This window comes from Cellulomonas sp. JH27-2 (assembly GCF_014837175.1).
Lineage (GTDB): Bacteria > Actinomycetota > Actinomycetes > Actinomycetales > Cellulomonadaceae > Cellulomonas.
Map to the genome: position 1 here is coordinate 172224 of NZ_JACYFR010000004.1, position 109869 is coordinate 282092.

Here is a 109869-nt window from a genome sequence, read left to right on the forward strand (position 1 = left end):
CGTGTCGGACGCGCTGCTCGCGACGTACGCCGTCGCTCTGGGAGCGCGCCTGGTCACCTTCGACCGCGACTTCCGCCGGTTCGACGCCTTGTCGCTCCTCGAGCTGCGGGCCTGACGACCGTTCTGGTCGCGGGTTCCTCGTCGACTCGCGTGATGCAACCCGCGACCCGACGTGAAGGCCGCGACCCGAGCAGGGGCGCTGCCCGCGACACGTTCGCAACGTGCTCGTCATCTGCGCGGGGCACGATGCGCGCATGCGCCTCCTGGTCCACAACGCCCTGCTCATCCCGGTCGCCGACGCGGCCCGCGACTGGTTCCCCGGCTGGTTGCTGGTGGACGACGACGGCCGCATCGCGGCGATCGAGGCCGGCGAGCCGGATCCCGCGCTGCTGGCGGGGGGCGTCGAGGTGCTCGATGCCGGCGGGGCGATCGTCGCACCCGGCTTCGTCTCCGCGCACTCGCACCTGTTCACGTCGGGCATGCGCGGCATCAGCGCCGGCTCCACGCTCTACCCGTGGGTGCTGTCGATGGTCGAGGTCATGGACAAGTGCTCGCCCGACGACGTCTACTGGTCGGTCCTGCACGGGAGCCTGGACTTCCTGGCCAACGGCGTGACCAGCGCGTACAACTTCACGCACTCGCGCGTCACGTGGCGCTACAACCCGGAGACGGCGTCGCCGGAGCTGGGGCGTGTGGCTCCCGTGGAGTTCGTGACGCGGCAGTTCGACGGGGCCGCCGACGCCGGTCTGCGCGTGGTCAACGCGATCCGGCTCGACGACGAGGCGGGGCCCGAGGACGAGATGCTGGGCGTGTTCGGCGACATGGTGGCCGAGTCGGCGCTGCGCACCCCGGCGGACCAGCACCTGGGGGCGTCCGTGATGGGTGCCGTGCAGTGGGCGTCCGCGCCGCGCTCGGCGGAGCTCGAGGTCGAGGTCATGCGCCGGCACGGCATCACGAACCAGGCGCACTTCGTCGAGACCGCCCAGGGCATCGAGACCCAGCGCGAGAAGTTCGCGTGGTACCGCGACGCCGGTGCCTTCGGCCCCGACTTCCTGTTCGGGCACTTCGTGCACCCGACGGACGAGATGGTCGACGTCGCCGCGTCGACCGGGTGCGGCGTCGTGTGGCAGGCGACGTCCAACGGGCGGCTCGGCTCCGGCTTCATGGACGCGGTGCGGCTGCGGGACGCGGGGCTGCGCATCGGCCTGGGCCTGGACGACCAGTCCTGCACCGACATCTCCGACCCGTGGGGCAACATGCGCATGGGCCTGTACACGACTCGCGCGCTCAACACGGACGCGAGCGTCCTCATGCCGGCCGACGTGCTGCGCATGCACACCCTCGCCGCGGCGGAGGTGCTGGGCGTCGCGGACCGGATCGGGTCGCTCGAGGTCGGCAAGTACGCCGACTTCGTCGTCGTCGACCATCGCTCGCCCGACACAGGTCCCGTCTGGGACGTGCTGGCCACCTACGTCCTGGCGTGCGGGCTGCGCAACCTCAAGCAGGTGTACTCGGGCGGCGTGCTGGTCCACGACGGCGGCCGGTCCACGTCGCCGCTCGCGATGCAGGCGCCCGGCGAGCTGCGCGCCCGCATCACCGAGGCGGCGGCGAGGTGGGGTGTCACGCTCCCGCTGGCGGCGTGGGAGGCGGGGGAGTGAGGGGCGGCCCGTCGACGTCCTCGCCGTGGTGCAGGTCGATGCACTCGACCTCCTCGACGCCGTGCGCCACGAGGTAGGGGCGCGCGCCGCGGTCGCCGCCGAGCGTCGCTGCGAGCGCGGCCCAGTGGTCGGCGCCGACGACGACGGGATGGCCTGGTCGGCCGTCGAAGACCGCCTGGCGGAGCGTGTCGCGGCCCGCGCCTGCGGCGACGCGTCCGACGACCGCGACGGGCGTGCCCGGGAGGTCGACGAGGGTCACGACGACCGCGTCGCCGCTCGCGTGCGCGAGCCCCGTGCGCAGCGACGCGCCCAGCCCGTCGGCCCAGTCGGCGGCGACGACGGTGTCCACGCGCTCGTCGGGCGGCACCAGCTCGCGCGCTTCGTCGGCCGACGCCCCCAGCACCACGACCACGCGCGCGCAGCCACCGACCAGCAGCAGCTCGACGGCCTGCCGCAGCCACGCACCGTCGTGCGCGAGGGCCTTGGGCTCGCCGCGCCGCGCCCCCGCGCCGGCGGCGAGCACGAGTCCGGACAGGGTCGTCGTCTGCACGTCTGTACCGTGCCACGGAACGAGGAGGACCGATGATCGACGACACGCCCCGCACCCGCGAGCTGCTGACCACCGCCCTGCACGTGCGGCGGTGGGTCGACGAGGTCGCGGCGGGCTGCCCGTACGACGACGTGGAGGCGATGCTGCCCGTCGCGGACCTGGCGGCGCGGCACCTGAGCGACGCCGAGGTCGGCGAGGCGATGGCCGGCCACCCGCGCATCGGCGAGCGCGGCACGGGCAGCGGTGCGGCGCTGAGCCGCTCGGAGCAGTCGTCGTCGACCACCGAGGATCCCGCCCTCGTGGCCGCGATGGCCGAGGGCAACGCCGCCTACGAGCAGCGGTTCGGCCGCATCTTCCTGATCCGGGCGGCCGGGCGCACACGTCCGGAGATCCTGGCCGAGCTGCGGCGCCGTCTGACGTCGGACCCCGAGACGGAGACACGCGAGGCCGCCGACCAGCTGCGCCAGATCGCCCTCCTGCGCCTGAATACGCTGTTCGCATGAGCCAGCTCACCACGCACGTCCTCGACACAGCCCTCGGCCGTCCGGCTGCCGGCGTCCCCGTGGTCCTCGACGCCCTGGAGGAGGGCGGCTGGGTCACGCTCGCGACGGCCACGACCGACGACGACGGCCGCGCCCGCGCCGTCGGCCCGGAGTCCGTGCCGCCCGGCCGCTACCGGTTCACGTTCGACACGGGCGCCTACTACCGGGCGACCGAGCAGATCGCGTTCCACCCGGAGGTCGTCGTCGTCTTCGAGGTCACGGACACGAGCCACTACCACGTGCCGCTCCTGCTGAGCCCCTACGCGTACTCGACCTACCGCGGCAGCTGAATCCCCTGGCCGGGCGACCGGGCCGGCGCGTACGGTCGCCGCCATGAAGGGAACGATCCTGACTCTCGGCGGCGGCGGGTTCTCGATGTCCGACGACGGCAGCTCGGCCCTCGACGACTTCCTGCTCTCGCTGGCCGGGGCGACGCGGCCCGCGGTCTGCTTCGTGCCGACGGCCAGCGGGGACGACGACGGGTACTGCGCCCGGTTCGAGCAGGCGTTCGCCGGCCGCGCGGACACGTCGGTGCTGTCGCTGTTCGGCAAGCGGCCCGGTGGCTACGTCGACCCCGCCATGCTCCTGGACCAGGACGTGGTCTACGTCGGAGGCGGGTCGACAGCCAACCTGCTCGCGCTGTGGCGGCTGCACGGGCCGCCGGAGCTGCTGGTGCGGGCGGCGGAGCAGGGCACGGTGCTGGCCGGCATCAGCGCGGGGATGAACTGCTGGTTCGAGGGATCCTCGACCGACTCGTTCGGCGCGCTGGCGGCGCTCCCGGACGGGCTCGGTCTGCTGACCGGCAGCGCGTGCCCGCACTACTTCGGAGAGCCGGAGCGGCGGCCGCGCTACCTGGACTTCGTGGCGACGGGGGCTCTGCCGGACGGGCACGCGGCCGACGACGGCGTCGCGCTGCTGTGGCGAGACGGTGAGTTGGTCGAGGTCGTCTCCGAGCGGCCCGGCGGGCGCGCGTACCGCGTGGTCCGTGACGGCGACGCGGCCCGCGAGATCCCGCTGGCTGTCCGCACTCTGGCCTGACGCTGGGGAGTGGCCATCGACCGTCGAGCGTCGCATGCATTGACAGTCATATGACCCACGGGTCATTCTTGACGCATGGACGGTTTTGCCGTGATCGCCGAGCCCACCCGGAGGTCGATCGTCGACCGTCTGAGGGTGCGGGACTACGACGTCGGGGCTCTTGTCGACGAGCTGGATCTGTCCCAGTCCTTGGTGTCGAAGCACCTGCGGGTGCTGCGGGAGGCGGGCGTCGTCGAGGCCGAGGTTGCCGGCAAGCGCCGGGTGTACCACCTGTCGGAGAGCCCGCTGCCGGACGTGGCGGCGTGGGTGCAGCCCTACGTGGAGCTGTGGGAGGCGAGCCTCACGCGGCTTGCGCGTGCGATGGACGAGGAGGACGAGAGATGACCCAGCAGGATCGCGACGAGCAGGTCGCCGCAGCGGTGCACGAACCGATCGAGGCACGGGTCGCGCGCGACGGTGCCACGTGGACGCTCGTCATGCGGCGGCACTTCCGGCACCGTCCGGCGCTGCTGTGGCGCATGCTGACCGAGCCGGAGCTCCTGGTGCGGTGGTCGCCCATCGTGCCCGACCGCGCACTGACGACGCCGGGACCGGCCACGAGCCGGGAGAACCACGAGGACGACCCCGTGGACACCGAGGTCCTCGCGGTGGAGGCGCCGCGGGAGCTGGTGCACCGCTGGGGGGCCGACGTGATGCGCTGGACCATCACGCCGGCGCCCGACGGAGCGGTCCTGGAGCTGCGCCAACAGCTCGGCGACCGCGCGTCGGCAGCAGCGCTCGCGGCCGGGTGGCAGGTCTGCCTCGGCCGGCTCGCGACGGAGGACGGTTCGGACCGGGAGCGCGCGACCGGTCGGCGCGCGATGGCCTACGGGTGGCAGGAGCTGCACGACCGCTACCGCACCGAGCTGTCGGAGTGAGCGGGCGCGACCGACGGCGCAGTCAGTAGGCGACCTTGGTGTCGCGCGAGAGCCACGCGTCCATCGGGAGAGTGGCCGTGGGGACGCGGTGACCGACGACGGGCATCGACCACTCGTGCCGGGCGGTCGCGAAGAGGTCGTAGAACGCGCTGTCGTCGAACCCCGCGCGCGCGGCGTCGTGCCGGTCGGCCGCGAAGACGACGCGGTCGACGCGCGCCCACAGGCAGGCGGAGACGCACAGCGGGCACGGCTCGCACGACGTGTAGACGGTCGCGCCGGCCAGCGAGAAGTCCTCGATCGCGTGGCACGCGAAGCGGATGGCCTGGACCTCGGCGTGAGCGGTCGGGTCGTTGTCGCGCGTCACCCGGTTCTGCCCGACGCCCAGCAGCACGCCGTCGCGCACGACGACGGCACCGAACGGGCCGCCGCCGTCCGCCACGTTGGCGGTGGCCAGCGCGACCGCCTGGGACAGCCAGCTCTCGTCGTCGGGCGTCACGGGTTGCCGACCGATCGCGTCCACGCGGCGTCCGCGGGTCCGGCGCCGTCGCGGACGATCACGGCCTCGATCAGCCCGTAGGGCCGGTCGGCGGCGAAGAACACCTCGCCCGGGTTCGGCAGCCCGAACGGCGTCAGGTCGGCCAGGAAGTGGTGCTTGTTCGGGGCCGCGAACCGGATCTCCACGACCTCCGGCACCGCATCCAGCACTGCGCGGCCCATGTGCCACAGCGTCTGCTGCAGGGCGAGCGAGTGGACTGTCGCGAACTGCTCGAGCATCACCTGACGGACGGTCGCGTACGTCGCGTCGAAGTCGACCTCGCCGTCGTACCGCCACTGGGCCGCCAGCGACGTGGCCAGCACGCGGTCGTCGGTCTCGCCGAGCGTCGTGAACTCGTCCTTCAGGAAACCGTGGAACTCCGAGCCGGTCGACTTCAAGAGCGTGAGGTCCTTCAGACCGGCGATCACGGTGGTCCCGTCGACGTCCGCGGTGACGGAGGCCGTGCGAACCTCCTGCCCGCTGCGGACCCACGTGTGGTCGTGCTCGGAGCCGTCGACGACGACGCGCACCCACGCGAACTCCTCGACGTCCACGCGCGCGCCGGTGACGGGGGCGACGTCGTCGACGAAGTGCCGGGCCAGCAGCGTCGCGAACGCCTCGGGGGAGGCCACACCGTGCTGCTTGGCGTAGACGAACGACATGTTCTTCTGGGTGTCCGTGGGCAGCACCGCCGACTGGTCGCCGGTCAGGTAGGCGTCGTCGAAGTCGCCCCGCAGCGCGGTGGTGACGTTGAGGTCGCGGATCTCGTGGCGCGGCGAGTCGCGCTGCACGCGGACCACGCGCGTCTCGGCCTTGCCGTACTGGTGCGCGTGCAGGCGGGCTGTCATGGGGGCGGCCTCCGTCGGGGGCAGGTCGGTGAGGGTCATCCGGGCAGCTCCGTGATCGTCCAGTCGGTGCCGTCGAACCGGTGCTCGCGGCGGTGGCTCACGGACGCGTCGTCACCCGTCCAGAACGTGAGGCTCGTGGGGCGGACCAGGAAGCCGACCCACGTGGGCGGCGGCTTGAGGACCTGGTGCGTGGCGACGAACGTGGCCCAGGCGGCGCGGCGCTCGTCGGCCGGCATGGCCGCGACGGACGTCGTGTTGAGCCACGCCAGGCGGCGCAGGTAGAGCGAGCGGCGGGCGTACGCGCGGTCCGTCTCGCTGGCCGGCGCAGGTTCCGCGACGCCCCGCACGACGAGCTGGCGCTGCCGCTCCGGCCACCGCGCGACCACCGCGACGGCCGGGTTGGCGGCCAGCTGGGCGACCTTGCGCGAGCTTGCGTCGGTGTGGACGTAGACGCCCTTGCGGTCGAGCTCGGACAGCAGCACCGAACGCGCGTCGGGGGCGCCGTCCTCGTCGACCGTCGCCAGCGTCACGACCGGCCGTTCGGGGTCGTCGTTGGTGGGCAGCCAGTCGAGCAGCAGCGCGTAGGCCTCGTCGGGCAGCGTCGGTGGGCGGGTGAGCGTTCTCACGGCGTCTCGCTCGTCGGCGCGGTGTGCGTGAACGTCGCGATCTCGGTCAGGACGTCGACGGCGCGGGCGACCGACGCCTCGAACAGCACCTTGCCGGCCTGCGCGTCGGCGCCCGTCGGGTCGCCGATCACGCCGTCGGGCCCGAAGTCGTCGCTCAGCCAGCCGAACTGGGCCGTCGTGCCGTTGAACCCCAGGTGGCTGAGCCCGGCGATGTGCTCCGGGACGTTGCGTCGTGCGACGGACATGTCGACGAGGTCCGGGCGCAGGTGCATGACCAGCGACGTCTCGCCGTACCCGGCGTGGATGCCCAGGCCGTGCTCGTCGGGCTCGTTCTCGCCGCCGGCGCCCGCGACCTGCACCCCGGACGGCATCGAGAACGTCAGCAGCCCGAACCGCCGCCGGATCTCGCGCAGCGCGACGCCCAGCAGGGCCGTGTTGCCGCCGTGGCCGTTGATGAACACGAGCCGGCGCGCGGGCGTGGTCGCGACGGAACGGCCGATGTCGACGAGCGTCGCCATGAGGGTCTCGTAGGAGACCCACACGGTGCCGCTGGCCCACGAGTGCTCGTCGGACTTCGTGTACGTGAGGGTCGGCAGCTGCCAGACGTCGAGGCCCGCGGACGCGGCCTCGGCGACGGCGGCCGTCGCGACGCTCTCCGCGATCAGCGCGTCGGTGATCAGGGGGAGGTGGGGGCCGTGGTGCTCCATGGCGCCGGTCGGCACGACGAGCACCGAGTCCGGGCCCAGCACGCGGGCGGTGGCGGGGCCGGACAGCTCGGCCAGCAAGCGGCTCATCGGATCGAACCCTTCCGGGGTCCGGCGTAGGCCGGGTTCAGCTTGCCGGGGTTGAGCAGCCCGTCGGGGTCCGTCGTGGCGGCCAGCGCGGCCGTCCGCTCCACCTCGAAGTCGACGTTCCACTGGTGCGGGTTGTGCACGCCGACGCCCAGCGCACCGAGCGCGGCGATGGACTCGTCCAGCCGCTCCGGGCCCTCCCAGACGCCCGCGAGCATCCCGATCGGACGGCTCCCGCCCGCCTCCAGGTGCAGCAGGCCGCCGGTCATGGTCGCCTGCACCGCATCGAGGTCGTCGACGAGCGGGTCGCCCGAGACCTCGAGGTGGATGTACGTGCCCGGATCCGACTTCTGCAGCCACTCGATGGGGTGGTTGTAGGACAGGACCGACAGCTTCATGGATGCCTGCGGGCCGTCGCGCAGGTCCTCGACGGTGCCTCCGGCGGCGCGCACCAGCGCGGTCGCCTGGGTCACGACGGTCGGCATGAGGATCGCCCGCAGGCTCGCGCGCCCCTCGGGGAGGGCGTCGTCGGGCGGCAGCGCGGCGGAGATGGTGGGGTGGTCCGCGGAGCACAGGCGCGGGCGCGGCTCGAGGTTGCCGATCTCGCGCAGGGTCTCGAAGGCCGTCGCCGCATCCTCGAACGACGCGTAGAACCCGCGCCAGTCCTGCAGCGGCTCCAGGCGCACGGTCGCCCGCGCGATGATCCCGGCCGTCCCGTAGTTGTGCACGTACGCCTGGGCGTCCTCGCCCTCGACGTGCACCAGCTCTCCGCTGCCGTCGGCGTGCACCACGTCCAGCGCGACGACGAAACCGTCGCTGTTGGCGCCGTGCACGATGGACCCCGTGCCGCCGGACCCGCCGGACAGGAACCCGCCCAGGGTCGACTGCGCGGTCGACGGGTACATCCACAGCTCCTGGTGCGTGTCCCGCACCGCGGACTCGATCGCGACCATCGTCGCGCCGGCCTCGGCGGTCACGTACCCGTCTCCGATCTCGACGACCGCGCGGGCCCGCGTCGTGTCGATGACGAGCCCGTCGGACATCGGGATCGCCTGGCCGTAGTTGCCGGTGCCCTTGCCGCGCGGCGTCACGGGCACGCCGTGCCGGGCAGCGGCCGCGACGCACGCGGCGATCTGCTCGGCGCTCGTCGGGAACGCGACGACGTCCGCGGCGCCCAGCGGGAGCAGCTCCAGGATGAGGGGCGACATGGTCGACCCGTCGACGCTGGCCCGGTCCCGGACGCGCTGGTCGGTGGAGACGCCTGCGTCACCGAGCAGCGTGCGCAGCTCGTCAGTCAACGCCTCGACGGCTGTCGGTTCGACCGCGGTCGCCGTGTTCTGCATGGGTACGTCCTCTCGCAGGTGGTGCACCGGGCGGCGGGCCAGGGGCCCGCCGCCCGGTCACACCAGGGTCAGAAGCCGATCGACTGGTCCAGGAACTCGTTGGTGAACAGGTCGGTCGCCTTCAGGCCGGCCTTCGGCGGCGAGCCTGCGTCGGTGAAGATCGGCGAGGAGATGTCGATGAGCTTCTGCACGCGGGCCTCGTCGAAGTCACCCACGTACGCGTTGTCGCCGTTGGTGGCGATGTCCAGGTCCTTCATCTGCTGCACCGCGTAGTCCGCGACGCCCTGCGAGTAGACCCAGCCGTTGTTGTACTGCTTGACCAGGTCGAGGATCAGGGCGTTGGTCGTGGCGGGGTCGTCGATGTAGTCCACGTCGGCCTGCTGCATGACGGGGACCAGCTTCTTGAGGCAGGGAGCCATCGAGTCCAGGTCACCCGTGCGCACCGACATGGCCTCCGGGTAGAACTGGAAGCCGGCGTCGTAGATCGTCTGGAACTTGACCGGCTTGCCCCACGCGCCGACCTCCTTCTCGTAGATGTACGGCTCGGCGGTCGCGAAGCCCTGCTGCGCGTCCTTGCCCTTGGCGGCGACGAAGTTCGCGGGCGTGCCGTCGTAGCTGCCGTCCGTCACGGACTTGTCCAGGACGCCCGATCCGATGAGGTAGCTCATGTAGGTGGCGCCGTTGAAGTAGCGGATCACGCCGCCGGTGCCCTTCAGGGCGGTGCCCAGGCTCTTGATGTCGGTGACGTCCGGGTACTTGGCCGGGTCCCACATGACCATCATGGGCGACTTGTCGTTCTCGGCGAACACCGCGGTCGTCGGGAACTTGTCGGACAGCTGCACGGCCTCGTCGGTGGAGACGTACGCCATGGTGATCGACTTGTCCTGGTACATCTGCGCCGAGGGCTGCGTGAAGCCGATGGCCGGGCCGCCGGCGCGGACCTCGATCTTGACGCCCGTGGGCTTGCCGCCCGCGACGAGGTCACCCGTCACCGACTTCTGGTTGGCGTCGACCTTGTACCCGGGGCCGACGAGCTCGTAGATGTGGCCGTGGTCGGCCTCGGGGTTCCAGTCGGTCTGCACGACGACGGTCGCGGGGCAGACGTCGGACAGGTCGACGCCACCGGCCGCGGCCGAGGTCGCCGCACCGGACGGCGCCGCCGCGTCGTCGTCGGAGTCGCTGGAGCAGGCGGCCAGGGTGGCCGAGGTGAGCAGGATGCCAGCGGCGACCGCGGCGACCGAACGGGTTCTGCGCATGTGTGGGCCCTCTTTCAGGGTCGGGAAACACAGGTGGTGAGGGATGGGTGGTGCAACGGTGGCGGTGCGGGGGTGGGCGGCCACCGGGTCTGTGGGGACGGGCCGGGTCAGCTGAAGTCGTACCAGCGCCCGACGACGAGGCGTCCGAGCCAGCCGAAGACGACGAAGACGAGCACGCCGAGCAGGGAGGCGACGATGATCGCGGAGTAGAGCTGGGGGCCCATCAGGCGGGAGGCGTACACCTGGATGAGGACGCCGAGCCCCGCGTTGCCGCGCTGGAAGAACTGGTCGCCGACGATCGCGCCGACGACGGCCAGCCCGGCCGAGGTGCGCAACCCGACGAAGATCGACGGCATGGCCGCCGGGAACTGCAGCTTGCGCAGCAGCGTCAGCCGCGAGGCGCCCTGCAGCTGGAAGAGCTCGCGCTGCTGCTTGGCCACGGACTGCAGACCGAACAAGGTCATCGAGACCATGGGGAAGAGCGAGATGAGGATCGTGACGATCACGCGAGCCTGGAAGTTGTAGCCGAACAGGATCCCGATGAGCGGCACGAGGGCCAGGATCGGGATGCACTGCAGCACCACCGCGTAGGGGAAGAGCGACCGCTCCAGCCAGGACGCCTGGGACATCACGATCGCCCACAGCATGCCGAGGACGATGGCGATGACGAGGCCGGTCATCGCGACCTCGGTGCTGTGCAGCAGCGCGTCCATCAGGTCGGAGAAGGTGTCCGGGTCCGTCAGCGCCTGCAGCACCTGGTGCGGGTAGGGCACGAAGTAGCCCTGGTCCTTGGCCGCGTAGATCGCCGAGAGCCCGTACCAGAGCCCGATCATGACGAAGAACACGGCGATGGGGCCGACCCAGCGGATCGCGGACTTCTTGCGACGCGGGGTCTTCGGGGCCACCGTGCGACGGGCCGGGGCCGTCACGCTCTCGATCGTGGAGGTTGCCATCAGCTGTGCGCCTCCTTCAGGGCGTGCGAGACCTCGCCGACGAGCGCGGCGAACTCGGGCGAGTACCGGATGTCCGGGTCGCGCGGCATGGGGAAGGGGATGTCGAACGTCCCGACGAGCTTGCCGGGGCGGCCCGACATCACGACGACCTTCGTCGACAGGTACACGGCCTCCGCGACGGAGTGCGTGATGAACAGGCCGGCGAAGTGCTGCTCGGCGAACAGCCGCAGCAGCTCGTCGTTCAGGCGGCTGCGCGTGATCTCGTCGAGCGCACCGAAGGGCTCGTCGAACAGGAACACCTCGGGGTCGAGCGTGAACGAGCGGGCCAGGGAGGCGCGCATCCGCATGCCGCCCGAGAGCTGCTTGGGCAGGTGCTTCTCGAAGCCCTCCAGGCCCACGAGCTTGATGGCCTTGGCCGCCTGCTCCCGGCGGATCTTGGGGCCGCGGCCGGCCAGCTCGGCGAGCAGCTCCACGTTGCCCTGGACGTCGCGCCACGGCAGCAGCGTCGCGTCCTGGAAGACGTAGCCGATGTGGTCGGTGTTGAGCTCGAGCGTCCCGTCGGACGCGCTCTCCAGCCCGGAGGCGATGCGCAGCAGCGTCGACTTGCCGCAGCCGGACGGGCCGACGACCGAGACGAACTCTCCTCGCCCGACCGTCAGGTTCACGCCGCTCAGCGCCACCGTCCCGTTGGGGAACGTCATCGCGACGTCGTGGAACCCGAGCAGCGTGGCTTTGTCACGCACCAGCTGGTCCGGTGCGACGGGGGTTTCTACGGACACGGTCACCTCACTTCGGGGCGTTCTGGGGGCGGGTCGCGGGGATGGCGACCCGGGAGTGGACCTCGCTGCTCGCGACGAGCCGTCCGGCGTGCAGCACGTAGCGGTCGGCGCTCGCGCTCGCGACGGCGCCGACGAGGTCGTCGCCGCGCACCGCGAGGAGTTCGGCCTGCTGACCGGTCACGACGCCGGCGGCCGGCAGGTTCATGACGTCGCGTGCGCCGGTGCTGACGGCGGCGTACGCCTCGTCGACCGTCAGGTGCGCGGCGACGACCAGGAGCATCGCCGTCTCCAGCGCGTCGCTGCGGCCCAGCGGGTTGAAGGGGTCGCGCACGTTGTCGGCGCCGGCGGCGAACCGGACGCCCGCGTCGAGCAGCGCCCGGACCGCTGTCAGCCCGCGCGGCGTCGACACGCCGTCGTCCCAGCCCTGCAGGTACAGGTTGGTGATGGGGTTGGCGATGACGCGGAGGTCGGCGGCCAGCACGTCAGCGATCACCTGGTCGCGTCGGTCGGCGTCCAGCGTGCCGAGCCGGACGCAGTGGCCGGCGCTGACGGGCACGTCCCAACCGGTGACCGCGCGGGCCAGCACGTCGAGCGTGACCTCGCAGTCCAGGCTCTCGTCGGTGTGCACGTCCATGCCGACGCCGTGCCGCCGTGCGACCTCCAGCAGCCGGTCCAGCTCGGCCAGCGGCTCGGGCGCCAGGTGCGGGCACCCGCCGACGAGGTCCACGCCCGCCGCCAGCGCGTCGTCCATGTCCTCCGTCGGCGTGAGGTACCCGCCCAGCGTGACGAGCTCGATGTCCATCACGTCGCGCAGGTCGTCGCGGACCTCGATCAGCGCCCGGACGCCGCGCAGCGGGTCGTCACCGTGGAGCAGGTCCACGTGGGTGCGGATGGCGGTGGTGCCGTTGGCCAGCATGGCGAGCGCCTGCGTGCGGGCGCGGGTCGCGATGTCCTGCACGGTCATCTGCGCCGAGTGGGCGTGCCACGCGTCGATCGCCGTGCGCAGGTCGCCCATGGGTGGGCGGATCGCGTCCCAGGAGAGCGCCTTGTCCAGGTGGGCGTGCGGCTCCGCGGGGGCCGTGAGCAGCAGGAAGCCGTCGAGCTCGAGCGTCGCGTCGGGATCGCCCGAGCCCAACGAACCGGCCTCGAGGACCTCGGCGACGACGGGCCCGTCGAGCTCCACGTCGACGACCCGGCCGTCGGCCAGGCGGGCGTTCGTGAGGCGCTCGATCCGGCGGGGGAGCGTGGTCATGCGGGCCCCCTTTCCGGAGCGGGTCGCCGGCGATTTCTGCCGGCGATGGGAACGCTAAGCACCGGCGGTTTCCGCCGTGTAACCGCAGAAGTCCAGATGTGTGACGAGGACGCGATCCCTGTTAACACGAGCCTCGTACCGTGACGTCGGGAGGCCTTTCGCCGCGTGCGTGGCCCTGTTGTCCGGTATGTGAGGAGGCAGTCGATGAGCGTTTTCAGCGATATCCAGCGACCGGTCGTGGTGCAGGCCAGGACACAGCTCGCCGACGGCGTCGTCGCCCTGGACCTTGCGCCCACCAACGGCCGGCCGCTGCCGCCGTGGACGCCGGGCTCGCACATCGACCTGCTCCTGGGCGGCGGCCTGGAGCGGCAGTACTCCCTGTGCGGGGACCCGGCCGACCGGATGCTCTATCGCGTCGCGGTGCTGCTCGAGACCGACGGCAGAGGCGGTTCCGCGGCGGCGCACGCCCTGGCCGTCGGGGACACGCTGAGGCTGCGTGGGCCGCGCAACCACTTCGCGTTCGACGCCACGGACCGCGTGGTGCTCGTCGCGGGCGGCATCGGCATCACGCCCATGCTGTCGATGATCGGCGCCGCGGAGGCCGCGGGAGCGGACTGGACGCTGCACTTCGCGGGGCGGTCGCGCTCGACGATGGCGTTCGTCGACGAGCTCGTCGCCGAGCACCCGTCGCGCGTGCGCGTCTATGCGGCCGACGAGGGGGAGCGCCTCGCCGTCGGCGGCCTCGTGGACGGCGCCGCAGGCCAGGTGTTCTGCTGCGGACCGCGTCGGCTCATCGACGCGGTCGACGAGGCCGTCGGTTCCGAGCCCGGCTGGACCGCGCACGCCGAGCGTTTCGAGGCCCGCGAGTTCGGCCCGCCGCTGTGGTCCGACCCGTTCGAGGTCGAGCTCGCGTTGTCGGGCACGACGCTGACCGTGCAGCCCGGCCAGTCGATCTTGTCCGCTGTGGAGGACAGCGGCGCCGTCGTCGTCTCGTCGTGCCGCGTCGGGACGTGCGGGTCGTGCGAGACGCCCGTGCTGGAGGGGACCGTCGAGCACCGGGACTCGGTCATCGGCCCCGGCGGCAGCGGGACGACGATGATGATCTGCGTCTCGCGCGCCGCCGGCCCGTCGCTGGTGCTGGAGGTGTGACGTGCGCCCCTCAGTGCCCGACGCGGCGGTGCAGCGCGTCCACCACCTCGCGCTCGTCGGCCGTCTGCAGCACGTAGTCACGTACGACGACACGGCCGCCGACCACGACGTGCCGCGGCCGCCGGCCGGGCGACGCCCACAGCAGACCCGCAACGGGGTCGTCGACGCCCGCGTCCGCGACACCCGAGACGTCCCAGACGCACAGGTCGGCGGCCGCCCCGGGCCGCAGGCGACCGAGGTCGTCGCGGCCCAGCCCGGCCGCGGACCCGGCCGTCGCCATGGTCAGGGCCTCGCGCGCGGCGAGTGGACGTCCGACGAGCGGCGCGACCTGCATCGCCAGCCGGGCGTCGGCCAGCAGGTGCCCGGCGTCGTTGCTGCCGCCGCCGCTGGTGCCGAGCCCGACCGCGACGCCGGCGTCCCGCAGCGCCGCGACCGGCGCGACGCCCCAGCCCATCGGCAGGTCGCAGCCCGGCGCGTGGGTCGCGGTCACGCCGCGGGCGGCCAGCAGCGTCAGCTCGTCGGGCGTGATGTCGCACAGGTGCGCGAGCGTGACGTCCGGCGCCAACCAACCCCACTCGTCGAGCAGGTCCAGCGGCCGGCGGCCGTAGCGCTCGAGCGCGACCGCGACGTCCACCTGCTCGTTGGCCTGGGTGCGCCGGCGCAGTCCGTAGCGCGCCGCCACGTCGCCCAGCAGCGCGAACGTCTCGGGTGCGTCGCTGTGCACGCCTGCCGGGCCGACGGCCACCTGCAGCATGCCGTCGGCGCTCACGCCGCCGCGCACCCCGCCGACGAGGTCGCGGACGATCGCTTCCGCGGACTCGGCCGCCTGCTCGGCGTCGTCGCGTGCGCTGCCTCGGACGAAGACGAGCCGGGCACCGAGCTCGCGGGCTGCGCTCGCGGTGCCGCGTGCGATGTCCACGCCGTCGCCGCCCGTCCACGTCAGGTGGTGGTCCGCGACGGTGGTGACCCCGCACAGCAGCGCCTCGGCGAGCCCGGCCTTCGCAGCGACGTGGCTGAGCTCCCCGTCCACGCCCGCGGCGGTGTAGGCCGCGGCCATCGTCGGCAGCCACGTGGCCATGGGGACGCCGCGCGTCCCGGGCAGCGTGCGGAACGCCGTCTGCAGCAGATGGTGGTGGGCGTTGACCAGGCCGGGCGTGACGACGCAGCCGGACACGTCGAGGACGTCCCCGGCACTGGTGGCCTCGGCGATGCGACCGTCCACCACGTGCACGTCGCCCGTCCGCTCCGTCGCCTCGTCGACGAGCACGGCCAGGGCACCGGTGAGAGTCAGCATGGGCCATGGGTAGCACCGCGATGTGTCGGGGAGGTGACCTGAGTGCTGGAGATCGCTGCGCGTCTGCTGGCGCTGATGGGTGAGGGGCGGTCCGTCGCCGTGGCGACGGTCGTGTCGATGAACGGCAGCGGGCCCACGGTCGTGGGCACGTCGATGGCTGTCGACGACACCGGCGCCGCGGTGGGCAGCATCGCCGGCGGCTGCGTCGAGGGAGCCGTCTACGAGCTGTGCCGGTCCGTGCTGTCCGGGGGACCGGCGCGTCTGGAGGAGTACGGCGTGACCGACGAGGACGCGTTCGCCGTCGGGCTGACGTGCGGGGGAGTGCTGCGGGTGCACGCGCGGATGCTGTCGTCGTCCGACGTCCCGGCGCTGCGCGCGGCCGCCGCGGGCGCCCCCGCACGCGTCGCGACGCCGCTCGACGGGCCGCTGCCCGACGTGTTCGCACCGGCTGTCGTGCGCTCCGGGCTGGTCCGCGCCGCGTCGTCGTCCGGGCCCGTCGAGATCTTCGTCGAGGTCAGCGACGCGCCGCCCCGCCTGCTCGTCTACGGCGGCTTGGAGTTCTCCGCCGCGCTCGCCGCGGCGGCCACACCGGTCGGCTACCGCGTGACCGTCTGCGACGCGCGCCCGGTCCTCGCCACGCCCCGTCGCCACCCGGCGGCCGCGGAGGTCGTCGTCGACTGGCCCGTCCGGCACCTCGCCGCGCAGACCCTGACCGCGCGTGACGCGGTCGCCGTCATGGCCCACGACGACCGCTTCGACGCCGACCTGGTGCTCGCCGCCCTGCGCTCCGGCGCCGGCTACGTGGGCGCGATGGGCTCGCGGCGCACGCAGGCCGGCCGCGTCGCGGAGCTCATCGAACGAGGCGCCACCGACGACGAGCTGGCCCGCCTGCACGGCCCCATCGGTCTGGACATCGGTGCGTCCACCCCGGCCGAGACGGCGATCTCCGTGCTCGCTGAGGTGCTGGCCGTCCGCTCGGGTGCGAGCGGGCTGGCGCTGACGGCGACGGGGGGACCGATCCACAGAACGGGAATGCATCTGCCACGCTGACTCCGTCGGCGCCTGACCACGACAGCCGCCACGAGAGCCTGCGTAGGGATCGACTGCGTCGTCGTCGCACGACCTCTCGCAGGCGACCCACCGAGTCCAGACCTTCCCCGAGCTGCCGGAGATGGTCCTCGTGTCGGCTACAGGCTGATCGGGAAGGGTGCCGCGAGCCGCTGAGTGTCGCTGCGCCCGAGCCCGGCGAGGACTGCCGAGCGGTCGTCGAGGTCGGTCGGCAGGTCGGCGTCAGCCAGGGCCTCGATCGTGGCCCGGGCCCATGCGGCGCCGGGCACGTCGGTGTCGCCGCCCAGGTCGAGCTGGTGGACGGCCAGCTCGACGACCCACGTCGCGACGAAGTCGCCCGAGCGCATGCGCTGCCCTTGGAACCCGACGACGCCGTCGGACATCGCTCGCACCGCGGCGACCGCGCCGGCCGCGGCGTCGCGCAGGTGCGTCAGCGCGGCCGACGGGCGCCCGTAGGCGCTCGCGGTGCGGCGCAGCCAGAGGATGTGCGGGACGGCGTCGACGTCTCGGTCGTCGGGACGCGTCGTCCAGTACGACGCGGCGTCGTGGTCAGCCGGCCCGTCGCCGGAGGTGATGGTCCCGACGACCATCTCCTGCAGGCCCAGCCGGACGTGCACCACCAGGTCCAGCACGCTCCACCCGTAGCACCGCGACGGCCCGAGCAGCGCGAGTTCGTCGAGCGCTGCGGCTGCGCCGACGAACGCCTCGGTCTGACGCGCGAACGTGACGGCAGCGTCTGCGTGCGGGAAGTGCAGAGCCCTCATACGCGCCGACGATAGCTGCGGACGGCGTCCCGCGGCCCATGGTCAGGGCGCCAGGCGCGTGGAACAGTTGTCACAGTGGGCGGGACGCAGGCGTTCGTCGCGAGCATCGTCGGGAGCCTGGCTTGGCCGGCGGTCGTGATCGTTGCTGTGATCGTGCTGCGGGGCCCCTCGGTCGGGCTCTCGAGCAGCTGCGCTCTGCCAAGGGGTACGGGGTGGAGCTGGACTTCGAGGAGCGAGCGGACGAGGCGCGGCAGAGCGCGGCTGCCGTGCTGGAGGGGGCTCAGCGCTCCGACGGCGTCGACCTTCCCGATGTCGAGCCCGAGCCGGCCCGGGTGCCGCGCGACGAGGACCCTTCGTACGCCGTCGTCGCCGCCTATGCGCGGGTCGCCGTGGCGGTGCGGTCTCTGGCCGCGGCATCGAACATCCGGCAGCCGCCACCGGGCACGTCCACCGCGAGGATCGTGCTCGCCCTGCACAAGGCGGGAGTCGTGAGTGCGGGCTACGTCGAGTCGGTGAAGTCCCTCGTCGAGCTGCGCAACGTCGTCGCGCACGGGCAGCAACGCATCACGTTCGACGAGGCGAAGGCCTACGTCGAGGCAGCGAACGAGCTGGTCAGCGCCTCCAACGTGCTCGCATCCCTCCAGGGGCGCGCGTGAGCGGCGCTCCTCGTCACGTCCCGACGCTCCGCGCCAGGCGCCAGAGGCGGTCGGCGGTCATGGGGAGCTCGGTGGGGCGGACGCCCAGGGCGTCGCGGACCGCGTTGGCCAGGGCGGGGGCGACCGGGTTGTAGGGCGCCTCGCTCATCGACTTCGCGCCCAGCGGGCCCAGGTCGTCCGACGTGGCGGCGAAGTAGACCTCGGTGCGTGGCAGGTCGGCCATCTGCGGCACGTGGTAGCCGCGGAACGACGGGTTGAGCACGCGGCCCTCGTCGTCCAGGCGAACCTCCTCGAACAGAGCGGTGCCGATGGCCTGGCCGGTGCCGCCCTCCACCTGGCCGCGCAGCTGCTCGGGGTTGAGGACGACGCCGGCGTCGACGGCCTGGACGCTGCGCAGGATCGTCACCTCCCCGGTCCCGGGGTGCACCGCGACGCGGAAGGCGTGCACGTTGAACGCGACCGAGCGCGGGGTGCCGTCGTGGTTGCCGTGCCCGACGAGACTGCCGGCGGCCGCTGCGATCGCGGTGAGCGGGATGTCGCCCGCGCCGGTCGACGACAGGGAGATCCCGTCCCAGGTGCGGGGCTCGTCGCTGGGGTGCTGGTGCAGGGCGGCGGCCGCGGCCAGGATCTTGCCCCGCAGCTGCAGGGCCGCCCGGTGCAGGGCCAGGCCCGCGACGACGACGCCGGCCGACCCGAACGCGCCCGTGTCGTAGCCGGTCACGTCGGTGTCGGACTGACGGATCACGACCCGGTCTGCGGTGGTACCGAGCGCGGTGGCGACCAGCTGGCCGTGGACCGTCGTCGTGCCGTTTCCGAACTCGGTGGTCCCGACGTTCGCCTCGTAGCGGCCGTCGTCGAGCAGGCGCACCGACGCCTCGGCGTAGTGGCCGCGCGGCGCGATCGTCGCGATCATCGCGACGGCCATCCCCTCGCCGATCCTGGCTCCCGGCGGCGCCTCGTCGGACGTGTCCGCCAGCGCCCGCTGCGCCAGGTCCAGGCACTGGTCCAGCCCGTAGGAGTTGATGTCCAGGTCGCCGACCTCGTCGGGGTCCGTCACCAGCAGGCGGTCGCCGGGCACGACGACGTTGCGGCGCCGCAGCTCGAAGGGGTCGATGCCGACCTCGCGCGCCAAGTCGTCCATCGCGGACTCGATCGCGAAGATGACCTGCCCCAGCCCGTACCCGCGGAAGGCCCCGGACGGCAGGGTGTGCGTGTAGACGGACTCGGCGTCGACGCGCTTGTTGGCGCAGCGATAGACGGCCATCGACTCGCTGACCCCGTGGAACATGACGCCCGGGCCGTGGTTGCCGTACGCGCCCGTGTTGTTCAGGACGTCGATGCGCATCGCGGTCAGCACGCCGTCGTCGTCGGCCCCCAGCTCGACCTCCACCCGCACGGGGTGGCGCGTGGGGACGATCGTGAACTCGTCGGTGCGCGTCATCTCGTACTGCACGGCCCGCCCGGTGGTCAGGACGGCGAGCGCGACGACGTCCTCGGTGAGCAGCTCCTGCTTGCCGCCGAACCCGCCGCCCACGCGCCCGGTCAGGACCCGGACCTGCTTCGGGTCCAGGGCGAAGATGTGTGCGATCTCGTCCCTGACCAGGTACGGGACCTGCGTGCTGGTGCGCAGGACCAGGCGGCCGTCGTCGTCGAGCCAGCCTCTGGTCGCATGGGTCTCGAGGCTCGCGTGCGCCACGCGGCTGGTGCGGTACGTGCCGCCCGCTCGGTGTGCGGCAGCGGCCAGCGCGGCCGTGACGTCGCCCATCTCGTCGTGCATCTGCGCGACGACGTTGCGCCCGGCCTCCGAGATCCGTGCCTCCGGGCCCTTGTCGCCGTGGACCAGCGGGGAGCCGGCCCGTCGGGCGTCCTCCGGGTCGAATACCGCGGGCAGGACCTCGTACTCCACCTCGATCAGCGCACGGGCGCGCTCGGCGTCGCGCAGCGTCTCGGCGACGACGACGGCGACGCGCTGGCCGCGGAACCGCAGCACCGGGTCCAGGACGCGGGTGTCGTCGGGGTCGTCGAGCCGGCTCTCGTGCCGGGCGGTCGAGAAGAGCGTGGCGGGGGAGTCCTCGTGGGTGAGGACCGCGAGGACTCCGCCCTGCTCGCGCGCTGCCTTCGCGTCGATCCGCACGATGCGCGCATGCGGGTGCGGGCTGCCCAGCACGGCGACGTGGGCGAGCTGGCTGGCAGGCACGTCGAGCGTGAACGACTCGTGGCCGGTGACGATCCGCTCGGCCGCGGGTGCGCGCAGCGGTCGGCCGGCGTCCTGGCCCTCCTTCGGCGGCGCGATGTTGGTGCGTCCGGCGACCGCGTCACAGATGGACCGGTAGCCGGTGCAGCGGCACAGGTTTCCCTTGAGTCGTCGCGCGGTGTCGTCGTCGGCCTGGATGTCGTTGCCCGCGACCGTCGTCACGAAGCCCGCCGTGCAGAACCCGCACTGGAACGCGGCGGCGTCGACGAACGCCTTCTGCACGCGCGCGATCCGCTCGTCGTCGCCCCGCACGGTCGTGACGCTGCGGCCCTCCGCGCGGTAGGCCGGCACCAGGCACGAGTGCGTCGGGCGGCCGTCGAGCAGCACCGTGCACGCCCCGCAGTCGCCCGCGTCACACCCCTTCTTGACCTCGGTGTGGCCGTGCTCGCGCAGCAGCGTGCGGAGCACCTGCCCGGGCGCAGGCTCGGTGTCGAGCGGCTCACCGTTGACCTCGAACCTCATGCCAGCTCCTGCCTGATCCGCTCCGCCAGGCGTCCCGCCATGGCCGCGCGCCAGTCGGGTGCGCCGTGCGGGTCGTCGTACCAGTCGTCGATGGCCGCAACGGCCCGGGCGACGTCGTCGGGGTTCGGGTCCGCGGTGAGCCCCAGGCGGTGCGGGCGCGTGACACCCGCGGTCACCGTCAGGACCAGGGCGTCGGGCGTGCGGCGGCCGACGACGATCACGCCGGAGCGCCCCTCCTTGGTGAGCGCGACCCGTCCGAACGCGGCCGGCTGGGCGAGCGTGGCGCGGTCGATCTCGATGCTGCGCAGCACCTCGTCGGGCCCCAGCGTCGTGGTGCGCACGCCCGTGACCAGGTCCTTCACGGCCTGGCGCCGCTCGCCGCCGTCCGGCGTCCACACGACCGCCGTCGCGTCCAGCGCCACCGCGAGGCTCGTCATCGCGCCCGCCGGGAGAGCCAGTGCGATGTTGCCGCCGACGGTCGCCCAGTCCCAGATCTTCTCCGACGCGACCAGGCTCCGCGCGCAGCGCTGCACCAGGTGCTGGCTCGCCCACCCGGTGATCGGTGCCAGCTCGACGAGCTCCCGGATGGTGCAGGTCGCGGCGATCGTCAGGACGTCGTCGTGAACCTCGACCGGCGCCCATCCCATCGACGTCAGGTCCACCAGTTCGCGCAGCTCGGGTTGGGGTTCCGAGAACAGCCACGTCCCCCCGGCCAGGGGCGCACTCGTGGCGCTCAGCCCGAGGTCGGCGCACGAGCGGGCGACGCGGATGCGGTTCAGCGCGGTGAGGTCCATCGGTCGTGAGTGAACCTCACGTGCGTGTCGGGCGCGTTACGGCGACAGGTCAATCGGCCCGGCTCCACTGGGTAGGGACGTGCAGGAGGGCGTCGACCTCGGACCGGCGGTAGCGGCGGTGCCCACCGAGGGTCCGCAGGCTGGTGAGTCGACCCGCACGAGCCCATCGTGTGACTGTCTTCGGTCCGACCCCGAAGAGGTCCGCGACCTCGGCCGGGGTGAGGAGCTCGTCGCGATCGGTGTCGTCAGCAGTCATGGCGCCCCTCAGCTCGTCTCTCGACCCTTCTCGTGAGTCGACCGTAGTTCGCCGCGAAACTGATTGCCCACCCAAACCGTTGGGACCGGAGGGTGAATCTGGATTCACACGCACGAGTGACGTTCCGGTGCCCCCTGCGATCGGCGCGCCATGCACCGCAGGTAGCCCACGACGTCAGGCGCAGTCGCCCGAAGCAGGGCGAACGGTGCTCAGGCGGGATCGATCGACCGCTGCCCGTCATCGACGAGCGAGGTGAGCACTTCCGCGACCAGCGCGTCCGCGCTCGCCGTGACCTTGGCCAGCGGTTCCTGGCGCTCCTTCTTGCCGACGTGCCGCACGAGCGCCAGCGCCTGCGACACCTTGTCCGCCCGGGCGATCCACCCGCGAGCGCGGTCCGCCTCCGCAGGTGCGGGGGAGTGCGCGAGCACGAACTCGGCCTGCTCGCGGACCGACGCCATGGCGCGGTCCACCTTCTCCTCGGGTGTCCGGGCCTTCTGCGCCTCGCTGATCCGCCTGGACACACGGCTGACCTGATCCTGGACCGTCGTCTGGAGCTTGGGATTCGCCGCGACGAACGCCGCCACGGCCATGGCGGACTTCTTCGCCGCCGGCCATGTGATCGCCTTCGCCAGTCCGGTCCACGCCATGCTCGCTCCTCGGGTCGCCTCCTTCCAGCATGCATCGTTGCGGCAACGGCGGCCTGCCGGGGGCTGCTCACAGGGATGTCACAGGCGCCTCGGAGGGGGTTCCGAGGTGTCGTGGCCAGTCTGTCCAGATGACCACGACGACCCGCATCGCCGAGCCGGCCGCTACGCCGGCCCCGGGCGAGCCGCGTGCACGCGCGCCTCGACGGCGAGTCTCCGCCGTGCTGGTCGCGCTGGTCGTGGGCAGTGCCGCCACGGTCGCGTTCTGGTGGGCCGGCGCCACGGCGACGGGCGTGCCGGGCGCCACGATCATGAGTCTGGGCGAGCTGGCCGGGCTGCTGGCGTCGTTCCTGGTGTGTGCGCAGGTGCTCCTCATCGCGCGGGTGCCGTGGTTCGAGGCGTCGGTCGGGTTCGACCGGCTCGTGTCGTGGCACCGCTCGCTCGGCACCACGGTGGTGCTGCTGGTGGGCACGCATGTGCTGCTCATGATCGTGGGCGGTTCCGTGCTGGACGGGATCACCGTGTGGGCCGAGGTGCCCGCCATCCTGCGCACGCAGCCGTACCTGTGGTGGGCGTTGATCGGGACGGTGCTGTTCTTCGCCGTCGGGCTCTCGAGCGCGCGGCTCGCGCGGGCCCGGTTGTCCTACGAGTGGTGGTTCGCACTCCACCTGACCATCTACGCCGGCATCTTCCTGGCGTTCTTCCACCAGGTGGCGGGCGGGACGCACTTCGTCGCGTCGCCGGCCGCGCGGTTCGTCTGGATCCTTCTCTACAGCGCGACGGCCGGCGCCGTCCTCGTCTGGCGCGTGCTGCTGCCTCTGCTCGACCACGGGCGGCTGCGCCTGACCGTCACGTCCGTGGTCCCGGAGGCCGACGGGCTTGCCAGCGTGTGGTTGCGCGGGAGCGGTCTCGAGCGGCTCGGCGCCCGCGGTGGGCAGTACTTCCTGGTGCGGTTCGTCGCACGCGGGCACCTGGGGACGGCCCACCCCTACTCGCTGTCGATGGTGCCGACGGCCGACACCATGCGATTCACCGTCGGTGCGCTCGGCGACCACTCCGCCGCTGTCGTCGCCATCCAGCCCGGGACCCGCGTGCAGGTGGAGGGACCGTTCGGACGGTTCACCGGTGACCGTGCCACGACGCACAAGGTGCTTCTGGTCGCTGGCGGGGCGGGGATCGGGCCGGTGCGGGCGCTCGCGCAGGACCTCCTCGCCCGGGGGCACGAGCTCGTCGTCGTGCACCGTGCGCACGCCGCCGCGGGCCTCGCGCTGGCCGGGGAGTTCACGGCGAGCCCCCACCTGCGGTACGTCCCCGTGCCCGGTCGCCGAGCGACGCTCGGGTACGACCCGCTCGACCCCGCGCACCTGGCCGCGACCGTGCCCGACGTCGCCGAGCGGGACGTGTTCGTCTGCGGTCCCGACCCCATGATCACGACTGTCGTCCGGACGGCGCGCGCCCTGGGCGTGCCCGCCGGCGCGATCCACCGAGAGGAGGTGGCCTGATGGCCGCACGACCCTGGCGAGGCACGCTCATCTACGTCGGCGCCGTGGCTGTGATGACGGCGGCGGGGGTCGCGAAGTTCAACGGAGTAGGAGCGGTCGACTCCGCCGCCGCACCGGTGGCCGACGGCGCGACGAGCGACGAGAGTGCGACGACGGGCCCGGACTCGACGGACGCGGGCTCGACCGAGTCAGGTGCGGACCAGACCGGCCCAGGCTCCTCCTCCGACGGCACCGACCCGGGATCGGCAAGCACGGAAGGCTCGTCGACCAGCGACGACGTCACGATCGTCGGCTCCGTGGCCCAGACCCGCTACGGGAACGTGCAGGTCTCGGTGACGTTCGCGGGCGAGAAGATCACGGACGTCCAAGCGCTGCAGATCCCCGACCGCGAGCCGCGTGACGTGCAGATCTCCCAGCAGGCCGTCCCGATCCTCACCCAGGAGGCGATCGAATCGGGCTCGGCACGTATCGACACGGTCTCCGGCGCCACCTATACCTCGGAGGGTTACATCGAGTCCCTCCAGTCCGCGATCGACCAGAGGGGCTGAGCCGTGCGCCACCAGCAAGTCGTGATGGGTATCCCGATGTCCGTCGACGTGCCCGACCGCGACGACGCGGCCGTGCGCGAGGCGGTGACCATGGCGTTCGCGTCGTTGCACGCCGCGGACCGTCGGTTCAGCCGGTTCGACCCGACCAGCGAGGTCAGCCGCTACGCCCGCGGCGAGGTGCTGGTGGTGTCCGACGAGCTGCGTGAGGTGCTGGCGCTCGCGGAGCGTGCCGCCGACGAGTCCGGGGGAGCGTTCAGCATCCGCCGGCCCGACGGAGGCCTCGACACCGACGGGGTCGTCAAGGGCTGGGCCGCGCAGCGGGCCGCCGACACGCTCCTGGGTGCGGGCGTCGACCGCTTCTGCCTGAACGCGGGCGGTGACGTGGCGCTGGCGGGGGAGCCCGAGCCAGGCCGTCCCTGGAACGTGGGGGTGCGCCACCCCGACGACCCCACCCGCGTGCTCGCGGTGCTCGAGGTGCGGGACGGGGCGGTCGCAACCTCGGGAACCTACGAGCGCGGCGCCCACATCTGGGACGGTCGGACCGGAGGCGCAGCGGCCGGCCTCGTGGCGGCGACGGTGGTCGCGAACGACCTGCTCAGGGCGGACATCATGGCGACGACCGTGATGGCGCTGGGACCCGACGGCGTCGCCTGGGCCGCCGAGCACGGTGCCGCGGCCGTCGTCGCGGTCCGCCCGGACGGCCGGATCCTCAACGCCGGCGGCGCGGCCGTGCCGCAGCTCGTCTGACCGCGGCCCGTGTGACTGCAGCTCGTCCTGCGCAGGTCACGGACCGCCGCGCCAGTGGTCGATCCGGCGGTGGTCGGGCGTGAATCCGTGCTGGACGCCCCACAGCACCGCCTGCGTGCGGCTCTCGGCGCCGATCTTGCGGTAGACCGACCGGATGTAGGACTTGACGGTGTTGGGGCTCAGGAACGTGAGCATGGCGACGTCGGCGTTGCTCATGCCCTGGGTGATGAGCGCGAGGATCTCCGACTCCCGGTCGCTGAGGCCCTCGTGCCGGCCGGGCCAGTCCAGGCCGTTGGCGGGGCGCACCCGACCGCGCGGCTCGCTGAGCACGAACTCGCCCGCGTGGACGGCCTCGAGCGCCGCGACGAGCTCGCGTGCGGGCAACGACTTGGACAGGTAGCCGCTGACGCCCTGCTCGCGGGCGCTGGCGACGAGGTCGGGATGGAAGTTCCACGTGAACACGACGACCTTGCGCGCGTTCGGGTTGCGCACCAGCACGCCGATCTCGTGCTGGTCGGACTCCGGCTGCGCGAAGGAGTCGTACAGGACGATGTCCACCGGATCGCTGACGGGCTCGTTGGTGTCGATCTCGGCCACCACCACGCGGTCGCGGTACTCGTCGATGATCTTCGCGACGCCCATCACCACGACGTCGTAGTCGTCGACGAGCGCAACGGTGATGGGGGCACTACGTTCGGTCACGCAGCCGACGATAACCCCCCTAGGGGTGTACTGCACCCACCCCAGGGGTGGTTGTGTCGGAACATCGACCACGCCGAACGAAAGGCACCACCATGCTTGGGCTCATCATCACGATCATCATCGTCGGACTCATCGCGGGCGCCCTGGCCCGCCTCATCGTCCCCGGCAAGCAGGACATGTCGATCCCCATGACCATCCTCATCGGGATCATCGGCTCGTTCGTCGGCGGCTTCCTCGGTTACGTGCTGTTCCACAAGGACGGCAGCGACGGCTTCCTCCAGCCGGCCGGGATCATCGGCTCGATCATCGGCGCGATCATCGTGCTGCTGCTCTGGATCAAGTTCTCGGGTCGTCGCTCCATCACCAGCTGACGCAGCGGGACCCCACGATGCCCGGTCGGGCGGCTCACGCGGCCGCCCGACCGGGTTTCGTCGTCCCAGTGCGCGGGCGTGCCGCGCGGCGGCACTGGGGTTCGCCGGGAAGAAAATCGCTCGGTTACCGTTGAGTACACCTGGGCGCGTCGCACGACGCGCCCGGAGCCGATCCCCGGGAGCTGACCCACGTGATCACGTGGAACCTGACCGAGCGCCGCGCCGTCGACCTGAGCCTGGTCGCCAGCGCGCTCTGTCGTGCTCCCCGCGGGTGTCGGCCCGCTGCGCGCATCTGACCCGCAGCCCCGCCAGCGACCTCCGTCGCCCTTCCCGGCCCTGCCCTGAGCGGGTGCGCCGGGTTCTTCCCACACGACGCGAGCGCACGCGCGCTCACGGAAGGCTCTCCTGTGTCTACATCGACTGAAACGCCCGTGCGCCGCCGCCGGCTGCGCCTGCCCTCCTTCACCGTCCAGGTGATCCTCGGCCTCGCGCTCGGCGTGCTGCTGGGCTGGGTCGCCCGCCAGATCGGCCCGACCGCTGCCGGTGACCCCAACTGGCTCACCACCACGCTCGACACCATCGGCAGCTCGTTCGTCACGTTGCTCAAGGCCGTGGTCCCGCCGCTGGTGTTCCTGGCGATCGTCGCCTCGATCGCCAACCTGCGGCACGTCACCAACGCGGCGCGCCTGGCCGGCCAGACGCTGCTGTGGTTCGCCATCACGTCGGCGGTCGCGGTGACGATCGGCATCGGGCTGGGTCTCATCCTCAAGCCCGGCTCTCACGCGACGCTGGACACGGCGGGTGCGACCGCGCCCGATCACACCGGCAGCTGGCTCGACTTCCTCAACGGCTTGATCCCGGGCAACGTCCTGGGCCTGCAGGCCGGCACCGACGCGAGCGTCGCGGACGGATCCGTGCAGGCCACGACCAGCATCAACTTCAACGTGCTGCAGATCGTGGTGGTCGCCCTCGTCATCGGCATCGCGGCGCTGCGCACGGGCAAGGCCGCCGAGCCGTTCCTCACGTTCACGCGGTCCGCGCTGACGATCGTGCAGAAGGTGCTGTGGTGGATCATCCGCCTGGCGCCGCTGGGCACCCTGGGCCTGATCGGCAAGGCGGTCGCGACGTACGGGTGGGACCTGCTGGCACCGCTGGCCACGTACGCGGTCGCGATCTACGCCGGGCTGCTGATCGTGCTGCTCGTCGTCTACCCGGTGCTGCTGCGCAGCAACGGCCTGCGCGTGCGCGACTTCTTCCGCGGCGCCTGGCCGGCCATCCAGCTCGCGTTCGTGTCGCGGTCGTCGGTCGGGACGCTGCCCGTCACGCAGCGCGTGACGGAGCGGAACCTGGGCGTCCCGTCGTCATACGCGTCGTTCGCGGTGCCGCTCGGGGCGACGACGAAGATGGACGGCTGCGCCTCGATCTACCCGGCCATCTCGGCGATCTTCGTCGCCCAGATCTTCGGCATCCACCTCTCGCTGACCGACTACCTGCTCATCGCGTTCGTCTCGGTGGTCGGTTCCGCCGCCACGGCCGGGCTCACGGGGGCGGTCGTCATGCTGACGCTGACGCTCTCGACGCTCGGGCTGCCGCTGGCCGGCGTCGGGCTGCTGCTGGCGATCGACCCGATCCTCGACATGGGCCGCACGGCGGTGAACGTCGCGGGGCAGGCGCTGGTCCCGACCATCGTCGCCAAGCGTGAAGGCATCCTGGACCTCGACCGGTACGCGTCGGCGTCGGCGGAGGACCTGTTCGCGGACGACGAGGACGCGGCGCTCGACGCGTCAGGCTCGGACGACTCGTCAGCGGTGGGAACCCCGACGAGCGGGTCCGACGCGACGCGTGGCCGGGAGCTCACGCCCGCGCGCTGACATCCGTCCCGCGACACCCCTCGACGGCGCATCGAGCACCTCGCTCGGTGCGCCGTCGTCGTGTCCTGACCACCGATCGGTCAAGTCCTGGCCGGTGCCCTGCCAGGACTTCGTCATGCCGCGTGAAGGTGTCGTGGACACGTGACCAAGTTCGCAGGTTGCTCGAGAAAAGCGTGCTGGTCAGTGCCGGTCGTAACGATACGATTCCTGCGTCGCTCGAATCGATACGAGCGTCTCGTCACGAGTTCCCGGAGCCCCCCACCCCATGCGCAAGTCCCTCCTCGTCGGCAGCCCCTGGCGTGTCATGGCCGTCTTCGCCGTGCCGCTGCTGATCGGCAACGTGGTGCAGCAGATGTACCAGGTGACCGACGCGTTCATCGTCGGCCGCACGCTCGGTGTCGACTCGCTCGCGGCGGTCGGCTCGACGGGCAGTCTCCTGTTCCTGCTCCTCGGTTTCGCGTGGGGCATGACGTCCGGTTTCGCGATCCCGACCGCGCAGGCGTTCGGCGCGGGCGACGCGGCTGCCGTGCGCCGCTCGGTCGCGGCGGGGACCATGCTCACCGCAGCCGCCAGCGTGGTACTCACCGGGCTGTCGCTCGCGCTGACCGGGCCCGCGCTCCGCCTGCTCGACACGCCCCCGGAGCTCATCGGCGAGGCCACGACGTTCGCGACCATCAGCTTCGCCGGCGCCGCCGCGACCATGTTCTTCAACTTCCTGTCCGCGATCATCCGCGCCATCGGGGACTCCCGCACGCCGCTCGTCTTCCTCGCGCTGTGCTGCGGCCTCAACGCCGGCCTCGTCGTGCTGCTCGTCGGGGCGCTGGGCTGGGGTGTCGGCGGAGCCGCTGCCGCGACCGTCGTCTCGCAGCTCATCTCCGTCGCGCTCTGCCTCGCGTACATCAAGCGCCGCGTGCCCGCGCTGCACATCGGCCGTGCAGACTTCGTCGGCGCGCGTGACGAGCTCGGCGTGCACCTGCGCATCGGCCTGCCGATGGGCTTCCAGGCGTCGATCATCGCGATCGGCTCGCTGACCGTGCAGCTGCGACTCAACGAGCTGGGCGCCGACGCGGTCGCCGCGTACACGACGGGCTCCCGCGTCGACGGCCTCGCGGTCGCGTTCCTCGGCTCGATCGGGCTCGCGGCCTCGACGTTCGTCGCGCAGAACCACGGCGCCGGGCGGCCCGACCGCATCCGCGCCGGCGTGACGCAGGCCGTGTGGCTGTCGGTCGCCGTGTCCGTGCTGCTGGGCATCGTGCTGGTGACCTGGGGCAGCGACATCGTCGCGCTGTTCGTCGGGCCGGGCGAGGACCAGGTGGTCGACATGGCGGCGGAGCTCCTCACGGTCAACGGCCTGACGTACTCCGCGCTGGGCATCCTGTTCGTGCTGCGCGGTGCGCTGCAGGGACTGGGCCGGACGCTGGTCCCGACCATCACCGGTGTCGTCGAGCTCGCGATGCGCGTCGGGGCGGCTGTGGTGCTGGGGTCGATGTTCGGCTACGCCGGCATCGTGTGGGGCAACCCGCTCGCCTGGCTCGGATCGGCCGTCGTTCTCGTCCCCGCATACCTGCGGGCGCGCCGGTCGCTCGGGGAGCCGGCCGCCGACGTGGTCGTCGTCGACGGCCCGGCCGACGGGTCCATGGTGATGGAGGTGGTCGTCCCGCAGCCGCACGCGGCACCGGACGAGGCGCCGGACGGTGGGCCGGCCCGGGCGGCGGCGTCGCGCCGGGTGCGCGTCCGCGTCCGACGCCGCGGGACGGTCCGCCCCGGCGGCCGTCGCGCTCAACGCGCCAGGCGTTCGACGACCGCTCCGTAGAGCGCCGGCGCGGCAGCGGCGAGCGGGACGATGCCTCGGCGCAGCGGCGTCGCCGACGTCGTGACCAGCGCGGACGTGAGCACGCGGTAGTCGCGCGTGACAGCGGACCATGCCCGCTCGTAGGCCGCGTTCGACGAGGCGACGGACTCGCCGGAGTCGTCGTCGGGCAGCGTCGTGATCGCCGCGTGTGCCTGCGCGACCCCGACGCGCAGGCCTTCGCCGGTCAGTGCGTCGACGTAGCCGGACGCGTCGCCGACCAGTCGGATGCGGCCCGCCGTGCGGCGCGACGTCGTCTGGCGCAGCGGGCCGGCGCCGCGCAGCGCGCCGATCGTCGGTGCGCCTGCGACGTGCGCGGCCAGGTCCGGCAGCGCGGCCAGCGTCGCGTCGAAGTCGGTGTGCGGTGGGCACAGCAGCGCGATGCCCACCATGTCGTCGGCCACCGGGGTCACGTACGCCTCGACGTGCGGGCCCCAGTGGACCTCCACCAGGTCGGACCACGGCGCGACACGGAAGTGCCGGCGCAGGCCGAACCGGCGCGGCTGCCAGCGGCTGGCGCGCCGGTCCAGCGCGAGCTGGGAGCGGATGTGCGAGTGCAGGCCGTCGCAGGCCAGCAGCCACCGCGCGCGGACGTCGCCGCAGGTCACGCCCTCGTCATCCTGCTTGATCGGCCCGGACCGGGTCCCGACGAGGTCCGCGCCGAGCTCCCGCGCGCGGGCCTCCAGCGCCGCGTGCAGCGTGGTGCGGCGCACGCCACGGCCGGACGTCGTGGCGAACAGGTGGTCGGCGCGGCGGCGGCCCGCGACGTAGCGGATGCCGCGCAGCTCGTGCCCGTCGGGGTCGACGCCGATCCGCGCGAGCGCCGCGACCGCACCGGGCATCAGCCCCTCGCCGCACGCCTTGTCGACCGGCCCGGGGCGCGGCTCGAGCACGGTGACCGACAGTCCCGCCAGCCGCGCCTCGATCGCCGCGGCGAGGCCCACGGGCCCGCCGCCGACCACCAGGACGTCGACGCTCACGCCGCCGTGCCTGCCGTGCCCGTGGAGGTGCCCGACGAGCTGCCCGCGGACCGCAGCGCCCGCTCCTCGGCCGGGATGCGGAAGGCCAGCAGCAGCACGGCGTTGAGCACGGTGAACGCAGCGGCGGTGATCCACGCACCCCCGGCGATCGGCAGCGCCAGCCCCTCGGCGGCCACCGCGACGTAGTTGGGGTGCCGCATCAGCGCGTACGGGCCGGTCGCGACCAGGGGCTCGCCGGGCACGATGACGATGCGCGTGTTCCACAGGTTGCCGAGCGTGCGGATGCACCACCAGCGCAGCACGTTCGCGGCGACCACCACCGCGACGGCGACCACCGCGAGCAACAACGGGGGGGCGTCGTCGCGCACGCGCGGCTCGACGAAGCACCCGACCAGCAGACCGACGTGCAGCGCGACCATGGCCGGGTAGTGGCCCTGCGCGTACTGCATGCCGCCGCGGGCGAAGGCCCAGCGCGAGTGCCGTGCGGCGACGACGAGCTCGCACAGCCGCTCGACGACGACCACCGCGAGCAGGGCGTGGTACCAGGTCATGAAGCCTCCGGCCAGCGCATCAGGACGGTCTCGGCGCTCACGCCGGGCCCGAACGCGAACATCACCGCCGGCGATCCCGGCACGTGCTGGCCGTCGTCCAGGGTTCGGGCGAGCACGTGCAGGACGCCCGACGACGACAGGTTGCCGACCTCGGCCAGCGACGCCCAGCTCGCCGCGAAGGCCTCGTCGGGCAGGTCGAGCGAGTGGGCCGCGGACTCGAGGATGCGCGGCCCGCCGGTGTGCGCCACCCACGCGCCGACGTCGCTCACCTTGAGGTGGTGCGCGGCCAGCAGGTCCGTGACGTCGTCGCCCAGGTGCTCGCGGACCAGGTCGCCCAGGCTGCTGGCCAGCAGGATCCGGAAGCCGGAGCCGCCGATGTCCCACCCCAGGTCGCGGGCGGTGCCCGGGTACAGCGCGCTGCGCGTGGCGACGACGTCGATGCCGCCGGCGTCGTCGGCCGCGCGCACGTCGCCGACCATCACGGCCGCCGACGCGCCGTCGCCGAACAGGCCGCTCGCGACGATGTTGGCCATCGAGTCGTCGCCCTGCTGCAGGGTCAGGGAGCACAGCTCGACGCTGACCAGCAGAGCGACGTCGTCGGGATGTCCCTGCAGGTAGTCGTGGACGCGCGCCACCCCCGCGGCTCCGCCCACGCACCCGAGGCCGAACACCGGGATGCGGCGCACGTCGGGACGCAGGCCGATGCGCTCGACGAGCAGCGCGTCGAGGGACGGCGCCGCAATGCCGGTGATCGACGTGACGACGACGAGGTCCACGTCGGCGGCGGTCAGCCCGGCCCGGTCCAGCGCCTGCTCGCACGCTCGCGCGGCCAGGTCCAGGCCGTGGGTGACGAACGCGCGCAACGAGTCGTCGAACGACGTCAGGCCCGCGTAGTCCTCGAGCGGCAGCGTCATGTGCCGCGTCCGCACACCCGTGGCCCGGTGCATCCGGTCGATGACGGCGAGGCGCCGCGGGTCGGTGGTGAGCAGCGGGGCGATCGCGGCGGTGATGTCCGCCTGCGCATGGGCGTGCGCCGGCAGCACGGGGGCGATCGCGGCGATCCTGCTCACCCGAGCAGCCTCACACGCGCGCCCGGATCCGGCGCGCCGACGGCTCCCGCTGGCGTCGGGTCCGCCGGCCTGCCGGCGCTCGCGGGTTCCGTGGCGACTCGCGGGTTCGGCGACGACTCGCCCGTTGCAGCCCGCGCATCGATGATGAACCCGCGAGCCGAGCAGACGCACGGCGACGACGGGAGGTGGCGGGTGACCGACGGGTCTGTCGCGGCCGGCCGACGAGCGAGCGCGCGGGCCGGCGTCGCCCGCCGCACCGTTGACCTCGTCCTCGCGTCGCACCCGGGACCCACCGTCGCGGTGACGGCGCTCGGCACTGCCCTCGCGCTCGGGGCGGGCGGCGGATGGCGTTCGCTGCTGGTCGGCGCCGCGGTCCTGGCCGGGCAGCTGTCGATCGGGTGGAGCAACGACTGGGTCGACGCGGCTCGTGATGCGGCCGTCGGGCGCACCGACAAGCCGGTGGGCGACGGTCGCCTGCCCGTGGCGACCGTGCGCACGGCGGCGCTGATCGCGGCGGCGTCGTGCGTGGTGCTCTCCCTGGCCGCAGGATGGGTCGCGGGGGCGGTCCACCTCGTCGCCGTGGCCTCCGCATGGAGCTACAACCTGGCGCTCAAGCGGACGGCGTGGTCGTGGGCGCCGTACGCGCTCTCGTTCGGCCTGCTGCCGCTGTTCGTCGCGCTGGCCGTGGGTGCGGACGGCGCGCGCTGGTGGGCCATCGCCGCCGGCGCGCTGCTCGGCGTGGGCGCGCACGGCACCAACGTGCTGCCCGACCTGCTCGACGACGAGGCCACGGGGGTGCGCGGCGCACCGCACCGGATCGGTCGCCGAGCCACCGTCGTGGCGTCCGCGGCCGCGCTGCTCGGGGCGACGACGCTCGTCGTGCTGGCACCGCCCGGCGCGCCGTCGAGCGTGCCGACGGCGCTGCTGGTCGTGGCGCTGGCGGTCACAGTGGCCGGCGCGGCGGTCGCGCTGACCCGCCCGCGCAGCAAGATGCCCTTCGTGGCGTCGATCGCGGTGGCGGCCCTCGATGTGGTGCTGCTGGTCGGGTCGACGTGGACGATCGGCTGACGCCTCGTCAGTCCGAGCCCCAGCACAGGCAGAAGGGGTGCCCGGCGGGGTCGGCGTAGACCTGGAAACCGCGCGGCAGGTCCAGGTCCGCGCCCTGGAGCAGCCGCGCGCCGGCCGCGATCGCCTCGTCGTGCGCGGACCGGATGTCCTCGACCGACAGGTCCAGGTGCAGCTGCTGCGGCTCGCCGTCGGGCCAGTCGGGCGGCACCAGACCGGGCACCAGCTGGAAGTCCAGCCGGGGCTCACCGTCGACGAGCACCGTGTGCCAGTCGTCCTCGACGGACACCGTCCCGTCCAGCAACGTCGCCCAGAACGTGGACGCCACGGCCAGGTCCGGCACGTCGAGCACGACGACCTGCTTGGTCACTCGCATGCGCGATCACCTCCTGCCGCATCGTCGCACCGGCCACCCACACACGTCTTCGTAGGATCGGTGGATGGCCATCCCCGAGTTCATCGTCGACCTGCGTGCCTCCGTCGGGCACGCCCCGCTGTGGCTGCCCGGAGTGACGGCGGTCGTCCTGCGAGACGGCGCCGACGGGACCGAGGTGCTGCTCGTCCGGCGCGCGGACACCGGAGCCTGGACCCCCGTGACCGGCATCATCGACCCCGGCGAGGAGCCGGCCGTGGCGGGAGCGCGCGAGATCCTGGAGGAGGCGGACGTCGTGGCCGTGCCGCAGCGGTTGGCCTGGGTGCACGTGCTGCCGCCGATGACGTACGAGAACGGTGACCAGGCCCAGTACCTCGACCTGACGTTCCGTTACGAGTTCGTCTCGGGCGAGCCTGCGCCCGCCGACGGCGAGAACACGGACGCGCGGTGGTTCCGGCTCGACGAGCTGCCGCCGATGACCGCCGACATGCGTGAGCGCATCACGCGGTGCCTCGACCCGGACGGCACCACCGCGTTCGAGGCGTGAGGCTCAGGCCGCCCAGCGGGCCAGGAGGTCGGCGATCGGCCCGGGGGAGCTGAGCGTCGCGAGGTGGCCCCCGGGCACGACCTCCGGCTCGACGCCGAGTCGTTCGCGTGCCACGCGGCGCTGCAGGTCGAGCGGGAACATCCGGTCGTTGCGCGCCGCGACGACGTGGACCGGCACGTCGGGCCATGCGAAGTCGACCGCCTCGTCGAAGACGGTCGCGGCCTCGTTCTCGTCGTGCTCGGCGGCCTGCTCCACGAGCTCCGCGGGCACGTCGTGGAAGAACGTCGTGTCGTCGAACGCGCTCGACCAGCCACCGCGCTGGGCGGCCGCCAGGCGCTCCGCCTCCGCGCCCACGTGCTCCGACCAGTCGCCCAGGCGTTCACCGGGGACCGGCACCATCGCCGTCAGGAAGACGACGGCGCGCAGGTCGACCCGCGGCCACACGAGCGGCGCCGTGAACCCACCCAGGGACTGGGCGACGAGCACGACGTCGTCGCGCGCGCCGATCGCCTCGCCCACCACGTCCGCGTAGTCGGTCAGCCCCTTCGCGGGGTCGGCGGCGGGCAGGTCGACGGCGAACGCGTCGATGCCGCGTCCGCGCAGCAGGTCGACGACTGGGTGGAGGTACCAGGCGGACCCGCCTGCGCCGGGGATCATCGCGACGGTCGTCATCGGCCCATCGTGCCCCGGGCGCGGCCGACCGGCGCGATCACCGGCCCCGCAGGTCCTTGCGCAGGATCTTGCCCGACGACGACTTGGGCACCGCGTCGATGAACGCGACCTGGCGGACCTTCTTGTGCGGCGCCACCCGCTCTGCGACCCACGCCATGAGCACCTCGGCACTCAGGTCGGCGTCGGGGCGGAGCACGACGAACGCCTTGGGCACCTCCTGCCCGTCCTCGTCGGGCGCCCCGACGACCGCGGCGTCCTGGACGTCCGGGTGCGTGAGCAGCAGCGCCTCGAGCTCGGCCGGCGGCACCTGGTAGCCGTGGTACTTGATGAGCTCCTTGAGCCGGTCGACCACGTAGAACGCGCCGTCGGCGTCGACGGTCGCGATGTCGCCGGTGTGGAGGTAGCCGTCTGCGTCGAGGGTCTCGGCGGTCGCCTCGTCGGCGCCCAGGTAGCCCACCATGACGTTGGGACCCTGGCACCACAGCTCGCCCGGCTCGCTCATGCCCTCGGCGGGGACGTCGATGTCGTGCCCGTCGGCCGGGTCGACGAGCCGGCACGTCATGTTGGGCAGCAGCACTCCCACCGAGCCGCGCGGCAGGTCGTCGCGGTCCGCGGGCACGGCGTGCGAGACCGGGCTCATCTCGGTCATGCCGTAGCCCTGCACCACCCGCGAGCCGAACCGGTCGGCGACGGCGTCGGCCAGCGCCCCGTCCAGCGGTGCGGCGCCGGACAGGATCGTGTGCACGCTCGACAGGTCGTGCTCTGCGACCAGCGGGTGCTTGGCCAGTGCGAGCGCGATGGGCGGCGCGACGAACAAATACGTGCAGTGCTGGTCGGCCACCGCACCCAGGAACTGAGTGAGGTCGAAGCGTGCGAACGTCACCAGGCGGGCGCGGGCCTTGAGCGACAGGTTGAGCAGCACGGTCATGCCGTAGATGTGGAAGAACGGGAGCACGGCCGCGACGACGTCGTCGGGCGTCAGCACGATCAGCCGGAGCGACTGCGCGACGTTCGCGACCAGGTTGCGGTGGGTGAGCATGACGCCCTTGGCCAGGCCCGTGGTGCCTGACGAGTAGGGGAGGACGGCCAGGTGCGTCGCGGGATCGAACGCGACGTCCGGCGCCGGGTGGTCCTCGGCGAGCAGGTCGGCCAGCGAGGAGTGACCGTCCGCGCCGTCCAGCACGACGACGTGGTCGTCCTCGAGCCCGGCTGCGGCGGCACCGGCGGACATCGCGGGCAGCAGCGGCGACGCGGTCACGGCCCAGACGGCTCCCGCGTCGCGCAGCTGACGCCCGATCTCCTCGCCGGTGTAGAGCGAGTTCACGGTCGTGACGGTCGCGCCGGCCCGCAGGATGCCGTGGAAGACCGCGACGAACGCCGCCGAGTTGGGGGAGTGCAGCGCCACCACGTCGCCCGGCCCGACGCCCCGCGCGGCCAGCGCCCCCGCCACGCGATCGACCTGCGCGAGCAGCTCGCCGTAGGTCGTCGTCGCACCGGACGCCGAGTCGACCACGGCGATCGAGCCCCGCTCCGCGTCGGACAGGTCGCCGAACAGGAAGTCGTGCACGGACAGGTCAGGGATCTCGACGTCGGCAAAGGGGCTACGGATCACCACGACGGACTCCCTCGTCTCGGAACGGCGGCGCACGTCCTCGTGCGCGCCGCCTCGCACGTTACCCGCAGCGCTCGAGGTGCGTCTCGGCGCGCGGTCGCGCCCCGACGTGGGCAGACTGCTTGCTGACCGAGCGTGCCCACCGAGCCTGCTGACCAGGCCCGACGAAGGCAGCCGACGACCCGCGCCGACCGTGGCGAGGCCGGAACGAGAAGGGGTGAGCATGAGCATCCTGCGCACCAAGTCCATCGAGCAGTCGCTGGCGGACGCCGAGGAGCCGGAGCACCAGCTGAAGAAGTCCTTGTCCGCGCTCGACCTGATCGTCTTCGGCGTCGGCGTGGTGATCGGTGCCGGCATCTTCACGCTCACGGGTCGCGCCGCCAACCAGACAGCCGGCCCGGCGATCGTCCTGAGCTTCGTCCTCGCGGCCGTGTGCTGTGCGCTCGCCGCCATGTGCTACGCGGAGTTCGCCTCGACCGTGCCGGTCTCGGGGTCTGCCTACACCTTCAGCTATTCGAGCCTGGGCGAGATCTTCGCGTGGATCATCGGCTGGGACCTGCTGCTGGAGATGGTGCTGGGCGCGAGCGTCGTCGCGCAGGGCTGGAGCTCCTACCTCATGGTCTTCCTGGGGAACATCGGCATCGACGTGCCCGAGGCGATCGGCGCGGGCGGCACGGTGGACCTCCTGTCGATGGGGCTCATCATCGTGCTCGGCATCCTCATCACGATCGGCATCAAGGAGTCGATGCGGGTCAACCTGGTGCTGGTGAGCATCAAGCTCTTCATCGTCCTGTTCGTGATCGTCGCCGGGATCGGCTTCGTCAACTCCGCCAACTACCACCCGTTCATCCCGCCGGCGCAGGCCACGGACACGACGACCGGTCTGACGCAGCCGCTCATCCAGGCGCTGCTCGGCCACACGCCCAGCGCCTTCGGGGTCGGCGGAATCTTCGCGGGCGCCGCGCTCGTGTTCTTCGCCTACATCGGGTTCGACGTGGTCGCCACCACCGCGGAGGAGACCAAGAACCCGCAGCGCAGCCTGCCCATCGGCATCATCGGCTCGCTCATCATCTGCACGGTCCTGTACTGCGCGGTCTCGATCGTCGTGACGGGCATGGTGCCCTACGACAAGCTCGACCCTGAGGCGGCGCTCGCCAACGCGTTCACGGTGCACGGCGAGGACTGGATGGCCACGCTCATCTCCGCCGGGGCCGTCGCAGGCCTGACCACCGTGGTGCTGACGCTCATGATCGGCGCGAGCCGCGTGGTCTTCGCGATGAGCCGCGACAACCTGCTGCCGCGCGGGCTGGCCCGCGTGCACCCCACGTTCCGGACGCCGTACGTCATCACCGCCGCGATCACCGTGGTGTGCGCCCTCGTCGCCGGCCTGACGCCCGTGGGTGTCCTGGAGGAGATGGTCAACGTGGGGACGTTGAGCGCGTTCCTGCTGGTCAGCATCGGGATCATCATCCTGCGCCGGACGCGCCCCGACCTGCCCCGGGCCTTCCGGGTGCCGTGGGTCCCGGTGCTGCCGATCGTGTCCGCGCTCATCTGCCTCTGGCTGATGATCAACCTGTCGGTCGAGACGTGGCTGCGGTTCCTCGTGTGGCTGGTGCTCGGCTTCGGGATCTACTTCTTCTACTCGCGGTCGCACTCCCGGGTCGGTGACACCGAGGTCGAGGACAAGGTCGCGTCATGACCCAGGCCGAGCAGACCCGGCAGCCGCCGGCGGTGCCGCGCAGCGCGTGGAACGCGCTGGTGGTGCTGATGGCCGGCATGTTCATGGCGCTGCTCGACACGACCATCGTCAACGTCGCGCTCCCGACCATCCAGAAGAGCCTGGACGCCAGCGAGGCGACCCTGAGCTGGATCATCTCCGGCTACGCCCTCGCCTTCGGGATCCTGCTCATCCCGGCGGGGCGGGTGGGTGACCGGATCGGGCACAAGTGGGTGTTCTTCTCCGGGCTCGCGCTCTTCACCGTGGCGAGCCTGTTCTGCGGCCTGGCGCAGTCCAGCATCGAGCTCGTCGTCGCCCGCGTGGTGCAGGGCGCGGCCGGCGGCATCTTCGTGCCCGCCGTGACCGCGATGATCCAGCTGATGTTCCCCGGACCGGTGCGCGGCAAGGCGTTCGCGATCATGGGTTCGGTGATCGGCGTCTCCACCGCGCTCGGTCCCATCCTGGGCGGTCTCATCATCGAGGCTTTCGGCGACGAGAACGGCTGGCGGCTCGTGTTCTGGGTCAACATCCCTATCGGCATCGTCGCCCTCGTCGCTGCCGCCCGGCTGCTGCCGGCCGGCCACGAGGGGCACGCCAGAGAGGGCACGGACCTGGTCGGGCTCGCGCTGCTGACCGCCGGGCTCGTCGCCATCCTGGTGCCCTTGATCGAGGGGCAGGACAAGGGCTGGCCCACGTGGACCTTCGTCTCGCTGGCGGCGGGCGTGCTGCTCATCGTGCTCTTCGCGCTCTGGGAGCTGCGCGACGCGCGGCTGGACAAGAACCCCCTGGTCCCACCGCACCTGTTCTCCCACCCGGCGTTCACGGGCGGCACCGTCCTGGCGCTCGTCTACTTCGCGGCGTTCACCAGCATCTTCTTCACCATCTCGCTGCTGTGGCAGGCAGGGCTCGGCCACACCGCGCTGCAGTCCGGCGTGGTGGGCGTCCCGTTCGCGCTCGGGTCGATCGTCGGCGCGTCGCAGAGCAACCGGCTCTCGCAGCGGCTGGGCCGCACGGTGCTGGTGCTCGGCACCGCCATGGTTGCGGTGGGGCTGATCTGGGTGTGGATCGTCCTGCGCGTGGTCGACGCGACGGACCTGACCAACTGGGACCTGGCCGCGCCTCTGGCGATCGCGGGCATCGGCAACGGGCTGTTCATCGCTCCCAACGCCCAGTTCATCGTCGCGACGGTCGACCGTCGCGAGGCGGGTGCGGCGAGCGGCGTCATCTCCGTGATGCAGCGCGTGGGCAGCGCGATCGGCATCGCCGTGATCGGCAGCGTCCTGTTCGGCACGCTGAGCATCACCAGCCGCGACCCGGCCGCGATCATGCAGGCGTTCGCCGACAGCGCCGCGCACGCGATGGCGGTCAGCGCCGTGCTGGCCGTCGTGAGCTTCGCGCTGGTGTTCGCGCTGCCGCGCAAGGTCGAGCAGCCTCGTGGCTGAGCCCGCCTACGAGTTCGACGGCACGTTGCACGTCTGGGCGGCGCGGCCACCCGAGCAGCACGTCGACCTCCCCGAGGCGTTGTCGGACGAGATCGCGGAGGTCGCCGCGGGGGTGACGCGCGGCTTCGGCTCGGTGCGTGTGGAGGCGACCATCGGGTCGTCGACCTGGCGCACGAGCCTGTTCCCGGGTGCGTCCGCCTACGTGCTGCCGGTCAAGAAGCCGGTGCGCGTGAAGGAGGGCTTCGACGAGGGCGACCGCGTGCACGTCAGCATCGTGTTGGTCGACCTCACCGGCGACGAGGGCTAGGACGTCACGTCGGCCGTCGTGAACCGGCTCCACGCGAGCGCGCCGAAGATGGCCACCCACGCGGCCTGCACCGCGAGCCCGCCGCCGATCACGCTCCAGCTCGGCTCCAGGCGCAGGAACTCGGCGAAGTCGAGCCAGTGGTGCGTGAGCAGCCCGGGCTGGATGGCGTGCAGCGACGGGATCGTGTCCAGGACGCCGGACACGATCGCGACGACGACGGTCGCAGCCATCGCACCCACCGGCACCTCCGTGAGCGTCGAGAAGAACAGCCCGACGGCCACGAGCCCGGTCAGGGAGAGCCCGACGTAGACGACGACGGCCAGCACGCGCAGCGCGCCCGCGGCCAACGGCACGGTGTCGCCCGACAGGAGCGTCACGTCGCGCACGCCGAACAGCGCCGCCCCGGCGACCAGCCCGACGACGGCGATCGACGCGACCGCCGCGGCGGCGAACACCAGCGCCCCGACCGCCTTGACCAGCAGCAGGCGCGAGCGCCCCACCGGCACGGTGAGCAGGTAGCGCAGGGTGCCCGCCGCGGCCTCGCCGGCGATGGCGTCGCCGGACGCGATGCCGATCGTCAGCGGCAGCAGGAACGGCAGGCACAGGAACACCGACGCGACCACCAGGAACAGTCCGTTGCCGGTGACGCGGGACAGGAACGCGGGCCCCTGCCCGGACAGCGCGGTGTCCTGCGTGAAGAACAGGACCAGGCCCAGCAGCAGGGGCACGAGCGCGAGCCCGACGAGCAGCACCAGGTTGCGTCGTCGGCCCAGCACCAGCCGCAGCTCGCTGCGCTGCAGGCGCCAGTACGACGATGCCCGGGACGGGACGGCCTCAACGAGCGACATCGAAACCCTCCCCGGTCAGCTCGACGAAGACCTGCTCGAGGCTGGGGCGTCGTACCTCGAAGCCGGTGACCTCGATGCCCGCGTGCACCAGCGCGGCGGGGATGCGCGGCGGGTCGATCGGGCCCAGGTCGGCGGTCAGCACCGGCCCCTCCGCGGTGACGTCCAGCCCCAGCACCCGGAGCACGCCGACGGCGCTGGCGGCGTGCCCGTGCGTCACGGTGACCTGCACGGTGGTGGTGCCGCGCGAGTCGAGCACGGAGCGTTCGCCCTGCAGCAGCAGCCGGCCGCGGCTCATGATCCCCAGGTGCGTGCAGACCTGCTCGATCTCGCCCAGCAGGTGGGAGGACACGAGGACCGTGGTCCCGGCCTGCGCGAGCTCGCGGATGAGCAGCCGCACCTCCCGCGTCCCCTGCGGGTCCAGGCCGTTGGTCGGCTCGTCGAGCACGAGCAGGTCGCGGGGCCGCATCAACGCCGCGGCCAGGCCGAGCCGCTGCTTCATGCCCAGGGAGTACTGCCGGAACGGCTTGTGCTCGGCGGCCAGCAGTCCCACGCGCTCGAGCGCGGTCGACGCGCGGCGGGTCGCCGTGCGCGGGTCGGCCGTCGCGTCGGCGGCGTCCAGCCGGGCCAGGTTGGCGCGGCCGGTCAGGTAGGGGTGGAAGCCCGGCCCCTCGACGAGCGCGCCGACGCGCGGCAGCACGGCGGGCGCCGCGTCGGGCATCGGCTCGTCGAGCAGCCACGCCTGCCCGCTCGTCGGGCGCACCAGTCCCAGCAGCATGCGGATGGTCGTGGTCTTGCCCGACCCGTTGGGCCCCAGGAACCCGTAGACCGCACCGCGCGGCACGGCCAGGTCGATGCCGTCGACGGCCACCTGCCCGGACCGGAAGCGCTTGGTCAACCCTCGGGTGCGGACGGCGGTCGACGCGTCGGTGGGCACGTCCGCAGTCTGGTCCGACGCGGTCGACGACGCAGCCTGGAGCTGGGTCATGCGGCGCTCAGCGCGCGTCGGCCTGGAGCGTGGACCCCGGGACGGCGCCCACCAGGACGCGGCCGTCCGTGGTCACCAGGACGCTGCCGAGCGTGGTCTGCACCAGCCGCCCCTCGGGGACGGCCGTGGTGAGCGTCTGGTAGAGCGTGGGGAGGTCGAGCTCGCGCGCCTTGTCGCTGCCGTCCGCGCCGAACTCGTCGAGCAGCTTCTGGCCGCTCTTCGACCCGATCATCGGCTTGCTCCCCGGCACCGTGGACAGGGCGTCCGTGCTGCCGGCCAGCAACCCCGCGACGTTGACACCGCTCGCCTGCACCACGGTCTCCCACCCGGTGCCGCTGACCGTGACGCCCTCGGGCAGGGCGGTCGAGGGCTCGTCCGTCGCGGCGGGCAGCGGGACGACGACGTCCTTGGTGTCGACACCCGCGGGAGCGGTGAAGCTCAGCACGGCGTCCGAGGGCTTTGCGAACGTCACGTCCGTGAAGCCGACCTCCATCGAGGGGGCCTTCGTGTCCTTCGTCGACCACACCTGCACGCGCAGCGGCGTGTCGGTCTTCGCGTCGATCGACACGACGACGTGGCCGACGAGCGTGTCGCTGTCCTTCGGCGTCACCACCAGGTCGTACGCGCTGCGTCCGGCGACCGTCGTGGCGGCGTCGAGCGTCACGCTCGAGTACTGCTCGACGAGGTTCAGCACGGAGCGCGCGGCCGCGGCCGGCGTCGGCAGGTCGCCGGCCACCTGGGGCTGGGCCTGCATCGACTCGTAGCGCGCCTGGTCCGAGGCGGGGATCGAGTAGTGCACCACCTGGTCGTCGGTGCTGGAGTACGTCCACGCCTGCGACCCGTCACGGACCACCGAGTACTCCGAGGTGGGGCCCAGCAGCGACGCGCGCGAGCGGTCGTCGCCGTCCGACCAGACCCGCAGCGTCGAGCTGCCGTCCAGCAGGTTGACGGGTGACGCGCCGGCCACGTCGCCCAGCGGCAGCGACGGCAGGCCAAGGCGCGCCGTGTAGACGACCGTGCCGGACAGCGGCTGGTCGGGCGCCTTCGCGACGTCCGTGACGAGCTGCTCCGGAGTCACGTCCGGCAGGTCGTCGCTGCTGGCCGACGCCATCAGCGGAGGGGCGACGAAGGCTGCGGCGACGATCGCGCCGACGACGGCGGGGACGGCCCAGCGGGCCCGGGGAGACATGCTCATGGCACCAGCCTGCGCCCTGGGCGCTGTGGCGATGCTGAGAGGCGGGCGGGCCGCGGGCCGCGCAGGGTGACATGCTGCCGGGATGCGGGTGCTGGTGGTCGACGACGAGCGATCGCTCACGCACGCCCTGCGCCGGGGGCTCGGCGCCGAGGGCTTCGCGGTGGACGTCGCGCACGACGGCGAGCGCGGCCTGGAGATGGCAACGGCGCACGACTACGACGCCATCGTGCTGGACGTGATGCTGCCGCGGCGCAACGGGTACGACGTGGTGACCGCGCTGCGGGCGCGCGAGGTGTGGACGCCCGTTCTCATGCTGAGCGCGAAGGACGGCGAGTACGACGTCGCCGACGGCCTCGACGTCGGCGCCGACGACTACCTGACCAAGCCCTTCGCGTTCGTCGTGCTCGTCGCCCGGCTGCGCGCGCTGCTGCGCCGGCCGCCGCGCGTGGAGAGCCCCGTCCTGACCGTCGGCGCCCTGGTGCTGGACCCCGCCGCAAGGACGCTCACGCAGGAGGGTCGGTTCGTCGACCTCACGGCCCGCGAGCTCGAGCTGCTCGAGTACCTGATGCGCAACGCCGACCGGGTGGTGGGCAAGCTCGAGCTGCGCGACCACGTCTGGGAAGGGGCGGGGGAGGACGTCAACGTCGTCGAGGTGTACGTCGGCTACCTTCGGCGCAAGCTGGGCCGCGCGGCGGTGTCGACCGTGCGCGGCGCGGGCTACCGGGTCGCGGGCTGAGGCCCGTGGCGGCCAGGGGGCGCAGGACCAGACGCTGGACGCTGCGCCTGCGGCTGACGCTCGTGACGGCGGGTCTGCTCTGCGTCGCGCTCGTCGTCGGGGCCGTCGCGCTGACCACGGTGCTGTCCCGCACACGCGTCGCCGCGCTGGACGACGTGGTGGTGCAGCGGGCGGACACCGTCGCGGAGCTCGCCGCCGACGACCGCCTGCCCACCACGCTGCCGGTGGCGCAGCCCGGAGAGATCGTGCAGCTCCTCGACGCGTCGGGCCGCGTGCTCGCGACGTCGCCGACGGCGAGCGCGACCCTGCCCGTGCTGCCGGCGGACGAGGTCGCCGAGCTGCGGGCGCGCGCACCCTGGGTGGGCAGCACGACGGACAGCGCGTACGACGACGAGGCCCGCGCGGCGGTCCGGGCGACGACGTGGCAGGACGAGCCCGCGACCGTCGTCGCGACCGTGCCGATGACGGAGGTGCGCGGGTTGCTGCACGCGCTGACGCTCGCGCTGCTCGGCGTCGTGCCCGTGCTGACGGCGATGTTCGCGGTCGCGATCTGGTTCGCCCTGGGCCGGGCGCTCGAACCCGCCCTGGCGCGGCAGCGCACCTTCGTCGGGGACGCGGCGCACGAGCTGCGCTCGCCCATCGCGTCGCTGCGTGCGGCCGTCGACGTCGCACGCGCTCACCCGCAGGCGTACCCGGCCGACGAGCTGGCCGCCGACCTGGACGGCGACCTGACCCGCATGCAGACGCTCGTCGACGACCTGCTGCTGCTGGCTCGTCTCGGCTCGACGACGGGTCGGCCGGTCGAGGTGGACCTCGCCGGGGTCGCGCGGGAGGTCGCGCGGTCCGTGGGCGTGCGCGCGGTGGTGCGGATGGAGGTGGTCGGGTCCGGGACGGGGACCGCCGATCCGGACGCGGTGGCGCGCGTGGTGCGCAACCTCGTCGACAACGCCGTCCGGCACGCGCGGTCCCGCGTGGTCGTCACGGTCGCTCCGGGTGCGGTGACGGTGGACGACGACGGTTCCGGCATCCCTATCGCCGACCGCGAGCGGGTGTTCGAGCGGTTCGTCCGGCTCGACGAGGCGCGTGTGCGCGAGGGCGGCGGCAGCGGGCTCGGGCTCGCGATCGCCCGCGAGCTCGCGCGCGACGGCGGCGGAGACCTCACCCTGGGGGACAGCCACCTGGGCGGCCTGCGGGCCTGCCTCCGGCTCTGACCGACCGCTACGCTCCCGGTCATGCTCACGCGCCGCTCTGCCGCCACCGATGCGCGTCATGCGCGTGACGGGCGCCGCGTCACCATGACCGCGCTCGCGCTCGTCGTCGCGCTGGCCGCGTCGCTCGTCGTCGCCGCACCGGCGCAGGCCGCGAGGCTGGACCCGCGCCTGACGCAGAAGCTCTACGTCGAGAAGGCGGGTTCGGCGTACGACGCGGCCAAGGCGGCCCGCAAGGCCGGCAGGACGGCGACGGCCCGCAAGCTCGAGGTCATCTCGACGACCGCGCAGGGGAAGTGGATCGGTGACTGGACGGGCACCGCCACCCGGTCGACCGTGCGCACGTACGTCAAGAAGGCCGCCGCCGCGAAGCGGACCCCGCAGCTGGTGCTCTACGCGATCCCGGGCCGCGACTGCGGCGGTCAGTCCGCCGGCGGGCTCGCCGCGACGCAGTACAAGGCGTGGGTGCGCCAGGTCGCCGCGGGGTTGAAGGACGGCGCGGTCAAGGGCAGGAGCCGCGCGCTCGTCGTGCTGGAGCCCGACGCGCTGATGCTCGACTGCGCCGACTCCGCCCGCTACGCCCTGCTGGCCTACGCGACCAGGAAGCTGGCCGCGACCGGCGCCTGGGTGTACATCGACGCCGGCCACTCCGGCTGGCGCACACCCGCCGAGACAGCGAAGCGCCTGGTCAAGGCCGGTGTCCGGTACGGCCGCGGCTTCTCGACGAACGTCTCGAACTTCAACTCGACGACCGCGGAGAAGACGTACGCCACGAAGGTCGCCACCGCGCTCGCGACGAAGAAGGTCACCGCGAGCCACCGGCACTACGTCATCGACACGTCCCGCAACGGGCGGCACTCGGCCGCCGGCCAGTGGTGCAACCCCCCGAAGCAGGGGCTGGGGCGCAAGCCGGCCCTGTCGCACGCCGGGGGCGCCCTGGACGCGTACCTGTGGGTCAAGCGGCCCGGCGAGTCGGACGGCGCCTGCAACGGCGGTCCCGCGGCGGGGCGGTGGTGGCAGGCCTACGCCTTGGACCTGGTGCGCTACCGCGCGCGCTGACGCGTCAGATCCGGATGCGCGCCCACTGCAGGTTGTGGTCGGAGCCGCGGTAGCGCTCGTCGAACTTCCCGGACGACGTGAGGATCATCTGGTTGACGAACCGCGAGACGCCCGAGCCGTTCTTGACGAACACGTAGTCGATGCGGGTGCCGGTGTAGGCGTACTTGTACGGCTTGACCGGGTACCCGTGGTCCTTGCTCGCGTTGTGGCTGTTGGACGTCGTGTCCTTGCGGCGCGTGGTGCTCGCGGCGTTCGTCGCGCTGGTGTAACCGGCCTTGACCATGTCGACCTGAGGTCCGCTGGTCCAGCGGGAGTCGGAGTTGAAGTCGCCCAGGACGACGATCGGCGCGTCGGGCTGCCCGTCCGCCTTGGCCTTCGCGGCGATGAAGCTGCGGACGCCCGCCGCGGCGGCCTTGCGCATCTTCTGCACCGTGCTCGATGTGCCCTGCTCCAGGTGCGTCGAGACGACGTAGAACTGGTGGCCGGTCGCCTTCGAGGACATCCGTGCCCAGGTGAACTGGCGGTCGTACTTGCTCTTGTCCCAGGTCACCGAGCGTGCCAGCGACCGCGTCGACTGCACGCCCGAGGCGATCAGCGTGACATCGGCCGGCTTGTAGAGGATGTGGTCGGAGCGGGAGGCGCCCGCGGTCCCCATGCTCTCGTACCGGTCGGACTGCGCTCCTGTCAGCGGGATGCGGGCGATGGCCACGGCGGACCGGTAGGTCGGGGACACCATGCGCGCCAGCTCCTGGTACTGCTCGCCGGACTTCTTCGACGCGGCCGCCTCCTGCACCGCGACCACCGAGGCGCCGGCGTGGAGGATCCCGTTCCTGACCGCGGCCTTGCGCTTGTCCCACGACCGGCCCGGGATGGAGGCGGTCGCGGTCGAGCTCGCGACGTTCCAGGTGGCGAACGTGACGGCGTCCTTCGACGAGCCGGTGACGGGGGGTGGGGACGGGTAGCCGACGGCGGTGACCGAGTGGGCGACCTTCGAGCCGTTGCGGGCGTACAGGTGCACGTACACGGCCTCGGTGCCCTTGGAGCCGATCCGGGCACGCCACTTCGCCGGGATCGTGAGCACGACGGACGTGCGGCTGACGGCGACGCTCGTCGTCCAGATCCTGGCGCTGTTCAGGGCCGACGGGGTGCGGTGGCCGGACTTGTAGACGTTCTCGTTGGCCCACGACGCGACGACCTTGAGCGACGTGCCCGCGACGTACTTGGGCCAGCTCACCGTGACCTTGTCCTGGCCCGCCGCCGTCACCTTCACCCCGGTCTTGTACCGGGGTGAGCTGGTGGTCGGCGTGGTCTTCTGCTTCGCGCTCCAGGAGGTCCCCGCCGCCTTCACGCGCACCCAGTACGCGGTGCGGAGCTTGAGCTTCTTGACCGCGAGGGCGGTCTTCGTGGTGGTCGTCGTGCGGGTCTTGGACCTCGCGAACTTCGACGAGGACGAGACCTGGACCGTGTACTTCTTCGCGCTCTTGACGGCCTTCCAGCTGACGCTCACCTGCTTGACGCCCGGGACGACCCGCACGGATGCGGGTGCGGGCAGGGCTGCCGTCGCCACGGCCGGCACCAGGCCGACGAGGGCCAGGACGGCGACGAGCGCGAGGACGACGACGCGGGCGGTGGAGCGGGTGCTGGTGCTGGACGCCATGGGCGCACATCCTTGCTCACGGGGGGAGGATCGGGCGCAGGCGGCTCTGGTGTCACCCGATCGGCGTACATGGTAAGCACGACATCTCGGAGGTTTCGGGTCGAGCGTCTCGATGGGTGGCCGTCGTCAGGTCGTCGTCGCAGCCGTCGCGCTGCCTAGACTCCGGTGGTGCAGTGCTCCTACTACGACGCCGGCGTGTGCCGTTCGTGCACGCTCATGGGAGTCCCGCACGCGACCCAGGTGGCGGACAAGGAGGCCGGGGTCCGTGCGCTCGTCGGCGCCCACCTGGACTGGCTGCCGCCCGTCGTCGGGCCCGAGAGCGCGTTCCGGAACAAGGCGAAGATGGTGGTCGGCGGCACGCTCGACGCACCGACGCTCGGGATACTCGACCGTGCGGGGGCGGGCGTCGACCTGCAGGGCTGTGGGTTGTACCCGCCCGAGCTGAGCCGCATCTTCGGCGTCCTCGCGTCGTTCGTCGGGCTCGCCCGCCTCCAGCCCTACGACGTCCCCACTCGCACCGGCGAGCTCAAGAACATCCTCGTCACGCTCGCCCCCGACGGTGCGCTCATGGTCCGGTTCGTGCTGCGCTCGCAGGAGTCCGTCGCGCGCATCCGCAAGCACCTGCCGGCGCTGGGGGACATCGCCGTGGTGTCGGCGAACATCCTGCCCGAGCACAAGGCCGTGGTGGAGGGATCGCAGGAGATCGTCCTGACCGAGCGGGCGACCCTGACGATGCGTGTCAATGACATCGACCTGCACCTGCGCCCCCAGTCGTTCTTCCAGACGAACACCGAGGTGGCCGCCGCGCTGTACCGGCAGGCCGCGGCGTGGGTGGACGAGGCCGCGCCGTCGTCGTTGTGGGACCTGTACTGCGGCGTCGGCGGCTTTGCGCTGCACTGCGCGGGCGGCCCGACGGCGCCGCGCGACGTCGTGGGCATCGAGATCAGTGCAGAGGCGATCGCGAGCGCTCAGACGTCGTGCGCCGAGCTGGGCCTGGACCGCGTGCGGTTCGCCGCCGGGGACGCGACGCAGTTCGCGCTCGCGTCGTCCGCCGCGCCCGACCTGGTGATCGTCAACCCGCCGCGACGCGGGATCGGGCCGGAGCTGGCCGGCTGGCTGGAGTCGTCGGGCGTGCGCCACGTCGTCTACTCGAGCTGCAACGCGCAGACGCTCGCGCGGGACCTGGCCGCGATGCCGAGCCTGCGGCCCACGCGCGCGCGGCTGCTCGACATGTTCCCGCAGACCACGCACTACGAGGTGATCACCCTCCTGGAGCGCCGATAGCCCTCACCCGCGAGACGGCACTGGTCACGCGCCGCTCGAGCGGGCACGCTGTCCCGAGCGTCCGGCGTCGTCGCCGGGGCGAAGGAGCGCGCGTGAGCACCGTGGTCGTCGGGGCAGGTCCTGCCGGGCTCGCGGTCGCCTCTGCACTCGCCCGACGAGCGCACCGGGCGACCGTGCTCGAACGTGCGTCGGTGGGCGCGTCGTGGCGAGGCCACTACGACCGCCTCCACCTGCACACGACGCGACGGCTGTCGTCCCTGGGCGGCTCGCCGATCCCGCGGCGCTACGGGCGGTGGGTCGCGCGCGACGACGTCGTCGCGCACCTCGACGAGATGGCGCGTGACGTGCGCGTGCGTCCGGGCGTGACGGTCGAGCGCGTGGACCCCGACGGACCGGGGTGGGTGCTGAGCACGTCGGACGGGCCGGTGCGAGCCCGGGACGTCGTGATCGCGACGGGCTACAACCACACGCCGCTCGCCCCCTCGTGGCCCGGGGTCGACGGCTACACCGGTGAGCTCCTGCACGCCGCCGACTACCGCAACGGGGCGCCGTTCGCGGGTCGTGACGTGCTGGTGGTGGGCGTCGGGAACACGGGTGCGGAGATCGCGGTGGACCTGGTGGAGGCCGGTGCGCGCTCGGTGCGGCTGGCAGTGCGCACACCGCCGCACATCGTGCGCCGGTCCACGCTGGGGTGGCCCGCGCAGGGCACGGGGATGGTCGTCCGCCACCTGCCGGTCCCCGTCGTCGACGCCGTCGCCCGGGGTCTCGCCCGCGTGGAGGTCCCCGACCTGTCGTCGTACGGGTTGCCGCGGCCGACCACGGGCCTGTACTCGCGCATGCTCGAGGGCGCGACGCCGGTGCAGGACGTCGGGCTGATCGCGGCGGTCCGGGACGGGGCCGTGACGCCGGTGGCCGCCGTCGTCGGCATCGAGGACGACGAGGTGCTGCTGGCCGACGGGACGCGCCTGCGACCCGAGGTGATCGTCGCTGCCACGGGGTACCGGCGCGACCTCGAACCGCTCGTGGGGCACCTGGGAGTGCTCGACGAGCGTGGGCTGCCGCGGTCGCACGGCGCCCGTGCACCCCGCCCGGGCCTCTACCTGACGGGCTTCACGACGCCGATCAGCGGGATGTTCCGCGAGCTGCGCCTGGACGCCGAGCGGATCGCCCGCGCGATCGCGTGAGACCTCCCGCGCTCAGGCGAGCGCGCCGGCCAGCAGCCGCAACGTCTCCTCGCGGGCCGGCGAGCGGTCGGCGGGTGACCCGGCCAGGGCTCCCGCGACCGGACTGACCATGAGCTCGTCGGTGCCGAGCCGCTCGGCCAGGCGCGTGACCTCCGCGGCCGCCTCGTCGGGCGGACCGACGATCCACGCCGCCGTCAGCTCGTCGAGCGGGGGAGTGGGCGCCGCGGCTTCGGCGTCCTCGACCAGCTCCTGGGCGGACAGCCCCTGCCCGCTGCGCAGCCGCCACATGGAGCGCGCGTTGGGGAGCGCGAGGCGGGCAGCCTCGTGCGCCGTCGGCGCGACGACGACGTTCGCGACCGCGATCGTGCGGGGGTCGGCCAGCACGTCCGACGGCCGGAACGTGCGCCGGTACAGCGCGATGGCCTCGTCGGTGCCGCGGCCCGCGAAGTGGTGCGCGAAGACGTAGGGCAGGCCCAGCTCGGCGGCGAGCTGTGCGGAGTACATCGAGGAGCCCAGCAGCCAGATCTGCGCGGCCGAGGTCGCCTGCGGCGTCGCGCGCAGGTCGTAGGTGCGGGCGCCGACGGCCACGCTCACGGGCGTCGTGCCGAGCAGTGCCTGCAGCGTCGCGACGTCGTCGGGGAACGTGTCGACGCCGTCCGTCGTCGTGCCCCGCCGCAGTAGGTGACCGGTCACCGGGTCCGAGCCGGGCGCGCGGCCCAGGCCCAGGTCGATGCGCCCGGGGTGCGCGGCCTCCAGCAGCGCCACCTGCTCGGCGATCACCAGCGGCGAGTGGTTGGGCAGCATGACGCCGCCCGAGCCGACGCGGATGCGGGCCGTGGCCGCGGCGATCATCGCCATGAGCACCGGCGGGTTGGTGGAGGCGACCGCCGGCATGTTGTGGTGCTCGGCCACCCAGTAACGGGTCAGGCCCAGCTCGTCGGCGGTCCGGGCCAGGCTCAGCGTGGCGGCGAGCGCGTCACCGGTGGTCTGGTCCGTGCGGACGGGGATGAGGTCGAGGACGGAGAGAGCAGGCACGCTTGCGGCAACCGCCGACCCGCCGCGCGCATTCCGGCCGGGTCAGACCGTCGGCTGCTGCGTCTCCAGATGCTGCGCCCCGATCGCTGAGGCCAGGTGCTGGATCAGCTCGTACGGGACGTCCTCGGTATAGAGGAAGCAGACCGCGTCGTCGTCGGCCCGGTACCGCGAGACGTCGGCCTCCAGCGGCCCGTCGAAGTGCGGCACCGGGGACAGCCGGACGTCGTGCGCGGTCCCGCCGAAGTGGAACGCGCACCGGTCGCCCAGCAGGATGGCCGGCACGCCCTCGTGGATCTCCTCCGAGGCGCCGGGCACACCGCGGTGGATCGCGAGCCGGACGCTCTGCAGGATGCCCTGCACGTCGGGCTCGAAGGTCTCCAGGTACTCCTCGACGTTCTCGGCCATGGGCGAATAATCCCGGATGAGACGGGCCTCAGCGCGCCGACGCGGCCGGGAAGGCACGCAGCAGCTCGATCACGACGTCCGCGGAGCGGTCGGCCGCGTCGTCGACGTGCGTGAGGTGGTCGTCGATCGGGCCGCAGAGGTCGGAGATGCCGCGGACGGAGACGAACGGCACGCCGTACAGGTGGGCGGTGTGCGCGAGCGCGGCCGACTCCATGTCCGTGGAGACCGCGGTGGGGAACTGCGCGCGGACGGCATCGATGCGCTCGGCGTCGATGAACATGTCGCCGCTGATGACGGTGCCCGTCACGAGCGTGCTGTCGACCCGGGCCGCCATCGCGACGTCGTGCAGCGCCTGCTCGGCGCGGTAGACCTCCGGCATGCCGGGCACCTGCCCGAGCTGGTAGCCGAAGGCCCGCGCGTCGGCACCCGAGTACAGGTAGTGCGAGCCGACGACGACGTCGCCCACGCGTACGTGCAGCCCCACCCCGCCGGCGCTGCCCGTGCTGATCACGGCCCGCGGCCGCGCGGTCTGGATCACGACGGCGAGCGCCGCAGCCGCGTTGACCAGCCCGATCCCGCACCGCACCAGCACCACGCTGCGGCCCGCGAACGTGAGCGGTGTGTGCTCCGCGTGGCCCACGCGCGTGGTCGGTCCGACCGCCTCCGCGCGGGCGAGGAAGGGCGCGGCCTCGTCGGCCATCGCGGCGACGACCACAGCATCGACAGGGTGCTCGAGTGGGCTCACCCGTCGATTGTCCCCGACGGCGGCAGCAGCTCGACGCCCGGCACGGCCCGCACCGGCCGGACCCAGGTGACCGGACCGGGTCGTCACCGGGCGCTGTCCTCGCCCGTCAACGCGTCGATCGCCAGCTGCAGCCACCCGCGTGCGCCTGCGGCGACGTCGGCCAGGGCGGGATCGTCGGGCGCCCCGACCGCCGCGTCGAGAGTCGCCAGCGCACGCCGCCACACCCAGGCGCGTGCGACGTGCGCGGCGGTGACGGCCAGGCGAGCCGTCCGGTCGAGGTCCTCGCCCGGGGCGAGCGGCTCGAAGCCTGCCAGGTACGCGCGGCGGGCAGCGGCGACCGCGGGGACGTCCCACGGGTGGTCGACGTTCCTGCCGACCGCGTCGGCGACGACCCGCTGGGGGACCAGCAGGGTCGCGAACGGATGGGCGAGCACGCTGTCGCCCCAGTCGATGACGACGGTGCGAGCGGTCCCGTCGCGCAGGACGTTGGCGTCGTGCAGGTCGTTGTGGTCGATGCTCGCCGGCACGGCGGATCGCGCGAGCTGCTCGCAGACGTCGACGAGGACCGCACGAGCGTCGGCTGCGCGGACGGGCTCGGGCCCGAGGCCGTCGACGAGCTCGTCGAACCGGCCCGGCAGCGCTGCGGGCCTCAGGTCGGCGACCCCCGCGGCGAGGAGGTCCGGCACACGGCGCGCGGCGGAGCGCTGGAGAGCGCCCACCTGGACGAGCGCCGCCGTGAACGGGCCGGGCAGGTCGGCGGGCGCGTACAGGTCCCGGAACGTGCGGCCCGCGTCGGCCAGCAGGACGCGGGCCCCCTCGTGGACGCCCAGCACCTCCGGTCCGAGCCGGGGCTGCAGGCGAGCGAGGGTCGCGAGCAGCGCGACCTCGAACCGCACCGGCGCAGCGGGTTCCTTGAGCCAGGTGGTGCCGTGGTCGGTGGGCACGGCCCACACCCGGCCCCACGGGCGGTCCCTGACCTGCGCCACGGCGCCGGAGCGCGCGCGCCCCGCGCCGGCGAGGCATGCGTCCACCCAGGTCAGCACGTCGACGTGGATCATCCGGGCATCGTGGCACGCACGTGCTGCGAGAGGCGACAGAAAACGCGCCCGACGAGGGCGGCGGCGGGTGCGCGCGAGCGGCGGCCGGGCGTGCCGGGTGACGGCAAGGTGACGGTGGTGGGTCTGGCGGCGCGGGACGCGCGTTGCTCCCTAGGGTGGTCGGGTGCCGACCGCCCACCCCGAGCATCCCGGGACCGCGCGTGTTGCCACCACTCCAGGGAAGTCATCACGGGGCCCGGTGCTCGCTGTGTCGCTCTGGGCCGGCGCCCTCGTGCTGCTCTGGGTCGTCGGCCTCGCGCTGGACCGGTCCGGCGCGGTGGTGACGTTCGGGTCGTTGCCGCCGCTGCTCGGGCACGCCGCGGTGCGGGCGTCCGTGGGCACCCTTCTGGCCGTCGTCGTCGCGGGCGCCGTCGTCTGGCGAGGACACATGCGGGCGCGCACGATGCGGTGGGGTCCGCTGCTGGCTTCCGGCTGGGCGGTGTCGGCGGTCTTCGCGGTCGCCCTCGCGACCACCCGCGGGTGGTCGGCGCTCTCTGCCCCGCTGCGGGGGGAGCACGACTACCTCGTCGTCGTCCCCACCGCCGCGGCAGCCCCGGGCGACTTCCTGCGCACGTTCACCGACCGGGCGCTGGAGTACCCGATCCACGTGCGCGGCCACCCTCCTGGCTTCGTCCTGCTCGCGACCGGCATGGACCGCATCGGGCTCGGTGGCGCGGGGTGGGCCACGGCGCTCGTCGTGATGGTCGGCTCGAGTGCCGTCGTCGCCGTCGCGGTCACCCTGCGGGCCCTGGCCGGTCCCGCGGGTGAGGACGTGGCCCGTCGCGCGATGCCGGCGGCCGTCCTGGCTCCCGCCGTCCTGTGGATCGCGACCTCGGCCGACGCCCTGTACGCGGGGGTGCTCGCCTGGGGCGTCGCGCTGCTCGCCCTCGCCTCGACCCGGCGGCACTGGTGGCCCTGGGCGCTCGCAGCTGGCCTCGTGCTGGGCGCCTGCCCGTTCCTGTCGTACGGGCTGCTGCACATGGCCGTGGTCGCGCTCGCGCCGCTCGTCGTGACGCGCCGGTGGCGGCCCACCGCGCTCGCCGCCGCCGTGGTGCTCGGGTGCGTCGCGGCCTGGGCGGTGGCCGGCTTCTGGATCGGCGACGGCATCGCGGTCACCCACCTCGCCTCCTCGCACGGCCGGTCCGCCGACCGCCCGTACCTCTACTTCGCGCTCGCCGACCTCGCGGTGCTCGGGCTGCTCGTCGGACCGGCCGGCGTGGGGGGCCTCGCAGGCCTGCGTCGGCTGCCGCGACCCGTCGTCGTGCTCGTCGCGTTCGCCCTCGGCACCGCCGTGCTCGGCGCGTTCTCCGGCGTCGAGCGTGGCGAGGTCGAGCGCATCTGGCTGCCGCTCGCGTGCTGGGTCGCTCCCGCGGCGGCGACGCTCACCGGGCCGCACCAGCGGCGATGGCTCGTCGCGCAGGCCGCGACCACCGTGGCGCTCGCGGTCCTGCTCGACTCGCCCTGGTGACCGTCAGGTAGTCGTCATCGGCACGGCCGTGCCACCACGCGGTCGCCGACCTACTGTCGAGGACGTGGCAGGCGAGCGCTCGCGAAGCACCGTGCACCGGCGCCTGCTCCGGCCCCCGGAGCAGGATGACTTCCGCTCGGCCGTGCACGACCCGCGCGTCGTCGCCCGCGTGGGCACCTACCTGGGCGCCGCCATCGGCCTCGCGTTCCTCACGGGCCTGGTCTCGCACCTGCACCAGAGCCCGGTGCCGTGGCTGCCGCTGCCCACCGACCCGGCCTGGCTCTACCGCGTGACGCAGGGCCTGCACGTCGCGGCCGGCACGGCCGCGATCCCGCTCCTGCTGGCCAAGCTCTACGCCGCGTATCCGGCGCTGTTCGCGCGGCCGCGGGTCGGCAGCCCGCTGCGTGGGCTCGAGCGTGCCTCGGTGGCGCTGCTCGTGTCGACCGCGATCTTCCAGGTCGTCACCGGGCTGATCAACACGTTCCAGTGGTACCCCTGGTCGTTCGGCTTCCGCACGGTGCACTTCGTGGTCGCGTGGGTGCTGGTGGGGTCGATCGTCGTGCACGTCGCGGTGAAGCTGCCCACCGTCGCGGACGCATGGCGGCGGCCCGTCGCGGCGCAGGACGACGACGTGCACGGCACCGACGCGGACGGCGACGACGAGGACGGACCGACGAGGCGCGGCTTCCTGGCCGGTGTCGCCGTCACAGTGCTCGGCCTCACGGCGCTCACGGTCGGCCAGACCGTGCAGCCGCTGTCCGGCGCCGCGATCCTGTCGCCGCGGCAGGCCGGCAACGGCCCGCAGGGTCTGCCGGTGAACCGCACTGCGAAGGCTGCGGGTGTGCTCCCCGCGGCCACGGACCCCGGATGGACCCTCACGCTCGAGGGCCCGGGAGCGAGCACGACCCTGTCCCGCGCCGAGCTGGAGGCGATGGAGCAGACCACGGTGGACCTGCCGATCGCGTGCGTCGAGGGGTGGAGCACCCTCGCTACCTGGCAGGGCGTGCGCGTGCGCGACCTGGTCGCGCTGGTCGGTCCGGTCGACTCCGACGTGCGGTTCGTCTCGATGCAGCGGGGCGGGTCCTACCGGGAGTCGATCCTGCCGGCCCGGTACGCCGCGCATCCCGACAGCCTGCTGGCCCTGCGCCTGGGCGGCGAGGTGCTCGACATCGACCACGGCTACCCCGCCAGGCTCGTCACCCCCGATCGGCCCGGCGTGCTGCAGACCAAGTGGGTGGACCGGATCGAGGTCCGGTCCCCGGGCGGGGGGAGCGCGTGACGACCGCCGCGCGAGGGCTCGACGACCGGCGCTGGTCGGCGGGGCGCCGCGTGCTGCTCGCGATCGGCGTCGCGCTCGTCGGGTTCGGTGCGTTCCTGGGACTCACGACGGTGCCGACCCGGCAGTGGCCCTCGGTGCTGCTGTGGCTGGCCGGGGGAGTCGCGGTGCACGACGCGGTGCTGGCGCCCACCGCGGTGCTGCTGGGTGTGGTGGTGCTGCCGCGGGTCCCACCGCCCTGGCGGCCCGCGCTGCGCGCAGGCGCGCTCGGCGCGGCGGTGCTGACGCTGTTCGCGGTGGTGGTCGTGGTGGCTGCGGGCCGCCGGCGCAACGACTCGGTGGTGCCCGTCGACCCCGCGACCTCGCTGGTGAGCGCCGCCGCGGTGCTCGTGCTCGCGGTGATGATCGGGGCCGCCGTGGGGACGTGGGCCCGCCGGGTCCGCCCGGCGGCGCCGCCCGACGAGGACCTGCTGCCGCGCGAGGACGCCGACTGACCGAGGGTTCGCCCGCGCGGTCAGGTCAGACGGCGCGGAGCGCCACGAACGTGCGGTCGGCGAGCTGCCACTGCTCGGCGACGACGAACCCGCAGCCGCGCGCGACCCGGGCGAGCGTCCGTGCCCCGACACGCGCCCACGGCATGGGGCGGCTGAGGCGGCCGTGCGCGTCGCGCAGCACCAGCGGTGAGACGTCGTCGGTGTCCGGTGCGGGGTCGACCTCCACCAGGACCAGTCCCCGCGGGACGACGATGGTCCGGCAGCGCGCGATCAGCGCCTCGGGGTCGCCGCCGATCCCGACGTTGCCGTCGGCCAGCAGCACGGTTCCCCAACGCCCCTCCGCGGGCACGGGCTGCTCGACGGCCCGGCGCAGCGCGAGCGCGCCGCGCCCGCGGGTCTGCTCCACCGCGCGCCGGGAGACGTCGATGCCGAGCGCGGGGACGCCGCGCGCGTTGAGCTCGGCGACCAGGCGTCCCGGCCCGCAGCCGACGTCCAGCACGGGTCCCTCGCAGCGCGCGAGCATCAGCAGGTCGACCTCGTCGGGCGGCTGGCTCCAGCGCGCGACGGCCAGCGGCTGCGCACCGCCAGCGCCGACCGCCTCGACGGCAGCGCCGTCGAGGGCTGCCTCGTACACGGCGAGGGGGTGCGGGCGCGCGCTCATCGCGTGTGCACCGGGGCGAGGTCGTGGTAGGCCGCCGCGAAGCGCGTGTGCGGCGCTAGCGCCGCCACCGCACGGGCGTCGTCGGGCTCGTCGACGTCGCGCAGGCGGGGAAGCAGGCCCACACGCAGCCCCAGATCACGCAGCCGCGCCAGCTGCGCCGCGCACGTGCCGTCGGTGGACATGGGGACGCCCGCGAACACCCGCGGGTCGGGTGCGCGCAGCCCGATCGCCCAGTACCCGCCGTCGTCGGTGGGTCCGAGGACGGCGTCCACGCCGTGGAAGTCGACGGCGGCGAGCGGGCCGGCCAGCTGCGGGGTGTCCATCCCGACCAGCAGCGCGGGGCCGTCCCGCGGGTCGGCGAGCGCCGCGTCGAACGCGGCCGCGAGCCGGTCGCCCAGCCCGCCCGTGGGCTGCCTGACCACGTCGAACCCCGGCGGCACCCAGGCCCCGGCGTCCCCGTCGAGCGCCACGAGCCGGCGCCGGGCGGGTGCGGCGACCAGGGCGGCGAGCGTGTCGTCGATCGCAGCGGCGGCCAGGCGCGCTGCCTCGTCGGGGCGGAACGCGGCGTGCAGGCGCGTCTTGACGCGCCCCGGCACCGGCTCCTTCGCCAGCAGGACGAGCGTGCCCGCGCGCTCGGCCGCACTCATGACGCCAGCACGGCGGACATGTCGCGCACGGCACGGACCAGGCCGAGCGGGGTCCCCGTCACCTTCGAGCGGCCCGTGCGCGCCGCGTAGGTCACGTCGACCTCGTCGATCCGCCACGACCGGTCCGCCGCGCGCACCACCATCTCCAGGGGGTACCCGGAGCGGCGGTCGACGATGTCCAGGCCCAGCAGGTCGGCCCGGCGCGCGGCGCGCATCGGTCCCAGGTCGTGCAGCCGGACCCCGGTGCGGCGCTCGAGCCGGCGGGTCAGGACCCGGTTGGCGTAGCGCAGGTGCCACGGCCACGCCGCCGACGACACGGGCCGGCGGCGGCCCAGCACCAGGTCGGAGCGTCCGTCGCGGACCGGCGCCAGAACTCGCTCCAGCTCGATCGGGTCGAGGCTCCCGTCGGCGTCCATGAACGCGACGACGTCGGCGGTCGCCGCCTGCAGCCCGGCGTGGCACGCGGCCCCGAAGCCCTTGCGGGCCTCGGGCACGACGAGGGCGCCCAGGTCCGCGGCGACCTGCGCGCTGCCGTCCGTCGAGCCGTTGTCGACGACCACGGGGCGCACGCCCGCCGGCACCCGCGGCAGCAACCAGGCCAGGGCGCGGGCCTCGTCGAGGCACGGCAGCACGAGGTCGACGGAGACGGGCGCGGCGATCACCCGTCCACGCTAGGTCGCGGCCGCACGTCGGGCCCGCGGGAGGCGATGACGGCAACCTGACGATCACCCCCGCCGCACGCTCGTACGGGGCCTCTCGCGGCGCCGCGCCCGAGCGGCGGCACTACCGTGAGGGGATGCCGAACGTGCTGGTGATCGACGACGAGGAGCTCGTGACGAGCAGCGTCGCGGCCTATCTGGTCGCCGACGGGATGCGGGCCGACGTCGCCGCCGACGCGCGAGCGGGGGAGCGGTCCTGGCGCGAGGGCCGCCCCGACGCCGTCGTGCTCGACGTCCGGCTGCCGGGGGCGTCCGGGCTCGACCTGCTGCGCCGCATGCGCCTGGACGGGGACCGGACGCCGGTGGTCCTGCTGTCCGGGCTGGGATCGGTCGACGACCGGATCGTGGGGCTGGAGGTCGGCGCCGACGACTACCTCGCCAAGCCCTTCAGCCCGCGCGAGCTGGTGCTGCGCGTGGCCGCTCTGCTGCGCCGCGGCGACATCCAGCCCGGCGCGGACTCCCACCCGCTGACCGTCGGGCCGTTGACCCTCGACCCGACCCTGCGCACCGCGACCCTGGCGGGCCGGTCGCAGACCCTCGCGCCCCGCGAGTTCGACCTGCTCGCGTTCCTGGCCCGCAACGCGGGGGTCACGTTCGGCTCGCGGGAGCTGCTGCGGCGCGTGTGGGGGTGGGACTTCGGCGACGACTCGACGGTCGTCGTCCACGTGCGCCGGTTGCGCCGCAAGTTCGAGCCCGACCCGTCGGCGCCCGTGCTGCTGACGACCGTCCGCGGCACGGGGTACCGGCTCGGGACGGCGGACGAGCTCGCTGCGGCGCTGGCGGCGACGGCGTGAGCAAGGACCTGTGGTTCATCGGCGGCGTCACGGCGGCCTGCGCCGTGGGCGCGGGCGTGATCGGCGCGCTGCTGGTCAACCGCGTGCGCCGCGTCTCGCTGATCCTCGCGCTCGTCGTCGCGGCGCTGACGCCTGCGAGCGCCCTGGCCTTCGCCCTGTGGTTCAACCTGCGCGTGATGTTCCTGTCCGACCACGACGCGCAGGTGACCCGCCTGGTGCTCGGCCTGTCGTGCGTGCCCGCCGTCGTCCTCGCGGTCCTGCTGGGCCGCATGGTGCTCGCCGACCTGCGGGCGGTGACGGCGCAGGCTCGGGCGCTGGGAGATCCTGGTCAGCCGGCGGGCACGACGCCACCGGTGACCGCTGAGCTGGCCTCGGTGGCCGCGGAGCTGGTCCGCACCCGGGAGCGCCTGGACGCGTCCCGTCGCCGGGAACGGGCCCTCGAGTCGTCCCGCCGCCAGGTCGTCGCCTTCGTGAGCCACGACCTGCGCTCGCCGCTGTCCGGCATCCGCGCGACCGTCGATGGCCTGCGCGACGGCGTGATCGCGGACGCCGGTGCCGCGTACCAGGGCATCGACCGTGCGGTGGACCGCCTCAGCCGCATGATCGACGACCTGGCCGAGCTCTCCCGGCCCGACGTGGAGCCCGCGCCCCGCGTGACCGAGCCCGTCTCCCTGAGCGCCGTGCTGGCCGACGTGCTGGCGCACACCGCTGCCACCGCGGCGAGCCAGCACGTCGACCTGCGCGCCGAGGTGGCGCCGGGCCTCGAGGTCGACGGCGTGCCCGACGAGCTCGCGCGCGTGCTGGACAACCTGGTGGGCAACGCCGTCCGGAGCAGCGGCCGCGGCGGCGCGGTCCGGGTCGCGGCTCGTCGGGTCGACGGGCAGGTGCGGGTCGCGGTCGAGGACACGTGCGGCGGGATCCCGGCCGACGACCGCGCGCACGTGTTCGACGAGGGCTTTCAGGGTGGCGGCCCGCACCAGGCCGTCTCGGTCGGTTCGTCGGGTCTCGGCCTGGCGATCGTCGGGACGGTCGTGGCCGCGCACGGCGGTCGCGTCGGCGTCGCACCTACGGACGAGGGCTGCGTGTTCGAGGTCAGCCTGCCGGCGTGGACCGACGCGGCGCGGGTCGGCGCTAGGACGGAGTGACCTGGCCCGGTCGAGCGTCGGTGGCCGTGCGGGACGGACGTCCGGACGTGTCGGCGAGGACGTCGGCGAGACCGGCGTCGAGCGGGATCTGCGCGCTCCACCCCAGCAGCGACCGCGCGCGCGCCGAGGACGCGGTCACGTGCCGCACGTCGCCCACGCGGTACTGGCCGGTCACGACGGGCTCCGGACCGCCCATCGCGGCAGTCATCGCGCCGGCCAGGCCGCCGACGGTCGTCACGGTGCCCGAGCCGACGTTGAGGGGCTCCATGGACCCGTCGTCGGTCGGCCTTCCGGCCGCGGCCACGACGGCGCGCGCGACGTCGTCCACGTGCACGAAGTCGCGCCGCTGACCCCCGTCCTCGAACACGCGCGGCGCGCGCCCGGCCGCCAGCTCGGAGCGGAACAGCGACGCGACCCCGGCGTACGGCGTGTCCCGCGGCATGCCCGGTCCGTAGACGTTGTGGAACCGCAGAGCGAACGCGCTGCCGCCCGTCTCGCGCACCCAGGACCGCAGCAGGTGCTCGCCCGTCACCTTGGTGGTCGCGTAGACGTTGCGCGGGTCGAGGGGGGCGTCCTCCGAGACCAGCCCGGGCGACAGGACGCCGTCGCAGCGCGGGCAGCGCGGGTCGAAGACCCCCGCGTCGAGGTCGCCGACCCGGCGCGGTGCGGGCGCGATCCGGCCGTGGGCCGAGCAGTCGTAGGCGCCCTCGCCGTAGACGACCATCGAGCTGGCGAAGACCACGCGCGGCGTCCCGGCGTGCAGCGCGGCGCGCAGGACGCACGCGGTGCCGAGGTCGTTCGACGAGACGTAGTCGGTGATGTCGTCGAGATCGACCCCCAGCCCCACCTTGGCGGCCAGGTGCACGACCGCGTCGTGCCCGGGCACCACGTCGGTCAGGACGTCCTCGTCGCGGACGTCGGCCTGCACCAGGCGGGCCCCGGCGACGTCCGGCGTCGTGCCCGGGGCGTGCACGTCGGGTCGTAGCGAGTCCAGGACGGTGACGTCGTGACCGTCCTGCAGGAGGCGGCGCACGACGTGCCGCCCGATGAAGCCGGCCCCGCCGGTGACCAGTACGCGCATGCCACCAGCATCGCCGCTCGCACCGGGCCGCCGCACGGCGGGCGCGGGCCGACGACCTGACGGCGAGGTGACGGTCGGCCTGGGCGCCTCCGCCGAGCCGCCGTCGGTCCGGCCCGCTACGGTCTGTGCGTGACCAACGACGCCTCGCCCATCGGCATCCTGGGCGGCTCCGGGCTCTACGAGCTGATCGAGGATGCCGAGCCCGTGCAGATCGACACGCCGTACGGCGCGCCCAGCGAACCGCCGCGCGTCGGGCTGCTCGCCGGCCGGCGGGTGGCGTTCATCCCGCGGCACGGCGCGGACCACCGCTTCCCCCCGCACGGGGTGCCCTACCGCGCCAACCTGTGGGCGCTCCGGGCGCTGGGCGTGCGCCGGGTGCTCGCGCCGTCGGCTGTCGGCGGACTGCGCGCCGACCTGGCACCCGGCACCCTGGTGGTGCCCGACCAGGTGATCGACGGCACGTGGGGGCGGCCGTGGACCTACTTCGAGGACGGTGCGCCCGTGCACGTCGGGTTCGCGGACCCGTACTGCCCGCAGGGCCGCGCCACGGTCGCGGCCGTGGAGGACGGGCAGATGCCCATGGAGCACCGCGGCACGCTCGTCGTCATCCAGGGCCCGCGGTTCTCCTCGCGCGCGGAGTCACGGCGCAACGTCGCTGCGGGCGGGGACGTCGTCGGGATGACCGGGATGCCCGAGGCGGCCCTGGCCCGCGAGCTGGCGCTCTGCTACACCACGCTCGCCGTGGTGACGGACGCGGACGCTGGCGTCGAGGGTGGCGAGGCGGTGTCGCACCAGGCCGTGCTGGCCCAGTTCGCCCGCAGCCTCGAGAGCCTGCGCGGGGTGCTCGCCGACGTCGTCGGTGCGCTGCCCGTCGACGACGAGTGCATCTGTCGGCACGCCCTGGACGGGCTCGTGCTCCCGTTCACGCTGCCCTGAGTCGCGGGAGCCCGCACATGACCGTCGCCCTGGAGCTCGCCGTCACCGACCTGGCCGGCGTGCGCGTCGCGCTCGACCTCGGCATGGACCGCGTCGAGGTGTGCGGCGCTCTCGAGGTCGGCGGGCTGACGCCGTCGCCGGCGTTCGTCGAGCGGACGGTCGCGCTGGCAGCCGGGTCCGGTCTGGGCATCCACCCGCTGATCCGGGTGCGTGCCGGCGGGTTCGTCTACGCCGACGACGAGGTCGCGATCATGGCCGACGACGTGCGGCGGCTCGTCGATGCCGGCGCGGACGGCGTGGTCGTCGGCGCGCTGCGCGACGGCGCGGTCGACCTGGTGGCGCTCGAGCTGCTCCGCGAGGCGGCCGGCGACGTGGAGGTCACGTTCCACCGCGCGGTCGACGCCGTGGACGCGTCCGACGACGTCCTCGACGTGCTCGCGGACGCCGGCGTCACGCGGGTGCTGACGGCAGGCGGCACCGACGTGAGCGCCGGCCTGGAGCGGCTGCGCGCCCTGTGCGCCCAGCCGGGTCGCCGCGTCCAGGTCATGGCGGGCGGGGGAGTGACCGAGGAGAACATCGGGGCGCTGCTCGAGGTGGGCGTGGATGCGATCCACTTCTCCGCCGGGGCGCGCGTCGAGGACCCGAGCGCCGCGGCCGGCGGCTACGGCAGCCACCACGTCACCGACGCAGATCGCGCCCGGCGACTGGTGAGCCTGGCCCGAGGTGCCTGACCGCGTCGTCGTACGGGCCGCGCACGTCGATTACCCTTGCCTGCGACATCAGCGCCGTGACGCGCTTCGTTCGGCCAGCAGCACAGGGCGCAGGATCCGCTCCGTGCCGTCTGCAGGTCGTGCCATCGACCGTCGGAAGGATCGTGGAGAACGTGACCACCCTTCAGACGTCGACCGCTGCACCCCGTGCGGAGCCGTCGAGCCGGCGGCGACGCGGCGACATCCAGTCGCTGCGGGCCGTCGCTGTCGTCCTCGTCGTGCTGTTCCACCTCTGGCCCAAGCGGATGACGGGCGGATTCGTCGGTGTCGACGTCTTCTTCGTGATCTCCGGCTTCCTCATCACGTCCCACCTCATCAAGGATCCACCGACCTCGCTCCGCGGCGTCGGTGCGTTCTGGGGCCGACGTGTGAGGCGCCTGCTACCGGCAGCCTTCGTCGTGATCGTCCTGACCGTCGTGGCGAGCTGGGTGTTCCTGCCCGAGTCGCAGTGGGAGGCTGTCGCGCACGATGCGATGGCCTCGGCGCTCTACGTCGAGAACTGGCACCTGGCCGCTACGGCGACCGACTACCTTGCCGCTGACGGAGCCCCGTCGCCCTTCCAGCAGTTCTGGTCGCTCTCGGTCGAGGAGCAGTTCTACTTCCTCTGGCCGCTCCTCGTGGTCGGAGTGCTTGCGCTCGTCGGTCGCCGCGGTCGCGCCCGACGCACGGTCGGCGCCGTCATCGGTGTCATCTTCGTCGGTTCGCTCGCTGCGTCCGTGGCATACACCATGGTGCGACCCGCGGCGGCCTACTTCGTCACGTACACGCGCCTCTGGGAGCTCGCTCTCGGCGGGCTGCTCGGTGTCGCGACTTTCAGCCGTCCGGGGTGGTTCGCCTGGCCGCAGGCGGTGCGCGGCGCGGTCGCGTGGGGCGCGCTCGCCGCGATGGCCTGGGCGGCGTTCACGTTCGAGGGGTCGATGGCCTACCCGGGCGCCGCTGCCCTCGTCCCGACCTTCGCCGCCGTGGCCTTCTTGGCGGCACGCAGCGAGGACGGTGCGGCATCGCCCCAGCGGGTGCTGGGAGCGCGAGCGATCCAGTTCACGGGTGACATCAGCTACTCGGTCTATCTCTGGCACTGGCCCATCATCGTCATCGTCCCGTACGTCCTCGGTCACGCACTGTCGTGGCCCGACAAGCTGGTCGTCGTCGCCGTCGCCGTGGTCGCCGGCTGGGCGTCGAAGACCTTGATCGAGGACCCTCCGCAGCGCTCGCGTCGGCTCGTCAGGCCAGCGTGGACAGCGGCGCTCGCGGCGGGCGGGATGATCGTCGTCGTCGCGCTCGGGACCACGCAGATCGTGTCGACCGACATTCGCCAGGACCGCGCCGCGAAGCAGGTGACGGAGGCGCTCGCGTCGTCGTCGAGGTGCCTCGGTGCCGCTGCGATGGACCCGGCCGACGACTGCGCGGGATCTCCGCACGGGTCTCCGATCATCAACACGCCCGCGCAGGCCGCCGCGGACATGCCCGCCGCTTACGGCGACGGTTGCTGGTCGTCGGGGACGTTCACGCACCGGCCCGTCTGCACCTACGGACGGCAGCAGAACCCGACGGCGAGGATCGCGCTGGTCGGCAACTCTCATGCCGGGCACCTGCTGCCCGCCCTGCAAAAGCTCGCCGACGCGCATGGTTGGCAGATCACCACGTACCTCGTCTCCGCGTGCAGCCCGTTCGACCGTGACCAGGATCTTCCCGTCGCCGGCGCGGCCAAGGGCTGCCGCGACTGGGCCCGCTGGGCACAGGAGCAGACCGCCTCCCGCGGCTTCGACCTGATCGTCACCTCCGCCTACTTCGGGAAGGCGATCCTCGGGGTGCCGAAGTCCGAGCAGGTCCCGGCGGCGACAGACGCGTACGTGGACTGGCTGACGGCGTGGAAGGACTCCGGCGACCAGGTGCTCGTCATCCGCGACATCCCACACGTGGGCGACTCGGTCCCGGACTGCGTGGCCGAGCATCAGGACGACCTGTCCGCGTGCGACGCGCCCCGCGCCGAGCGGATCGTCCCCGACCCACTCGCCGCTGCCGCCCGTCGGATCGACGTCGACAGCATCCGGACGCTGGACCTGACGAAGTACTTCTGCGACCGGCAGACGTGCTACTCGACCATCGGCGGCCTCATCGCGTACTTCGACGGTAGCCACATGACGACGGCCTTCGCGACGACGCTCGCCCCGTACCTGGAACCGGCGGTCACCGCGGTGCTGGCCCGGTAGAAGGCGGCCTGTCCGTCGGTGACCGGGGGACGAGCGGGCGTCGTGATGCAGCTGATCACGCGTCGAGCGTGTCGCGCGGACCGCCGAGGTGACGCTGGGACGCGAAGTTGCGCCGGTCGGCCGTGCGGAGTCAACTGATCGGGCACCCACCACCTCGTCGACGGGACACCCATGAAGGCCTGGTTCATCACCGGCGCATCGCGCGGCTTCGGCCGCGAGTGGGCCATCGCCGCGCTCGAGCGGGGCGACCACGTCGCCGCGACGGCTCGCGACACGAGCACGCTCGACGACCTCGTCGAGAAGTACGGCGACGCGGTCCTGCCGCTGCAGCTCGACGTCACCGACCGGGACGCCTGCTTCGCCGCCGTCCAGCAGGCGCACGAGCGCCTCGGCCGGCTCGACGTCGTCGTCAACAACGCCGGCCATGGCCAGTTCGGCATGATCGAGGAGATCTCCGAGGCCGAGGCGCGCGAGCAGCTCGAGACCAACGTTTTCGGCGCGCTGTGGGTCACGCAGGCCGCGCTGCCGTTCTTGCGCGAGCAGGGCAGCGGCCACATCCTGCAGGTGTCCTCGATCGGTGGGATCAGCGCGTTCCCCAACATCGGCATCTACAACGCGTCGAAGTGGGCGCTGGAAGGCTTCAGCCAGGCGCTCGCCGCCGAGGTCGCGGGCTTCGGGATCCGCGTGACGCTCATCGAGCCGGGCGGGTTCGACACCGACTGGGGCGGGTCGTCGGCCCGGCACGCCGCCGCGCTGCCCGCGTACGACGAGTTCCGCGCCCAGGCAGCCGAAGAGCGCAAGACGCGGGTGGGTGCCCCCGGCGACCCGGGCGCGAGCGCCGCAGCGGTGCTGCGCGTCGTCGACGCCGAGCACCCGCCGCTGCGGGTCTTCTTCGGGACGGCGCCCCTGGCCGTCGCCGAGGCCGACTACGGGCGGCGCATCGAGACGTGGCGCGAGTGGGACGACGTGTCCCGCCTGGCGCAGGGCTGAGAGAGGCAGGACGACGATGAAGATCGGTGTGCACCACTACCGGTACGACGCGGTGCCCACGGCGCAGCTGCGCACGGAGCTCCGGGACACGGGCCGCGCAGCCGACGACGCCGGGCTCGCCTGGTTGTCCGTCATGGACCACTACTTCCAGATGGAGCGCGCAGGGTTCCCGGCGAGCGACCCGATGCTGGAGGCGTACACGACGCTCGGCTACCTGGCCGGCGTGACCGAGAACGTGCAGCTGGGGACGCTCGTCACGGGCGTCACCTACCGCTACCCGGGGCTGCTGGCGAAGATCGGCGCGACGCTCGACGTGCTGTCCGGGGGCCGCGCGACGATGGGCATCGGCGCCGCCTGGTACGACCGCGAGCACGCGGCGTTCGGGGTGCCGTTCCCCTCGCTCAAGGAGCGGTTCGAGCTCCTCGAGGAGGCGCTGCAGATCCTGCACCAGATGTACGACCCGGCGCAGACCGGTCCGTACGAGGGCGCGCACTTCCAGCTCGCGGAGACGGTCTGCGAGCCGATGCCGCTCAGCAAGCCGGAGATCATGGTGGGCGGGTCGGGGGAGCGCAAGACGCTGCGGCTCGTCGCCCAGTACGCCGACGCGTGCAACCTGTTCGGTGCGTCGGTGGACGAGACCCGGCACAAGCTCGACGTGCTGCGGGGGCACTGCGACGACGTGGGCCGCGACCCCGCCGAGATCCGGGTGACGATCCTGGCCGGGGGAGACCAGCTGCTCGTCGGCGACGTCGACGGGTTCGTCGAGGAGATGCGTCCCTACGGCGGGCTCGGCGTCGACACCGTCATCTTGCGCGTCCCGGAGACGGACCCCGCGCCGTGGATCCGCGACCAGGTGGCCCCCGCGGTCGCCCCCTTGTCCGACCTCTGAACCAGACCACCCCCGGTCATCCCTCCACCCACCGAGACAGACCTCTACGGGTGAGATAGACCCTTGCAGGGGTCGATCTCACCGGGAAGGGTCTGTCTCGGCGCAGGTGCGAGGGGGACGCTCGGGACGGAAAGTGCTCAGGCGGGGCACAGGGGCGGCACAACGGAGGGACATCGCGGCTCCGTAGACAAGGGGCATGAACAACGCAGCCCCCCGCAAGCGCCGCAAGGTCCGCCGGGTAGTCGTCGCCTCCAGCCTCGCGTTCGTGCTGGTCGCGGGCGGCGGCACGGCCTGGGCCCTGGACCGGTTCGTCGTCGACCACGTCGAGATCTCCGACGTCACCGCCTACGAGGCGCAGCAGTCGGCGAGCTCGTCCTCGGGCGACTCGTCCGACGCCGGCTCGAGCAGTGCCACCAACAGCGGCACGATCACCTCCACCAGCTACACGTCCGGCGACACGGACGTCAGCATCAAGAAGGTCACCACCGGCTCGGGCGACGACACGGTCACCTACTACGTCGCCGACGTGACGCTCGACGACGCGACGACCCTGCGGTCCGCGTTCGCGAACGACGAGTTCGGCACCAACATCGTCGAGGACACCTCCGACATCGCGGCCGACAACGACGCGGTCTTCGCCGTCAACGGCGACTACTACGGCTTCCGCGACACGGGCATCGTCATCCGCAACGGCGTCGTCTACCGCGACAAGGGTGCGCGCGAGGGGCTCGCGTTCTACCGCGACGGCCACGTCGAGGTCTACGACGAGACGACGACGAACGCTCAGACGCTCGTCGACGCGGGCGTGTGGAACACGCTCAGCTTCGGGCCGGCGCTGCTCGAGGACGGCCAGGTCGTCGACGGCATCGACGACGTGGAGGTCGACACCAACTTCGGCAACCACTCGATCCAGGGCGAGCAGCCCCGCACCGCGATCGGCGTGATCGACGACAACCACCTGGTCTTCGTCGTCGTCGACGGTCGCAGCACGGGGTACAGCAAGGGCGTCACGATGACCGGCCTCGCCGACATCATGAAGAGCCTGGGCGCGACGACGGCGTACAACATCGACGGCGGCGGCTCGTCGACCATGGTGTTCGACGGCGAGCTGGTCAACGACCCGCTCGGCAAGGGCCAGGAGCGCGGCACCTCCGACATCCTCTACATCGGCGGTCTGAGCTCGGCGGTGTCGTCGTGATCGTCCTGATCCCGGCCTACGAGCCCGACGAACGCCTGGTCCACCTGGTCCGCGCGGTGCGGCGGGAACGCCCGACGACGGACGTCGTGCTGGTCGACGACGGCAGCGGGCCCGCGTACGCACCGGTCTTCGCCGCGGCCGTCGCCGAGGGCGCCACCCTGCTGACGCACCCCGTCAACCAGGGCAAGGGCCGCGCGCTCAAGACCGGCTTCACGTACGTCGCCACCCAGCACCCCGGGCAGGGCGTCGTCTGCGCCGACTGCGACGGCCAGCACACACGGGCCGACATCCTCGCGGTCGCGGACCACGCCCTCGCGGAGGACACCGCGGTGGTGCTCGGGGCGCGGCAGTTCACGGGCAGCGTGCCCCTGCGCAGCCGGTTCGGCAACGCGTGCACACGCTGGGCCTTCCGCGCCGGAACGGGCTGCTCCGTCCGGGACACCCAGACGGGGCTGCGGGCCTACCCCGCACACATGCTGCCCTGGCTGCTCGGGGTGCGCGGGGAGCGGTTCGAGTACGAGCTCGTCGTGCTCCTGCGGGCGGCGGCCGAGGGGCTGCCGGTCGAGGAGGTCACCATCGCGACCGTCTACCTGGACGGCAACGCGTCGTCGCACTTCCGACCGCTCGTGGACTCGTCGCGCATCTACGCCCCGCTCGTGCGCTTCGCCGCCTCGTCGCTGCTCGCGTTCGCGGTGGACGCGCTCGTGCTGCTGGCTCTCATGGCGCTGTCCGGATCGCTGCTCGCGTCGGTCATCGGGGCGCGCGTCGCCAGCTCGTCGGTGAACTTCGCCGTGAACCGGCTGTGGGTCTTCCGACGACGAGCCCGCCAGCCCGCGGGCCGCGAGGCGATCCGGTACTGGGTGCTGGCCGTCGCCCTGCTGCTGGCCGGCTACGGCGCGCTGTGGGCGCTGACCGGGATGGGCGTCCCCCTGCTGGTCGCGAAGGTCGGCACCGACCTCGCCCTGTTCGTCGTCGGCTACCAGGTCCAGCGCACGGCCGTCTTCGCCGGCACCACCCGATCCGTACCCGCGGCTCAGCGCTCGCACAGCGAACGCTCAGTGAACGCGGGCTGAATGGAACGCAACACGAAACCCCAGGAGGTCCCAGATGTCCCCGTACGTGCTCTACGCCGTCGACCTGATCGCCATCGCCGTCCTCACGTTCGCGGTGTACCTGCCGCGGCACCACCGCCGTGACCTCGTGGTCGCGTTCCTCGGTGTCAACGTCGGCGTCCTGGCGGTGGCCGGGGTGCTCGCGCAGAGCACCGTCGGCGCCGGCCTGGGTCTCGGGCTCTTCGGGGTGCTGTCGATCATCCGCCTGCGCAGCACCGAGCTGTCCCAGCACGAGGTCGCGTACTACTTCGCGGCGCTGGCGCTGGGCCTCATCGGCGGCCTCGGGGTGGACCCGATCTGGTTGAGCGTCGCACTCATGGCCCTGGTCGTCGTGGTGATCGCGCTGGCCGACAGCCCGCGGCTCCTGTCCCGCTACCGCCAGCAGACGATGGTCGTGGACCGCGCGATCGTCGACGAGGTGGCGCTGGTCGCCCACGTCGAGCGCCTGCTCGGCTGCCGCGTCCACCAGGTGTCCGTGCAGCGGCTCGACCTGGTCAACGACACCACCGTCGTCGAGGTCCGCTACGCGACCGGCACCCCCGCGGCCGCGGTCGTGGAGACGGCCGCGGCGACCTCCACGCAGCAGGTGACCCGATGATCACCACGACGCACCTGGCCCCCATCTCGCTCGCCGAGCTCGACGCCGCGGCCTCGCTGCAGACCCGCGTGGATCGCAAGTACCTGGTCCCGACGCAGGCGCTCCCCGCCGTCGTCGCCGCGCTGGACCCGGCCACCCGGGTCCTCGAGATCGGCGGGCAGCGCGGTTTCGGCTACGAGTCCGTGTACTTCGACACCCCGTCGCTGACCAGCTACCTGGGGGCCGCGCGGCGCCGGCGCAACCGGTTCAAGGTCCGCACCCGCACCTACCTGGACTCCGACCGCTGCTGGGTCGAGGTCAAGACCCGCGGCCCACGCGGCGCCACGGTCAAGACCCGCCAGGAGCACGAGGCCACCGGCCGCACCGAGCTGGACGACCCGGCCCAGGAGTTCACCACCGAGCTGCTCGGTGCGCTGGACGGCCCGATGTCCCCGACCCTGGTCAGCACCTACGACCGGCTGACCCTGCACGTCCCCGCCGTCCAGCAGGGCCGCCCGGACAGCCGCACGACGATCGACACGAACCTGGTCTGGACCGACGCGACCACCGGCAGCGAGCGCGTGCTCGCGGGCCTGGCCGTCGTCGAGACCAAGACCGGCTCGACGCCCTCGTCGACCGACCGTGCGCTATGGCGGCTGGGCCACCGCCCGGTGCGCATCTCCAAGTACGGGACCGGCATGGCCGTCCTGCACCCCGACCTTCCCGCGACGCCCTGGCGTCGAGTCCTCGACAGGCACGTGGCCCCGGCCACCGCCTGACCTACGTCAGGAGCATCCCCATGAAACGCTTCCTCACCCGCGTGGTCGCCCCCGCGGCGCTCGTCGCCGTCGTGCTGGCCGGTTGCACCTCCGACCCCGCCACCTCCACGGACTCGGGCACCGCCGCGACCACGACCACCACGCCCAGCGCGGCGGACGCGGACGTGACGGTCGAGAGCACGATGGCCGCCAACACGGCCGCGCACACCGCGTCGGACGCGACCGGCGACGAGACCACGATCACCCTGGACGACACGTCCGCCACCGTGAAGGGCGACGGCGCGAAGGCAGACGGCTCGACCGTCACGATCAGCGCCGCGGGCACGTACCGCGTCAGCGGCACGCTGACCGACGGCTCGATCGTCGTCGACAGCGACGACGACGGCACGGTCCGCTTGATCCTGGACGGCGCCGACATCACGAGCTCGACGACGTCGGCCATCGCGGTCACGGACGCCGGCGACGTGGTCGTCGAGCTGGCCGACGGCTCCACCAACAGCCTGTCCGACGCCAAGAAGTACACGGCCACGGGCGACGACGCGCCCAACGCCGCCCTGTTCAGCAGCGCCGACCTGACCATCACGGGCACCGGCACGCTGGACGTCCAGGGCAACGCCAACGACGGCATCACCAGCAAGGACGGGCTCGTGATCGAGTCGGGGACCATCACGGTCACCGCCGCCGACGACGGCATCCGCGGCAAGGACTACCTGGTGATCTCCGACGGGACCATCAAGGTCACGTCCGGCGGCGACGCGCTCAAGTCCGACAACGAGAAGGACGCCACGCTCGGGTACGTCGAGATCGTCGACGGCACGGTCGACGTGACGGCCGGCGGTGACGGGATCGCCGCGCAGACCGATGCCGTGATCGCCGGTGGCACGGTCACCGTCGTCAGCGGCGACGGCCACGCGACCAAGGCGACCGACGACACGTCGACCAAGGGCATCAAGGGCGCCGCGTCGGTCGTCGTCGGGGGCGGGACCGTCTCGGTCGACGCGTCCGACGACTCCGTCCACTCGAACGGCATCGTGTCCGTCACCGACGGTGCGCTGACGCTCGCCACGGGCGACGACGGCATCCACGCCGACGACGCGCTGCAGATCTCGGGCGGCACGGTGGACGTCGCGACGTCGTACGAAGGTCTCGAGGCCGCGCAGATCGTGATCGCCGGCGGCGACACGTCGGTGAAGTCCAGCGACGACGGCGTGAACGGGTCGGCGGGGTCCTCCGACGAGGAGACGACCGACGCGACGACGTCCGACGACGACGCCCAGGAGGGCGGCCCCGGTGGCGGCATGGGCGGCGGTGAGATGGAGGCCGACGCGAACGTCATGGTCACGATCACCGGCGGCACGCTCGTGATCGACGCCGAGGGCGACGGACTGGACTCGAACGGCTCGGTCACGCAGAGCGGCGGCACGGTCGTCGTGTCCGGTCCTGAGAACGACGGCAACGGTGCGATCGACTACAACGGCACCTACGAGATCTCGGGCGGCGAGCTGATCGCCGTCGGGTCGTCGGGCATGGCGCAGACCCCTTCTGACGGCTCGTCGCAGTCGTTCGTCGGCATCACGCTGGACCAGGCCGGCAGCGCCGGCGACGTGATCCAGGTCGAGGACGCGGACGGCGACGTCCTCGCCGCGTTCACGGCCACGAAGTCGTACTCGTCGGTCGTGTACTCGTCGGCCGACGTCAAGGACGGCGACACCTACACGGCGGCCGTCGGTGGGAAGGTCGGCACGACCGTGGCCGGTCCGCTCTCGCACGACGGCGACGCGAGCGGCGCGACCGCCGCGGGCACCGGCACCGCGGGTGAGGTGTCCAGCGGGATGGGCGGCATGGCCGGCGGCATGGGTGGTGGCCAGGGCGGTGGGCCCGGCGGCGACGGCCAGGCCCCGCCCGACGGTGGCCAGGGCGGCCCCGGCGGCGACGGGCAGGCGTCCGTCAGGCCGTGACCTGCGACCAGGCGTCGCGCTCGGCGAGGAACGCGCGGGCGGCGTCCTGCGCACCCGTCAGCGTGTGGTTGGCACCCCAGCCGCACTGCACCTCGTTGGCGGCGGGCACCTCGTCGGCCACCAGTACGTCCTGCAGGGTGGCCTCGACCAGGCCGAGCACGTCGTCGTAGTCCCAGCTGCCCTGCAGGATCAGGTAGAACCCGGTCTGGCAGCCCATCGGGGAGAAGTCGATGACGCGGTCCGAGTGGTTGCGCGACTTCTCCGCGAAAAGGTGCTCGAGGGAGTGCACCGTGGGCATCTCGAGGTGGGCGACGTTGGGCTGGGTGAACCGGACGTCGTACTTCTCGATGACGTCACCCGCGGGAAGCTTCTTCGTGTCCGCCAGCCGCACGTACGGCGCGGCGACGGTGCGGTGGTCCAGGTTGAACGACTCGACGTTCATGCGGGGCTGCTGCTCGCTCACGTGCGCTCCTTCGATCGACTCCCGTCATCCTCGCGCACTTTCGCGACACCTGTGACGGGGTCAGCCGCAGACGCCCGGGGACGTCGTCGGGCGGGGCTTGGCCTTCGTCGTGTGCGTGGACGTCGACGTCGGCTTGGGTGCCGGGTCCACGAGCGGACGGTCGCCCGCGACGCGCTGCCAGAGGTCGTCGGCGGCGGACGTCCACGCGACGCGACCGCTCTGGTGCGGGACGGAGGCCGTCGGCACGGTCACGGCCTCGATGTCGCTCCCGTCGACGCCACGGAGCCCGCTGGCGATGCCGGCCATCGACCGCAGGTCGCCCAGACCGGGGCTCACGCTGATCGCCTTGGTAGCCCGGTCCAGGACCTTCAGCAGCGTGGTGGGCTTGCCCAGCAGGTTCTCCGAGTGGACCTTGTCCGCGACCGCCTCGAGAAAGTCGTGCTGGCGGTCCAGGCGCTTCAGGTCGCTGCCGATCCACAGGTCGCCCCCCACGCCCGTGCGCGTCCGCAGCCACTGGATCGACGTTCGGCCGTCGAACACCTGCTTGCCGGGAAGGACGTGCAGGCCGGACTTCTTCGAGTCCATCTTGGCGGGGACGCAGAACGGGACGCCGCCCAGGGTGTCGATGACGTCGCCGACGCCGACCATGTCCACGACCACGTGCTCGTCCGTGCGGACGCCCGTGACGGCCTCGACCGTCTTGCGGGTGCACGCGGCGGCCGTCGTGAGGTTGCCGTCCTTGCCCGCACCCACCTCGAACGACTCGTTGACGATCGAGGAGGTCGACGCGGGCGAGGTGCTCCCGTCGGCATGCGTGCACTCCGGCCGTGGCAGGAGCGAGTCGCGGGGGATCGAGACGACGTCGACGCGCGAACGGTCCGCGGGCAGGTGGACCAGGAAGAGCGAGTCTGCCCGCATGCCGGGGACGTAGCCGAACTTCTTGTTCTTGCCCGCGCGTGAGTCGATGCCCATCACGAGGACGTTGACCGGCCTCCCCGCGTACCCGTCGACGAGCGGGTCGGCTGTGGCCGTCGTCGTTGGGCGCGCCGTGCCGAGGTACTTGTCGACGTCCGTCGCGGTGTCGATGTTGTGGTTGAGGTGCTGGTAGACGGCGAACGCGCCGCTGGCGGCGAAGAGCGGGACGGCGACCAGGGCCGCGGTGACCCCGACGGCAACGCGGTGGCTGCGGGCGGGGCGACGCGAGTGGCGTGCGGGGGGCGGTGTGCTCACCCTTGGCAAACTAGGGTCGCGGACGTCCCGCGCGCAGCCGATCGCGGGGCGGTGCGGAAGAGATCAGGTGCGCGATCTGTGAAGATCGCCGCTGGTCAGCGGGCTGGGCCCCGTGACTCAGCTCTCGCGGTCCTCGAGCGCCGGCAGGATCGTCGTCGGGATCATGAACGACAGGGTGACCGCCAGGATGCCGGCCGCGAAGACGTACGGCTCGCCGTCCTTGACGTTGAACGCGACCGTGAAGAGCACGAGGCCGCCCAGGAACAGCAGGAACGCGAAGAAGGCGCCGACGGCCTTGGCGGGGGAGCCGTTGCGCTCGACGGGGCTGGTGCTGCTCACGGGTTCCTCCAGGCGGATCGGGATGACTACCCCCGATCCTGCCTGGTGGACGGCCCGCGACGCCAGCGCGCCACGGTGTGACCTGATCGCTACGCGTGCAGACCCAGGGTCCAGATCGGCCGCACCTCGATCTGACCGAACCGCGCCATGGGGTGCTGCGCCGCGATCTCGACCGCCTGCTCGAGGCTGTCGCACTCCAGCAGGTCGTAGCCGGCGATGAGCTCACCGAGCTCCGCGAACGGTCCCTCGGTGACCGAGAGCTCACCGCCGCGCACCCGTACGGTGCGCGCGGCGTCGGCCTTGGCCAACCGGTCGCCCTGACGGCGCGTGCCCATGCCGTCGGTGCTCGCCACCCACTCCTCGATGTTGTCGAGCGCGGGGTCGTAGGGCTCGGCGTTCGGGTCCTCGCAGACCAGCAGCAGGTACTCCATGACATTCCTCCAGGGATGAGCGGGTCTCGTTCGGTCGGTCGTCGGGGTGACGCGCGGGAGCAGCGCGGATCGACACGTCCGCCCGAGGATCTTCTCGGGCCGGGCGACGACCCTCGGGGTCAACGGAGCGGCGCGGCCCGCGGGCTGCGGGGGCCGAACCGCGGGGCGTTCGCGGTCTGCGTGATCTCGAGCAGGCGGATGACGCGTTGCCGGTGGCCGCGCCACGGCTCCAGAAGCTCGAGCATGCCGTCGTCGTCCGTCCGGCTGCCGGTCAGCGCCCAGCCCACCAGATGAGCGAGGTGGAAGTCGCCCACCGAGACTGCATCGGCGTCTCCGACCGCCCGGGAGGTCGTCTCCGCGACGGTCCACGGGCCGATCCCGCGCACGGTCAGCAGCCGTCGGCGCGTCTCGGCCAGCGGGACGTCCTCGTCGAGCCGGTGCGCGACGGCCGCCGCACGTCCGATCGTGTCCGCGCGCTGCCCCTCGACACCTGCGCGTCGCCAGTCCCACACCGGGACGGCCGCCCAGCCGGCTGCCGACGGAGGCACCCGAAGGCCGTCCGGCGCAGGCCCGGGTGGGCGTTCGCCGTGCTGCGTCACCAGGCGCCGCCACGACGCCTTCGCGTCGAGGCCCACCACGCGCTGCTCGAGCACGGCGGGGACCAGTGCGGCGAACACGTACCCGGAGCGGCCGACGCGCAGGCCGGGCAGTCGCCGGTGCGCGTCGCGGACCAGCGGGTGCAGGCTCGGGTCGAAGCCCGTGTCGTCGTCGCGCGCGCCCAGCAGGTCGGGCAGCTCGGCCACGGCCCGTTCTGCCCCCGGCCCCCACGCGGTCGCGTGCACCCCGTCGCGGCGGACCTCGATCCGGGTGGTCGCCGGGCCGTCGGCCGTGCGGTGCGCCCGCCACGTCGCACCGTCGGGCGCGGTGCGCCATGCCGGGTCGAACGCCCCGCGTCGGTGTGGTGCGAGCGTCCGGCGCACGTCGAGCGGTCGGTCGGGCCGGTACACCGTCTCCCAGGGGTGGTTGTCGCCCGCGACGGGCCCGGCAGCGCCCTGTCGGGGCCGCTCTCGGTGCACGTCGGGGGCGTGCACGCCTGCATCGTTCGTCGGGCGCTCGTGCGCGGGCCGCGGAGTCGGCATGGTCAGTGGCCGCGCAGGCGTTCGATGAGCCTCCGGTCGCGCTTCGTCGGCCGGCCCGCGCCGCGGTCGCGCTGAGCCATCACGGCCACCTGCTCCTTGGGAGGGACCGCGGGGGACCGGTCGAGGTAGCACGTCACGGCCACGGGTGCGCCGACGCGCTTGATGATCGTCCTGGTCACGACGACGATCCGCTCCCGCTCGCCGCCGCGCACCACGACCTCGTCACCGGGTACGACCATGGTCGCCGGCTTGGCACGGTCGCCGTTGACGCGGATGTGGCCGGCCTTGCACGCGGCAGCCGCCGCGGACCTCGTCGGGAACAGCCGCACGGCCCACGTCCACGCATCCACCCGTGCACGCGTCACCTCGGCCATGCCCCGAGCCTAACCACGTGGCCTGACACGGTCGGGTGCAGCGTTCGCCGCGCGATACGCGGCGAACGCTGCAGCCGAACCTCAGGCGCGGACGATCTCAGGAGCGCAGGCTCAGGTACGTCGCGATGAGGGACTTGGTCGACGGGTCCTGGGACTCGAGCGCGGCGGCGTCGCCCTGCACCGCGGGGGCCACCTCGAGGGCCAGCTTCTTGCCGAGCTCGACGCCCCACTGGTCGAACGAGTCGATGCCCCACACGACGCCCTGGACGAACGTGATGTGCTCGTAGAGCGCGATGAGCTGGCCCAGCACGCTCGGCGTCAGGGACGCGGCCAGGATCGACGTCGTCGGGCGGTTCCCCGAGAACACGCGCGCCGGCACGATCGCCTCGTCGGTGCCCTCGGCGCGCACCTCGTCGGCCGTCTTGCCGAACGCCAGCGCCTTGGTCTGGGCGAAGAAGTTGGCCAGGAACAGGCTGTGGACGTCGGTGTCGCCGTCCTTGAGCGGGTGCGCGGGGTTGGCCACGGCGATGAAGTCGGCCGGGATCAGGCGCGTGCCCTGGTGGATGAGCTGGTAGAACGCGTGCTGCCCGTTGGTGCCGGGCTCGCCCCAGAACACCTCGCCGGTCGTCGTCGTGACGGCCTCGCCGTCCCACCGCACCGACTTGCCGTTGGACTCCATGGTGAGCTGCTGCAGGTAGGCCGGGAAGCGGTGCAGGTACTGCGCGTAGGGGAGGACCGCATGCGTGTGGGCGCCCAGGAAGTTGACGTACCAGACGTTGAGCAGGCCCATCAGCAGCGGCACGTTGCGCTCGGCCGGGGCCGTGGCGAAGTGCTCGTCGACCGCGTGGAAACCGGCCAGGAAGTCACGGAACGCGTCGGGGCCGATCGCGATCGCGAGCGACGTGCCGATCGCGGAGTCGACCGAGTACCGGCCGCCCACCCAGTCCCAGAACCCGAACGCGTTGGTGGGGTCGATGCCGAAGGCGGCGACCTTGTCGAGGGCCGTCGAGACGGCGACGAAGTGCTTGGCGACGGCCTCGTTACGCGCCGTGTCGTCGTCGGCCGTGCCCAGCTTGTCCCACAGCCAGTCGCGGGCCAGGCGGGCGTTGGTCAGCGTCTCGAGCGTGCCGAACGTCTTGGACGCGACGATGAAGAGCGTGGTGGTGGGGTCGAGGTCCTTGACCTTCTCCGCCAGGTCGGTGGGGTCGATGTTGGAGACGAACCGCACCTCCAGACCGTCCTGCACGTACGGCTTGAGCGCCTCGTAGGCCATGACCGGGCCCAGGTCGGAGCCGCCGATGCCGATGTTGACGATCGTCTTCACGCGCTCGCCGGTCACGCCCGTCCAGGCGCCGCTGCGCACCTGGTCCGCGAACGCGGACACCTTCTCCAGGACCTCCTGCACGTCGTGGTCCACGTCCTGGCCGTCGACGACGAGCGCCGGCTGTGCGCCGGCGGGTCGACGCAGCGCCGTGTGCAGCACGGCACGGTCCTCGGTGACGTTGATGTGGTCGCCGCGGAGCATCGCCTGCAGCCGGTCGGCCACGCCCACCTCGTCGGCCAGGCGCAGCAGCAGCGCGACCGTGTCGTCGGTGACCAGGTTCTTGGACAGGTCGACGTGCAGGTCGGCGAGCTGGAACGTGAGGCGCTCGGCGCGGCCGGGGTCGTCGGCGAACCAGCCGCGCAGGTCGGGCGTGAGCGTCGACTCGTGCTCGGACAGGTCCTGCCAGGCGCTCGTGGTGGTGGCGTCGATGGGCTGCGTGGACACAGGTGAGGCCTCTCTGACGGATGGTGCGGGGACTGCCTCCAACTTAGTGCGGGGTGGCGCACTCGTGCGCGGGACCGTCTGCCCACGGACGGTCCGGTCGGCGACGGTCGACCCGGGGCCGGCGCCTAGAGTGGCGGCGTGTCTCGTGTGCCCACCGCTGTGATCGCCGCCCTCACGCTCGTCGTCGGGTTCGCCGTCGCCCAGGCCACGGGGGTGCGTGCCCTCGGGGGTGTGGTCCTGCTCGCCGGGGTGGCGTGGTGCGCGTGGCGCAGCCGCGCCGCGGGGGCGGCCCGGGTCGCCGCCGTCGTCGTGATCGGGGCCGTGTGCTTCGTCGCTGCGCACGTCGTCGGGCACTTCCTCAACGCCTGGGTGTCCGTCGTGCTCGTCGCCGCCGTGCTCGGCATCTGCACGTGGTTCCTCGTCGACCGGCCCGCGCGCGCGGTGCCGCTGCCGGCGTGACATGGCTCCGCTCGCCGGGACTGGTGCGCCGCTGCTCGTGTGCTGCGGGCTGGCCACGCTCGACGTGGTCCAGGTCGTCGACGCCGTGCCCGGGGCCAACCAGAAGGTCGTCGCGCGCGAGCTGACCGTGACGTTCGGTGGGCCGGCCGCGAACGCCGCCGCGACGGCCGTGGCGCTGGGCGTGCCGACTCGCCTGGTCACCGCGCTGGGCCGGTCGCCGATCGCGGACCTGGTCCGGGGCGGGCTGGCTGCCGCCGGGGTCGAGGTGGTCGACCTGCTCGCCGATCGACCGGGTGCGCCCGCGGTCTCGACCGTGCTGGTCACGCGTGCCACGGGGGAGCGGGCCGTGGTGTCGGTGAACGCGACGGCGACCGGCGACCTGTCGGTCGCGGACCGCGCCGACGAGCTGCTCGGCGGCGCGACCGCGGTGCTCGTCGACGGCCACCACCTGTCCGCGGCCGTCGAGCTCGCCTCCCGTGCGAGCGTTCCCGTCCTGCTCGACGGCGGCAGCTGGAAGCCGGGCCTCGACGGGCTCCTGCAGCACGTCGACCACGCCGTGCTGTCCGCCGACTTCCGCCTCCCGGCGAACATGGTTCCGCCCGGTGGCCCGGATCCGGGCGGTACTCCCGGCTCGGTCGCGGACCTGCTGGCGATGGTGGCGGCACTGGGGCCAACGTTCGTCGCGCAGTCGTCCGGCGCGGGCCCGGTCCAGGTCCGCACACCCCCGTCCGCGCCCGCCGGCGGCGCGGAGCCGCCGCGGCTGGTGACTCCTCCGGTGATCCCGGCCGACGAGGTCGTCGACACGCTCGGCGCCGGCGACGTGCTGCACGGCGCGATGGCGGCCGCCCTCGCCCGCGGGATCGACCCGCTCGCCGCGTTGGCGCGGGGGGTGGCGCGCGCGAGCGAGTCCGTCCGTCACGCGGGCGCTCTCGGCTGGGCCACGGCCGCCGGCCCCCGCTGAAACTGCCCCCTCGACCGCGACCTGACCCGCTCCGCCGCGTCCACCACCGGTCCCGGCCGGCCGCGCGTCGGATACCAGCCGCACCTGTGACAGGAGGCGTCTCCCGAGCCGCCTCGAGGTCCCACGAGGCGACGACCGTCACAGGTGCGGCTGGTTGATGAGCCGCGGACCTCGGAACCGCGTGCCCGGCTGCACGAGGTCCGCGCAGCAGCAGGGACGGTCGCCCGCTGGATCTGGTGAGACCTCAGCGCAGAGCGTCGGCGACGAGCGGTGCGACGCGCGTGCCGAGCAGCTCGATGGCGCGCAGCGACTCGCGCTGCGGGACGCCGGACAGGTCCATCTGGAACGCCTGGCGGTCGTGGCCGAGCACCGCGTGCAGCGCCACGATCCGCTCGGCGACCTCCTCCGGGTTCCCGATGAAGTACGCGCCGCCGCGCGCGGACTGCGACTCGTAGGAGATGCGGTTGGGCATCGAGAAGCCGCGCTCGGAGGCGATCCGGCGCATCGACTCGAGCCAGTACGGGTAGAAGAGCTCGCGCGCCTGGCGGCTGTCGTCGCCGATGAATCCCATCCCGGCCACGGCGACGAACGGCCGCGCATCGGGGGCCAGTCGTTCCCGGACGGCGTCGCCGGCCTGCTCGTAGGAGCGCCGGTACAGGTCGACGAGGGGCGCGAACGACGCGGGCTGGCCGCCGATGATCGCGTAGCTGATGGGTAGGCCCAGCAGCCCGGCGCGGGCCGACGACTGCGGGTTCCCGCCCGTCGCGACGGCGATCTCCAGGTGCGTGCCGCGGCCCGGCTTGTCGAAGGGGCGCGGCAGGACGAGCGCGTCGTCGAGCGCGGGCCGGAAGCGGCCGGACCAGGTGGTCCGTTCGGCCAGGTCGAGCTGGAGCAGCAACGAGATCTTCTCGTCGTACAGCTCGTCGTAGTCGTCGAGCGAGGCGCCGAACAGTGGGTAGGACTCGATGAAGGAGCCGCGGCCGGCGAGCAGCTCGACGCGTCCCTGGGAGTACAGGTCCATGGTCGCGAACTGCTGGTAGACCCGGACCGGGTCCTCGGTCGACAGCACGGTCACGGCCGATCCGACGGTGATGGCGGACGTCTGCGCGAGCGCCGCGGCGATGACGGTCGACGGCGACGAGATCGCGTAGTCGGGGCGGTGGTGCTCGCCGATCCCGGCGTACTGCAGCCCGACCTCGTCGGCCAGGCGGATGCGTTCCAGCACGTCGCGCAGCCGCTGACCGGGCGAGACCACCTCGCCGGTCACGGGGGAGGGGTGGACGTCGCCGAACGTGTAGAACCCGAGCTCCATGTGGCCATTCAACCGCGTCCGGCACGTGGCTACGCGTGTCCGGTTGGTCCGTGACGGCATGGGTTCGGGGCGGTCCGGTGTTGCGTCCCGTCGTCGGCCCGATGACCACGTGTTACGCCACGGTCACGATGTGGTCACGGTCACAAGCGATGCTTGACTTTGATTTGTAAGGAAGTTCTACTAACAAACATGACAACGGTCGGTCAGCCCCGGGTGGGCGGCACGCGAGGGGTCGGACGCGCACTGCGGCCGACCGCCAAGGCGCTGCCCGAGCACGCACGGGCGCACAACCGATCGATGGTGCTCGCGCACCTGTTCCACGAGGGCCCGTCATCCCGCGCCGACGTCGCACGGAGCACCGGCCTCACCAGGGTCACGGTATCCGGGCTCGTCGCCGACCTCATGGCGGAGGGGCTGGTCACCGAGCTCGGCGTCCGGTCCGAGGGCAAGGTGGGCAAGCCCGCGACGCTCGTCGGGATGCAGACCGAGGCCTTCCAGATCATCGCTGTCGACCTCACCGACGACCACCGCATGCTCGGGGCCGTGATGAGCCTGGTGGGTGGCGTGGTCAAGCGTCACTCCCTGCCGCTCGAGGGCCGCACCGGCGACGACGCCGTGCAGCTCCTCGAGGACCTGTGCCGCGAGCTGCTCGCCGCCGCGGACCGCCCCGTGGTCGGAGTCGGCATCGCGTCGCCCGGCGTCATCGACACGGACGGCCGCGTCGTGCAGGCCCCCAACCGGGGCTGGTACGACCTGCCGCTCGCCGAGCTCCTCTCGCAGCGCCTGGACGTCGCGGTGCACGTCGCCAACGACGCCAACACCCGTGCGCTGGGGGAGTTCACCTACGGCGACGCGGCCGGCTCCGGCTCGATGATCGTCACGGTCGGCCAGGGTGTCGGTGCCGGCATCGTCGTCGACGGCGCCCTGGTGGTCGGACGCCACCACGCGGCCGGCGAGATCGGGCACGTCACCGTGGTCGACGAGACGGCCGACGGCGAACAGCCCGCCGACTGCGCCTGCGGTCGCCGCGGCTGCCTCGAGACCCTGCTGAGCGTGCCGGCCCTGCGCCGCCGCGTCGCGGGTCTGTCCGACGAAGACTCCGACGCAGCCCTGGCGTCGGTCGGGCGGAGGCTGGGCATCGCCCTGGCCCCCGTCGTCAGTGCCCTCGACCTCGCCGAGGTCGTGCTGGCCGGCCCCTCCGAGCTCCTCGACGGAGCCCTGCGGGAGTCGGCACTGGCCACCGTGCGCACACGCACCATGCCCGTGATCGGGCAGGAGCTGGCGATGCGGATGGGATCGCTGGACGAGGACGGAGCACTGGCCGGTGCGGCAGTGCTGGTTCTTTCAGGCCAGCTCGGGGTCTCGTGACGACCCCGAGCCGGCAACTGCAAGTCGGAATCACCCCTCGGCGACGCCGTCCGGCGCTCGCCTCGCTCACGGGAGGAACCCCAACGTGAAGATCCTACGTTTCGCGGCCGTCGGCGTGGCGGCAGCGCTCGCGCTGACCGCGTGCAGCTCCGACAGCGACACCCCGTCGGAGTCGGCGTCGGCCAAGCCGACCGCTGGTGAGACGTCTGCTGCCCCCGAGGCCGCGACGATCAAGCTGTGGCTGAACGGCACGGACACGCCGCAGGCGCTGCGTGACTACCTCACGACGACGTTCGCGACCCAGAACCCGGGCTCGAAGCTCGTCATCGAGCAGCAGGACTGGAACGGTCTTGTCCCCCGTCTGCAGACGGCACTGTCCTCTGCGGACCAGACGCCCGACGTCGTCGAGATCGGCAACACGCAGTCGGCCACGTTCACGTACGCCGGCGCCTTCTCCGACCTGACGTCGCTCTACCCGGAGCTCGGCGGCGACAAGCTGCTCCCCGGCTTCGTCGAGGCGGGTACGGCCGACGACAAGATCATGGCCGTCCCGTACTACTCGGGTGCCCGCGCCGTGTTCTACAACAAGGACATGTTCGAGAAGGCCGGCGTGGACATCCCCACCACGCTGGCGGACTTCACCACCGTCGCCCAGAAGCTCACGACCGACAAGGTCTCCGGCTTCTGGTTCCCAGGCCAGGACTGGTACAACGGCGCCACGTGGATCTACACCGCCGGTGGCGACCTCGCGGTCAAGGACGGCGACCAGTGGAAGGGTGCTCTCTCGTCGGCCGAGTCGATGAAGGGCCTGGAGCAGGTGCAGACCCTGTTCAAGACCGCCAACCACGCCCCGGCGGACAGCGACTCGAACGAGCCGTGGGTCCCGTTCAACCAGGGCAAGGCCGCGATGTTCTCGGCCCCGACGTGGGCCCGGTGGAGCATCGACCTGCCGGCGTGCAACGAGGGTGTCGACCCCGACGACAAGTCGGACGAGGCCACGGCGAAGCGCACCAAGCAGCAGGCGTGCAACGAGAAGCACACCGGCGTCTTCGCGATGCCGGGCAACGCCGCGGGTGAGTACGCCACGGCGTTCGCCGGTGGCTCGAACCTGGCCATCCCGGCCAAGTCGCAGCACCAGGAGCTGGCCCAGAACCTGCTGAAGATCATCTTCTCGGCCGACTTCCAGAACATGCTCGGCAAGAACGGTCTGATCCCGGGCAACACCGAGTACGCGACGTCGATGGGTGACGACGTCTACGCCAAGGCCGCGATCGCCGCAGCCCTGGGCGCCAAGCTCACGCCGGCCGCCGAGAACTGGGCGACCGTCGAGGGCGACCGCACGCTGGAGGACTTCTTCCAGAAGGTTGCGAGCGGTGCGGACCTGAAGACCGCCGCCGCCGCGACCGACCAGCAGATCAGCGACACGCTCAACAAGTAAGCGCACTCGCTCACGGTCGGTGGTCGACCGGGTCACCCCCGGTCGACCACCGACCCCCCGATCACCGTCGCGCAGGCGCAGCGCCGCGCGACCCCTGATGCGGTGCCCCGTCCCGACGGACGTGCGAGGCGCCATCAGACTGGAGCACTTCATGGCAGCCACTGCCCCCACGATCCCCGGGACCGCGACGCCAGGGACAACCCCGCCGGTCCGCCGGCGCCGGCCCCGCATGGGCGCCTACGCCCTGCTGGTCCCCGCCACCGTCCTCATCGCCGTCGCGCTCGGGTACCCGCTGGTTCGCCAGTTCCGCATCTCCTTCCAGGAGTACGGCCTCAAGCAGCAGTTCGGGGCCGCTCCCGAGTGGGTCGGGCTGCAGAACTACACCGACCTGCTCTCGGACTCCTACGTCTGGACGGTCATCGCCCGCTCGATCGCCTTCTGCCTGGTGAACGCGGCCGTGACCATGCTCATCGGAGTCGCGCTGGCCGTCCTCATGCAGCGGGTCGGGCGTGGCGCGCGCATCACCCTGCAGGTCTCGCTGCTGCTGGCCTGGGGCACGCCGGTGCTGGCGTCCATGACGGTCTGGCAGTGGCTGTTCGACACCCAGAACGGCGTCATCAACTGGACGCTCGCCAACGTGTTCGGGCTGGACTCGTGGGCGCACCACTCCTGGATCATCCAGCCGCTGTCGTTCTTCTTCGTCGCGACCGTGATCGTCGTGTGGATGTCCGTGCCGTTCGTCGCGTTCTCCATCTACGCGGGCCTGCTCCAGGTCCCCGAGGAGACGATGGAGGCCGCCCAGCTCGACGGTGCGTCCCCGCGGCAGCGGTTCTGGGGCATCACCATCCCGATGATCCGTCCGGTCCTGTCCATCGTCCTGCTGCTGCAGGTCATCTGGGACCTCAAGGTGTTCACGCAGATCTACACGCTGCAGCGCGCCGGGGCGCCGACGAGGGACACCAACCTGCTCGGCACGCTCATCTACTCGTACTCGAAGGACTTCGGGACGGCTGGAGCGCTCGCCACGATCATGCTGGTCATCACGCTCGCCCTCACCGGGTTCTACATCCGCCAGATGCTCAAGGAGGACGAGCTGTGAGCACCATCTCCGCCCCCACCACCGTGGGCCCCGCGCCGACGAACGTGGGCCCCGCGCGGGTCCGCGCGGCGAAGACCAGCGAAGCCGGTCGCAGCCAGTCGCGCATGTCGCGTCGCCTCCTGAGCGCGCTGGCCGTCGTCGTCGCCCTCGCCTGGGTCTTCCCCATCTACTGGATGGTCAACAGCGCGTTCCAGCCGCTGAACAAGCTGCAGGCCGAGAACCCGGCGTGGCTCCCGATCGGCGGGACCATCTCGAACATCCGCCGGGTCGTCAACGACGGGACCTTCTGGCAGGCCATGCGGACCTCGTTGGCCGTGGTCGTGCTGGTCCTGGTCGCGGCGCTGATCTTCGCGTTCCTCGCCGCGCTCGCGGTGAGCCGGTTCCGGTTCAGGGGACGCAAGTCGTTCATCCTCGCGATCCTCGTCGTCCAGATGATCCCCGCCGAGGGCCTGTTCATCTCCCAGTACCAGGTGCTCGACGGCTGGGGCCTGGTCAACAAGGTGGCCGGCCTCGCGCTCGTCTACACCGCGGCGATCCTGCCCTTCACCATCTGGATGCTGCGCGGATTCGTCGCGGGTGTCCCGATCGAGCTGGAGGAGGCCGGCATGGTCGACGGCCTCTCCCGCGTCGGTGCCTTCTTCCGGATCACGTTCCCGCTGCTCGCCCCCGGGCTCGTCGCCGCCGGCGTCTTCGGCTTCCTGCAGGCGTGGAACGAGTACACGCTCGCCCTCGTCGTCATGACGGACCCCGCGCAGCGGACGCTTCCGCTGTGGCTGCAGAGCCTCGTCGAGTCCAACCGGGCGACCGACTGGGGCGTCGTGATGGCCGGTTCGGCCGTCATCGCCATCCCGGTGATCGCGTTCTTCCTGCTCGTGCAGGGCAGGATGACCTCGGGACTGGTCTCGGGAGCGGTGAAGGGCTGACGTGAGTACCCAGGACATCGCGCGGGAGCAGCGCGCACAGGTGCCTGTCGACGGCGCGGCGAGCGTCGTCGGTACTCCCGACGGGGCGCGGCACGGCTGGTCGGTCGGCATCGACATCGGTGGCACGAAGGTGCTCGGCGTCATCCTCGACCCGGGCGGCCTGGTGCGCCACGAGGTGCGCGCGCCGACCGTGCGCGGGGTCGAGGGGGTCGTCAGCGGCGTCGTCGACGTGGTCACGCAGCTCACCGCGCAGGCCGGGGTGGCGCTCGAGGACCTCGCCGGGATCGGGCTCGGCGTGCCGGGCGTCGTCGCGCCTGGTGACGGGACCGTCGAGCACGCCGTGAACCTCGGCATCTCGCAGCGGGTCTCGCTCGGCGTGCTCGTCGCGCAGCGGCTGGGCGGTGTGCCGCTCGTCGCCGTCGAGAACGACCTCAACATGGCCGCGCTCGGCGCGGCGCACCTGTCCGACGTGCCCGTCGTCGACCTCGCGTTCCTCGCGCTCGGCACGGGCGTGGCTGCCGGCCTGCTGCTCGACGGGCGCCTGCGCCGTGGTGCGGGCGGTGCGGCGGGGGAGATCGGCCACCTGACGCTCCTGGTGGACGGGCTGCCGTGCAAGTGCGGGCAGACGGGCTGCCTGGAGCAGTACGCGTCCGGCACGGCGATCGACGCCGCGTGGCCCGGGCCCCACGAACGTCCGGCGCCCGCGGAGCTCTTCGACGCCGCGGCAGCCGGCGACGCCGCGGCGATCGCGGTGCGCGACCGCTTCGCGTGGGCCGTGGCCTCCGCGGTCCGGATCCTGGTGCTGACGTGCGACGTGCGTCGCGTGGTGATCGGCGGGGGAGTGAGCCAGGTGGGCGAGCCGCTGCTCGCCGCCGTGCAGGGGGTGCTGGCGGCCGAGGCGCAGGCCTCGCCGTTCCTCGCCTCCATGGCGCTCGCGGAGCGCGTGGTCCTCGCACCCGCCGGCGTCCCGGTGGGTGCCGTCGGGGCGGCCCTGGCCGGGCGGTTGGCGCGGGAAGGAGCGCTCTGATGGAGGTCGTCATCGCTCCCGCCGCGGAGCTGGGCCGGTTGGCCGCCGACGCGATCGAGGACCTGCTGCGGGCCCGCCCGACGGCCGTCGTCGGGCTGGCCACGGGCTCGAGCCCGCTGGCCGTCTACGACGAGCTGGCGCGCCGACATGCCGAGGACGGGCTGTCCTTCGCGCGCGCGCGGGCGTTCATGCTCGACGAGTACGTCGGCCTGCCCGCCGACCACCCGGAGCGCTACCGCAACGTCATCGAGAAGGAGATCGCGTCACGCGTCGACTTCGCGCCCGGCGCCGTGCAGGGACCGGACGGTCTGGCAGACGACGTCATCGGCGCGTGCGCGGCGTACGAGCAGGCGATCGCCGATGCGGGCGGGGTCGACCTGCAGATCCTGGGCATCGGCACCGACGGGCACATCGCGTTCAACGAGCCCGGCTCGTCGCTCGCGTCCCGTACGCGCATCAAGACCCTGACGCGGCAGACGCGCGAGGACAACGCGCGGTTCTTCGGCGGCGACCTGTCGCAGGTCCCGACCCACTGCCTCACGCAGGGGCTGGCGACGATCATGTCCGCCCGCCACCTGGTGCTGCTGGCCAGTGGCCGGGGCAAGGCGGAGGCGATCCACCAGCTCGTCGAGGGCCCGGTCAGCGCCATGTGGCCGGGAACCGTGCTGCAGCACCACCCGCACGTGACGGTCCTGGTGGACGACGCGGCGGCGAGTCGCCTGCAGCTCGCGGACTACTACCGCGAGACGTACGCGTCGAAGCCGGACTGGCAGCACCTCTAGCCTCGGGGGCCGCGCCGAGCGCGCCCCTACTTCGTCGAGCGCGCCCGCCGTGTCGGGTGCGCTCGACGCGTCTCGGGCGCGCTCGCCGTGCCGGGGGTGCTCGCTATTTCTGGCCGACGAACCAGCGTCGGAGCATCGCGACGCGTGCGGTGAGCTGGTCCGGGTCCGCCAGGGCGACCTCCGGGCCGCCGCAGCGCCGGCGCAGCTCGGAGTGCACCGAGCCGTGCGGTTGGCCGCTGCGCCGCGCCCACGCGCCGACGAGCTGGGCGAGCTCCTTGCGCAGCTCGGCCTGCCGGCGGTGGTCCATCTCCTCGACGGGCACCGCTGCTGCCGCGGCCCGACGACGCCCGCTCACCTGGTCGGCCTGGCGCTGCTTGAGCAGTGCGGAGACCTGGTCGGCGTCCAGCAGCCCGGGCAGGCCCAGGAAGTCGAGCTCCTCGTCGGACCCCACCTCCGCACCCGTGCCGAACTCGCCGCCGTCGAACAGGACGCGGTCGAACGACGCCTGCGCCTCGAGCGCCTCGAACGCCCCCATCTTGCCGTCCGGGCCGAGGGCGTCGGGGCCGTTGCGCTCGGAGTTGGCGGCGGCGAGCAGCGCGTCCTCGGGGTTGTAGTCCGCGCCCTGCTCCTCGGCCGACTTGGGGCGGTCCAGCGCGTGGTCGCGCTCGAGCTCCATGGTGTTGGCGAGGGCCAGCAGCTGGGGGACCGACGGCAGGAACACCGATGCGGTCTCGCCGCGTCGTCGGGCCCGAACGAACCGGCCGACGGCCTGCGCGAAGAACAGCGGCGTCGCGGTGCTCGTCGCGTAGACACCGACGGCGAGCCGGGGCACGTCGACGCCCTCGGAGACCATCCGGACCGCGACGAGCCAGCGCGATTCGCCCGCGGAGAACTCGTCGATGCGGTCGCTCGCGCCGTCGTCGTCGGACAGCACGACGGTGGGGGACTGGCCGGTGATGCGGGCCAGGTGCCCGGCGTACGCGCGGGCGTCGGTCTGGTCGGTGGCGATGATCATGGCGCCGGCGTCGGGGACGGCGCGGCGCACCTCGGTGAGGCGACGGTCGGCGGCGGCCAGGACCGACGGGATCCACTCGCCGTTCGGGTCGAGCGCCGTGCGCCACGCCTGCGCGGTCATGTCCTTGGTCAGGGGCTCGCCCAGGCGCGCGCTGATCTCGTCGCCGGCCTTCGTCCGCCAGCGCATGGAGCCGCTGTAGGACAGGAAGATGACGGGTCGCACGACGTGGTCGCGCAGCGCGTCGCCGTACCCGTACGTGTAGTCCGCGACCGAGCGCCGGATGCCGTCGCGGTCCTTGTCGTAGCGCACGAACGGGATCGCGGCGGTGTCCGAGCGGAAGGGGGTCCCCGTCAGGGCGAGGCGTCGGGTCGCGCCCTCGAACGCCTCCCGCACCGCGTCGCCCCACGACAGCGCGTCGCCGCCGTGGTGGACCTCGTCGAGGATGACGAGCGTCGGCGCCGCGGACGTGCGGGCCTGGTGCAGCGCGGGCTTGCTCGCCACCTGCGCGTACGTGACCGCGACGCCGTCGAACCCGTGACCGTGGCGACCCTGCGCGTTGCTGAAGCTCGGGTCGAGCTTGATGCCGACGCGTGCCGCGGCGTCCGCCCACTGACGCTTGAGGTGCTCGGTGGGCGCGACGACAGTGATGCGCCGCACGATGCGCGCCTCGAGCAGCTCGGTGGCGATGCGCAGGGCGAACGTCGTCTTGCCCGCGCCCGGCGTCGCGACCGCGAGGAAGTCCCGCGGCGACGCGTCCCGGTACTGCTCGAGCGCGGCCGCCTGCCAGGCGCGCAGCTTGCCCGCGGTGCCCCACGGCGCGCGGCCGGGGAACGCGGGCGGCAGGTGCGAGGCAGCGCTCGACGAGGCGTGCGTGCTCGTCGGTGCCGCGTGCGCGGCGAAGAGGTCGGGCTCGGTGGACGGGGACGTGGACGGGCGCGGGGCGCCGCTCACTTGCCGCCCGAGCCTCGGCCGAACCCGAAGCGACGCCCGCCGCCGGAGCCGCCCTCACCGGTGCCCTTGTTGTCGTCGCCGTCCTGCGGCTCGCGCAGGCCGTCGTAGATCTCCTTGCACGTGGGGCACACGGGGAACTTGTTGGGGTCGCGGCCCGGCACCCAGACCTTCCCGCAGAGCGCGATCACGGGCTTGCCGCTCATCGCGGACTCCATGATCTTCTCCTTGCGCACGTAGTGCGCGAAGCGCTCGTGGTCGCCCGGCTCTGCCTGCTCCGTCGTCTCCTGGCGCTCCAGCACGCTGGTGGAGGTGCCGCCCTGGTCGGGACCGCTGGGGTCCGCCGGCTGCGGGTTCGGCAGGGGCTCGCTCATGACGCAGGAGTCTACGTCGCCCCGCCGACACGTACCCGCTCCGTCCACACGGGCCGACGCGTGGTGCGGAGGGGGGGACGCACGGCCGTGTGAATCGTTTCGTGCGCGTGATACGCCTGCGCGGACGTCTCAAACAAGAGCCGTCTCACGATGTGGACAGTGTGCGACGAGTGCGTTGTTGCAGGTCAGCGTGCTGGACGCGTGACCACATAGCAGCGACGGGGGTGCGCGCAACTCGTCGGTTCGGCGTGCGGGGGTGATTTCCCGCTGTCAGGGTTGAGGTGTGCCAAGGGCCCCGGGTACCCCCGGATCGCCCTCCTGGTGACCACGAACGAAAGGGTCAACCCATGCCTGCTTGGCTCATCCTCATTCTCGTCGGCGTCGTCCTCCTCGTGCTCGGGGTGGCGACCAACATCGGTTCGTTCCTGATCTGGATCGGTGTCATCGTCCTCGTCGTGAGCCTGATCCTCGGCCTGGTCGGACGCGGACGACGCGTCTGACGCCGGCCCCGCCCGCCCCGCACCCCCGTCGGGGCGGTCGAGGGCCAGCAGCAGCTCAACCCTGCAGTTCCAGCACCACCGTCGGCACCGCCGCCTCGTCGGCCGACAGCCTCCGCGCCCCCCGCGGGAGCTCGTCGCGCGAGGCGCGGTGCCGACGTGCTGCGGCCTCCACACCGGCCGCGCCGACCCACCGGTGGTCGACCACACCGTTCGTCACGAGCGGCACGTGCAGCGCACGCAGCCCAGCCGACGAGCCGGCGCCGTTCGAAGGCGCCTCGTTCCTCCCGGACGCGTCGGAGAGGTCGTCAACGACGCCGGCCTCTTCGGCGCCCTCGTCGGGCGTCCACCCTCGCACCAGCTCGTCCGGCCCTTCCACCAGGACCTCGGCCACTGCCCGGCCCTCCTGGCCCAGTCGCCGCGCGGCGGCCTTGCGCCCGCCCACGCTGATCTTCGCCGTCGACGCCTTCGCCACGGGCTGCAGCACCCCGTCGGCGTCCTCGCGCGCGACGAGCTTGTAGACCATCCCGCACGTGGGCGCGCCGGAGCCGGTGACGAGCGACGTCCCGACGCCGTAGACGTCGACGGGCGCGACGGCAAGCGCCGCGATGGCGTACTCGTCGAGGTCGGACGTCACGACGATGCGCGTCGACGTGGCTCCCGCGGCGTCGAGCTGGTGGCGCACCTCGCCGGCCAGGCCGCCCAGGTCGCCGGAGTCCAGCCGCACGGCACCGAGCTCGGTCCCGGCGGCTTCCAGAGCGAGCTCGACCCCGCGGCGCACGTCGTAGGTGTCGACGAGCAGCGTCGTCGAGGCGCCGAGTGACGCGACCTGCGACGCGAAGGCGGACGCCTCGTCGTCGTGCAGCAGGGTGAACGCGTGCGCGGCGGTGCCGATCGTGGACAGCCCGTAGCGCCGCCCGGCCTCGAGGTTCGACGTCCCGGAGAAGCCGGCGACGACGGCCGCGCGGGCAGCCGCGACGGCGGCCTCCTCGTGCGCGCGCCGGGAGCCCATCTCCAGGCATGGCCGGTCCACCGCTGCGGACGTCATGCGCGACGCGGCCGACGCGACCGCCGAGTCGAAGTTGAGGATCGACAGGACCAACGTCTCCAGGATCACCGCCTCCGCGAACGTCCCCTCGACCACGAGCACGGGGGACTGCGGGAAGAAGATCTCACCCTCGGCGTACCCCACGATCGAGCCGGTGAACCGGTAGTCGGCCAGGTAGGCCAGCGTCCGCTCGTCGACGACGCCCTCCTCGGCCAGCCACGCCAGCTCGTCGGGCCCGAACCGGAACCGCTCGATCGCCTCCAGCACGCGCCCCGTCCCGGCGACGACGCCGTACCGCCGGCCGGCCGGGAGCCGGCGCGTGAACACCTCGAAGACGCAGCGGCGCTGCGCGGTGCCGTCGGCCAGCGCGGCCTGCAGCATCGTCAGCTCGTAGCGGTCGGTCAGCAGGGCGGGCGAGCTCATAGTGGTCAACTTAGAGGGCTGACGGTGTCGGCGGCGCTGCCTAGAGTGGGCGCGTGCCGACGATCGCTCCCGAGCAGACCACGCAGGCAGATGCCGCGACAGCTGTGGCCGACCCCTGGGTCACCATCGTCTGGAACGACCCCGTCAACCTCATGACGTACGTGACCTACGTCTTCGAGACGTACTTCGGCCACCCCAAGGCCAAGGCCGAGAAGCTCATGAAGCAGGTCCACCAGCAGGGCAAGGCCGTGGTCTCGACGGGGTCGCTCGAGAGCATGGAGGTCGACGTGCAGGCCATGCACGGGTTCGGTCTGTGGGCCACGTTGCAACGGAGCGGCCAGTGAAGCCGTTCCGGCGCACCCGGGGTGCGTACGTCGCGCGGTTGACCGACGACGAGCGTCGGGTGCTGGCGGGCGTCGCGTCCGACGTCGCGGACCTGCTGGCCGACGACGTCGACGACGAGCCCGACGACCAGCCCGACGACGACCGGCTCGATGACGACAGGCTCGACGCCCTCGCGCGCGAGCTCGCCGCCCCCGTCCGTCGGCCGCAGGACCCGGCGGTCCACCGCCTGCTCCCGGACGCGAGCCGCGACGACCCCGCGCTGGCAGACGAGTTCCGCCGCCTCACCCAGGCGGACCTACGGGACACCAAGGCCGCCGGCCTGCGGCTGCTCGCCCGCACGCTGACGGCCCGCGACGGCAACCGGCCGTCCCACGTCGTCGTCGCACCGGCGGACGCGCGGCCCGTCGCGGCCGCGATGACCGACGTGCGGCTGGTCCTGGCCGAACGCCTCGGCATCCGGACCGACGAGGACGCCGAGGCGATCTACACGACCGACCCGGTCACGGCGCAGCGCGCGCAGCTCGTCGCGGTGTACGGGGCGCTGTCCTGGCTTCAGGAGTCCTTGGTCACGCTCATGCTCGACGACGCGCGCAACGGGGTGGACGTCACACCGCGCGGCGGCGCCGGTCCGCAGGCGTCGGGCTAGGCTCGGGCGGGTGAACGACGCCCCCATCGGGATCTTCGACTCAGGCGTCGGAGGTCTGACGGTCGCGAGGTCCATCCTCGACCAGCTCCCGCACGAGTCGACCCTCTACATCGGCGACACCCTCAACACCCCCTACGGCCCCAAGCCGCTGGCAGCCGTGCGTGCGCACGCGCTCGAGGTCATGGACGACCTGGTCGACGCCGGGGTGAAGCTGCTGGTCATCGCCTGCAACACGGCCTCGTCGGCCATGCTGCGCGACGCCCGCGAGCGGTACACGCTGCGCCGCGGCATCCCGGTGGTGGAGGTGATCCTGCCCGCCGCCCGGACGGCCGTCGCGGCCACGCGCTCGGGCAAGATCGGCGTCATCGCGACCAAGGCGACGGTCGAGTCGCGCTCGTACGACGACGCGTTCGCGGTCGCCCCCGGCATCACGCTCACCACGCAGGCGTGCCCGCGGTTCGTCGAGTTCGTCGAGGCGGGCATCACGTCGGGGCCCGAGGTCCTGGCGCTCGCGCACGAGTACCTGGACCCGGTGCGCGCTGCCGGCGTCGACACGCTGGTGCTCGGCTGCACGCACTACCCGCTGCTCACCGGCGCGATCTCCTACGTCATGGGCGAGGGCGTCACCCTGGTCTCGAGCGCGGAGGAGACGGCGAAAGACGTGTACCGCACGCTCGTCGCACACGACCTGGAGCGCGACCCCGCCGCCGGTCCCGCGACGCACCGCTTCCTGGCCACGGGCGACCCTGCCTCGTTCCAAGCCCTGGCCCGCCGGTTCCTGGGCCCCGAGGTGCAGGCCGTCGAGCCGCGGGGAGCGTTGCGATGAGGCTCGTCGTGCTGGGGTGCGCCGGGTCGTACCCGTCGGCGGAGTCCGCGGCGTCGGGATACCTGGTGCAGGCGGAGGACGCCGACGGCCGCACGTGGACCGTGCTCATGGACCTCGGCAACGGCGCGCTCGGTCCGCTGCAGCGGCACACCGACCCGACCGCGCTCGACGCCGTCGCACTCAGCCACCTGCACGCCGACCACGTCGCGGACATGGTGGTGCTCAACGTGCTGCGCCGCTACCGCCCCGACGGGCCGTGCCCGCCGGTCGACGTGTGGGGGCCGGACGGCACGGCCGATCGGCTCGCGCAGATCGCCGGCGGCGACCCAGCGACCGACGTCGACGGGCAGTTCACCATCCGCTCGTGGCAGGCGGGCGTGCCCGTCGTCGTCGGACCGCTGACCCTGACACCCGTGCCCGTCGAGCACCCGATCCCGGCGTTCGGCATCCGCGTGCAAGGGCCGTCCGACGAGGACCTCGCGCGCACCGTGACGCTCGCGTACACCGGCGACACCGACGCGTGCGCGGGGCTCGACGAGCTCGCGACCGGCGCCGACCTGCTGCTGTCCGAGGCCGCGTTCGTCGAGGGGCGCGACGACGCGATCCGCGGCGTGCACCTGACGGGCCGCCGCGCGGGCGCCGCCGCTGCCCAGGGGGGCTCGGGGCGCCTGGTGCTCACCCACCTGCCCGCGTGGACGCCGCCCGACGTGGCGACCGCGGAGGCCTGCACCGAGTACGACGGCCCCATCGAGGTGGCGACCCCGGGCGCGACGTACGTGCTGTGACCGTCGCGCGGTGCCTCCCACCCGCACAGTCGCAGGAACGCAGCACCGTGGCGAGTCGGGGCGCGGTCGGGGTTGTCAGGTGGGGTCGTTAGGCTCGTCGCATGACTCTTGATGCCGCCACCTCCGTGCGCGCGGACGGCCGCGCCGCCGACCAGCTGCGACCCGTCACGATCACCCGCCGGTTCCTGTCCGCGGGGGAGGGCAGCGTGCTCGTCGAGTTCGGCGAGACGAAGGTGCTGTGCGTCGCGTCGTTCACCGAGGGGGTGCCGCGCTGGCGCAAGGGCTCGGGCGAGGGCTGGGTCACGGCCGAGTACTCGATGCTGCCGCGCGCCACGAACAGCCGCTCGGACCGTGAGTCGGTCCGCGGCAAGATCGGCGGCCGCACGCACGAGATCTCGCGCCTGATCGGCCGGTCGCTGCGCGCGATCATCGACGTCTCCGCGCTCGGCGAGAACACGATCGTGCTCGACTGCGACGTCCTGCAGGCCGACGGCGGCACGCGCACGGCCGCGATCACGGGCGCCTACGTCGCGCTCGCGGACGCAGTGGAGTGGGCGCAGGGCAAGCGGCTGATCAAGCCGGGCCGCACCGTCCTGACGGACTCGGTCGCCGCGGTCAGCGTCGGCATCATCGACGGCACGCCCATGCTCGACCTGCCCTACGTGGAGGACGTGCGCGCCGAGACGGACATGAACGTCGTGGTCACCGGCTCCGGGAAGTTCGTCGAGGTGCAGGGCACCGCCGAGCACGCGCCGTTCGACCGGGCCGAGCTGGACGCGCTGCTCGACCTGGCCGTCGGCGGCGCGGCGCAGCTGTCCGCGCTGCAGACCGCCGCGCTCGCGGGCGAGCCGGGCGACGGCTCCGCCACGCGCGCGGTGACCGCAGCCGCGGTGACAGCGTGAGCCCTCGGCTGGTGCTCGCCACCCACAACGCGCACAAGGTCGGTGAGCTGCGCGCCATCCTGGCGCCGCTGCTGTCGGACCTGACGCCCGACGACGTCGTCGGTGCGCGGGACGTCGGCGCACCCGAGCCCGTCGAGGACGGGGTCACGTTCGAGGCGAACGCGCTGATCAAGGCGCGTGCGCTGTCCGCGTTCACCGGGCTGCCGGCCGTCGCCGACGACTCCGGCCTGGCCGTCGACGTGCTGGGCGGCTCACCCGGCATCTTCTCCGCACGGTGGTCGGGGAAGCACGGCGACGACGCCGCCAACCTGGCGCTGCTGCTGGCGCAGGTGTCCGACATCGCGCCCGAGCACCGTGGCGCCCGGTTCGTCTGCGCGGCCGCGCTCGTGACGCCGGACGGGTTCGAGCACGTCGAGCGCGGCGAGCTCGTCGGGACGTTGACGTACGAGCCGCGCGGCGCGGGTGGGTTCGGCTACGACCCCGCGCTGGTCCCGCTGGGCGACACGCGCACGTGCGCGGAGCTGTCGCCCGACGAGAAGAACGCGATCAGCCACCGCGGGCAGGCGTTCTCGGCGCTCGCGCCCGTGATCGCTCGTGTTCTGGGTGGATGACGTGCTGCGTGGATGACGTCCAGCTCGTCGCCCGGGGGCTGAGGTTCGGCTACCCGGACCGGCCCGTCCTGGACGGGCTCGACGTCGTCGTGGCCGCCGGGGAGCGGCTGGGGCTCGTCGGGGAGAACGGTGCCGGCAAGACGACGTTGCTGCGACTGCTGGCCGGCTCTCTCGAGCCGTCGGCCGGGTCCGTGCGCCGGGTCGGGTCCTTGGCCGTCGTCGACCAGGAGCTCGAGGTCACGGCACGCGCGACGATCGGCACGCTCGTCGAGCAGGCCTCGTCGACCGCACGCGAGGCGGCCGCCCGGCTCGAGGCGACGATCGCCGCGTTCGACCACGAGCAGGCCGACCTGTCCGGGCTGAGCGAGGCGATGGCACGCGTCGAGCATCTCGCCGCGTGGGACGTGGACCGGCGGATCGACGAGGCGCTGACCAGGTTCGGTGCGCCGCGGGACCCCGAGCGCGAGCTGTCGACGCTCAGCGTCGGCGAGCGCTACCGCGTCCGGCTGGCGTGCCGGATCGCCGAACGCTCCGACGTCCTGCTGCTCGACGAGCCCACCAACCACCTGGACGCGGTCGGCATCGACCACCTCACCGCGCAGCTGCAGCAGTGGGCGGGCGCGGTCGTCATCGTCACGCACGACCGCCGCCTGCTCGACGACGTGATGTCGGCGATCCTGGACCTCGACCCCGCGATGGACGGCAAGCCCGCCTTGTACGGCGCGACGCGCTACGCGGACTACCGGTTCGCGAAGGACCGCATGCTCATGCGCTGGCGGGCGCGCTACCGGGCCGAGCGCAAGCGCGCGCTCGCGCTGGCGCGTCAGCTGGACCGGTCCTACGAGGGTCTGTCCGACGAGTGGCGTCCGCCCAAGGGCTCGAACGCGCACCGGCGGGCGACGCGCGCCCGACAGCACGTCAAGGCCGCCGACCGCCTGGTGCAGCAGCTCGAGGCGACCGCCGTCGAGGTTCCCGTGCCGCCGCTCGCCCTCGCGTTCCCGGACCTGCCGTCGCTGCCTCGTCGGGCGTCCGCCGGCGCTGACCCCGACCGCCCGCTGGACCCCGGCGCCGACCGTGCGGCCTCGCACGCCGGGCCCCTGCTCGAGATCCGCGCGCCACGCGTCGACGGCCGCCTGGACCTGCCGGGGCGACGGATCGACATCGCGCCGTGCGGGCGCCTGCTCGTCGTCGGCCCGAACGGCGCGGGCAAGTCGACGCTGCTCGCGGCGCTGGCCGGGACGATCGGGCTGGACCGCGGGACGCGGACCATCGCCGACGGGGTGCGCCTGGGCATCCTCGGCCAGGAGGGCGCCACCGAGCACGAGCCGCAGACCGGCATCACCGCGTTCGACGCCTACGCGCGCCATGCCCTGCGGCTGCTGGAGTCGAACGCGCTCGACCCTGACCAGCTCGTGCCCGTCGCGGCGCTGGGCCTGCTGACGGAGGAGGACCTCGAGCGGCCCCTGCGCGAGCTCTCGGTGGGGCAGCGGCGCCGGTTCGACCTGGCGTGCGCGCTGCTAGCCGCCCCGCACCTGCTGATCCTCGACGAGCCCACCAACCACCTCTCGGTCGGCCTCGTCGACGAGCTGACGCAGGCGCTGCGCCTGACGTCCGCGGCCGTCGTCGTCGCGACCCACGACCGACGCATGCGCGCCGACCTGGCGGACTGGCCGGTCCTGGAGCTGTAGGGCTCAGATCCGTCCGACGAACGCCATCGCCTGCCGCAGCAGCGCGCCCTGGCCGCCGTTCATCTCCACCTGCACCTGCTCGGCGCACGCCTCCTCGGGCGTGAGCCAGGCCAGGTCGATGGCGTCGTTCTGCGGCTGGCAGTCGCCGGAGACGGGCACGACGTAGGCGAGCGAGACCGCGTGCTGGCGCGGGTCGTGGTACGCCGTGATGCCCGGCGTGGGGAAGTACTCGGCGACCGTGAACGGCTGCGGGGAGGCGGGGATCTGCGGCAGCGCGACCGGGCCGAGGTCCTTCTCGATGTGCCGCAGCAGCGCGTCGCGCACGCGCTCGTGGTACATCACGCGGCCGCTGACGAGGGCCCGGGACATGACACCCTCGCGCGTCACGCGCAGGAGCAGCCCGACCGCGATCACGTCGCCCGAGTCGTCGACGCGCACCGGGACCGCGTCCACGTAGACGATCGGCAGCGAGCGACGCACCTGGGCGATGTCGTCGGCGCTCAACCACCCGTCGGGACGATCGGGCGTGGGGAACTCGGCGGAAGCGGTCACCGTACGTTTCTACCCTGCCGACGCGGCGTCCACGCACCCGGGCGCGCTCGGGCGGGCGATTCCGCCCGGTTCGGCGCGCGGCGTCGCCCGCCGGTGGGAATAGTGGACCTGTCTGTGACGCTGAGGATCGCGGACACCGACGACGGAAGGAACCCCATGGCTACCACCACGCTGACCGGCGACACGATCGGTCAGACGATCAAGGACAACGAGATCGTCCTCATCGACTTCTGGGCCGAGTGGTGCGGCCCGTGCAAGCGCTTCGGACCGGTCTTCGAGGCCTCGTCGGACGAGAACACCGACATCGTGCACGCGAAGGTCGACACCGAGGCCGAGCAGGCGCTCGCCCAGGAGCTGCAGATCTTCTCGATCCCCACGCTGATGGCGTTCCGCGACGGCATCCTGGTCTTCAACCAGGCCGGCGCGCTGCCCGCCCCGGCTCTCGCGCAGGTCGTCGAGGCCGTCAAGGGCCTGGACATGGACGACGTCCGCGCGCAGATCGCCGCGTCGGCGAAGGACGCCTGACGCACTGACCGTATGACGAAGGGGACGGCCCGATGTGGGCCGTCCCCTTCGTCATGTCCGGCTGGCTGGTGCGGGAGACGGGACTTGAACCCGCACGCCCTCTCGGGCACCAGGACCTAAACCTGGCGTGGCTGCCGTTTCACCACTCCCGCGTCGGGCTCGCGCCCGCGGGAGATCATCCCACGCCGTCAGGCGACGGACAGGTCCCGGCGCAGCTTGGCGACGTGGCCCGTCGCCTTGACGTTGTACTGGGCCAGCTCGACGACGCCGTCGGCGCCGACGACCACGGTCGAGCGGATGACACCCGTGACCGTCTTGCCGTAGAGCTTCTTCTCGCCCCAGGCGCCCCACGCCTCGAGCACGCTCTTGTCGGGGTCGGACGCGAGCGGGAACGTGAGGTGCTCGGCCTCGGCGAACGTCGCCAGCTTCTCGACGGGGTCGGGGGAGACGCCGACGACCGCGAAGCCCGCGCCGGCCAGCGATGCGAGCGAGTCGCGGAAGTCGCACGCCTGCGTGGTGCAGCCGGGGGTACCCGCAGCCGGGTAGAAGTAGACGATGACGCGCTGACCGCGCAGGTCGGCCAGGTGCACCTGACCGCCGTCGGCGGTGGGCAGCGTGAAGTCGGGGGCGACGTCGCCGGCGGCGAGACGAGGCACGGAGAACCTCCAGGTAGTGGGTTGCCCTCAGCCTATGTCGCGGCCGGGGTAGCGTCGGAGCGTGCCCGACGAGTCCTCCCAGCCCATCCAGGCCCTGCCCATCCGCATGCTCAACGACCGGCTGCTCGTCACGCTCGACGACGCGGCGGGGGAACGGCGCTCGTCCGCGGGCATCGTGATCCCCGCGACGGCTGCGGTCGGCAAGCGGTTGGCGTGGGCGGACGTCGTCGCGACCGGCCAGCACGTGCGGCAGGTGGAGGTCGGCGACCGCGTGCTGTTCGACCCGGAGGACCGCGCCGAGGTGGAGCTCGAGGGCGCCACGTACCTGCTGCTGCGGGAGAAGGACGTGCACGCCGTGGCCGCTCCTCGCGCCGCCGGGACGGGCACCGGGCTGTACCTGTGAGACCCAGATCGTGACGATCGTCACGGCGGCCGATCTCAGTTGGCATTCTGGGCCAGGAGGCTGCTAACGTTCTCAACCGCGCGCCATTAGCTCAATTGGCAGAGCAGCTGACTCTTAATCAGCGGGTTCGGGGTTCGAGTCCCTGATGGCGCACCAACGCAAGGCCCCTCACCAGCGGGAACGCAGGTGAGGGGCCTTCGTCGTTCGTCAGGCGGTCCGCGTCTGTTCGACGAGCGCGTCCGCGTAGGCGCGGGCCGAGCGCTGGTAGCGGGGGAGCGTCGGCACGACTGCGAGCAGGGCCTCACGCAGGGCCTCGTCGGGCCGACCGGCGGAGTGCAGGGCAAGGGCGAGGAAGACCTGGCGGGCGGCGCCCAACGCCGGTGCATCCGGCGCCGCCTGCAGGAGCGCGACGGCCTCGTCGACCTCGCCCACGTTGCGCAGGGAGCTGGCGAGCTGGATGGTGGCGCGCGTGGCGTTGAAGTCGTCGAGGCCCAGGTCCAGAGCCCGACGGTAGAGCGGGACCGCTGCTCCCTCGATGCCGAGCGAGTCGTGGATGCACGCCCACTCGAAGACCGCGACGGGGTCGTCGTCGGGCCGTTCCGCCACGAGCAGGCGCATCTGCTCCAACGCTCCCTCGCGGTCCTCCAGGTCCGCCGTCTCCCAGAACTCCTCGATGCGTGCTTCCCAGTCGTCGCTCATGGGTCGCCATGCTGCCATCGCTCGTCCTGCGGGCCGGCGCGTCGCGGGTGACGATGGCTCCGGGCGCGACGTACGTGCCCGCACGCGTGGACGGAGAGCTCGATGGCGGACGACCAGCAGGACACCTTCGACGTGATCGTCATCGGCGGCGGTGCGGTGGGGGAGAACGCCGCGGACCGCGCCGGGCGGACGGGCCTGAGCGTCGCGCTCGTCGAGTCCGCGCTGGTGGGTGGCGAGTGCTCCTACTGGGCCTGCATGCCGTCCAAGGCGCTGCTGCGGCCGGGCGCCGCGCTGGAGGCGGCGCGGACCGCGCCGGGCGCCGGTGCGGCCGTCACGGGCGACGTCGACGTCGCGGCCACGTTCGCGCGACGCGACGCGGTGGCGTCGAACTGGGACGACTCCGGGCAGGCGGACTGGGTCGACGGCGCCGGCATCGCGCTGCTGCGCGGCCATGCGCGCTTCACCGGTTCGCGGGCGCTGACGGTCACGGGCGACGACGGAGAGCGCGCGGTGACCGCCCGGCACGCCGTGATCGTCGCGACGGGCTCGTCGGCTGCGGTCCCGCCGATCGACGGGCTCGCCGCCGCGAAGCCGTGGACCAGCCGGGAGGCGACCTCCGCGCAGCACGTGCCCGCGCGGCTCGTGGTGCTCGGCGGCGGCGTGGTGGGTGTCGAGATGGCGACGGCGTTCGCCGACTTCGGCAGCGCCGTCACGCTCGTCGTGCGCGGCGACCGCCTGCTGCCCGCCGCCGAGCCGTTCGCGGCCGAGGCGGTCGCGGACGCGCTGCGCGCCCGCGGCGTCACGATCCTGTTCGGCGCGGAGGCGCGATCGGTGGAGCGCGACGACGACGGCGTCCACGTCGACCTCGGCGGCTCGACGCTCGACGCCGACGAGATCCTCGTGGCGACCGGGCGTCGTCCCCGAACCGAGGACCTCGGGCTCGATGCGATCGGGCTGACTCCCGGCAAGGCGATCGACGTGGACGACGCGCTCGCGGCGACGGGTGCCGACGGCGGCTGGCTGTTCGCGGTCGGCGACGCCACCGGGCGCACCGGCACCACCCACCAGGGCAAGTACGACGCGCGCGTGGCCGGCGACGTGGTCGCGGCCCGGTTCGGCGACGACGAGGACGCCCGCGCCGCCGAGGCCGCCGCGGGACCGTGGAGCCGCTACCGCGCCACCGCCGACGAGGCCGCTGTCCCGCAGGTCGTCTTCACGCGCCCCGAGGTCGCGTGGGTGGGGCACACCGAGTCGAGCGCGCGCGAGGCCGGCATCGACGTCCGCGTCGTGCCCTACGACCTGGCCAACGTGGCCGGCGCGAGCGTCCTGTCGCCCGACTACGCCGGCAAGGCGCAGCTCGTGCTCGACGACGCGCGCGGCGTGATCGTCGGCGCGACGTTCGTCGGCCCGGAGGTGGCCGAGATGCTGCACGCCGCGACGATCGCCGTGGTCGGCGAGGTGCCCCTGTCGCGCCTGTGGCACGCCGTGCCCGCATACCCGACGGTCAGCGAGGTGTGGCTCCGCTTCGGCGAGGCCGCGGGGCTCTGAGCGCTCCGGGGCGCCTCACCGACCGGGCTGGTTCTCCAGCTCCCACACGCGCTCGTGCAGCGCGTCCATGGGCTCGGCGTACTGCAGCGGGTCCTGCGTGCAGACCGGCTCCTCACGGTGTTCAGGCCCGGTGCAGCGTGTTCTGAGGAACTCGAGCACGATCGCGGTGGTGTCCGATGTCGCCGTGGGAGCTGGCGGGAACGAGCGCTCGACACCGACGGACTCGACGGACCCGAGCGCCCAGGCCGCACACCCGGCGAGCACGGCGCCGGCGGCGACGACGATGGTGCGCTTCACGATGCCCCCTCGTCGCCCGAGCCTCCCACCGGTGAGGCTACCCAAGACACAGGTGGAGGGCGTGACCCGAACGGGTCACGCCCTCCACCTGGATGCGGGCTGGTATCAGCTCGCCAGGGAGCCGTCGCTCGACAGGACCAGGCCCATGGAGACCTCGCCCTTGCGGATCGCCGCACCGATGAGGCCGAAGTCGTAGGACTTGAAGTCGTCGAACTTCAGGCCGTAGGTCTTCTCCAGGCCCGGCTGGCAGAAGGGGCGCTCGGCGCACTCAGGCGGCCCGGCGAGGGTCAGACCGGAGCCGCAGGCGGTGGCCAGCTCGCTCAGGGTCTTCACATTGTGCGCATCGGCGAACTCCTGCGTGACGGCGAACGCGTTCTGGTCCTGTGCGGCCGACGCCTCACCCATCACCAGGCCGCTCTTGTCGGCGAGCGGCGTCAGGGCCGCGACCGTCTTGTCGATGTCGGGCGTGGCGACCGACGCGGCGTCGGTGCCGTTGACCTTCGCGTTGAGGAAGTCGGCCAGCGTGGCGGCGTACTCGGGGACGGCGGCGAGCGTGCCCTTCTCGAGGGCCGGCAGGTAGGTCTCGCGGTTGCCGACGGTCTGGGTCGAGGCGTCGAATCCGGCCGACTTCAGCACGGCCGCGTAGATCTCGGCGAGCGTCGCGCTCTCGGAGAAGTTCGCCGCTCCGACGACGACCTTGGTGCCCTTGCCGCTCTGGTCCTGCGCGCCGAGGCCCTCGGTCTTGACGAAGTCGGCGGCGACCTCCGGGGAGGTCTTGCGGTCGATGTCGACCGCCTTGTTGAGCTGGATGAGCTTGTCGGTGTCCAGCTTGGCGGAGACCGAGTTGAGCAGGTCGACGATCTGCGGGTTCTTGCCCGCGACCGCCTTGTTGATGGCCGGGATGATGTTGTCCGAGTTCTGCAGGCCCTTGTCGTCGGTCAGCACGACGAGCTTGTCGCCGGCGACCGGCGCGCACGCGCTGCCTCCGGACGTGTTGGTGGTCGGGTTGGCCTCGCCGCCTCCCGACCCGGGGTCACCGCAGGCTCCGAGCAGGAGCCCGGCTCCGAGCAGGGACGTGGCCATCATGACCTTCGTCGTCAGGTGGCGAACGCGCATCGTGGGCTCCAGGTGTCGGGGTGGGTACGGTGCTGATGAAGGGGGAGAGCCGGCGCGCTCAGGCGCCGGGCATCGAACTATTCGAACCGCTGGGAGCGCCGACGGCAACCGCTGACGGCTCGCCCCGCTGTCGGCGCCAACCGCGGGACGGCGTCGAGGATTCCCGCAGGCCACGCGGGGTCAGCAGGTGCTGTGCGACGGCCAGGACGCCCTCGGCGATCAGGCAGAGCCCCGCCACGAGGATGCCGCCGGCCAGGACCTGCCCGTAGTTCTGCAGCGCGAAGCCGGTGACGACGATCGTGCCGAGGCTCTGGCCGCCGACGAGCGCGGCGAGCGGCACCGTGGCGAGCACCTGCACGACGGCCGTCCGGACGCCGGCGGCGACCAGGGGCACGGCCAGCGGCAGCTCGACCTCGCGCAGTCGTCGTCCGCTCGACATCCCGAGCCCGCGCGCCGCGTCGACGACGTCCCGGTCGACGTCGCCCAGGCCCGTCACCGTGTTGGTGAGCAGCGGGGGCACCGCGAAGATCGCGCAGGCCAGCACGGTCGCGGTGTTGCCGAACAGCCCGGCGGACGCGAAGAGCGTCAGGAGTGCGAGCGTGGGCAGTGCGCGCGTGGTGTTCGCGACGACGACACCGAGCGTGCCGCCGCGCCGCGCGTGCCCGAGCCAGACCCCCGCGGGCAGCGCGACGACCGCCGCGAGCAGCACCGCGTAGAGCGTGACGCGCAGGTGCGCCTCGGTCAGCTCGACGACGCCGTTCTTGCCGGTCCAGTTGAGGGGGTCGTTGAACCAGGTCAACGCGTCGTTCACGATGTCCACGGCAGCCCCCTCACGCCGACGTCTCGGCGAGCATGCGCGCCGACCTCGACCACGGCATCACGGCCTTGGCGAGCAGCACGATGGCCACGTCGGCCACCAGCGCGAGCACCAGGCACAGGATCGTCGCCGTCATGATCTCCGCGTGGTAGTTGCTGCGGAACCCGCGGAACATGAGCTGCCCGAGGCCGCCGTACCCGACCACCACGCCCACGGTCACCAGCGCGACGGTGGTGACCGTCGCGACGCGCAGACCAGCGACGATGCTCGGCAGCGCCTGGGGCAGCTCGACCTGCACGAGCATGCGCGCGCGGCCGTACCCCATGCCGCGGGCCGCATCCGTGACCGCCGGGTCGACGCCCTGGAGCCCGACCAGGATGTTACGGATGAGCACGAGCAGCGCGTAGACGACCAGCCCGATCAGGACGGTGACGCGCCCGATGCCCGTGTACGGCGCGAGCAGCGCGAACAGGGCGAGCGACGGGATCGTGTAGAGCACGCCGGCGGTGCCCAGGACGGGGGCGGCGAAGCGTGGGCGCGTGTGCGCGAGGGCCGCCAGGGGCAGCGCGACGACGAGCGCGATCACGACGGCCTCGAGCGTCAACGAGACGTGCTGCCCCAGGTAGGTGGCGATGTCGTCGCGGTTGCGCTCGACGTACTGCCACGAGAACCAGGGGTTCGGTGGGCTGTCGGCTCGAAGCATGCTGCGACCGTATCCGCGGCCACCGACACGCGCACGGCCGGGAGCGTCCCGGGCGGGGTGAGTCCTCGGCCGGCGGGTCGCGAGTGTCGGACGTGGCCGATAGCGTCCTGCAGGTGGCAGACGAGTGGGCGATCCGGTTCGACGGCGTGAGCAAGCGGTATGCCTCGGGTGAGGCGGGCAACGGGCCTGCCGCGGTGCACGACCTGAATCTCGACGTGCGCCCGCACGAGGTGCTGGTGCTCGTCGGCCCGTCGGGCTGCGGCAAGTCGACGACGATGCGGATGGCCAACCGGCTCGTCGAGCCGACGTCCGGGCGCATCCTCCTGGAGGGTGACGACGTCACGGATGTCGACCCCGTCCAGCTGCGCCGCCGCATGGGGTACGTCATCCAGAACGTCGGCCTCTTCCCGCACCGCACGGTCGCGCAGAACGTCGCAACCGTGCCCAAGCTGCTGGGCTGGGACCGCAGGCGCACGCGCGACCGGGTCGACGAGCTCCTCACGCTCGTCGGGCTCGAGCCGTCGCGGTACGCCAAGCGCTACCCGCACGAGCTGTCGGGCGGGGAGCGGCAGCGCGTCGGCGTCGCCCGGGCGCTGGCCACCGACCCGCCCGTGCTGCTGATGGACGAGCCCTTCGGGGCCGTCGACCCCGTGGGTCGCCGCCGGCTGCAGACCGAGTTCGCCCGCATCCAGCGCGAGCTCGGCACGACGGTGATGCTCGTGACGCACGACATCGACGAGGCCGTGCGGATGGCGGACCGCGTCGCCGTGCTGAGCGAGGGAGCGCACATCGAGCAGCTGGCCCCGCCGCTGGAGATCGTCGCGCGCCCCGCGACGGACCGGGTCGCCGACCTCGTGGGCCGCGGGCGCACGGCCCGGCTCATGTCGCTGGGCCGGCTCGAGCGCGCCGACCTGGAGGGCGACGAGGCGGGCACGGTCGTCGACGGACCGCACGTCGAGCTCGGGACCGATCTGGGCGACGTCCTGGACCACCTGGTCGACGAGGACCGCGGCGGCGTCGGTGTGCCCGTGTGGGAGAACGGGCAGGCGATCGGTCGGGTCACCGGCCAGAGCGTGCTGCGCGCGCTGCGCAGGCTCGCCGACGAGGGGCGCACCGGCGAGCAGGAGCCGTTGGCGCTGGCGGACGACGAAGCAGCGACCGCCTGACGCGCGCGGCCGGGGCGAAACCTCGCGGACACCTGACCGCCGCGCCCGGGACACCACCGTCGGTAGGCTGCGGACGTGACCTCGACGACCGCACGCCTCGCCCTCGCCACCTGCGCCGAGCTGCCCGAGCTCGACGCCGACGACGTCCCGCTGCTCGACGCCCTGCGCGAGCGAGGGATCGCCACCGACGTCGTCGTCTGGGACGACCCGACCGTCGACTGGGGGACGTACCAGCACGTCGTCATCCGCTCGACGTGGGACTACACGCACCGCCCGACGCAGTTCGCGGACTGGACGCAGCGCGTCGAGCGCACCAGCACGTTGCTCAACCCAGCGGCGGTGGTCGGCTGGAACATCGACAAGACGTACCTGCGCGACCTCGAGAAGGCCGGCCTGCCCATCGTGCCGACCATCTGGCTCGACCCGGAGCGCAACTTCGACTCGCGCGCCATCCACACGCGGTTCCCGGCGTTCGGCGACTTCGTGATCAAGCCGACCGTCAGCGCGGGGTCGCGCGACACGGGCCGGTACCAGGCCGACGTCACGACGAGCCGGTCGCTCGCGATCATGCACGCCAAGAACCTGCTGGGCGTGGGGCGCCGCGTCATGATCCAGCGTTACCTGCGCCAGGTCGACACCGAGGGCGAGACCGCGCTGGTGTTCGTGAACGGCGAGTTCAGCCACTCGGTGCGCAAGGGCGCGATCCTGGACGGGCCGTTCCGAGCCGACGACAACCAGCTGTACCTGCGCGAGGAGATGAGCCCGCGCGAGGCGAGCGACGCGGAGCGCGAGGTCGCCGAGCGGGTGATCGCGGCGCTGCCGGAGCTGGCGCCCGGGGACGGCAAGCCGCTGCTGTACGCGCGCGTCGACCTGATCCCCGACGACGAGGGCAACCCCGTGGTGCTGGAGCTCGAGCTCACCGAGCCGTCGCTGTTCTTCGGGCACGCGCCGGGATCGGTGGAGCGGTTCGCGGACGCGATCGTCGCGCGGCTCTGACCGCCGACCGCAGCAACGACGAAGGGCGCCGATCCGAGGATCGGCGCCCTTCGTGCTGGGGTGAGTAACGGGACTTGAACCCGCGACCCCCTGGACCACAACCAGGTGCTCTACCAGCTGAGCTATACCCACCATGCACCCGCCGCGAAGCGGGCGAGGAAAAGTGTACCGGGTCGAGCGGCGTGCTCGTGCCGCGGTCCTGCGGACCGCCGGTCAGCCGGCCGCGCCTCGCTTCGCGACCGAGGTGGCAGCGATCTCGGCGGCGATCTTCTTGGCGGCCGTCGAGTCGGGACCGGGCTGCGCCGGGAACAGGGCCGCGCGGTAGTACCGCAGCTCGTCGATGCTCTCCAGGATGTCGGCGAGCGCGCGGTGGCCGCCGTTCTTGGCGGGGGCGGAGAAGTACACGCGCGGGTACCAGCGCCGGGCGAGCTCCTTGATGGAGGACACGTCCACGATCCGGTAGTGCAGGTGCCCGACGAGGGCCGGCATGTCGCGGTCGAGGAAGGTCTTGTCGGTGCCGACCGAGTTGCCGGCCAGGGGCGCCTTGCCCGGGTCGGGGATCCATGTGCGGATGTAGTCGAGCACCCGCTGCTCGGCGTCGGCGAGCGTCGTGCCACCGGAGAGCTCGTCGAGCAACCCGGACGTCGTGTGCATGGTGCGCACGAAGTCGCCCATCTGCTCGATCGCCGCAGGGGGCGGGGCGATGATCACGTCGACGCCGTCCCCGAGGACGTTCAGCTCGGAGTCGGTCACGACCGCGGCGACCTCGACGAGGGCGTCGGCGCCCAGGTCCAGGCCAGTCATCTCGCAGTCGATCCAGACGATGCGGTCGGCACTCTCGTGGCCGTGTGCGCTGGGGGAGGACGTCGTCGGGCTCATCACGGGTCAACCCTAGGGGGTGCGGGCGTATCGGCCCTGCTGGGCGGTGCTCAGTGGTGGCCGTCGTGCCCCGGGACGGTCGACGCGACCCACGCGGCGACGGGCACGAGAACCACGACGCCGGCGGCGATGCCGACGGACGCGGCCCAGGACAGGTCCGCCCAGCGGAGCACCAGCAGCATGACGACGCCGGCGGCCAGCCCCATACCGACCCGCTCCGCCCACAGCGTCAGGGTCCGGTGCCCGCGGCGCTGCGGCTCGGGTTCGGCGCTGGCGTGCCGGCCCATCAGGCGGAGCCGTTCGCGCGGGTCATGCGCCCATCGTGGCACGTCGTCGGCCTGGTCCGGACGCGCGTGGTCCGGACATGCGAACGGGCCGGTCCCCGGCGTGTCAGGTGCGGGGGACCGGCCCGTGGCGTGCGTCAGACGTTCCGCTTGGTGGCGGACCGACGAGCCAGCGCCACGAGGCGCCCGGTACTCGGTGGCCGCCGCGAGGCGTCCGAGGGTTGTGGTCGCCGCTCGCGGACCAGCTCGGCGTAGCGCTGCAGGTGGTCGTGCTCGGAGCGGACGATGTCGTAGGCGGTGGAAAAATGCATGGCAAAACTCTCCGTACATGGGTGTGGGTGAGGTCCGCGACGAGAGGGCCTCGCGCGGTGTGACCGCCCGGTGGGGCGGCGGTGGTGGGTGTGGGTCCACCAGACCACGCCCGCGTGGGGTGGGTCACGGGATTTACCCGCGACGACGTCCCGCGCCCACCCTCCAGTCGGCGCGATCGGCGTTCACTCCGCGGATGAG

118 protein-coding genes and 3 tRNA genes (1 of these 121 cut by a window edge) are annotated in these 109869 nt (G+C 72.8%); 63 read left to right on the plus strand and 58 right to left on the minus strand.

The genetic code is table 11. The annotated features are described in order from the left end of the window. Both IC607_RS13600 and IC607_RS13605 read left to right on the plus strand, forming a co-directional pair. On the plus strand, positions 1 to 115 hold the end of the coding sequence (locus tag IC607_RS13600) for a TA system VapC family ribonuclease toxin (protein WP_191787943.1). It extends 314 nt beyond the left edge of the window; the window shows 115 of its 429 coding nt (coding positions 315-429); its start codon lies beyond the left edge, outside the window; it ends in the stop codon at positions 113 to 115. Between the two features lie 139 nt (positions 116 to 254). Continuing rightward, positions 255 to 1658, plus strand: a complete 1404-nt coding sequence (locus IC607_RS13605) for an amidohydrolase family protein (RefSeq protein WP_191787944.1) — start codon at positions 255 to 257, stop codon at positions 1656 to 1658. On the opposite strand, the gene IC607_RS13610 is transcribed toward IC607_RS13605, so the two are convergent. After that, positions 1621 to 2208 carry an NTP transferase domain-containing protein gene (locus tag IC607_RS13610; RefSeq protein ID WP_370526230.1) on the minus strand — a complete coding sequence of 196 codons (588 nt, stop codon included), beginning with the start codon at positions 2206 to 2208 and terminating at the stop codon, positions 1621 to 1623. The two genes, IC607_RS13605 and IC607_RS13610, sit on opposite strands and share 38 nt — an antisense overlap. Positions 2209 to 2240: 32 nt before the next feature. Between IC607_RS13610 and uraD the strand changes: the two genes are divergently transcribed. The 5 genes from uraD (at position 2241) to IC607_RS13635 (ending at position 4705) form a co-directional block, all read left to right on the plus strand. After that, entirely contained in the window at positions 2241 to 2711 is a 471-nt protein-coding gene (gene uraD / locus IC607_RS13615; RefSeq protein ID WP_191787945.1) for a 2-oxo-4-hydroxy-4-carboxy-5-ureidoimidazoline decarboxylase, read from the plus strand. Continuing rightward, positions 2708 to 3040, plus strand: a complete 333-nt coding sequence (gene uraH / locus IC607_RS13620; protein WP_191787946.1) for a hydroxyisourate hydrolase — start codon at positions 2708 to 2710, stop codon at positions 3038 to 3040. The genes uraD and uraH overlap by 4 nt, the downstream gene beginning before the upstream one ends. Before the next feature lie 43 nt (positions 3041 to 3083). Next, positions 3084 to 3788 (plus strand): peptidase E, encoded by a 705-nt coding sequence (locus IC607_RS13625; protein WP_191787947.1) that lies wholly within the window; start codon positions 3084 to 3086, stop codon positions 3786 to 3788. Between the two features lie 75 nt (positions 3789 to 3863). Further along, complete coding sequence (locus IC607_RS13630; RefSeq protein WP_191787948.1) at positions 3864 to 4172, plus strand: helix-turn-helix transcriptional regulator; 309 nt, start codon at positions 3864 to 3866, stop codon at positions 4170 to 4172. Beyond that, a complete protein-coding gene (locus IC607_RS13635) occupies positions 4169 to 4705 on the plus strand; it encodes an SRPBCC domain-containing protein (protein WP_191787949.1) in 537 nt (178 codons plus the stop codon). The genes IC607_RS13630 and IC607_RS13635 overlap by 4 nt, the downstream gene beginning before the upstream one ends. Positions 4706 to 4727: 22 nt before the next feature. Here the strand turns inward: IC607_RS13635 and IC607_RS13640 are convergent, their stop codons facing one another. The 9 genes from IC607_RS13640 to IC607_RS13680 form a co-directional block, all read right to left on the minus strand. Continuing rightward, the gene (locus IC607_RS13640; protein WP_370526231.1) at positions 4728 to 5225 is read right to left on the minus strand and encodes a nucleoside deaminase; all 498 of its coding nucleotides are present in this window, start codon (positions 5223 to 5225) and stop codon (positions 4728 to 4730) included. After that, positions 5198 to 6127: a factor-independent urate hydroxylase gene (pucL, locus tag IC607_RS13645; RefSeq protein WP_225225022.1), complete on the minus strand. Its 930-nt coding sequence runs from the start codon at positions 6125 to 6127 to the stop codon at positions 5198 to 5200. The genes IC607_RS13640 and pucL overlap by 28 nt, the downstream gene beginning before the upstream one ends. After that, a complete protein-coding gene (locus IC607_RS13650) occupies positions 6124 to 6714 on the minus strand; it encodes a pyridoxamine 5'-phosphate oxidase family protein (RefSeq protein WP_191787950.1) in 591 nt (196 codons plus the stop codon). Before IC607_RS13650 ends, pucL begins: the two co-directional genes overlap by 4 nt. Continuing rightward, positions 6711 to 7508 carry a creatininase family protein gene (locus IC607_RS13655; RefSeq protein WP_191787951.1) on the minus strand — a complete coding sequence of 266 codons (798 nt, stop codon included), beginning with the start codon at positions 7506 to 7508 and terminating at the stop codon, positions 6711 to 6713. The genes IC607_RS13650 and IC607_RS13655 overlap by 4 nt, the downstream gene beginning before the upstream one ends. Beyond that, positions 7505 to 8848 carry an FAD-binding oxidoreductase gene (locus tag IC607_RS13660; protein WP_191787952.1) on the minus strand — a complete coding sequence of 448 codons (1344 nt, stop codon included), beginning with the start codon at positions 8846 to 8848 and terminating at the stop codon, positions 7505 to 7507. The genes IC607_RS13655 and IC607_RS13660 overlap by 4 nt, the downstream gene beginning before the upstream one ends. Before the next feature lie 68 nt (positions 8849 to 8916). Continuing rightward, positions 8917 to 10104 (minus strand): ABC transporter substrate-binding protein, encoded by a 1188-nt coding sequence (locus tag IC607_RS13665; protein WP_191787953.1) that lies wholly within the window; start codon positions 10102 to 10104, stop codon positions 8917 to 8919. Between the two features lie 107 nt (positions 10105 to 10211). Further along, complete coding sequence (locus tag IC607_RS13670) at positions 10212 to 11057, minus strand: ABC transporter permease (RefSeq protein ID WP_191787954.1); 846 nt, start codon at positions 11055 to 11057, stop codon at positions 10212 to 10214. Continuing rightward, complete coding sequence (locus IC607_RS13675) at positions 11057 to 11836, minus strand: ABC transporter ATP-binding protein (RefSeq protein ID WP_370526233.1); 780 nt, start codon at positions 11834 to 11836, stop codon at positions 11057 to 11059. The genes IC607_RS13670 and IC607_RS13675 overlap by 1 nt, the downstream gene beginning before the upstream one ends. A gap of 7 nt (positions 11837 to 11843) precedes the next feature. Further along, complete coding sequence (locus IC607_RS13680) at positions 11844 to 13088, minus strand: amidohydrolase family protein (RefSeq protein ID WP_191787955.1); 1245 nt, start codon at positions 13086 to 13088, stop codon at positions 11844 to 11846. Between the two features lie 204 nt (positions 13089 to 13292). Here IC607_RS13680 and IC607_RS13685 point away from each other — a divergent pair, with 204 nt between their 5' ends. Further along, positions 13293 to 14237, plus strand: coding sequence for a PDR/VanB family oxidoreductase (locus IC607_RS13685; RefSeq protein WP_191787956.1), 945 nt, complete (start codon positions 13293 to 13295; stop codon positions 14235 to 14237). A gap of 10 nt (positions 14238 to 14247) precedes the next feature. Here the strand turns inward: IC607_RS13685 and IC607_RS13690 are convergent, their stop codons facing one another. Next, positions 14248 to 15531 (minus strand): amidohydrolase family protein, encoded by a 1284-nt coding sequence (locus IC607_RS13690; protein WP_191787957.1) that lies wholly within the window; start codon positions 15529 to 15531, stop codon positions 14248 to 14250. A gap of 42 nt (positions 15532 to 15573) precedes the next feature. On the opposite strand from IC607_RS13690, the gene IC607_RS13695 reads away from it, so the two are divergent. Beyond that, positions 15574 to 16581, plus strand: coding sequence for an XdhC/CoxI family protein (locus tag IC607_RS13695; protein ID WP_191787958.1), 1008 nt, complete (start codon positions 15574 to 15576; stop codon positions 16579 to 16581). Positions 16582 to 16718: 137 nt separating this feature from the next. Here the strand turns inward: IC607_RS13695 and IC607_RS13700 are convergent, their stop codons facing one another. After that, positions 16719 to 17363 (minus strand): maleylpyruvate isomerase N-terminal domain-containing protein, encoded by a 645-nt coding sequence (locus IC607_RS13700; protein WP_191787959.1) that lies wholly within the window; start codon positions 17361 to 17363, stop codon positions 16719 to 16721. Positions 17364 to 17575: 212 nt separating this feature from the next. Here IC607_RS13700 and IC607_RS13705 point away from each other — a divergent pair, with 212 nt between their 5' ends. Next, positions 17576 to 18019: a hypothetical protein gene (locus IC607_RS13705; RefSeq protein ID WP_191787960.1), complete on the plus strand. Its 444-nt coding sequence runs from the start codon at positions 17576 to 17578 to the stop codon at positions 18017 to 18019. Between the two features lie 13 nt (positions 18020 to 18032). Here the strand turns inward: IC607_RS13705 and IC607_RS13710 are convergent, their stop codons facing one another. The 4 genes from IC607_RS13710 to IC607_RS13725 all read right to left on the minus strand — a co-directional run bounded on the left by IC607_RS13710 (position 18033) and on the right by IC607_RS13725 (position 22432). Beyond that, positions 18033 to 20735 (minus strand): molybdopterin cofactor-binding domain-containing protein, encoded by a 2703-nt coding sequence (locus IC607_RS13710; protein ID WP_191787961.1) that lies wholly within the window; start codon positions 20733 to 20735, stop codon positions 18033 to 18035. Then, positions 20732 to 21529, minus strand: coding sequence for an FAD binding domain-containing protein (locus IC607_RS13715; RefSeq protein ID WP_191787962.1), 798 nt, complete (start codon positions 21527 to 21529; stop codon positions 20732 to 20734). The genes IC607_RS13710 and IC607_RS13715 overlap by 4 nt, the downstream gene beginning before the upstream one ends. Before the next feature lie 49 nt (positions 21530 to 21578). Next, the gene (locus tag IC607_RS13720; protein ID WP_191787963.1) at positions 21579 to 21785 is read right to left on the minus strand and encodes a BldC family transcriptional regulator; all 207 of its coding nucleotides are present in this window, start codon (positions 21783 to 21785) and stop codon (positions 21579 to 21581) included. A 209-nt stretch (positions 21786 to 21994) separates the two neighbouring features. Next, positions 21995 to 22432: a hypothetical protein gene (locus tag IC607_RS13725; protein WP_191787964.1), complete on the minus strand. Its 438-nt coding sequence runs from the start codon at positions 22430 to 22432 to the stop codon at positions 21995 to 21997. 128 nt (positions 22433 to 22560) lie between these two features. Between IC607_RS13725 and IC607_RS13730 the strand changes: the two genes are divergently transcribed. From IC607_RS13730 to IC607_RS13740, 3 genes are read left to right on the plus strand one after another with little or no spacing between them, the layout of a single operon-like run. Beyond that, positions 22561 to 23931, plus strand: coding sequence for a ferredoxin reductase family protein (locus IC607_RS13730; protein ID WP_191787965.1), 1371 nt, complete (start codon positions 22561 to 22563; stop codon positions 23929 to 23931). Then, the gene (locus IC607_RS13735) at positions 23931 to 24479 is read left to right on the plus strand and encodes an FMN-binding protein (RefSeq protein WP_191787966.1); all 549 of its coding nucleotides are present in this window, start codon (positions 23931 to 23933) and stop codon (positions 24477 to 24479) included. The genes IC607_RS13730 and IC607_RS13735 overlap by 1 nt, the downstream gene beginning before the upstream one ends. 3 nt (positions 24480 to 24482) lie before the next feature. Beyond that, complete coding sequence (locus IC607_RS13740; protein ID WP_370526234.1) at positions 24483 to 25226, plus strand: FAD:protein FMN transferase; 744 nt, start codon at positions 24483 to 24485, stop codon at positions 25224 to 25226. Between the two features lie 36 nt (positions 25227 to 25262). Here IC607_RS13740 and IC607_RS13745 read toward each other — a convergent pair whose 3' ends face one another. Then, a complete protein-coding gene (locus IC607_RS13745) occupies positions 25263 to 25928 on the minus strand; it encodes a response regulator transcription factor (protein ID WP_370526235.1) in 666 nt (221 codons plus the stop codon). A 92-nt stretch (positions 25929 to 26020) separates the two neighbouring features. On the opposite strand from IC607_RS13745, the gene IC607_RS13750 reads away from it, so the two are divergent. From IC607_RS13750 to IC607_RS13760, 3 genes are all read left to right on the plus strand, one after another. Then, on the plus strand, positions 26021 to 26299 hold the full coding sequence (locus IC607_RS13750; RefSeq protein WP_191787967.1) for a GlsB/YeaQ/YmgE family stress response membrane protein: 279 nt from the start codon (positions 26021 to 26023) through the stop codon (positions 26297 to 26299). Between the two features lie 407 nt (positions 26300 to 26706). Continuing rightward, a complete protein-coding gene (locus IC607_RS13755) occupies positions 26707 to 28170 on the plus strand; it encodes a dicarboxylate/amino acid:cation symporter (protein WP_191787968.1) in 1464 nt (487 codons plus the stop codon). A 265-nt stretch (positions 28171 to 28435) separates the two neighbouring features. Continuing rightward, positions 28436 to 29983, plus strand: coding sequence for an MATE family efflux transporter (locus tag IC607_RS13760; protein WP_191787969.1), 1548 nt, complete (start codon positions 28436 to 28438; stop codon positions 29981 to 29983). On the opposite strand, the gene IC607_RS13765 is transcribed toward IC607_RS13760, so the two are convergent. From IC607_RS13765 to IC607_RS13775, 3 genes are read right to left on the minus strand one after another with little or no spacing between them, the layout of a single operon-like run. Further along, a complete protein-coding gene (locus IC607_RS13765; RefSeq protein ID WP_191787970.1) occupies positions 29950 to 30999 on the minus strand; it encodes an FAD-dependent oxidoreductase in 1050 nt (349 codons plus the stop codon). The two genes, IC607_RS13760 and IC607_RS13765, sit on opposite strands and share 34 nt — an antisense overlap. After that, positions 30996 to 31550 (minus strand): isoprenylcysteine carboxyl methyltransferase family protein, encoded by a 555-nt coding sequence (locus tag IC607_RS13770; RefSeq protein WP_191787971.1) that lies wholly within the window; start codon positions 31548 to 31550, stop codon positions 30996 to 30998. The genes IC607_RS13765 and IC607_RS13770 overlap by 4 nt, the downstream gene beginning before the upstream one ends. After that, positions 31547 to 32620, minus strand: coding sequence for a 3-oxoacyl-[acyl-carrier-protein] synthase III C-terminal domain-containing protein (locus IC607_RS13775; RefSeq protein ID WP_191787972.1), 1074 nt, complete (start codon positions 32618 to 32620; stop codon positions 31547 to 31549). The genes IC607_RS13770 and IC607_RS13775 overlap by 4 nt, the downstream gene beginning before the upstream one ends. Positions 32621 to 32812: 192 nt before the next feature. On the opposite strand from IC607_RS13775, the gene IC607_RS13780 reads away from it, so the two are divergent. Next, positions 32813 to 33688, plus strand: a complete 876-nt coding sequence (locus IC607_RS13780; protein WP_370526237.1) for a UbiA family prenyltransferase — start codon at positions 32813 to 32815, stop codon at positions 33686 to 33688. A 7-nt stretch (positions 33689 to 33695) separates the two neighbouring features. Here IC607_RS13780 and IC607_RS13785 read toward each other — a convergent pair whose 3' ends face one another. Next, a complete protein-coding gene (locus IC607_RS13785) occupies positions 33696 to 34061 on the minus strand; it encodes a VOC family protein (RefSeq protein WP_191787974.1) in 366 nt (121 codons plus the stop codon). Positions 34062 to 34125: 64 nt separating this feature from the next. Between IC607_RS13785 and IC607_RS13790 the strand changes: the two genes are divergently transcribed. Continuing rightward, positions 34126 to 34605 (plus strand): NUDIX domain-containing protein, encoded by a 480-nt coding sequence (locus tag IC607_RS13790; protein WP_191787975.1) that lies wholly within the window; start codon positions 34126 to 34128, stop codon positions 34603 to 34605. A 3-nt stretch (positions 34606 to 34608) separates the two neighbouring features. On the opposite strand, the gene IC607_RS13795 is transcribed toward IC607_RS13790, so the two are convergent. Beyond that, the gene (locus tag IC607_RS13795) at positions 34609 to 35277 is read right to left on the minus strand and encodes an alpha/beta fold hydrolase (RefSeq protein WP_191787976.1); all 669 of its coding nucleotides are present in this window, start codon (positions 35275 to 35277) and stop codon (positions 34609 to 34611) included. A 37-nt stretch (positions 35278 to 35314) separates the two neighbouring features. Next, positions 35315 to 36889: an AMP-binding protein gene (locus tag IC607_RS13800; RefSeq protein ID WP_370526267.1), complete on the minus strand. Its 1575-nt coding sequence runs from the start codon at positions 36887 to 36889 to the stop codon at positions 35315 to 35317. Positions 36890 to 37112: 223 nt separating this feature from the next. Here IC607_RS13800 and IC607_RS13805 point away from each other — a divergent pair, with 223 nt between their 5' ends. Genes IC607_RS13805 through IC607_RS13815 form a run of 3 tightly spaced genes read left to right on the plus strand, consistent with a single transcriptional unit; the run spans position 37113 to position 40355 of the window. After that, on the plus strand, positions 37113 to 38588 hold the full coding sequence (locus tag IC607_RS13805) for an amino acid permease (RefSeq protein ID WP_191787978.1): 1476 nt from the start codon (positions 37113 to 37115) through the stop codon (positions 38586 to 38588). Continuing rightward, positions 38585 to 40048: an MFS transporter gene (locus IC607_RS13810; protein ID WP_191787979.1), complete on the plus strand. Its 1464-nt coding sequence runs from the start codon at positions 38585 to 38587 to the stop codon at positions 40046 to 40048. The genes IC607_RS13805 and IC607_RS13810 overlap by 4 nt, the downstream gene beginning before the upstream one ends. Further along, positions 40041 to 40355 carry a DUF1905 domain-containing protein gene (locus IC607_RS13815; RefSeq protein ID WP_191787980.1) on the plus strand — a complete coding sequence of 105 codons (315 nt, stop codon included), beginning with the start codon at positions 40041 to 40043 and terminating at the stop codon, positions 40353 to 40355. The genes IC607_RS13810 and IC607_RS13815 overlap by 8 nt, the downstream gene beginning before the upstream one ends. Here the strand turns inward: IC607_RS13815 and IC607_RS13820 are convergent. The 3 genes from IC607_RS13820 to IC607_RS13830 are packed head-to-tail and all read right to left on the minus strand — an operon-like array spanning position 40352 to position 43383. Continuing rightward, a complete protein-coding gene (locus IC607_RS13820) occupies positions 40352 to 41203 on the minus strand; it encodes an ABC transporter permease subunit (protein ID WP_191787981.1) in 852 nt (283 codons plus the stop codon). The two genes, IC607_RS13815 and IC607_RS13820, sit on opposite strands and share 4 nt — an antisense overlap. Next, complete coding sequence (locus IC607_RS13825; protein WP_191787982.1) at positions 41190 to 42188, minus strand: ABC transporter ATP-binding protein; 999 nt, start codon at positions 42186 to 42188, stop codon at positions 41190 to 41192. Before IC607_RS13825 ends, IC607_RS13820 begins: the two co-directional genes overlap by 14 nt. A gap of 7 nt (positions 42189 to 42195) precedes the next feature. After that, positions 42196 to 43383, minus strand: a complete 1188-nt coding sequence (locus IC607_RS13830) for a hypothetical protein (protein ID WP_191787983.1) — start codon at positions 43381 to 43383, stop codon at positions 42196 to 42198. Positions 43384 to 43465: 82 nt separating this feature from the next. On the opposite strand from IC607_RS13830, the gene IC607_RS13835 reads away from it, so the two are divergent. The 3 genes from IC607_RS13835 (at position 43466) to IC607_RS13845 (ending at position 46386) form a co-directional block, all read left to right on the plus strand. Then, the gene (locus tag IC607_RS13835; protein WP_191787984.1) at positions 43466 to 44119 is read left to right on the plus strand and encodes a response regulator transcription factor; all 654 of its coding nucleotides are present in this window, start codon (positions 43466 to 43468) and stop codon (positions 44117 to 44119) included. Between the two features lie 62 nt (positions 44120 to 44181). Continuing rightward, positions 44182 to 45330, plus strand: a complete 1149-nt coding sequence (locus IC607_RS13840; protein WP_370526238.1) for a sensor histidine kinase — start codon at positions 44182 to 44184, stop codon at positions 45328 to 45330. 21 nt (positions 45331 to 45351) lie between these two features. Next, complete coding sequence (locus tag IC607_RS13845; RefSeq protein ID WP_191787985.1) at positions 45352 to 46386, plus strand: glycoside hydrolase family 6 protein; 1035 nt, start codon at positions 45352 to 45354, stop codon at positions 46384 to 46386. 4 nt (positions 46387 to 46390) lie between these two features. Here the strand turns inward: IC607_RS13845 and IC607_RS13850 are convergent, their stop codons facing one another. Then, on the minus strand, positions 46391 to 48043 hold the full coding sequence (locus IC607_RS13850) for an endonuclease/exonuclease/phosphatase family protein (protein ID WP_191787986.1): 1653 nt from the start codon (positions 48041 to 48043) through the stop codon (positions 46391 to 46393). Positions 48044 to 48211: 168 nt separating this feature from the next. Between IC607_RS13850 and rlmC the strand changes: the two genes are divergently transcribed. Both rlmC and IC607_RS13860 read left to right on the plus strand, forming a co-directional pair. Then, positions 48212 to 49327, plus strand: a complete 1116-nt coding sequence (rlmC, locus tag IC607_RS13855; protein WP_191787987.1) for a 23S rRNA (uracil(747)-C(5))-methyltransferase RlmC — start codon at positions 48212 to 48214, stop codon at positions 49325 to 49327. Between the two features lie 92 nt (positions 49328 to 49419). Next, entirely contained in the window at positions 49420 to 50511 is a 1092-nt protein-coding gene (locus IC607_RS13860; RefSeq protein WP_191787988.1) for an NAD(P)/FAD-dependent oxidoreductase, read from the plus strand. A 12-nt stretch (positions 50512 to 50523) separates the two neighbouring features. Here the strand turns inward: IC607_RS13860 and IC607_RS13865 are convergent, their stop codons facing one another. The 4 genes from IC607_RS13865 to IC607_RS13880 form a co-directional block, all read right to left on the minus strand. Then, on the minus strand, positions 50524 to 51546 hold the full coding sequence (locus IC607_RS13865) for an LLM class flavin-dependent oxidoreductase (RefSeq protein WP_191787989.1): 1023 nt from the start codon (positions 51544 to 51546) through the stop codon (positions 50524 to 50526). Positions 51547 to 51588: 42 nt separating this feature from the next. After that, positions 51589 to 51951 (minus strand): iron chaperone, encoded by a 363-nt coding sequence (locus IC607_RS13870; RefSeq protein WP_191787990.1) that lies wholly within the window; start codon positions 51949 to 51951, stop codon positions 51589 to 51591. Positions 51952 to 51979: 28 nt separating this feature from the next. Continuing rightward, positions 51980 to 52696 carry a 5'-methylthioadenosine/S-adenosylhomocysteine nucleosidase gene (gene mtnN / locus IC607_RS13875; protein ID WP_370526239.1) on the minus strand — a complete coding sequence of 239 codons (717 nt, stop codon included), beginning with the start codon at positions 52694 to 52696 and terminating at the stop codon, positions 51980 to 51982. Positions 52697 to 52779: 83 nt separating this feature from the next. Next, a complete protein-coding gene (locus tag IC607_RS13880; protein ID WP_191787991.1) occupies positions 52780 to 53754 on the minus strand; it encodes a phosphotransferase in 975 nt (324 codons plus the stop codon). A 238-nt stretch (positions 53755 to 53992) separates the two neighbouring features. Here IC607_RS13880 and IC607_RS13885 point away from each other — a divergent pair, with 238 nt between their 5' ends. The 3 genes from IC607_RS13885 to IC607_RS13895 all read left to right on the plus strand — a co-directional run bounded on the left by IC607_RS13885 (position 53993) and on the right by IC607_RS13895 (position 57031). Further along, entirely contained in the window at positions 53993 to 55261 is a 1269-nt protein-coding gene (locus tag IC607_RS13885; protein ID WP_191787992.1) for a hypothetical protein, read from the plus strand. A gap of 64 nt (positions 55262 to 55325) precedes the next feature. Further along, the gene (locus IC607_RS17910) at positions 55326 to 56540 is read left to right on the plus strand and encodes a molybdopterin-dependent oxidoreductase (protein WP_370526240.1); all 1215 of its coding nucleotides are present in this window, start codon (positions 55326 to 55328) and stop codon (positions 56538 to 56540) included. Then, the gene (locus tag IC607_RS13895; RefSeq protein ID WP_191787993.1) at positions 56537 to 57031 is read left to right on the plus strand and encodes a hypothetical protein; all 495 of its coding nucleotides are present in this window, start codon (positions 56537 to 56539) and stop codon (positions 57029 to 57031) included. The genes IC607_RS17910 and IC607_RS13895 overlap by 4 nt, the downstream gene beginning before the upstream one ends. 25 nt (positions 57032 to 57056) lie before the next feature. Here IC607_RS13895 and IC607_RS13900 read toward each other — a convergent pair whose 3' ends face one another. Genes IC607_RS13900 through IC607_RS13910 form a run of 3 tightly spaced genes read right to left on the minus strand, consistent with a single transcriptional unit; the run spans position 57057 to position 59001 of the window. After that, the gene (locus IC607_RS13900; protein WP_191787994.1) at positions 57057 to 57692 is read right to left on the minus strand and encodes a bifunctional 2-polyprenyl-6-hydroxyphenol methylase/3-demethylubiquinol 3-O-methyltransferase UbiG; all 636 of its coding nucleotides are present in this window, start codon (positions 57690 to 57692) and stop codon (positions 57057 to 57059) included. Beyond that, entirely contained in the window at positions 57689 to 58339 is a 651-nt protein-coding gene (locus IC607_RS13905) for a DUF2064 domain-containing protein (RefSeq protein ID WP_191787995.1), read from the minus strand. The genes IC607_RS13900 and IC607_RS13905 overlap by 4 nt, the downstream gene beginning before the upstream one ends. Continuing rightward, on the minus strand, positions 58336 to 59001 hold the full coding sequence (locus IC607_RS13910) for a glycosyltransferase family 2 protein (protein WP_370526241.1): 666 nt from the start codon (positions 58999 to 59001) through the stop codon (positions 58336 to 58338). The genes IC607_RS13905 and IC607_RS13910 overlap by 4 nt, the downstream gene beginning before the upstream one ends. A 134-nt stretch (positions 59002 to 59135) precedes the next feature. Between IC607_RS13910 and IC607_RS13915 the strand changes: the two genes are divergently transcribed. Continuing rightward, on the plus strand, positions 59136 to 59852 hold the full coding sequence (locus IC607_RS13915; RefSeq protein WP_191787996.1) for a response regulator transcription factor: 717 nt from the start codon (positions 59136 to 59138) through the stop codon (positions 59850 to 59852). Continuing rightward, entirely contained in the window at positions 59849 to 60997 is a 1149-nt protein-coding gene (locus IC607_RS13920) for a HAMP domain-containing sensor histidine kinase (protein WP_191787997.1), read from the plus strand. Before IC607_RS13915 ends, IC607_RS13920 begins: the two co-directional genes overlap by 4 nt. Here IC607_RS13920 and IC607_RS13925 read toward each other — a convergent pair. After that, positions 60984 to 62078, minus strand: coding sequence for an NAD(P)-dependent oxidoreductase (locus IC607_RS13925; protein WP_191787998.1), 1095 nt, complete (start codon positions 62076 to 62078; stop codon positions 60984 to 60986). The two genes, IC607_RS13920 and IC607_RS13925, sit on opposite strands and share 14 nt — an antisense overlap. A gap of 129 nt (positions 62079 to 62207) precedes the next feature. Between IC607_RS13925 and IC607_RS13930 the strand changes: the two genes are divergently transcribed. The 10 genes from IC607_RS13930 (at position 62208) to IC607_RS13975 (ending at position 73497) form a co-directional block, all read left to right on the plus strand. Continuing rightward, positions 62208 to 63014, plus strand: a complete 807-nt coding sequence (locus IC607_RS13930; protein WP_191787999.1) for an S-methyl-5'-thioadenosine phosphorylase — start codon at positions 62208 to 62210, stop codon at positions 63012 to 63014. A gap of 17 nt (positions 63015 to 63031) precedes the next feature. Further along, a complete protein-coding gene (locus IC607_RS13935) occupies positions 63032 to 63745 on the plus strand; it encodes a copper homeostasis protein CutC (RefSeq protein WP_191788000.1) in 714 nt (237 codons plus the stop codon). A 152-nt stretch (positions 63746 to 63897) separates the two neighbouring features. Then, complete coding sequence (locus IC607_RS13940) at positions 63898 to 65994, plus strand: acyltransferase family protein (protein ID WP_191788001.1); 2097 nt, start codon at positions 63898 to 63900, stop codon at positions 65992 to 65994. A gap of 171 nt (positions 65995 to 66165) precedes the next feature. After that, positions 66166 to 66984: an SDR family oxidoreductase gene (locus tag IC607_RS13945; protein ID WP_191788002.1), complete on the plus strand. Its 819-nt coding sequence runs from the start codon at positions 66166 to 66168 to the stop codon at positions 66982 to 66984. 16 nt (positions 66985 to 67000) lie between these two features. Beyond that, entirely contained in the window at positions 67001 to 67873 is an 873-nt protein-coding gene (locus IC607_RS13950) for an LLM class F420-dependent oxidoreductase (protein ID WP_191788003.1), read from the plus strand. Positions 67874 to 68069: 196 nt separating this feature from the next. Further along, positions 68070 to 69071: a phosphodiester glycosidase family protein gene (locus IC607_RS13955; RefSeq protein ID WP_191788004.1), complete on the plus strand. Its 1002-nt coding sequence runs from the start codon at positions 68070 to 68072 to the stop codon at positions 69069 to 69071. After that, complete coding sequence (locus IC607_RS13960) at positions 69068 to 70144, plus strand: bifunctional glycosyltransferase family 2/GtrA family protein (RefSeq protein ID WP_191788005.1); 1077 nt, start codon at positions 69068 to 69070, stop codon at positions 70142 to 70144. Before IC607_RS13955 ends, IC607_RS13960 begins: the two co-directional genes overlap by 4 nt. 34 nt (positions 70145 to 70178) lie before the next feature. Further along, positions 70179 to 70781, plus strand: coding sequence for a DUF4956 domain-containing protein (locus IC607_RS13965; RefSeq protein ID WP_191788006.1), 603 nt, complete (start codon positions 70179 to 70181; stop codon positions 70779 to 70781). After that, entirely contained in the window at positions 70778 to 71539 is a 762-nt protein-coding gene (locus IC607_RS13970) for a polyphosphate polymerase domain-containing protein (RefSeq protein WP_191788007.1), read from the plus strand. Before IC607_RS13965 ends, IC607_RS13970 begins: the two co-directional genes overlap by 4 nt. Positions 71540 to 71559: 20 nt before the next feature. Next, positions 71560 to 73497: a carbohydrate-binding domain-containing protein gene (locus tag IC607_RS13975; RefSeq protein ID WP_191788008.1), complete on the plus strand. Its 1938-nt coding sequence runs from the start codon at positions 71560 to 71562 to the stop codon at positions 73495 to 73497. On the opposite strand, the gene IC607_RS13980 is transcribed toward IC607_RS13975, so the two are convergent. From IC607_RS13980 to pgi, 7 genes are all read right to left on the minus strand, one after another. Next, positions 73487 to 73939, minus strand: a complete 453-nt coding sequence (locus IC607_RS13980) for an S-ribosylhomocysteine lyase (protein ID WP_191788122.1) — start codon at positions 73937 to 73939, stop codon at positions 73487 to 73489. The genes IC607_RS13975 and IC607_RS13980 overlap by 11 nt on opposite strands. A gap of 81 nt (positions 73940 to 74020) precedes the next feature. Next, the gene (locus IC607_RS13985; protein WP_191788009.1) at positions 74021 to 75190 is read right to left on the minus strand and encodes an LCP family protein; all 1170 of its coding nucleotides are present in this window, start codon (positions 75188 to 75190) and stop codon (positions 74021 to 74023) included. Positions 75191 to 75307: 117 nt separating this feature from the next. Then, positions 75308 to 75529: a hypothetical protein gene (locus IC607_RS13990; protein ID WP_225225023.1), complete on the minus strand. Its 222-nt coding sequence runs from the start codon at positions 75527 to 75529 to the stop codon at positions 75308 to 75310. Between the two features lie 89 nt (positions 75530 to 75618). Continuing rightward, complete coding sequence (locus IC607_RS13995; protein WP_191788010.1) at positions 75619 to 75960, minus strand: YciI family protein; 342 nt, start codon at positions 75958 to 75960, stop codon at positions 75619 to 75621. Between the two features lie 119 nt (positions 75961 to 76079). Continuing rightward, positions 76080 to 77051 (minus strand): DNA-3-methyladenine glycosylase, encoded by a 972-nt coding sequence (locus tag IC607_RS14000; RefSeq protein WP_225225024.1) that lies wholly within the window; start codon positions 77049 to 77051, stop codon positions 76080 to 76082. Between the two features lie 50 nt (positions 77052 to 77101). Then, positions 77102 to 77473: an RNA-binding S4 domain-containing protein gene (locus tag IC607_RS14005; protein WP_191788011.1), complete on the minus strand. Its 372-nt coding sequence runs from the start codon at positions 77471 to 77473 to the stop codon at positions 77102 to 77104. Between the two features lie 97 nt (positions 77474 to 77570). Further along, positions 77571 to 79241: a glucose-6-phosphate isomerase gene (pgi, locus tag IC607_RS14010; RefSeq protein WP_191788012.1), complete on the minus strand. Its 1671-nt coding sequence runs from the start codon at positions 79239 to 79241 to the stop codon at positions 77571 to 77573. 138 nt (positions 79242 to 79379) lie between these two features. Here pgi and IC607_RS14015 point away from each other — a divergent pair, with 138 nt between their 5' ends. Together IC607_RS14015 and IC607_RS14020 are read left to right on the plus strand one after the other, a co-directional pair. Continuing rightward, positions 79380 to 79700, plus strand: coding sequence for a hypothetical protein (locus IC607_RS14015; RefSeq protein WP_191788013.1), 321 nt, complete (start codon positions 79380 to 79382; stop codon positions 79698 to 79700). A gap of 1 nt (position 79701) precedes the next feature. Further along, complete coding sequence (locus tag IC607_RS14020) at positions 79702 to 80661, plus strand: PfkB family carbohydrate kinase (protein WP_191788014.1); 960 nt, start codon at positions 79702 to 79704, stop codon at positions 80659 to 80661. Between the two features lie 244 nt (positions 80662 to 80905). Here IC607_RS14020 and IC607_RS14025 read toward each other — a convergent pair whose 3' ends face one another. Continuing rightward, positions 80906 to 81973: an LLM class flavin-dependent oxidoreductase gene (locus IC607_RS14025; protein WP_191788015.1), complete on the minus strand. Its 1068-nt coding sequence runs from the start codon at positions 81971 to 81973 to the stop codon at positions 80906 to 80908. A gap of 189 nt (positions 81974 to 82162) precedes the next feature. Between IC607_RS14025 and IC607_RS14030 the strand changes: the two genes are divergently transcribed. The 6 genes from IC607_RS14030 (at position 82163) to nagB (ending at position 88610) form a co-directional block, all read left to right on the plus strand. Continuing rightward, positions 82163 to 83341 carry an ROK family transcriptional regulator gene (locus IC607_RS14030; protein ID WP_191788016.1) on the plus strand — a complete coding sequence of 393 codons (1179 nt, stop codon included), beginning with the start codon at positions 82163 to 82165 and terminating at the stop codon, positions 83339 to 83341. 85 nt (positions 83342 to 83426) lie between these two features. After that, a complete protein-coding gene (locus IC607_RS14035) occupies positions 83427 to 84779 on the plus strand; it encodes an extracellular solute-binding protein (RefSeq protein ID WP_191788017.1) in 1353 nt (450 codons plus the stop codon). A gap of 151 nt (positions 84780 to 84930) precedes the next feature. Beyond that, positions 84931 to 85878 (plus strand): carbohydrate ABC transporter permease, encoded by a 948-nt coding sequence (locus IC607_RS14040; protein WP_191788018.1) that lies wholly within the window; start codon positions 84931 to 84933, stop codon positions 85876 to 85878. A gap of 5 nt (positions 85879 to 85883) precedes the next feature. After that, positions 85884 to 86801 (plus strand): carbohydrate ABC transporter permease, encoded by a 918-nt coding sequence (locus tag IC607_RS14045; protein WP_370526269.1) that lies wholly within the window; start codon positions 85884 to 85886, stop codon positions 86799 to 86801. A gap of 1 nt (position 86802) precedes the next feature. Continuing rightward, positions 86803 to 87828, plus strand: coding sequence for an ROK family protein (locus tag IC607_RS14050; protein ID WP_370526244.1), 1026 nt, complete (start codon positions 86803 to 86805; stop codon positions 87826 to 87828). Beyond that, positions 87828 to 88610, plus strand: coding sequence for a glucosamine-6-phosphate deaminase (nagB, locus tag IC607_RS14055; RefSeq protein WP_191788019.1), 783 nt, complete (start codon positions 87828 to 87830; stop codon positions 88608 to 88610). Before IC607_RS14050 ends, nagB begins: the two co-directional genes overlap by 1 nt. A gap of 103 nt (positions 88611 to 88713) precedes the next feature. Here the strand turns inward: nagB and IC607_RS14060 are convergent, their stop codons facing one another. Continuing rightward, on the minus strand, positions 88714 to 90576 hold the full coding sequence (locus tag IC607_RS14060; RefSeq protein ID WP_191788020.1) for a DEAD/DEAH box helicase: 1863 nt from the start codon (positions 90574 to 90576) through the stop codon (positions 88714 to 88716). Beyond that, complete coding sequence (locus tag IC607_RS14065; protein WP_191788021.1) at positions 90573 to 90947, minus strand: DUF3039 domain-containing protein; 375 nt, start codon at positions 90945 to 90947, stop codon at positions 90573 to 90575. Before IC607_RS14065 ends, IC607_RS14060 begins: the two co-directional genes overlap by 4 nt. A 347-nt stretch (positions 90948 to 91294) precedes the next feature. On the opposite strand from IC607_RS14065, the gene IC607_RS14070 reads away from it, so the two are divergent. Next, positions 91295 to 91447, plus strand: a complete 153-nt coding sequence (locus IC607_RS14070) for a hypothetical protein (RefSeq protein ID WP_191788022.1) — start codon at positions 91295 to 91297, stop codon at positions 91445 to 91447. Positions 91448 to 91502: 55 nt separating this feature from the next. Here the strand turns inward: IC607_RS14070 and IC607_RS14075 are convergent, their stop codons facing one another. Then, the gene (locus IC607_RS14075; protein WP_191788023.1) at positions 91503 to 92915 is read right to left on the minus strand and encodes a nicotinate phosphoribosyltransferase; all 1413 of its coding nucleotides are present in this window, start codon (positions 92913 to 92915) and stop codon (positions 91503 to 91505) included. 53 nt (positions 92916 to 92968) lie between these two features. On the opposite strand from IC607_RS14075, the gene clpS reads away from it, so the two are divergent. The 7 genes from clpS (at position 92969) to IC607_RS14110 (ending at position 98718) form a co-directional block, all read left to right on the plus strand. Beyond that, positions 92969 to 93259 (plus strand): ATP-dependent Clp protease adapter ClpS, encoded by a 291-nt coding sequence (clpS, locus tag IC607_RS14080; RefSeq protein ID WP_191788024.1) that lies wholly within the window; start codon positions 92969 to 92971, stop codon positions 93257 to 93259. After that, positions 93256 to 93906, plus strand: a complete 651-nt coding sequence (locus IC607_RS14085) for a DUF2017 family protein (RefSeq protein WP_191788025.1) — start codon at positions 93256 to 93258, stop codon at positions 93904 to 93906. The genes clpS and IC607_RS14085 overlap by 4 nt, the downstream gene beginning before the upstream one ends. Positions 93907 to 93916: 10 nt before the next feature. Then, on the plus strand, positions 93917 to 94732 hold the full coding sequence (gene murI / locus IC607_RS14090; protein ID WP_191788026.1) for a glutamate racemase: 816 nt from the start codon (positions 93917 to 93919) through the stop codon (positions 94730 to 94732). Beyond that, complete coding sequence (locus tag IC607_RS14095) at positions 94729 to 95517, plus strand: MBL fold metallo-hydrolase (RefSeq protein WP_191788027.1); 789 nt, start codon at positions 94729 to 94731, stop codon at positions 95515 to 95517. The genes murI and IC607_RS14095 overlap by 4 nt, the downstream gene beginning before the upstream one ends. A 101-nt stretch (positions 95518 to 95618) precedes the next feature. Then, a complete protein-coding gene (gene rph, locus IC607_RS14100; protein ID WP_225225026.1) occupies positions 95619 to 96419 on the plus strand; it encodes a ribonuclease PH in 801 nt (266 codons plus the stop codon). Beyond that, positions 96416 to 97030, plus strand: coding sequence for an RdgB/HAM1 family non-canonical purine NTP pyrophosphatase (gene rdgB / locus IC607_RS14105; RefSeq protein ID WP_191788028.1), 615 nt, complete (start codon positions 96416 to 96418; stop codon positions 97028 to 97030). Before rph ends, rdgB begins: the two co-directional genes overlap by 4 nt. After that, positions 97027 to 98718 (plus strand): ATP-binding cassette domain-containing protein, encoded by a 1692-nt coding sequence (locus IC607_RS14110; RefSeq protein ID WP_191788029.1) that lies wholly within the window; start codon positions 97027 to 97029, stop codon positions 98716 to 98718. Before rdgB ends, IC607_RS14110 begins: the two co-directional genes overlap by 4 nt. Positions 98719 to 98721: 3 nt before the next feature. Here the strand turns inward: IC607_RS14110 and IC607_RS14115 are convergent, their stop codons facing one another. Continuing rightward, entirely contained in the window at positions 98722 to 99270 is a 549-nt protein-coding gene (locus IC607_RS14115; protein WP_191788030.1) for an NUDIX hydrolase family protein, read from the minus strand. A 156-nt stretch (positions 99271 to 99426) separates the two neighbouring features. Between IC607_RS14115 and trxA the strand changes: the two genes are divergently transcribed. Next, the gene (gene trxA, locus IC607_RS14120) at positions 99427 to 99795 is read left to right on the plus strand and encodes a thioredoxin (RefSeq protein ID WP_191788031.1); all 369 of its coding nucleotides are present in this window, start codon (positions 99427 to 99429) and stop codon (positions 99793 to 99795) included. Between the two features lie 66 nt (positions 99796 to 99861). On the opposite strand, the gene IC607_RS14125 is transcribed toward trxA, so the two are convergent. Then, a tRNA-Leu gene (locus IC607_RS14125) sits at positions 99862 to 99947 on the minus strand. 36 nt (positions 99948 to 99983) lie between these two features. Next, on the minus strand, positions 99984 to 100451 hold the full coding sequence (gene bcp, locus IC607_RS14130) for a thioredoxin-dependent thiol peroxidase (protein WP_191788032.1): 468 nt from the start codon (positions 100449 to 100451) through the stop codon (positions 99984 to 99986). Positions 100452 to 100557: 106 nt separating this feature from the next. Here bcp and IC607_RS14135 point away from each other — a divergent pair, with 106 nt between their 5' ends. Both IC607_RS14135 and IC607_RS14140 read left to right on the plus strand, forming a co-directional pair. Then, a complete protein-coding gene (locus IC607_RS14135; RefSeq protein ID WP_191788128.1) occupies positions 100558 to 100854 on the plus strand; it encodes a co-chaperone GroES in 297 nt (98 codons plus the stop codon). An 80-nt stretch (positions 100855 to 100934) separates the two neighbouring features. Further along, positions 100935 to 101010 (plus strand) — tRNA-Lys (locus IC607_RS14140). Between the two features lie 51 nt (positions 101011 to 101061). Here IC607_RS14140 and IC607_RS14145 read toward each other — a convergent pair. After that, entirely contained in the window at positions 101062 to 101553 is a 492-nt protein-coding gene (locus IC607_RS14145; protein WP_225225027.1) for a tetratricopeptide repeat protein, read from the minus strand. A 102-nt stretch (positions 101554 to 101655) separates the two neighbouring features. Between IC607_RS14145 and IC607_RS14150 the strand changes: the two genes are divergently transcribed. Next, positions 101656 to 103101, plus strand: a complete 1446-nt coding sequence (locus IC607_RS14150) for an NAD(P)/FAD-dependent oxidoreductase (RefSeq protein ID WP_191788033.1) — start codon at positions 101656 to 101658, stop codon at positions 103099 to 103101. Positions 103102 to 103116: 15 nt separating this feature from the next. On the opposite strand, the gene IC607_RS14155 is transcribed toward IC607_RS14150, so the two are convergent. The 4 genes from IC607_RS14155 to IC607_RS14170 form a co-directional block, all read right to left on the minus strand. After that, entirely contained in the window at positions 103117 to 103398 is a 282-nt protein-coding gene (locus IC607_RS14155; RefSeq protein WP_191788034.1) for a hypothetical protein, read from the minus strand. Between the two features lie 105 nt (positions 103399 to 103503). Beyond that, complete coding sequence (locus IC607_RS14160) at positions 103504 to 104514, minus strand: glycine betaine ABC transporter substrate-binding protein (protein WP_225225028.1); 1011 nt, start codon at positions 104512 to 104514, stop codon at positions 103504 to 103506. Positions 104515 to 104572: 58 nt separating this feature from the next. Beyond that, positions 104573 to 105334: an ABC transporter permease gene (locus IC607_RS14165; protein ID WP_191788035.1), complete on the minus strand. Its 762-nt coding sequence runs from the start codon at positions 105332 to 105334 to the stop codon at positions 104573 to 104575. A gap of 10 nt (positions 105335 to 105344) precedes the next feature. Further along, positions 105345 to 106034 carry an ABC transporter permease gene (locus IC607_RS14170; protein WP_191788036.1) on the minus strand — a complete coding sequence of 230 codons (690 nt, stop codon included), beginning with the start codon at positions 106032 to 106034 and terminating at the stop codon, positions 105345 to 105347. 113 nt (positions 106035 to 106147) lie between these two features. Between IC607_RS14170 and IC607_RS14175 the strand changes: the two genes are divergently transcribed. Beyond that, positions 106148 to 107200, plus strand: a complete 1053-nt coding sequence (locus IC607_RS14175) for an ABC transporter ATP-binding protein (protein ID WP_191788037.1) — start codon at positions 106148 to 106150, stop codon at positions 107198 to 107200. 75 nt (positions 107201 to 107275) lie between these two features. Further along, positions 107276 to 108196 carry a hypothetical protein gene (locus IC607_RS14180; RefSeq protein WP_191788038.1) on the plus strand — a complete coding sequence of 307 codons (921 nt, stop codon included), beginning with the start codon at positions 107276 to 107278 and terminating at the stop codon, positions 108194 to 108196. Between the two features lie 56 nt (positions 108197 to 108252). On the opposite strand, the gene IC607_RS14185 is transcribed toward IC607_RS14180, so the two are convergent. The 4 genes from IC607_RS14185 to IC607_RS14200 form a co-directional block, all read right to left on the minus strand. Further along, positions 108253 to 108328 (minus strand) — tRNA-His (locus IC607_RS14185). Positions 108329 to 108409: 81 nt separating this feature from the next. Further along, entirely contained in the window at positions 108410 to 109075 is a 666-nt protein-coding gene (gene orn / locus IC607_RS14190; RefSeq protein WP_191788131.1) for an oligoribonuclease, read from the minus strand. Positions 109076 to 109125: 50 nt separating this feature from the next. Continuing rightward, entirely contained in the window at positions 109126 to 109362 is a 237-nt protein-coding gene (locus IC607_RS14195; RefSeq protein WP_191788039.1) for a hypothetical protein, read from the minus strand. Between the two features lie 134 nt (positions 109363 to 109496). Next, positions 109497 to 109670 (minus strand): hypothetical protein, encoded by a 174-nt coding sequence (locus tag IC607_RS14200; RefSeq protein ID WP_191788040.1) that lies wholly within the window; start codon positions 109668 to 109670, stop codon positions 109497 to 109499. Positions 109671 to 109869: the final 199 nt, after the last annotated feature.

Excerpts from the sequence above, each read along its gene's own strand:
- IC607_RS13665 (WP_191787953.1), bottom strand. The coding sequence starts at position 10,104 with ATGCGCAGAACCCGTTCGGTCGCCGCGGTCGCCGCTGGCATCCTGCTC.
- IC607_RS13880 (WP_191787991.1), bottom strand. The coding sequence starts at position 53,754 with ATGATCCACGTCGACGTGCTGACCTGGGTGGACGCATGCCTCGCCGGC.
- IC607_RS13850 (WP_191787986.1), bottom strand. The coding sequence starts at position 48,043 with ATGGCGTCCAGCACCAGCACCCGCTCCACCGCCCGCGTCGTCGTCCTC.
- IC607_RS13630 (WP_191787948.1), top strand. The coding sequence starts at position 3,864 with ATGGACGGTTTTGCCGTGATCGCCGAGCCCACCCGGAGGTCGATCGTC.
- IC607_RS13670 (WP_191787954.1), bottom strand. The coding sequence starts at position 11,057 with ATGGCAACCTCCACGATCGAGAGCGTGACGGCCCCGGCCCGTCGCACG.
- IC607_RS13830 (WP_191787983.1), bottom strand. The coding sequence starts at position 43,383 with ATGAGCATGTCTCCCCGGGCCCGCTGGGCCGTCCCCGCCGTCGTCGGC.
- IC607_RS14145 (WP_225225027.1), bottom strand. The coding sequence starts at position 101,553 with ATGAGCGACGACTGGGAAGCACGCATCGAGGAGTTCTGGGAGACGGCG.
- IC607_RS13820 (WP_191787981.1), bottom strand. The coding sequence starts at position 41,203 with ATGTCGCTCGTTGAGGCCGTCCCGTCCCGGGCATCGTCGTACTGGCGC.
- IC607_RS13970 (WP_191788007.1), top strand. The coding sequence starts at position 70,778 with ATGATCACCACGACGCACCTGGCCCCCATCTCGCTCGCCGAGCTCGAC.
- IC607_RS13995 (WP_191788010.1), bottom strand. The coding sequence starts at position 75,960 with ATGGAGTACCTGCTGCTGGTCTGCGAGGACCCGAACGCCGAGCCCTAC.
- IC607_RS13750 (WP_191787967.1), top strand. The coding sequence starts at position 26,021 with ATGCTTGGGCTCATCATCACGATCATCATCGTCGGACTCATCGCGGGC.
- IC607_RS13955 (WP_191788004.1), top strand. The coding sequence starts at position 68,070 with ATGAACAACGCAGCCCCCCGCAAGCGCCGCAAGGTCCGCCGGGTAGTC.
- IC607_RS13980 (WP_191788122.1), bottom strand. The coding sequence starts at position 73,939 with ATGAACGTCGAGTCGTTCAACCTGGACCACCGCACCGTCGCCGCGCCG.
- IC607_RS13690 (WP_191787957.1), bottom strand. The coding sequence starts at position 15,531 with ATGCTGACTCTCACCGGTGCCCTGGCCGTGCTCGTCGACGAGGCGACG.
- IC607_RS13870 (WP_191787990.1), bottom strand. The coding sequence starts at position 51,951 with ATGGCCGAGAACGTCGAGGAGTACCTGGAGACCTTCGAGCCCGACGTG.
- IC607_RS14040 (WP_191788018.1), top strand. The coding sequence starts at position 84,931 with ATGGCAGCCACTGCCCCCACGATCCCCGGGACCGCGACGCCAGGGACA.
- IC607_RS14200 (WP_191788040.1), bottom strand. The coding sequence starts at position 109,670 with ATGCATTTTTCCACCGCCTACGACATCGTCCGCTCCGAGCACGACCAC.
- IC607_RS13700 (WP_191787959.1), bottom strand. The coding sequence starts at position 17,363 with ATGAGGGCTCTGCACTTCCCGCACGCAGACGCTGCCGTCACGTTCGCG.
- nagB (WP_191788019.1), top strand. The coding sequence starts at position 87,828 with ATGGAGGTCGTCATCGCTCCCGCCGCGGAGCTGGGCCGGTTGGCCGCC.
- IC607_RS13635 (WP_191787949.1), top strand. The coding sequence starts at position 4,169 with ATGACCCAGCAGGATCGCGACGAGCAGGTCGCCGCAGCGGTGCACGAA.
- uraH (WP_191787946.1), top strand. The coding sequence starts at position 2,708 with ATGAGCCAGCTCACCACGCACGTCCTCGACACAGCCCTCGGCCGTCCG.
- IC607_RS13720 (WP_191787963.1), bottom strand. The coding sequence starts at position 21,785 with ATGACTGCTGACGACACCGATCGCGACGAGCTCCTCACCCCGGCCGAG.
- orn (WP_191788131.1), bottom strand. The coding sequence starts at position 109,075 with ATGAGCCCGACGACGTCCTCCCCCAGCGCACACGGCCACGAGAGTGCC.
- IC607_RS14065 (WP_191788021.1), bottom strand. The coding sequence starts at position 90,947 with ATGAGCGAGCCCCTGCCGAACCCGCAGCCGGCGGACCCCAGCGGTCCC.
- IC607_RS14005 (WP_191788011.1), bottom strand. The coding sequence starts at position 77,473 with ATGGCCGAGGTGACGCGTGCACGGGTGGATGCGTGGACGTGGGCCGTG.
- pucL (WP_225225022.1), bottom strand. The coding sequence starts at position 6,127 with ATGACCCTCACCGACCTGCCCCCGACGGAGGCCGCCCCCATGACAGCC.
- IC607_RS13825 (WP_191787982.1), bottom strand. The coding sequence starts at position 42,188 with ATGACCCAGCTCCAGGCTGCGTCGTCGACCGCGTCGGACCAGACTGCG.
- IC607_RS14075 (WP_191788023.1), bottom strand. The coding sequence starts at position 92,915 with ATGAGCTCGCCCGCCCTGCTGACCGACCGCTACGAGCTGACGATGCTG.
- IC607_RS14135 (WP_191788128.1), top strand. The coding sequence starts at position 100,558 with ATGCTCAACGACCGGCTGCTCGTCACGCTCGACGACGCGGCGGGGGAA.
- IC607_RS13810 (WP_191787979.1), top strand. The coding sequence starts at position 38,585 with ATGACCCAGGCCGAGCAGACCCGGCAGCCGCCGGCGGTGCCGCGCAGC.
- IC607_RS14160 (WP_225225028.1), bottom strand. The coding sequence starts at position 104,514 with ATGCGCGTTCGCCACCTGACGACGAAGGTCATGATGGCCACGTCCCTG.
- IC607_RS13965 (WP_191788006.1), top strand. The coding sequence starts at position 70,179 with ATGTCCCCGTACGTGCTCTACGCCGTCGACCTGATCGCCATCGCCGTC.
- IC607_RS13710 (WP_191787961.1), bottom strand. The coding sequence starts at position 20,735 with ATGAGGTTCGAGGTCAACGGTGAGCCGCTCGACACCGAGCCTGCGCCC.
- IC607_RS14030 (WP_191788016.1), top strand. The coding sequence starts at position 82,163 with ATGACAACGGTCGGTCAGCCCCGGGTGGGCGGCACGCGAGGGGTCGGA.
- IC607_RS13790 (WP_191787975.1), top strand. The coding sequence starts at position 34,126 with ATGGCCATCCCCGAGTTCATCGTCGACCTGCGTGCCTCCGTCGGGCAC.
- IC607_RS13935 (WP_191788000.1), top strand. The coding sequence starts at position 63,032 with ATGACCGTCGCCCTGGAGCTCGCCGTCACCGACCTGGCCGGCGTGCGC.
- IC607_RS13685 (WP_191787956.1), top strand. The coding sequence starts at position 13,293 with ATGAGCGTTTTCAGCGATATCCAGCGACCGGTCGTGGTGCAGGCCAGG.
- IC607_RS13900 (WP_191787994.1), bottom strand. The coding sequence starts at position 57,692 with ATGAGCGCGCGCCCGCACCCCCTCGCCGTGTACGAGGCAGCCCTCGAC.
- IC607_RS14025 (WP_191788015.1), bottom strand. The coding sequence starts at position 81,973 with ATGGAGCTCGGGTTCTACACGTTCGGCGACGTCCACCCCTCCCCCGTG.
- IC607_RS13730 (WP_191787965.1), top strand. The coding sequence starts at position 22,561 with ATGACCACGACGACCCGCATCGCCGAGCCGGCCGCTACGCCGGCCCCG.
- IC607_RS13735 (WP_191787966.1), top strand. The coding sequence starts at position 23,931 with ATGGCCGCACGACCCTGGCGAGGCACGCTCATCTACGTCGGCGCCGTG.
- IC607_RS14070 (WP_191788022.1), top strand. The coding sequence starts at position 91,295 with ATGCCTGCTTGGCTCATCCTCATTCTCGTCGGCGTCGTCCTCCTCGTG.
- uraD (WP_191787945.1), top strand. The coding sequence starts at position 2,241 with ATGATCGACGACACGCCCCGCACCCGCGAGCTGCTGACCACCGCCCTG.
- IC607_RS13845 (WP_191787985.1), top strand. The coding sequence starts at position 45,352 with ATGCTCACGCGCCGCTCTGCCGCCACCGATGCGCGTCATGCGCGTGAC.
- IC607_RS14170 (WP_191788036.1), bottom strand. The coding sequence starts at position 106,034 with ATGCTTCGAGCCGACAGCCCACCGAACCCCTGGTTCTCGTGGCAGTAC.
- IC607_RS14095 (WP_191788027.1), top strand. The coding sequence starts at position 94,729 with ATGAGGCTCGTCGTGCTGGGGTGCGCCGGGTCGTACCCGTCGGCGGAG.
- IC607_RS13925 (WP_191787998.1), bottom strand. The coding sequence starts at position 62,078 with ATGCGCGTACTGGTCACCGGCGGGGCCGGCTTCATCGGGCGGCACGTC.
- IC607_RS13655 (WP_191787951.1), bottom strand. The coding sequence starts at position 7,508 with ATGAGCCGCTTGCTGGCCGAGCTGTCCGGCCCCGCCACCGCCCGCGTG.
- trxA (WP_191788031.1), top strand. The coding sequence starts at position 99,427 with ATGGCTACCACCACGCTGACCGGCGACACGATCGGTCAGACGATCAAG.
- IC607_RS13770 (WP_191787971.1), bottom strand. The coding sequence starts at position 31,550 with ATGACCTGGTACCACGCCCTGCTCGCGGTGGTCGTCGTCGAGCGGCTG.
- IC607_RS13715 (WP_191787962.1), bottom strand. The coding sequence starts at position 21,529 with ATGGACCTCACCGCGCTGAACCGCATCCGCGTCGCCCGCTCGTGCGCC.
- IC607_RS13760 (WP_191787969.1), top strand. The coding sequence starts at position 28,436 with ATGCGCAAGTCCCTCCTCGTCGGCAGCCCCTGGCGTGTCATGGCCGTC.
- IC607_RS13625 (WP_191787947.1), top strand. The coding sequence starts at position 3,084 with ATGAAGGGAACGATCCTGACTCTCGGCGGCGGCGGGTTCTCGATGTCC.
- rph (WP_225225026.1), top strand. The coding sequence starts at position 95,619 with ATGACTCTTGATGCCGCCACCTCCGTGCGCGCGGACGGCCGCGCCGCC.
- IC607_RS13680 (WP_191787955.1), bottom strand. The coding sequence starts at position 13,088 with ATGACCACGCTCCCCCGCCGGATCGAGCGCCTCACGAACGCCCGCCTG.
- IC607_RS13950 (WP_191788003.1), top strand. The coding sequence starts at position 67,001 with ATGAAGATCGGTGTGCACCACTACCGGTACGACGCGGTGCCCACGGCG.
- IC607_RS13805 (WP_191787978.1), top strand. The coding sequence starts at position 37,113 with ATGAGCATCCTGCGCACCAAGTCCATCGAGCAGTCGCTGGCGGACGCC.
- IC607_RS13605 (WP_191787944.1), top strand. The coding sequence starts at position 255 with ATGCGCCTCCTGGTCCACAACGCCCTGCTCATCCCGGTCGCCGACGCG.
- IC607_RS13785 (WP_191787974.1), bottom strand. The coding sequence starts at position 34,061 with ATGCGAGTGACCAAGCAGGTCGTCGTGCTCGACGTGCCGGACCTGGCC.
- IC607_RS13915 (WP_191787996.1), top strand. The coding sequence starts at position 59,136 with ATGCCGAACGTGCTGGTGATCGACGACGAGGAGCTCGTGACGAGCAGC.
- IC607_RS13905 (WP_191787995.1), bottom strand. The coding sequence starts at position 58,339 with ATGAGTGCGGCCGAGCGCGCGGGCACGCTCGTCCTGCTGGCGAAGGAG.
- IC607_RS14195 (WP_191788039.1), bottom strand. The coding sequence starts at position 109,362 with ATGGGCCGGCACGCCAGCGCCGAACCCGAGCCGCAGCGCCGCGGGCAC.
- IC607_RS13975 (WP_191788008.1), top strand. The coding sequence starts at position 71,560 with ATGAAACGCTTCCTCACCCGCGTGGTCGCCCCCGCGGCGCTCGTCGCC.
- IC607_RS14150 (WP_191788033.1), top strand. The coding sequence starts at position 101,656 with ATGGCGGACGACCAGCAGGACACCTTCGACGTGATCGTCATCGGCGGC.
- IC607_RS13835 (WP_191787984.1), top strand. The coding sequence starts at position 43,466 with ATGCGGGTGCTGGTGGTCGACGACGAGCGATCGCTCACGCACGCCCTG.
- IC607_RS14110 (WP_191788029.1), top strand. The coding sequence starts at position 97,027 with ATGACGTGCTGCGTGGATGACGTCCAGCTCGTCGCCCGGGGGCTGAGG.
- IC607_RS13945 (WP_191788002.1), top strand. The coding sequence starts at position 66,166 with ATGAAGGCCTGGTTCATCACCGGCGCATCGCGCGGCTTCGGCCGCGAG.
- IC607_RS13725 (WP_191787964.1), bottom strand. The coding sequence starts at position 22,432 with ATGGCGTGGACCGGACTGGCGAAGGCGATCACATGGCCGGCGGCGAAG.
- IC607_RS14020 (WP_191788014.1), top strand. The coding sequence starts at position 79,702 with ATGGCTCCGCTCGCCGGGACTGGTGCGCCGCTGCTCGTGTGCTGCGGG.
- IC607_RS13660 (WP_191787952.1), bottom strand. The coding sequence starts at position 8,848 with ATGCAGAACACGGCGACCGCGGTCGAACCGACAGCCGTCGAGGCGTTG.
- IC607_RS13795 (WP_191787976.1), bottom strand. The coding sequence starts at position 35,277 with ATGACGACCGTCGCGATGATCCCCGGCGCAGGCGGGTCCGCCTGGTAC.